This is a genomic window from Flavobacterium frigidum, assembly GCF_048286735.1.
GTDB lineage: Bacteria > Bacteroidota > Bacteroidia > Flavobacteriales > Flavobacteriaceae > Flavobacterium.
In genome coordinates, this window is the sequence record NZ_JBLVPU010000002.1 from 115344 (window position 1) to 230686 (window position 115343).

111 protein-coding genes and 1 tRNA gene (2 of these 112 cut by a window edge) are annotated in these 115343 nt (G+C 34.2%); 38 read left to right on the plus strand and 74 right to left on the minus strand.

Annotation, left to right across the window (positions count from 1 at the left end; translation table 11 throughout):
- The 9 genes from ACNQGO_RS02010 to recR all read right to left on the minus strand — a co-directional run.
- Nucleotides 1–1235 carry the 5' portion of an SLBB domain-containing protein gene (locus tag ACNQGO_RS02010; protein WP_417984011.1) on the minus strand. Its footprint begins 1180 nt before the window's first position, so the window shows 1235 of its 2415 coding nt (coding positions 1–1235); the start codon lies at nt 1233–1235; the stop codon falls past the left edge of the window.
- Between the two features lie 439 nt (nt 1236–1674).
- Complete coding sequence (locus ACNQGO_RS02015) at nt 1675–2679, minus strand: mannose-1-phosphate guanylyltransferase (RefSeq protein WP_417984012.1); 1005 nt, start codon at nt 2677–2679, stop codon at nt 1675–1677.
- A gap of 40 nt (nt 2680–2719) precedes the next feature.
- Nucleotides 2720–4003 carry a nucleotide sugar dehydrogenase gene (locus ACNQGO_RS02020; protein WP_417984013.1) on the minus strand — a complete coding sequence of 428 codons (1284 nt, stop codon included), beginning with the start codon at nt 4001–4003 and terminating at the stop codon, nt 2720–2722.
- 513 nt (nt 4004–4516) lie between these two features.
- Nucleotides 4517–4981: a UpxY family transcription antiterminator gene (locus ACNQGO_RS02025; protein ID WP_417984066.1), complete on the minus strand. Its 465-nt coding sequence runs from the start codon at nt 4979–4981 to the stop codon at nt 4517–4519.
- Nucleotides 4982–5725: 744 nt separating this feature from the next.
- A complete protein-coding gene (locus ACNQGO_RS02030; protein ID WP_417984014.1) occupies nt 5726–7117 on the minus strand; it encodes a UDP-glucose 6-dehydrogenase in 1392 nt (463 codons plus the stop codon).
- Between the two features lie 119 nt (nt 7118–7236).
- Nucleotides 7237–8220, minus strand: coding sequence for an SDR family oxidoreductase (locus ACNQGO_RS02035; RefSeq protein ID WP_417984015.1), 984 nt, complete (start codon nt 8218–8220; stop codon nt 7237–7239).
- Between the two features lie 20 nt (nt 8221–8240).
- Nucleotides 8241–10697 (minus strand): polysaccharide biosynthesis tyrosine autokinase, encoded by a 2457-nt coding sequence (locus tag ACNQGO_RS02040; RefSeq protein WP_417984016.1) that lies wholly within the window; start codon nt 10695–10697, stop codon nt 8241–8243.
- Nucleotides 10698–10712: 15 nt separating this feature from the next.
- On the minus strand, nt 10713–11501 hold the full coding sequence (locus ACNQGO_RS02045) for a polysaccharide biosynthesis/export family protein (protein WP_417984017.1): 789 nt from the start codon (nt 11499–11501) through the stop codon (nt 10713–10715).
- Between the two features lie 71 nt (nt 11502–11572).
- Nucleotides 11573–12193: a recombination mediator RecR gene (gene recR, locus ACNQGO_RS02050; RefSeq protein ID WP_417984018.1), complete on the minus strand. Its 621-nt coding sequence runs from the start codon at nt 12191–12193 to the stop codon at nt 11573–11575.
- Nucleotides 12194–12338: 145 nt separating this feature from the next.
- Here recR and ACNQGO_RS02055 point away from each other — a divergent pair, with 145 nt between their 5' ends.
- Nucleotides 12339–13847 carry a sodium:solute symporter gene (locus ACNQGO_RS02055; RefSeq protein WP_417984019.1) on the plus strand — a complete coding sequence of 503 codons (1509 nt, stop codon included), beginning with the start codon at nt 12339–12341 and terminating at the stop codon, nt 13845–13847.
- Between the two features lie 320 nt (nt 13848–14167).
- Here the strand turns inward: ACNQGO_RS02055 and ACNQGO_RS02060 are convergent, their stop codons facing one another.
- The gene (locus tag ACNQGO_RS02060) at nt 14168–14536 is read right to left on the minus strand and encodes a CoA-binding protein (RefSeq protein WP_309759605.1); all 369 of its coding nucleotides are present in this window, start codon (nt 14534–14536) and stop codon (nt 14168–14170) included.
- A gap of 142 nt (nt 14537–14678) precedes the next feature.
- Between ACNQGO_RS02060 and ACNQGO_RS02065 the strand changes: the two genes are divergently transcribed.
- A complete protein-coding gene (locus ACNQGO_RS02065; RefSeq protein WP_309759602.1) occupies nt 14679–15311 on the plus strand; it encodes a MarC family NAAT transporter in 633 nt (210 codons plus the stop codon).
- Nucleotides 15312–15358: 47 nt separating this feature from the next.
- Here ACNQGO_RS02065 and ctlX read toward each other — a convergent pair whose 3' ends face one another.
- The 37 genes from ctlX to rpsL form a co-directional block, all read right to left on the minus strand.
- A complete protein-coding gene (gene ctlX / locus ACNQGO_RS02070; protein ID WP_417984020.1) occupies nt 15359–16294 on the minus strand; it encodes a citrulline utilization hydrolase CtlX in 936 nt (311 codons plus the stop codon).
- Between the two features lie 55 nt (nt 16295–16349).
- Nucleotides 16350–17264 carry a dimethylarginine dimethylaminohydrolase family protein gene (locus ACNQGO_RS02075; RefSeq protein ID WP_417984021.1) on the minus strand — a complete coding sequence of 305 codons (915 nt, stop codon included), beginning with the start codon at nt 17262–17264 and terminating at the stop codon, nt 16350–16352.
- Between the two features lie 64 nt (nt 17265–17328).
- Nucleotides 17329–18612 carry a citrate synthase gene (locus ACNQGO_RS02080; RefSeq protein WP_417984022.1) on the minus strand — a complete coding sequence of 428 codons (1284 nt, stop codon included), beginning with the start codon at nt 18610–18612 and terminating at the stop codon, nt 17329–17331.
- A 154-nt stretch (nt 18613–18766) separates the two neighbouring features.
- Nucleotides 18767–20059, minus strand: coding sequence for a phosphopyruvate hydratase (gene eno, locus ACNQGO_RS02085; RefSeq protein ID WP_417969103.1), 1293 nt, complete (start codon nt 20057–20059; stop codon nt 18767–18769).
- A 376-nt stretch (nt 20060–20435) separates the two neighbouring features.
- On the minus strand, nt 20436–21536 hold the full coding sequence (gene carA / locus ACNQGO_RS02090; protein ID WP_417969102.1) for a glutamine-hydrolyzing carbamoyl-phosphate synthase small subunit: 1101 nt from the start codon (nt 21534–21536) through the stop codon (nt 20436–20438).
- 170 nt (nt 21537–21706) lie between these two features.
- The gene (gene rplQ, locus ACNQGO_RS02095) at nt 21707–22186 is read right to left on the minus strand and encodes a 50S ribosomal protein L17 (protein ID WP_417969101.1); all 480 of its coding nucleotides are present in this window, start codon (nt 22184–22186) and stop codon (nt 21707–21709) included.
- 63 nt (nt 22187–22249) lie between these two features.
- Nucleotides 22250–23242, minus strand: a complete 993-nt coding sequence (locus tag ACNQGO_RS02100; RefSeq protein ID WP_039110214.1) for a DNA-directed RNA polymerase subunit alpha — start codon at nt 23240–23242, stop codon at nt 22250–22252.
- A gap of 21 nt (nt 23243–23263) precedes the next feature.
- The gene (gene rpsD / locus ACNQGO_RS02105) at nt 23264–23869 is read right to left on the minus strand and encodes a 30S ribosomal protein S4 (RefSeq protein ID WP_282711735.1); all 606 of its coding nucleotides are present in this window, start codon (nt 23867–23869) and stop codon (nt 23264–23266) included.
- Between the two features lie 92 nt (nt 23870–23961).
- Complete coding sequence (rpsK, locus tag ACNQGO_RS02110) at nt 23962–24345, minus strand: 30S ribosomal protein S11 (protein WP_024981527.1); 384 nt, start codon at nt 24343–24345, stop codon at nt 23962–23964.
- A gap of 8 nt (nt 24346–24353) precedes the next feature.
- A complete protein-coding gene (gene rpsM / locus ACNQGO_RS02115) occupies nt 24354–24728 on the minus strand; it encodes a 30S ribosomal protein S13 (protein ID WP_091203660.1) in 375 nt (124 codons plus the stop codon).
- Between the two features lie 2 nt (nt 24729–24730).
- The gene (gene ykgO / locus ACNQGO_RS02120) at nt 24731–24847 is read right to left on the minus strand and encodes a type B 50S ribosomal protein L36 (protein ID WP_008992256.1); all 117 of its coding nucleotides are present in this window, start codon (nt 24845–24847) and stop codon (nt 24731–24733) included.
- A 12-nt stretch (nt 24848–24859) separates the two neighbouring features.
- Complete coding sequence (gene infA, locus ACNQGO_RS02125; RefSeq protein ID WP_007136545.1) at nt 24860–25075, minus strand: translation initiation factor IF-1; 216 nt, start codon at nt 25073–25075, stop codon at nt 24860–24862.
- Nucleotides 25076–25078: 3 nt separating this feature from the next.
- Complete coding sequence (gene secY / locus ACNQGO_RS02130) at nt 25079–26425, minus strand: preprotein translocase subunit SecY (RefSeq protein ID WP_417984023.1); 1347 nt, start codon at nt 26423–26425, stop codon at nt 25079–25081.
- Nucleotides 26426–26438: 13 nt separating this feature from the next.
- Nucleotides 26439–26891, minus strand: coding sequence for a 50S ribosomal protein L15 (gene rplO / locus ACNQGO_RS02135; RefSeq protein ID WP_417944008.1), 453 nt, complete (start codon nt 26889–26891; stop codon nt 26439–26441).
- Between the two features lie 11 nt (nt 26892–26902).
- Nucleotides 26903–27085 carry a 50S ribosomal protein L30 gene (rpmD, locus tag ACNQGO_RS02140; protein WP_035668100.1) on the minus strand — a complete coding sequence of 61 codons (183 nt, stop codon included), beginning with the start codon at nt 27083–27085 and terminating at the stop codon, nt 26903–26905.
- Nucleotides 27086–27097: 12 nt separating this feature from the next.
- Nucleotides 27098–27625 (minus strand): 30S ribosomal protein S5, encoded by a 528-nt coding sequence (gene rpsE / locus ACNQGO_RS02145; protein ID WP_035668102.1) that lies wholly within the window; start codon nt 27623–27625, stop codon nt 27098–27100.
- Nucleotides 27626–27631: 6 nt separating this feature from the next.
- Complete coding sequence (gene rplR / locus ACNQGO_RS02150; RefSeq protein ID WP_039110219.1) at nt 27632–27982, minus strand: 50S ribosomal protein L18; 351 nt, start codon at nt 27980–27982, stop codon at nt 27632–27634.
- 11 nt (nt 27983–27993) lie between these two features.
- Nucleotides 27994–28536, minus strand: a complete 543-nt coding sequence (rplF, locus tag ACNQGO_RS02155) for a 50S ribosomal protein L6 (protein WP_417944006.1) — start codon at nt 28534–28536, stop codon at nt 27994–27996.
- Between the two features lie 18 nt (nt 28537–28554).
- Nucleotides 28555–28953: a 30S ribosomal protein S8 gene (gene rpsH / locus ACNQGO_RS02160; RefSeq protein ID WP_039110221.1), complete on the minus strand. Its 399-nt coding sequence runs from the start codon at nt 28951–28953 to the stop codon at nt 28555–28557.
- Between the two features lie 96 nt (nt 28954–29049).
- A complete protein-coding gene (rpsN, locus tag ACNQGO_RS02165) occupies nt 29050–29319 on the minus strand; it encodes a 30S ribosomal protein S14 (protein ID WP_026707007.1) in 270 nt (89 codons plus the stop codon).
- A 3-nt stretch (nt 29320–29322) separates the two neighbouring features.
- On the minus strand, nt 29323–29874 hold the full coding sequence (rplE, locus tag ACNQGO_RS02170; RefSeq protein WP_309609082.1) for a 50S ribosomal protein L5: 552 nt from the start codon (nt 29872–29874) through the stop codon (nt 29323–29325).
- Nucleotides 29875–29876: 2 nt separating this feature from the next.
- Complete coding sequence (gene rplX / locus ACNQGO_RS02175) at nt 29877–30191, minus strand: 50S ribosomal protein L24 (RefSeq protein WP_188049962.1); 315 nt, start codon at nt 30189–30191, stop codon at nt 29877–29879.
- 11 nt (nt 30192–30202) lie between these two features.
- Nucleotides 30203–30571: a 50S ribosomal protein L14 gene (rplN, locus tag ACNQGO_RS02180; protein WP_026717863.1), complete on the minus strand. Its 369-nt coding sequence runs from the start codon at nt 30569–30571 to the stop codon at nt 30203–30205.
- Between the two features lie 2 nt (nt 30572–30573).
- Complete coding sequence (gene rpsQ, locus ACNQGO_RS02185; RefSeq protein WP_066081027.1) at nt 30574–30834, minus strand: 30S ribosomal protein S17; 261 nt, start codon at nt 30832–30834, stop codon at nt 30574–30576.
- A gap of 17 nt (nt 30835–30851) precedes the next feature.
- Nucleotides 30852–31043: a 50S ribosomal protein L29 gene (rpmC, locus tag ACNQGO_RS02190; protein WP_035668115.1), complete on the minus strand. Its 192-nt coding sequence runs from the start codon at nt 31041–31043 to the stop codon at nt 30852–30854.
- A 13-nt stretch (nt 31044–31056) separates the two neighbouring features.
- Entirely contained in the window at nt 31057–31482 is a 426-nt protein-coding gene (gene rplP, locus ACNQGO_RS02195; protein ID WP_007803637.1) for a 50S ribosomal protein L16, read from the minus strand.
- 19 nt (nt 31483–31501) lie between these two features.
- On the minus strand, nt 31502–32260 hold the full coding sequence (gene rpsC, locus ACNQGO_RS02200) for a 30S ribosomal protein S3 (RefSeq protein WP_417944005.1): 759 nt from the start codon (nt 32258–32260) through the stop codon (nt 31502–31504).
- Nucleotides 32261–32265: 5 nt separating this feature from the next.
- Nucleotides 32266–32679: a 50S ribosomal protein L22 gene (gene rplV / locus ACNQGO_RS02205; protein ID WP_309609085.1), complete on the minus strand. Its 414-nt coding sequence runs from the start codon at nt 32677–32679 to the stop codon at nt 32266–32268.
- Between the two features lie 6 nt (nt 32680–32685).
- On the minus strand, nt 32686–32964 hold the full coding sequence (gene rpsS / locus ACNQGO_RS02210; protein WP_007136562.1) for a 30S ribosomal protein S19: 279 nt from the start codon (nt 32962–32964) through the stop codon (nt 32686–32688).
- Between the two features lie 6 nt (nt 32965–32970).
- Entirely contained in the window at nt 32971–33795 is an 825-nt protein-coding gene (rplB, locus tag ACNQGO_RS02215; protein ID WP_035668122.1) for a 50S ribosomal protein L2, read from the minus strand.
- A gap of 6 nt (nt 33796–33801) precedes the next feature.
- Nucleotides 33802–34092 carry a 50S ribosomal protein L23 gene (gene rplW / locus ACNQGO_RS02220; protein ID WP_035668124.1) on the minus strand — a complete coding sequence of 97 codons (291 nt, stop codon included), beginning with the start codon at nt 34090–34092 and terminating at the stop codon, nt 33802–33804.
- 6 nt (nt 34093–34098) lie between these two features.
- Complete coding sequence (gene rplD, locus ACNQGO_RS02225) at nt 34099–34728, minus strand: 50S ribosomal protein L4 (RefSeq protein ID WP_091173690.1); 630 nt, start codon at nt 34726–34728, stop codon at nt 34099–34101.
- Nucleotides 34728–35345, minus strand: a complete 618-nt coding sequence (gene rplC / locus ACNQGO_RS02230) for a 50S ribosomal protein L3 (RefSeq protein WP_099713444.1) — start codon at nt 35343–35345, stop codon at nt 34728–34730. The genes rplD and rplC overlap by 1 nt, the downstream gene beginning before the upstream one ends.
- 398 nt (nt 35346–35743) lie before the next feature.
- Nucleotides 35744–36049 (minus strand): 30S ribosomal protein S10, encoded by a 306-nt coding sequence (gene rpsJ / locus ACNQGO_RS02235; RefSeq protein ID WP_011963470.1) that lies wholly within the window; start codon nt 36047–36049, stop codon nt 35744–35746.
- Between the two features lie 11 nt (nt 36050–36060).
- Nucleotides 36061–38217, minus strand: coding sequence for an elongation factor G (gene fusA / locus ACNQGO_RS02240; RefSeq protein ID WP_417944002.1), 2157 nt, complete (start codon nt 38215–38217; stop codon nt 36061–36063).
- Between the two features lie 10 nt (nt 38218–38227).
- On the minus strand, nt 38228–38704 hold the full coding sequence (gene rpsG, locus ACNQGO_RS02245; protein WP_035668130.1) for a 30S ribosomal protein S7: 477 nt from the start codon (nt 38702–38704) through the stop codon (nt 38228–38230).
- A gap of 73 nt (nt 38705–38777) precedes the next feature.
- A complete protein-coding gene (gene rpsL, locus ACNQGO_RS02250) occupies nt 38778–39161 on the minus strand; it encodes a 30S ribosomal protein S12 (protein ID WP_007136570.1) in 384 nt (127 codons plus the stop codon).
- Between the two features lie 210 nt (nt 39162–39371).
- Here rpsL and ACNQGO_RS02255 point away from each other — a divergent pair, with 210 nt between their 5' ends.
- The 7 genes from ACNQGO_RS02255 (at nt 39372) to rlmB (ending at nt 52682) form a co-directional block, all read left to right on the plus strand.
- On the plus strand, nt 39372–41048 hold the full coding sequence (locus ACNQGO_RS02255; RefSeq protein ID WP_417984024.1) for a BamA/TamA family outer membrane protein: 1677 nt from the start codon (nt 39372–39374) through the stop codon (nt 41046–41048).
- Nucleotides 41049–41132: 84 nt separating this feature from the next.
- A complete protein-coding gene (locus ACNQGO_RS02260) occupies nt 41133–44228 on the plus strand; it encodes a SusC/RagA family TonB-linked outer membrane protein (protein ID WP_417984025.1) in 3096 nt (1031 codons plus the stop codon).
- Between the two features lie 11 nt (nt 44229–44239).
- The gene (locus ACNQGO_RS02265) at nt 44240–45784 is read left to right on the plus strand and encodes a SusD/RagB family nutrient-binding outer membrane lipoprotein (protein WP_417947192.1); all 1545 of its coding nucleotides are present in this window, start codon (nt 44240–44242) and stop codon (nt 45782–45784) included.
- A gap of 291 nt (nt 45785–46075) precedes the next feature.
- The gene (locus ACNQGO_RS02270; protein ID WP_417984026.1) at nt 46076–49282 is read left to right on the plus strand and encodes a SusC/RagA family TonB-linked outer membrane protein; all 3207 of its coding nucleotides are present in this window, start codon (nt 46076–46078) and stop codon (nt 49280–49282) included.
- 17 nt (nt 49283–49299) lie between these two features.
- Entirely contained in the window at nt 49300–50952 is a 1653-nt protein-coding gene (locus tag ACNQGO_RS02275; RefSeq protein ID WP_417984027.1) for a SusD/RagB family nutrient-binding outer membrane lipoprotein, read from the plus strand.
- A gap of 12 nt (nt 50953–50964) precedes the next feature.
- Nucleotides 50965–51879 carry a hypothetical protein gene (locus ACNQGO_RS02280; protein WP_417969093.1) on the plus strand — a complete coding sequence of 305 codons (915 nt, stop codon included), beginning with the start codon at nt 50965–50967 and terminating at the stop codon, nt 51877–51879.
- Nucleotides 51880–51947: 68 nt separating this feature from the next.
- Nucleotides 51948–52682: a 23S rRNA (guanosine(2251)-2'-O)-methyltransferase RlmB gene (rlmB, locus tag ACNQGO_RS02285; protein ID WP_417969092.1), complete on the plus strand. Its 735-nt coding sequence runs from the start codon at nt 51948–51950 to the stop codon at nt 52680–52682.
- Between the two features lie 53 nt (nt 52683–52735).
- On the opposite strand, the gene ACNQGO_RS02290 is transcribed toward rlmB, so the two are convergent.
- Nucleotides 52736–53524 carry a rhomboid family intramembrane serine protease gene (locus ACNQGO_RS02290; RefSeq protein WP_417969091.1) on the minus strand — a complete coding sequence of 263 codons (789 nt, stop codon included), beginning with the start codon at nt 53522–53524 and terminating at the stop codon, nt 52736–52738.
- Between the two features lie 295 nt (nt 53525–53819).
- Here ACNQGO_RS02290 and ACNQGO_RS02295 point away from each other — a divergent pair, with 295 nt between their 5' ends.
- On the plus strand, nt 53820–55097 hold the full coding sequence (locus ACNQGO_RS02295; protein ID WP_417969090.1) for a replication-associated recombination protein A: 1278 nt from the start codon (nt 53820–53822) through the stop codon (nt 55095–55097).
- A 59-nt stretch (nt 55098–55156) separates the two neighbouring features.
- Here the strand turns inward: ACNQGO_RS02295 and ACNQGO_RS02300 are convergent, their stop codons facing one another.
- The 6 genes from ACNQGO_RS02300 to ACNQGO_RS02325 are packed head-to-tail and all read right to left on the minus strand — an operon-like array spanning nt 55157 to nt 59875.
- The gene (locus ACNQGO_RS02300; RefSeq protein ID WP_417984028.1) at nt 55157–55903 is read right to left on the minus strand and encodes a hypothetical protein; all 747 of its coding nucleotides are present in this window, start codon (nt 55901–55903) and stop codon (nt 55157–55159) included.
- 1 nt (nt 55904) lies between these two features.
- Nucleotides 55905–56594 carry a YjjG family noncanonical pyrimidine nucleotidase gene (locus tag ACNQGO_RS02305; RefSeq protein WP_417969088.1) on the minus strand — a complete coding sequence of 230 codons (690 nt, stop codon included), beginning with the start codon at nt 56592–56594 and terminating at the stop codon, nt 55905–55907.
- Nucleotides 56595–56602: 8 nt separating this feature from the next.
- Complete coding sequence (gene radC, locus ACNQGO_RS02310; RefSeq protein ID WP_417943989.1) at nt 56603–57298, minus strand: RadC family protein; 696 nt, start codon at nt 57296–57298, stop codon at nt 56603–56605.
- A 12-nt stretch (nt 57299–57310) separates the two neighbouring features.
- Nucleotides 57311–57769 (minus strand): GNAT family N-acetyltransferase, encoded by a 459-nt coding sequence (locus ACNQGO_RS02315; protein WP_417948196.1) that lies wholly within the window; start codon nt 57767–57769, stop codon nt 57311–57313.
- A 7-nt stretch (nt 57770–57776) separates the two neighbouring features.
- Nucleotides 57777–59132: a UDP-N-acetylmuramate--L-alanine ligase gene (locus ACNQGO_RS02320; protein ID WP_417984029.1), complete on the minus strand. Its 1356-nt coding sequence runs from the start codon at nt 59130–59132 to the stop codon at nt 57777–57779.
- A gap of 44 nt (nt 59133–59176) precedes the next feature.
- Nucleotides 59177–59875 (minus strand): tetratricopeptide repeat protein, encoded by a 699-nt coding sequence (locus tag ACNQGO_RS02325; protein ID WP_309756118.1) that lies wholly within the window; start codon nt 59873–59875, stop codon nt 59177–59179.
- Nucleotides 59876–60005: 130 nt separating this feature from the next.
- Between ACNQGO_RS02325 and ACNQGO_RS02330 the strand changes: the two genes are divergently transcribed.
- Nucleotides 60006–66497, plus strand: a complete 6492-nt coding sequence (locus ACNQGO_RS02330) for an alpha-2-macroglobulin family protein (RefSeq protein ID WP_417984030.1) — start codon at nt 60006–60008, stop codon at nt 66495–66497.
- A 62-nt stretch (nt 66498–66559) separates the two neighbouring features.
- Here ACNQGO_RS02330 and obgE read toward each other — a convergent pair whose 3' ends face one another.
- The 4 genes from obgE to hpt all read right to left on the minus strand — a co-directional run bounded on the left by obgE (nt 66560) and on the right by hpt (nt 70084).
- The gene (gene obgE / locus ACNQGO_RS02335; RefSeq protein WP_309756124.1) at nt 66560–67561 is read right to left on the minus strand and encodes a GTPase ObgE; all 1002 of its coding nucleotides are present in this window, start codon (nt 67559–67561) and stop codon (nt 66560–66562) included.
- A gap of 78 nt (nt 67562–67639) precedes the next feature.
- Nucleotides 67640–68914 (minus strand): hemolysin family protein, encoded by a 1275-nt coding sequence (locus ACNQGO_RS02340; protein ID WP_417984031.1) that lies wholly within the window; start codon nt 68912–68914, stop codon nt 67640–67642.
- A 54-nt stretch (nt 68915–68968) separates the two neighbouring features.
- Nucleotides 68969–69541 carry an adenylate kinase gene (locus tag ACNQGO_RS02345; protein ID WP_417947829.1) on the minus strand — a complete coding sequence of 191 codons (573 nt, stop codon included), beginning with the start codon at nt 69539–69541 and terminating at the stop codon, nt 68969–68971.
- 12 nt (nt 69542–69553) lie between these two features.
- Nucleotides 69554–70084 (minus strand): hypoxanthine phosphoribosyltransferase, encoded by a 531-nt coding sequence (gene hpt / locus ACNQGO_RS02350; RefSeq protein ID WP_309756126.1) that lies wholly within the window; start codon nt 70082–70084, stop codon nt 69554–69556.
- A gap of 676 nt (nt 70085–70760) precedes the next feature.
- Here hpt and ACNQGO_RS02355 point away from each other — a divergent pair.
- The 8 genes from ACNQGO_RS02355 (at nt 70761) to ACNQGO_RS02390 (ending at nt 77772) form a co-directional block, all read left to right on the plus strand.
- The gene (locus tag ACNQGO_RS02355) at nt 70761–71924 is read left to right on the plus strand and encodes a 5-(carboxyamino)imidazole ribonucleotide synthase (protein WP_417984032.1); all 1164 of its coding nucleotides are present in this window, start codon (nt 70761–70763) and stop codon (nt 71922–71924) included.
- Between the two features lie 80 nt (nt 71925–72004).
- A complete protein-coding gene (gene purE, locus ACNQGO_RS02360; protein WP_417969079.1) occupies nt 72005–72490 on the plus strand; it encodes a 5-(carboxyamino)imidazole ribonucleotide mutase in 486 nt (161 codons plus the stop codon).
- 22 nt (nt 72491–72512) lie between these two features.
- The gene (locus ACNQGO_RS02365) at nt 72513–72740 is read left to right on the plus strand and encodes a hypothetical protein (protein WP_417948097.1); all 228 of its coding nucleotides are present in this window, start codon (nt 72513–72515) and stop codon (nt 72738–72740) included.
- Between the two features lie 328 nt (nt 72741–73068).
- The gene (locus ACNQGO_RS02370; RefSeq protein ID WP_417984033.1) at nt 73069–75093 is read left to right on the plus strand and encodes a M3 family metallopeptidase; all 2025 of its coding nucleotides are present in this window, start codon (nt 73069–73071) and stop codon (nt 75091–75093) included.
- A gap of 284 nt (nt 75094–75377) precedes the next feature.
- Complete coding sequence (locus ACNQGO_RS02375; protein ID WP_417947786.1) at nt 75378–75881, plus strand: GbsR/MarR family transcriptional regulator; 504 nt, start codon at nt 75378–75380, stop codon at nt 75879–75881.
- A 147-nt stretch (nt 75882–76028) separates the two neighbouring features.
- Nucleotides 76029–76739: a YqjF family protein gene (locus ACNQGO_RS02380; RefSeq protein ID WP_417947785.1), complete on the plus strand. Its 711-nt coding sequence runs from the start codon at nt 76029–76031 to the stop codon at nt 76737–76739.
- Between the two features lie 5 nt (nt 76740–76744).
- Entirely contained in the window at nt 76745–77188 is a 444-nt protein-coding gene (locus ACNQGO_RS02385; protein WP_417947784.1) for a hypothetical protein, read from the plus strand.
- A gap of 125 nt (nt 77189–77313) precedes the next feature.
- Complete coding sequence (locus ACNQGO_RS02390) at nt 77314–77772, plus strand: SRPBCC family protein (protein ID WP_417984034.1); 459 nt, start codon at nt 77314–77316, stop codon at nt 77770–77772.
- On the opposite strand, the gene ACNQGO_RS02395 is transcribed toward ACNQGO_RS02390, so the two are convergent.
- Nucleotides 77749–78564, minus strand: coding sequence for a hypothetical protein (locus ACNQGO_RS02395; RefSeq protein ID WP_417984035.1), 816 nt, complete (start codon nt 78562–78564; stop codon nt 77749–77751). The genes ACNQGO_RS02390 and ACNQGO_RS02395 overlap by 24 nt on opposite strands.
- A 147-nt stretch (nt 78565–78711) precedes the next feature.
- On the opposite strand from ACNQGO_RS02395, the gene gcvP reads away from it, so the two are divergent.
- The 6 genes from gcvP to ACNQGO_RS02425 all read left to right on the plus strand — a co-directional run bounded on the left by gcvP (nt 78712) and on the right by ACNQGO_RS02425 (nt 86241).
- Complete coding sequence (gene gcvP, locus ACNQGO_RS02400) at nt 78712–81561, plus strand: aminomethyl-transferring glycine dehydrogenase (protein ID WP_417984036.1); 2850 nt, start codon at nt 78712–78714, stop codon at nt 81559–81561.
- A 287-nt stretch (nt 81562–81848) separates the two neighbouring features.
- Nucleotides 81849–82907, plus strand: coding sequence for a 3-oxoacyl-ACP synthase III family protein (locus ACNQGO_RS02405; protein WP_417969072.1), 1059 nt, complete (start codon nt 81849–81851; stop codon nt 82905–82907).
- Nucleotides 82908–83197: 290 nt separating this feature from the next.
- Nucleotides 83198–83722, plus strand: a complete 525-nt coding sequence (locus tag ACNQGO_RS02410; RefSeq protein ID WP_417984067.1) for a methyltransferase — start codon at nt 83198–83200, stop codon at nt 83720–83722.
- A 95-nt stretch (nt 83723–83817) separates the two neighbouring features.
- A complete protein-coding gene (locus ACNQGO_RS02415) occupies nt 83818–84666 on the plus strand; it encodes a glycosyltransferase family 2 protein (RefSeq protein WP_417984037.1) in 849 nt (282 codons plus the stop codon).
- Nucleotides 84667–84733: 67 nt separating this feature from the next.
- On the plus strand, nt 84734–85483 hold the full coding sequence (locus tag ACNQGO_RS02420; RefSeq protein ID WP_417943968.1) for an MlaE family ABC transporter permease: 750 nt from the start codon (nt 84734–84736) through the stop codon (nt 85481–85483).
- On the plus strand, nt 85480–86241 hold the full coding sequence (locus ACNQGO_RS02425) for an ABC transporter ATP-binding protein (protein WP_417984038.1): 762 nt from the start codon (nt 85480–85482) through the stop codon (nt 86239–86241). Before ACNQGO_RS02420 ends, ACNQGO_RS02425 begins: the two co-directional genes overlap by 4 nt.
- 2 nt (nt 86242–86243) lie before the next feature.
- On the opposite strand, the gene ACNQGO_RS02430 is transcribed toward ACNQGO_RS02425, so the two are convergent.
- Complete coding sequence (locus ACNQGO_RS02430) at nt 86244–86846, minus strand: SprT-like domain-containing protein (RefSeq protein WP_417984039.1); 603 nt, start codon at nt 86844–86846, stop codon at nt 86244–86246.
- A 12-nt stretch (nt 86847–86858) separates the two neighbouring features.
- A complete protein-coding gene (locus tag ACNQGO_RS02435; RefSeq protein ID WP_417984040.1) occupies nt 86859–87536 on the minus strand; it encodes an SDR family NAD(P)-dependent oxidoreductase in 678 nt (225 codons plus the stop codon).
- A gap of 130 nt (nt 87537–87666) precedes the next feature.
- On the opposite strand from ACNQGO_RS02435, the gene ACNQGO_RS02440 reads away from it, so the two are divergent.
- Nucleotides 87667–88236 (plus strand): GNAT family acetyltransferase, encoded by a 570-nt coding sequence (locus tag ACNQGO_RS02440; protein WP_417984041.1) that lies wholly within the window; start codon nt 87667–87669, stop codon nt 88234–88236.
- Between the two features lie 205 nt (nt 88237–88441).
- On the opposite strand, the gene ACNQGO_RS02445 is transcribed toward ACNQGO_RS02440, so the two are convergent.
- The 9 genes from ACNQGO_RS02445 to ACNQGO_RS02485 form a co-directional block, all read right to left on the minus strand.
- Entirely contained in the window at nt 88442–89095 is a 654-nt protein-coding gene (locus tag ACNQGO_RS02445) for a hypothetical protein (RefSeq protein WP_417984042.1), read from the minus strand.
- Nucleotides 89096–89099: 4 nt separating this feature from the next.
- The gene (locus ACNQGO_RS02450) at nt 89100–90134 is read right to left on the minus strand and encodes a D-alanine--D-alanine ligase (RefSeq protein WP_417984043.1); all 1035 of its coding nucleotides are present in this window, start codon (nt 90132–90134) and stop codon (nt 89100–89102) included.
- Between the two features lie 10 nt (nt 90135–90144).
- Nucleotides 90145–90855, minus strand: coding sequence for an NRDE family protein (locus ACNQGO_RS02455; RefSeq protein WP_417984044.1), 711 nt, complete (start codon nt 90853–90855; stop codon nt 90145–90147).
- Entirely contained in the window at nt 90843–91331 is a 489-nt protein-coding gene (locus ACNQGO_RS02460) for a DinB family protein (protein ID WP_417984045.1), read from the minus strand. Before ACNQGO_RS02460 ends, ACNQGO_RS02455 begins: the two co-directional genes overlap by 13 nt.
- A 9-nt stretch (nt 91332–91340) precedes the next feature.
- Nucleotides 91341–91721 (minus strand): DoxX family protein, encoded by a 381-nt coding sequence (locus ACNQGO_RS02465; protein ID WP_417984046.1) that lies wholly within the window; start codon nt 91719–91721, stop codon nt 91341–91343.
- A 10-nt stretch (nt 91722–91731) separates the two neighbouring features.
- Nucleotides 91732–92190: a YHS domain-containing (seleno)protein gene (locus tag ACNQGO_RS02470; RefSeq protein WP_417969062.1), complete on the minus strand. Its 459-nt coding sequence runs from the start codon at nt 92188–92190 to the stop codon at nt 91732–91734.
- A 2-nt stretch (nt 92191–92192) separates the two neighbouring features.
- Complete coding sequence (locus ACNQGO_RS02475; protein ID WP_417984047.1) at nt 92193–92792, minus strand: peroxiredoxin-like family protein; 600 nt, start codon at nt 92790–92792, stop codon at nt 92193–92195.
- A gap of 80 nt (nt 92793–92872) precedes the next feature.
- Nucleotides 92873–93550, minus strand: coding sequence for a Crp/Fnr family transcriptional regulator (locus ACNQGO_RS02480; RefSeq protein WP_417984048.1), 678 nt, complete (start codon nt 93548–93550; stop codon nt 92873–92875).
- A gap of 83 nt (nt 93551–93633) precedes the next feature.
- The gene (locus tag ACNQGO_RS02485) at nt 93634–94773 is read right to left on the minus strand and encodes an acyl-CoA dehydrogenase family protein (RefSeq protein ID WP_417969059.1); all 1140 of its coding nucleotides are present in this window, start codon (nt 94771–94773) and stop codon (nt 93634–93636) included.
- Nucleotides 94774–94861: 88 nt separating this feature from the next.
- Between ACNQGO_RS02485 and ACNQGO_RS02490 the strand changes: the two genes are divergently transcribed.
- The 4 genes from ACNQGO_RS02490 to ACNQGO_RS02505 all read left to right on the plus strand — a co-directional run bounded on the left by ACNQGO_RS02490 (nt 94862) and on the right by ACNQGO_RS02505 (nt 99057).
- Nucleotides 94862–95944 (plus strand): anhydro-N-acetylmuramic acid kinase, encoded by a 1083-nt coding sequence (locus ACNQGO_RS02490; protein ID WP_417969058.1) that lies wholly within the window; start codon nt 94862–94864, stop codon nt 95942–95944.
- 129 nt (nt 95945–96073) lie between these two features.
- Nucleotides 96074–96655 carry a chalcone isomerase family protein gene (locus ACNQGO_RS02495; RefSeq protein ID WP_417969057.1) on the plus strand — a complete coding sequence of 194 codons (582 nt, stop codon included), beginning with the start codon at nt 96074–96076 and terminating at the stop codon, nt 96653–96655.
- 94 nt (nt 96656–96749) lie between these two features.
- Nucleotides 96750–97976, plus strand: a complete 1227-nt coding sequence (locus tag ACNQGO_RS02500) for a Glu/Leu/Phe/Val dehydrogenase dimerization domain-containing protein (protein WP_417943951.1) — start codon at nt 96750–96752, stop codon at nt 97974–97976.
- Between the two features lie 193 nt (nt 97977–98169).
- A complete protein-coding gene (locus tag ACNQGO_RS02505) occupies nt 98170–99057 on the plus strand; it encodes an energy transducer TonB (protein WP_417969056.1) in 888 nt (295 codons plus the stop codon).
- A gap of 203 nt (nt 99058–99260) precedes the next feature.
- Here ACNQGO_RS02505 and ACNQGO_RS02510 read toward each other — a convergent pair whose 3' ends face one another.
- The gene (locus ACNQGO_RS02510; RefSeq protein WP_196853583.1) at nt 99261–99656 is read right to left on the minus strand and encodes an ExbD/TolR family protein; all 396 of its coding nucleotides are present in this window, start codon (nt 99654–99656) and stop codon (nt 99261–99263) included.
- A 1-nt stretch (nt 99657) separates the two neighbouring features.
- The gene (locus ACNQGO_RS02515; protein WP_417969054.1) at nt 99658–100353 is read right to left on the minus strand and encodes a MotA/TolQ/ExbB proton channel family protein; all 696 of its coding nucleotides are present in this window, start codon (nt 100351–100353) and stop codon (nt 99658–99660) included.
- Nucleotides 100354–100481: 128 nt separating this feature from the next.
- Between ACNQGO_RS02515 and ACNQGO_RS02520 the strand changes: the two genes are divergently transcribed.
- The gene (locus ACNQGO_RS02520) at nt 100482–101702 is read left to right on the plus strand and encodes a bifunctional folylpolyglutamate synthase/dihydrofolate synthase (RefSeq protein WP_417984049.1); all 1221 of its coding nucleotides are present in this window, start codon (nt 100482–100484) and stop codon (nt 101700–101702) included.
- Between the two features lie 85 nt (nt 101703–101787).
- Nucleotides 101788–101862, plus strand: a tRNA-Val gene (locus tag ACNQGO_RS02525).
- Nucleotides 101863–102055: 193 nt separating this feature from the next.
- Here the strand turns inward: ACNQGO_RS02525 and ACNQGO_RS02530 are convergent.
- Nucleotides 102056–103390 carry a sensor histidine kinase gene (locus ACNQGO_RS02530; RefSeq protein ID WP_417984050.1) on the minus strand — a complete coding sequence of 445 codons (1335 nt, stop codon included), beginning with the start codon at nt 103388–103390 and terminating at the stop codon, nt 102056–102058.
- A 1-nt stretch (nt 103391) separates the two neighbouring features.
- A complete protein-coding gene (locus tag ACNQGO_RS02535) occupies nt 103392–104735 on the minus strand; it encodes a sigma-54-dependent transcriptional regulator (RefSeq protein WP_417984051.1) in 1344 nt (447 codons plus the stop codon).
- Between the two features lie 182 nt (nt 104736–104917).
- On the opposite strand from ACNQGO_RS02535, the gene ACNQGO_RS02540 reads away from it, so the two are divergent.
- The 6 genes from ACNQGO_RS02540 to ACNQGO_RS02565 form a co-directional block, all read left to right on the plus strand.
- Nucleotides 104918–106156, plus strand: coding sequence for an HlyD family efflux transporter periplasmic adaptor subunit (locus ACNQGO_RS02540; protein WP_417984052.1), 1239 nt, complete (start codon nt 104918–104920; stop codon nt 106154–106156).
- 56 nt (nt 106157–106212) lie between these two features.
- A complete protein-coding gene (locus ACNQGO_RS02545) occupies nt 106213–106914 on the plus strand; it encodes an ABC transporter ATP-binding protein (RefSeq protein ID WP_417984053.1) in 702 nt (233 codons plus the stop codon).
- 119 nt (nt 106915–107033) lie between these two features.
- Entirely contained in the window at nt 107034–109457 is a 2424-nt protein-coding gene (locus ACNQGO_RS02550) for an ABC transporter permease (protein ID WP_417984054.1), read from the plus strand.
- A 2-nt stretch (nt 109458–109459) separates the two neighbouring features.
- The gene (locus ACNQGO_RS02555; RefSeq protein WP_417984055.1) at nt 109460–111901 is read left to right on the plus strand and encodes an ABC transporter permease; all 2442 of its coding nucleotides are present in this window, start codon (nt 109460–109462) and stop codon (nt 111899–111901) included.
- Between the two features lie 45 nt (nt 111902–111946).
- Complete coding sequence (locus ACNQGO_RS02560) at nt 111947–114364, plus strand: ABC transporter permease (RefSeq protein ID WP_417984056.1); 2418 nt, start codon at nt 111947–111949, stop codon at nt 114362–114364.
- Nucleotides 114357–115343, plus strand: the 5' portion of a protein-coding gene (locus tag ACNQGO_RS02565; RefSeq protein WP_417947781.1) for a TolC family protein. 315 nt of this gene lie beyond the right edge of the window; 987 of the gene's 1302 nt are visible here — the first part of the coding sequence; the start codon lies at nt 114357–114359; its stop codon lies beyond the right edge, outside the window. Before ACNQGO_RS02560 ends, ACNQGO_RS02565 begins: the two co-directional genes overlap by 8 nt.

Sequence of the window (115343 nt, forward strand, 5' to 3'; positions counted from 1 at the left end):
ATGCCCTCATAAAAGGAATACGTATCCGGTCTAAAAACGGCGCCTGCAATGCTAATGCGATTTTCAAAACGGTTTAAAATTTTAGAAACCCGAAACACATCGCCTGACATCGGTTTATAGGTATTAAATTCTGACTCCTTAATATCTGTTACCTTGAATTCCTTATTCGTTTTTTGCAACACATTTACAGAGGCTGTGTAAGCAAATTCATTAAAGCCGGACGCGAAAGACATTAAAGTACTAAAAGTCTCGCCTTTCTTCATTTCAAAAATTCCAGGACGCTTGACCTGTCCCTCTACTGTTACCCTTTGAGTGTACGCCGGAATCCGAATAACGTCATTGTCCTTTAAACCAACATTATCGGATTGGTCACCGTTAACCAAAAAACGATAAATATCAATATTTTTATATACCCTATTATCTCGCAACAACTCAATGTTCCTGTAACTGCCATTTTTACCGGGACCTCCTCCTAAAAACAAAGCATTATAAACAGTAGCTAAAGAGGATATTGAATAATTTCCAGGCTGTTTGCTACCTATGATGGTTACCCGAATGGTTCTAATACGACTCAAACTGATTCCAACTTGCGATTGTCCGGAACGAATCGTACTGTAAACGCCAGCCATAGCATTGCGTATCTTTTGGGTCGCTGCTTCAATACTCATTCCCGAAACCGGAATTTGGCCTACATACTGAATGTTTACTTTGCCTTCGATGGTTACCGGAACTGAAGCATTAAATTCTTGCACACCATATAGACTAACTTGTAATTCATCTCCTGGTCCGAGGATATAATTCACTGGAGTGGCCAATTTTAAATTAGGCTCAAAATTCAATGTTGGATTATCAAAAAGTTCTGAACCAAAAATTAAAGCATTTAGTGTGTCTTTTACTTTGGTATTGACTATTTTATCTTGTTTTCTAGTTAATTCCTCCTCTGATGCATTGCCACCTTTTGCTTTCTCTGCATTTGCGGTCTGTGCTCCCAATCTGGTTTTTAATTTCGCAAACTCTATTGCAGACATTCCTTTGGCCAAAGCCATAGGCTCTGCTTGTTCAATTGTCATATTATTGGTCTGCAGCTGTGCTTTAATTTTTACGATATCGCTATCTGTCAAATTATCCACTTTCAACGTACTCAAATCATTACTTTTTAGCAAGTCCTGCGCCAACAAAGTAGAAGACTGAAAAAGTGCTATAAACAATAAAGTGACTGTAATTATTTTTTTCATATCTATTCTAAAATTTAAATTCTTTAAATGCACCAGCTGTTAGTCCTATACTAGAGCAACGTATTTCTATTCTGTAATGAAATCAGCAACAATGCCCAATGGATCTGCGCTGTCGAGTACCATCGGCCTGATCAAATTTTCTTTTGGATAGCAAATTTAGGTCAAAAGATTTAATCCAATATTCATTAAAAAAAAATTAAACCAAGTAAATTTAATTTCAATCTTACAAAATATTTAAAATTAAACTATTAAACAACACGTAATTTTATAGCAAATTAAAATTTTATAGTACTGTTTTTTTGACTTTTTTTAATTGTCGTTTAAGGCACTTTACATAATTTTAGTTTTGAAATCTTGTCTTCTCACTTTAAGATACCTTCACCTAAAACGCGGAACCCACTATTATCTTATGCTTTGCGAAGGACAAAACGCACTAGTTTCAATTCAACAAATCTGACTTATCGCGCTCCAGTGCATTATACACACTCTTGACATCCTGAGAGAATTCTTTTTTCAAAATTAAATTAGCGGTATCGGTATGTACAAAAATGGTATCCTTGACCCCTACAAAAGCCGTATAATTAGTAGTTCCAATGACCATATTTCCGTTTTCATCTATCGGATGACCTATGCTGATCAAATAATCATACACCGATTCAAAGGATCCTAAATCGGACCATTCAAAGTGAGACGACACTACTTTTATTTTTTTACTGCGTTCCATCACCGCATAATCAATACTAATAGAAGGAATAGCCATAGAGAGATCTAGATCTAAATTTCCCGCTTGGTTGTTTTCCCAAGCTAATTTAGAAGTTTCGTATACTTCAGGAGCATACAACTTTAATTCCTCTAAAAAAACAGTCGCTTTAAAGCAGAACATACCGCTGTTCCATAGAAAATTCCCTGTAGCTATAAACTCTCTAGCCATTACTTGATTTGGTTTTTCTCGAAAGGAAACCACGTCATCGCCTTTGCGTTCGATATACCCATAGCCCGTCTCCGGTTTTGTAGGGATGATTCCAAAGGTTACGATAAACCCATCAGCTGCTTTTGCAATAGCTTCTTGAATGGATTCTTCATACAACTCCATCGCGCCAATAATATGATCTGATGGTGTAACAATTAAAATATCATCTGGCCCTGATGCAAAAGCTGCAAAAGCAATAGCCGCAGCGGTGTTTCTTGGCGTAGACTCAATAATATCGATATAATCTGTATTTGATTTTTCTAATACTTGTTTACTCAAATGGCAATTGTCGATATTCCCGACAACCAATATAGTATCGGCAATAGCGCGATTGCGGTCTACCGTCATTTCAAACAAAGACTTTCCATCAAAAATAGCAAGGTATTGCTTGGGTTGACTTTTACGAGAAAGTGGCCATAACCTACTACCAACACCTCCTGTGAGTATAACATGTTTTATTAAATGCTTTTCCATAAAAATGTATTTATTAAACTATGATTTTGTTTTACAATAACTATAGCCTACCATCTGCTACAGTGCCCAACACTCCTTTTACATCATACAACAAACTCGTTGGTTTTTGCAAAAGCGAATAATCCAATCCTAAAAACTGATCGTGCGCAACTCCAAGTATGACAGCATCAAATTGCTGTTTGGGCAATTCGTTTTTGGTGACTAAGTTGTATTCTTTTTTTACTTCCAAGGGATTAGCAATAGGATCAAAAGTAGTTACTGCAATACCATAATCGGTTAAGGCAGCAATTACATCCACTATTTTTGTATTGCGAACATCTGGACAGTTCTCCTTAAAGGTAATTCCAAGCATCAAAACAGTAGCTCCATTGACCGAAATTCCTTTTTTGATCATCAGTTTAACTACTTGAGAGGCCACGTATTCGCCCATGCTATCATTCAATCGCCTTCCTGCTAAAATAATCTCAGGATGATATCCAAATTCTTGCGCACGTTGTGCAAGATAATACGGATCAACTCCGATACAATGTCCTCCTACCAAACCCGGTTTAAAGGGTAAAAAATTCCATTTGGTTCTAGCTGCTGCTAAAACGGCTTGGGTGTCAATCTGCATCAAGTTGAATATTTTAGCCAACTCGTTTACGAAAGCAATATTAATATCGCGCTGAGAATTCTCGATTACTTTGGCCGCTTCAGCCACTTTTATCGATGGTGCTAAATGCGTTCCCGCGGTAATAACCGATTGATATAATGCATCAACTTGGCGTCCTGATTCTGGTGTAGAACCAGACGTGATTTTTAAAATTTTTTCAACCGTATGTTCTTTGTCGCCGGGATTAATGCGTTCAGGAGAATAACCTGCAAAAAAATCAACATTGAATTCCAGTCCAGAAACCCGTTCTAAAACTGGAACACATTCTTCTTCAGTAACGCCGGGATATACAGTAGATTCATAAATAACAATATCCCCTTTCTTTAATACACTACCAACGGTTTCGCTTGATTTGTATAAAGGAGTCAAATTGGGACGGTTGTTTTTATCAACTGGAGTAGGTACGGTTACAATATAATAGGTACATGCTGCAATAGCATTTACGTCTGTGGTACAATACAAACCTCGTGCATCAGTTGGGGCAGAAACTAAAACGTTCTGCAGTGTGACCTCATCTACTTCAAACGTACTATCTGAACCAGACTGCAGCGCAGCAACTCTAGCGTGGTTAATGTCATACCCAACCACAGCGTATTTTGTGGCAAATAATCGTGCTAATGGCAAACCAACATAACCCAAACCTATTACCGCTATTTTTATATTTGAATCCATTTTGAATAATTAAAAGTAGCGTTTATTCACTTTACCCTACTGCTTCGCAATCCATACCCACATAAAAAGTAGCGTACAGAAAATTATAAGTGCGCAAAGATAGGAACAATATGCCATTTTTTGTTGTATAATTCACAGTTGATCATCAAGCGATTTTTTCTCAAACAGTGTATATATTACAAACTATTGAAATTCAAAAAGAAAGATACTGTAGACTGCTTTTATTTACATTTAAATATCTCCTAAATTAGTGATAAAAAAAATTGAATTACAGCAATTGAAAACGGTTGCCGCTTTATTTGAGTTTACCGCACCCTTAAACTTATTTTATCTCATCGAGCGCAGTCGAGATGCTTTGATACTTCAACAATAGTAATCTTTGTTTTTTTGTCACATCGAGCGCAGTCGAGATGCTTTAATCCTTCAACAATAGTAATCTTACTTTTTGTCAAATCGAGCGCAGTCGAGATGGGTAGTACTATAGCATACCAAAATAGGTATTGTTTTAGTAAACTACTTAATCTTCATTTTTAAAACACATCCCAAAGACTCCAAAACTAGCAAATAATGCGTATTGGTTACTTCTTGAACAATTGCTTTTTGACTTGAAAAAGGGCCAGATTCTAACTGTATAGCATCCCCTACTTGAAAAGAGTGTAGGCTTACATCATTGGCCTGAGCTGGATCCAACCATTTTTGTATGGTGTCAATTTCTTCGTCACGAACAATGGCAGGCTTACCCAACCAAAACAAATAACGCACCACTCCAACCGATTGAAAAACCATATTCCGTTGTGTTTCGGGCAACTGGACAAAAACATACGAATTAAATAGCGGCACTTCTACCTTTTTCTTTCGATCAGACCATTGCCGAACCTGCGTAACTAAAGGGCAATAGCAAGCGATCCCTTTATTTTTTAATTGTTCTGCAACTTTTTTCTCCCATTTGGGCTTTGTATACACTACATACCAATTCATCATTTTCTTTGTATTGAAATAACATTTTCTTGTTATTCCGTTATTTTATAAACTATCTATTTATTGTTCGTTAACTATTTTTAGCCACGAATTACACAAATCGGCACTAAATTATGTGCCAGCGAAACTACTTGACTCGCTTATATCCGTTTTAACCGCAAAGTATCACATTACTGTTTAAACTACTTTCAATAGCGATTGCGCTTTTAATATTCCAGTACGGTTTTACTTTTTTTGGGCAATCACTTTTATTTAAGTGGTGTTCGCTAAACCTTCAATTTATCATGATCAAAAAAAATAAAAACGGAATGCTTGGTAATAAGAAGTAAAATACGTTGGCATAACAATAAAATATTCCTGTTTTTAATATTGTTTTTTGGGTATTAATTAATCTTCGATTTCACTGTCTGATCCCGATAGCTGCCTAACGAACAATGCATTAAGCTAAGGAATAATCCCTACGATTGTGTCATTCCGACGAAGGAGAAATCGCAACAAACGTGCGCAACAAACAGAGATTCCTCCTTCGTCGGAATGACAAATAAACACTTAACTTAATGACATTGACCGAGCGCTTCGAGAAGTTTTTTATAAAATAGCGAAAGCATTTTTATAAAAATGTATCGAGAATTGCTACCGAAAACTAATTTTATTAGCTCTCTAACGTGTACAAATCTATTTAATAAACGAACTCCTTTTTTTCACTTAACCTCCCTCTCCTTCGGAGAGGGCTGGGGTGAGGATTTAAGAACCAATAGCCTGATAAACAAAGCCAATTTCTTGTAATGCTGGGCCATTCAACAAATTTCGCCCATCAAAAATAAAAGCTGGTTTTTGCATCGAATCGTATATTTTCTGCCAATCATAGGTTGCAAACTCATCCCATTCCGTGAGCACTGCGATGGCATGGGCATTTTGACAGGCCTCATAGGGATTTTCAAAGGAAAATACGCTACTGGCATTGGCTTCACTGGTTCTAGAATTAAGATAATTTAAATCATCCTGTATCTTTTTAAGGGATACTTTAGGATCATAAACCGCAATTTGCGCATGTTCATTTATTAAATCATCAGCAATATAAATAGCTGCTGATTCTCTGGTATCATTAGTATCTTTTTTAAAAGCCCATCCTAAAAAAGTTATTTTTTTGTCGGACACCGTATTGTATAGTGTTTGGACAATACGGTTGGAAAAACGTCTTTTTTGATGATCGTTCATGATAATCACTTGTTCCCAATAATCTGCTACTTGATGCAATCCGTATGATTTTGCAATGTAAACTAAGTTCAAAATATCTTTCTGGAAACAAGAACCACCAAAACCTACCGATGCTTTCAAGAATTTCGATCCTATTCGGCTATCCATTCCTATTGCTTTTGCAACTTCATTTACATTTGCTCCTGTTTTTTCACACAGTTCAGACATTGCATTTATTGATGAAATACGTTGTGCCAAGAAGGCATTTGCCGTCAGCTTAGACAATTCTGACGACCAAACATTAGTGGTCAATATTTTATCAACGGGAACCCAATTTGAGTACACGGCAACCAATGCTTGTATCGCTCTTTGTCCTTCCTCAGAAGAATCTCCCCCAATTAATATACGGTCTGGATGTAATAAATCATCAACTGCAGTTCCCTCGGCTAAAAATTCAGGATTTGATAAAATTTGAAATTGTACGCCATTGCCCGTATTATCTAGAATACTTTTGATTGCCTCAGCGGTACGTACAGGAAGCGTCGATTTTTCTACTACTATTTTATTGTCTTTTGCAACCTTTGCAATTTGTCTGGCACACAATTCAATATATTTCAAGTCAGCTGCCATTCCTTTTCCTTTTCCATAGGTTTTGGTTGGGGTATTAACCGAAATAAAAATCACTTGCGCTTCTTCTATTGCTTTTTCAACCTGTGTAGAAAAAAATAAGTTTCTTCCTCTCGCTTCGGCTACAATTTCGCTCAAGCCAGGTTCATAAATAGGTATATTATTTACATTTTCATCATTCCAGGCCGCAATTCGCTCTTCATTTAAGTCGACTACTGTGACTTGAATTTCTGGACATTTTTGCGCTATTACTGCCATGGTTGGACCACCTACATATCCCGCTCCAATGCAACATATTTTTGTAATTTTCATTTCTAAATTTTCTATTTTATACAACTATTCTAATTTTCATTTACTACCCATTAATCACACTATTCACTCCTCACTATTCACTCATCAATTGTCACTCCTCACCATTCACTTCTCACTTCTCACTTCAAATTATTCCAATACCACTCTACCGCTTCCTTTAATCCGTCCTGCATCGAATATTTTGGATCATAGTCCAACAGCATTTTTGCTTTATCTATACTTGCCAAAGAGTGTGGAATATCGCCCGCTCTGTTGGGTCCATAAACAATCGGAACACTTCCAATTCTTTCATCGTATGCCGCAAGATACTCTTTCAAATATCCTACTAGATTGTTCAATGTATTCCGATCTCCATACGCAGTATTGTAAACCGTATTAATGGCTTGTGGATTTTGGGTTAGCATGGCCAAAGCATTCATCTGGATCACATTATCGATATAGGTAAAATCACGGGAATAATTTCCATCACCATTTATTTTTGGACTTTCTAACTGCATCAACTGCATTACAAATTTAGGAATAACTGCAGCATAGGCACCGTTTGGATCTTGTTTTCGACCAAAAACATTAAAATATCGCAACCCGATCGTTTCTAAACCATACGTTCTACTAAATATATCTGCATACAATTCATTCACATATTTCGTAATGGCATAAGGCGAAAGGGGTTTTCCAATCACGTCTTCCACTTTTGGTAACGCTTCAGAGTCACCGTAAGTTGACGAACTTGCCGCATACACAAACCGTTTTACTTTGGCATCCCTAGAGGCTACTAACATATTCAAAAAACCAGCAATATTAACATCATTGGTGGTAACCGGATCATTTATCGATCTGGGTACAGAGCCTAAGGCAGCTTGGTGCAAGACATAATCTACTCCCTGCACTGCGTTATTGCACTCACTCGCATTGCGTATATCGCCTTCAATCAAATTGAAATTAGAATGATTGATACAGTCTTTTAAATTATGCCTGTGACCTGTTGCAAAATTATCAAAACAAATCACTTTATAGCTTTTGGACAAAAAATACTCACACAGATTAGAACCTATAAATCCTGCGCCTCCTGTTATCAAAACCGTACTTTTGGTTGCTTCTTGCATGTGCTTTTTTTATAAAAAAATTACTTTATTTGTTTCTTTAGGATTTTCTCTCCAATTTTTTGATACCACTTTTTGGCTCTCTCTTCTTCGTAATATCCATTTGCATAGTTTCCATAGCCGTACCCATAGCCGTATCCTGTACCATATTTTGCTTTGTTTTCTAAACCATTCAAAATGATACTGGCGTTTTGCAATTCACCTCTTTTTACTCTATTGTTTAATAAAGTAATCATGTCTTTTTTAGTGAAATTCTGCCTTACTATATATAAGGTTACATCACAATATTGAACCAACTCTAAAGCGTCAGACACCAAACCTACTGGCGGTGTGTCTAGAATAATATAATCGTATTTTTTCTTCAGCTCTTCTATCAATTCGCCCATACCTTCGCTCATGATCATCTCCGAGGGATTTGGAGGAATTGGTCCCGACAATATAACGTCCAGAAATGGAATGTGCGTATGGTTTGTTATCTCATCGATCGTTTTTTGTTTGATTAAATAATTGACTATCCCCACTTCATTAGACAAATTAAATTCAGCAAACAGCTTTGGTTTTCTTAGATCCAATCCTAATACAACCGTCTTTTTTTCGCTCAAGGCAAAAACGGTAGCAATGTTTATAGCGCAAAATGTTTTTCCCTCCCCACTTACTGAAGAGGTAATCATTAGTGTTTTTGCACCGTCTAAATTTTGTTGCTTGTATAAAAATTGTAGCGAAGATCGAATGGCTCTAAAAGATTCTGATAACGCCGATTTTGGTCTGTCAAAAACAGCTAAGTCGGAGCTTTCCTTATTTAAACCAACAATTCCTATCAATGGAAGCTTTGTCATTTTACTGACATCCTCTGCATTTTGAACAGCATTATTGATAAAGAAAATAGTAAATACAAAAATTAATGGAATCAGTATTCCCAGAAACAAAGCCAAGATATAATTAACAGAAGTTTTGGGCCCGATAAGTCCGCCTCCTACATCTTTTGCAGGATCAATAAAATGCACATCCGATAAGTTGGCTGCTTTTACAATATCTGCTTCGCTTCTTTTTTGAAGGAACGTACTGTAAATATTATCACTTAAATCATATTTCCGTTTGATTTTAATAAGTTCTTGCTGATCCTCTGGAAGTTGTTTTATCGTGCTTTCAGTTTCATTTATTTTACTACTTATCATAGCCAAATCATATTGTAAAGCCGATTTGGCCGAAGCAATATTTTCTAACAAAACATTTTTAATGGCCTCCATTTGATTATCAAAATCCTTGAATATTTTATCGCTTTTTACAGCATAAGCCATTTCAGAACGCTGCGTAGATAAAGCGATTAACTTAGACACATTCACAACAATATTGGGATCGTCAATCCCTGCTACAGTTGGCGCAGGAAGTTTAGCATAGTTTACGCTACTTTTTAAGTATGCTTTCAACGAATTGTAATAAGCTATTTTACGATTTATCTCATCTTTTTGAACATCAAAGCCCAAAATCTTTTCAGAAAACTTAGAACCACCTTCCTCTATGTTGTATATATTTTTACCTTTTCTAAAGGATTTTAATTCGTTTCCCGTTTCCTTAAGCTGCGACTCCATGGCCACTAACGTACTATCAATAAAAGCTATCGTATTGGTAGCAAATTGGTTCTTACCATCCAACTGCCTTTTTATAAGCATCTTGACGGTGGCATTCAAATATTCGACCATTCTAGCTTTATTTGGGCCTTGCATTGCTAAAGTGATTATCGAACTGCCTTTGTCATCTGATTTTACATTGATCCCTCTATAGGTTCCAACGGTTGCGTCAAAATCATTAAACTGTACAAAATATTCATTTCCTTTATAAAAACCAGGATTTTCATTTATTTCTAACGTCCAATTCAAAAAAGGCAACGACACTTTTTCGCCTACTTTATATCGTTGAACAAAATCTTCTGCCGCTACTGCTGTAGTACTGTATGAATGATCAGCATACGTAATTAAAGAAGCACTCTGACTCTGAAATGGAATGGTAATTTCATACGTGTTTTCATTAATAAATTTAATCCCAATTAAAGTGCCTGATACTTGTCCTTTTGATTTATCTATGGTTACATGAAAGGGAACCGATCCATATCCATCTATTAAATTGTATTCTCCTTGTACCAGATAATTAATGTAGAATTGCAATTTATCAACCACCAGTTCATTATGAGATCTGGACTGCAAAGTAGTGGTAATGGTCTGAACTTGATCTGAAGTCCCACCCCAATTAAAGACCAAACTGGTATTGGATGTAAACAAAGGATTGCTTTCTTCTTTCACAGAAATAAGCGTATCCATGCCGTATATTTTTTCTTTACGAACATTCACCTGATAGGCAATGGTAAAAGTAATGAGTAGACTTATCAAAAACCACTTCCAATAACTCCCGATTTTTATTAAAAACCCCTTAAAGTCAAAACTGACTTGGTTTTCAAAAATCGAAAAATCTTTTAAATCTAGCATATTTTGGGCGCTGTTTTAATTTTTTAAAAGCAAAAAAGTAGTTGTTGCCAAAGACAACAAGGTAATAATAGTTCCTAGAGATTCTATTCCTGTCTTTCCAGTCCCCCAAGATTTTTGCTTGAGTGGTTTTATGTAAATATAATCATTGGGCTGCAAATAATAAAAAGGGGATTTCATTGCATTGATATCTGTAAGGTCTAAATCGTGCATAACAACTCCGGTAGGTGTTTTTCGCATCACGGTTACGGCTTTTCGATCGCCAGTAATCGTGATGTCACCAGCATTTGCAATAGCTTCCATGATAGTGACTTGCTCTTGAAATAAAGTTTTAGTACCTGGACTTGCTATTTCTCCGTTGATGGTAAATCTAAGACCGCCTAATTTCACGGTAACAAAAATATTAGCTTCTTTGTTAAAATATTCCGCTAGGAGTTGCTTTTCAATTCGCACTCGAATCTCTTCTAAGGTGTAACCAATAACATTTAGCTCCCCCAAAATAGGAATTCTAATAGCTCCATGATCATCAACTGTAAAACCATCAAAATAAAGTCCTGAATCTGATTTATCTGACATAGTTCCTTCATTATTAGGACTAAACATCGCTACTAATTTAGGATCTATAGCTTTAATATTGATACTTATAATGTCATTGGTTTGCAACCTGTACGGTTTTGACTCTACAGCCGAAATGCTATTCGCAGCATCGGAATTGTTCTTATTCTGAAGGTAAATTAAATCCTGAGTTGGAATACAAGAAGTAAACAACAGACTAACTAACAACAAATAGAGTACGGATTTGCTCATTTTTTACTATTTTATAAACAAATATAGCTTTTCATTTAGTATTTAAAAAGCTTCGCTGCTCATTATCTGGATTAATTATTTTTGAACGATTTTTCGAAAGGTACTCTTTGCAAAATACTTCTTCCTAAGGTAACTTCATCAGCATATTCCAGCTCGTCTCCCACTGATATCCCTCTGGCAATTGTAGACATGATTATGGCACTTTCCCCAATTTGTTTGTAAATATAAAAATTTGTGGTATCACCCTCCATGGTGGAGCTCAGAGCAAAAATCACTTCAATCACACTACCTGATTTTACTTTTTCAACAAGCGTAGTGATGTTCAACTGACTAGGACCCACTCCGTCAATTGGAGATATTTTGCCACCTAAAACATGATAAATCCCTCTAAACTGTCCGGTGTTTTCGATGGCCATCACATCCCGAATATCTTCTACAATGCAGATAATTTGGTGGTTCCTGCTTTGATTAGCACAAATCTCACACCGCTCACTATCTGAGATGTTATGACAGCTGTTGCAATACTTAATATCTTCACGCATCGCAACTAAGGCTTGCGATAAAAAACCGGTTTGTTCCTTGGGTTGTTTTAATAAATGCAATACCAATCGCAGTGCTGTCCTCTTACCAATTCCTGGCAACTGAGACATTTCATTGACTGCTTTTTCTATGAGTTTTGATGAGAATTCCATAACCACAAAAGTAGTTAATTAGTTGATTTGTTCCATTGGTTATTTGTTTAATAGAAGCTGTAAATTGATCCTATTTCAAACAAACGAAATAACCAATAAACGAATTAACCAAAAAATCGTATTTTGGCTTCAAATAAAAACTGCAATGACTCCAAGCACCATTTTAACTCTCATAATCGTTTATTTTGGAATTTTATTCTTCATCTCCTACACAGTGAGCAAAAAAGATAACGGAAATGAAGCGTTTTTTAAAGCCAATAAAAACTCTAAATGGTACTTAGTTGCTTTTGGGATGATTGGAACAGCACTTTCTGGAGTAACTTTTATCTCTGTTCCGGGGGAAGTTGGTGCTCCAAATGGGGAACAATTTAAATATTTTCAATTTGTTTTAGGCAATGCCATTGGCTTTATTATCATTGCAAAAGTACTACTACCCTTGTATTACCGGATGAACCTGACTTCTATTTATGGGTATATTGAACAACGACTTGGTGTTTATTCCTATAAAACCGCCGCTACTATTTTCTTAATTAGCAGAACCATAGGATCGGCTTTCCGACTGTATCTAGTGGTGATTGTTTTACAACGTTTTGTTTTTGATTTCTATTGTATTCCTTTTGCCATGACGGTGCTCATTTCCTTGGCATTGATATTTGCATATACCTATCGTGGCGGATTAAAAACGATCATTATCACCGATACTTTACAAACATTTTTTCTAGTTACTTCGGTTTTCTTGACGATAGTATTTATTTGCAACAGTTTAGATTTCTCTGCTATTGAAGCTTTTGAAGCCGTGAAAAACAGCAACTACTCTAAAGTCTTCTTTTTTGAAGATTTCATCAGCAGTAAATTCCATTTTGTAAAACAGATCGTGGGTGGAATATTCGTTACCATCGCCATGGTAGGTTTGGATCAGGATTTAATGCAGAAAAATTTAAGTTGTGCCACAATTGGCGAAGCCCAAAAAAACATGTTCACTTTTACGGGGATTTTTGTCGTGATTAATATATTCTTTCTTAGCGTAGGGGCTTTACTTTATATTTACGCTGCTAAAAACGGAATTGAAGTACCAACAGATTTAGTCACTGGAAAGCCCAGAACCGATTTGCTTTTCCCTGAAATAGCTTTTAATCATTTGGCGCTAATTCCATCTATAATTTTCTTATTGGGTTTAACCGCAGCAACCTTTGCTACAACAGACTCTGCATTAACGGCACTTACAACCTCGTTTTGCATTGATTTTTTAGGAATGGACAAAGAAGAGAATCGTAACAAACCTAATGTGGTGCGTACGAGACATGTTGTTCACATCGCTTTTTCGTTCCTAATGTTTTTGGTCATAATTTTATTTAATGCGATCAACGATAGTTCTGTGGTGGGTATGATTTTTCGGGTTGCCTCGTATACCTATGGTCCACTTTTAGGATTGTATTGCTTTGGATTAGTAGTACAATCAAAAACAGTGAAAGATAAATTTGTCCCTTTAGTTTGTTTAGCATCACCAGCTATTACGTTCTTGATCAGCGAGAATTCAAAAACGTTATTATGGGGTTATGTATTCGATAATGAATTGATTCTTATAAACGGACTGATCACATTTCTGGGACTCCTGCTGATTAGTAAAAAAGCTGAACGTGTAACTCGATTTTAATTACGATTTCATCGATGAAATTTGCCAGTAATTAAAAAATTCCTATTGGCAATTGTAATCTAGGCTTACTTTTAAGTTGCTACATTCATTTAGAAATTTTCACTGTTGAACTTTACAAAACAGCGCGCTGAAAGAATTGTTTCTCTACTGCTTGTGTTGCATACTTGAGCCCTAGCCCTGATAAAAATGGAAATCCTTTTGAATAAAACAGTTGTTTTTTCTCATAAAAAAAGAGCGACCAACGGAAGCTCCTTTATTTATATAGAAAAATACTGTTTTATCAAAAGATTGAAATGGATAGCAGGAAATAGCTTCAAAAACTAATATTGATTAGTCGTTAACAAAACTAACGTACACGCAACTTCTACTTTTATGTCATTCAATTTCAATAATTGATAGAATTCTGGATTTTCAGTACCTGGATTGAAGATCACACGTTTGGGTTTGGCCTCTACGATATAATTGTAATAATCGCGCTGGCGCGTTGGGTTTAAATATAGGGTAACCGTATCGATGTTTTTTAATGGAATGGCTTTCGTCTGGATTTTGACACCTGCTACTTCGCCCGCATTTTGTCCCAATGCAAGCACTGAATGTCCTTTATCGACCAACATGCTTACCGCTTTGAAGGCGTAGCGTTCCGGTTTCGTTGTCGCTCCAAGTACTAGTGTTTTTTTATTCTTTGTCATTTTTAAGTAATATATTTGACAAAAGTAATCAAAAAGGTTTATTCGATTGGTAATTTTAAGGTTTAGTTGCTGCTGTAATAAAAACATTAGCCTAACATTAAAAAACAAAAAAAGAGTATTTTTACAATCTCAAATAACAAATATGGACCTATTTATTTATCTGTTCGTTGCTCTTTTCTCTGTTTTAAACCCAATAGGGACTGTACCTATTTTTGTGGGTCTAACGCAAAATGATACCAAAAAAGAGCGTTCTAGAATTTCATTATGGACAGCTATAAATGTATTTATAATTCTAATTGTGTCCTTTTTTATCGGACAATACGTCCTGCTTTTTTTCGGAATTAGCATTGATGCATTGCGTATTGCGGGCGGAATTATTATTGTAAGTTCGGGTTTTTCACTACTTTCAGGGAAATTCACTAAGAAACGAGGTATCAATAAAAAAGCCGAAACGGATGCACAACAACGAAATGATATTGCCTTGACCCCGCTGGCAATACCCATGCTAGCTGGACCTGGATCAATCTCATTACTAATCGCATTTTATCAAGAACACAACACGACAATGGAAATTATTATTTCCTCAATTGCGATTCTTGCCATTGCAGTTGCCATTTTTATCATTCTAAAAAGTGCTCATTATCTCGCTAAAATACTGGGAGCGTCTGGGATTATAGCGATTTCAAGAATTGTAGGATTCATTGTAATTGCGATAGGAATACAATATATTGTGAGTGCAATTATCAATATTATAAAAGGGAATCTCTCGATATAGAAATAAAAAAAGGCGGATAAGAATTTAATCCTATCCGCCTTTTTTTATTATTTTCTTGGCAAGAAAATTTCAGCCATCATGCATCGGGCACTTCCTCCGCCACAGGCTTCAATGGTATCTAAACTAGAACTCAAAATTTCAGCATGTTTTTCAAGCTGTTCGATCTGCTTGGGAGTTAATACTTGATGTGCCGCAGCACTCATAACCAAATAGCGTTTGTCACTTGCTCCACGAAGTTCCAACATGTTCCCAGCAAAATTATTCATTTGAGACTCGGTAATTAAAATGACTTCCTTCCCGTTTTCTTTTAAGTTATCCAGCACCATTTTACGTTCTTTCTTATCATCGATACAATCCGAACAAATTACAGCAAACGTTTCTCCCAGACACATCATGACGTTGGTATGATAAATCAATTTTCGTTCTGAATCTACAGTTTGAAAGGCTTCAAAAATAACGGGTGCATAATCAAAATCTTCACAGAATTCAATAAATAATTCTTCGTCTGCTCGCGGTGAAAGAGCACAATATGCTTTTGAATTGGTTCGGTCCAAGAGCAAACTTCCTGTTCCCTCTAAGAAAAAGCCATCTTCCTCAGCACTTGTATAATCAACGATATTATTTATCACAAAACCTTTGTCTTCAAGCAGATCTAATATATCCTCACGACGTTCTGCTCGGCGATTCTCAGCAAACATTGGGTATAAGGCTACATCGCCATTTTCATGAAATGAAATCCAGTTGTTCGGGAAAATACTGTCGGGAGTATCTATATCAAGGCTGTCATCAACAACCGTGACATCAACCCCAACAGCAGTCAATTTTTCTACAAAAGCATCAAATTCTTGTTGTGCTTTAGCATTTACTGTTGCTGGTAAAAGTCCATGTAATACTTTTTGATAATAATTATTGACTGTAGTTTGCTCGTTCATTCTAAACGCAACTGGGCGAATCATCAAAATAGAATTGGTAGTTTGTTTCATGATATTTTATTTTTTTTATTTTTGTAGAGACGCACTGCAGTGTGTTTCTACAAAATTATTCTCTAATTAAAGGCAAAGTAGAGCATCGCAGCAATCCTTCTTGTTTTGCAATTTCGGCATATGGAATTTCTTCGACCACAAAGCCATTTTCACGCAACCAATTATTGAGTCGCGTAAAATTTCGTTCAGAAACCACAACATGGGTATCAATGGAGAAAATATTAGAATTCATATGGTACATTTCATCTCTAGTTAGGTGAAATAGGTTTTCTTTTCCAAAAAGACCAACTAGAAATAAGTAATCAGCCTCTTCCCGAAAACCATTTTTATAAATAATCCCTTTATCATTTCCTACAGGTTGAAAACAACAATCTAAATGCAAGGCGTTGTCTCTAGCTTCAATTTTTGACTTTACGAGGTCAAATTCTTTAACAATTTTATTTGGAAATAAATCCTTGAGGTACTGCACACCATGTAAATTGGTTCGTGCAGTAATGTATTCTTTATAGTCGCTTCCTTTATAAGTTCCCACGAAAATATAATTATTCCACAACATCACATCACCACCTTCTATATGAACCTCCTCTGGTGGACGAACCACTTTTTCTGGATTAATAGTTTCTATTAGATATTGAATAGCATCGAGCTCTCGTTCACGATCGGGCAAAATATTAGACTTTATAAAAATATCATCAATTACAAAACCGATGTCTCTGCTAAAGATTTGGTTGTAATTTTCAATCATTTCAGGTCGATACACCTTTACGTTATATTTTTTTAAAACAGCACTAAAAGCTTCCATTTCATCGATCATATCTTTCTCCGTTGGATATGTACCTGCTATAATATGCTCTAATGATTTTGGATCATACGCTTCATTAACAGTCGGTGTCGGTCCGTTGTTATTTGCTAAACCTAGCACTACAGCTCGAAGGCGGGATGTTTCATTATATATGTTTAACTCTAACATGTGTTTTAGCTTTTGACAAATATAAAAAAAGCTTCACAAAATAGTGAAGCTTTTTAAAGTGAATTTATCTTTTGTCGGATGTTTTAAAATCCCTCAAAGGGTGTCCAGTATAAATCTGTCTTGGTCTTCCTATTGGTTCTTTATTTTCTCTCATTTCTTTCCATTGTGCAATCCAACCTGGTAAACGCCCAATAGCAAACATAACTGTAAACATATCAGTAGGAATTCCTAAAGCTCTGTAAATAATTCCAGAATAGAAATCTACGTTTGGATATAATTTTCTTGAAACAAAATACTCATCAACAAGTGCAGATTCTTCTAATTTTTTTGCAATAGCAAGAATTGGATCATCAACCCCTAAAGTAGACAACACTTCATCAGCTGCTTTTTTGATAATTTTCGCTCTTGGATCGAAATTTTTGTAAACTCTGTGACCGAATCCCATCAAACGGAATGGATCATTTTTGTCTTTGGCTTTGGCCAAATATTTATCTGCATCACCACCAGTTCTATGAATCTCTTCTAACATTTCCAGTACGGCTTGGTTCGCTCCACCGTGCAAAGGTCCCCAAAGTGCTGAAACTCCTGCTGAGATAGAAGCAAATAATCCTGCATGTGAGGACCCTACCATTCTTACTGTAGAGGTAGAACAGTTTTGTTCATGATCTGCGTGAAGAATAAATAATTTATCTAAAGCATCAATAACTACCGGATTTGGCGTGTAGGGTCCAGTAGGCAATTCAAACATTAATCGCATAAAGTTTTCTACGTATCCTTTGGTATTGTCATAATAATTCAAAGGATAACCAATACTTTTTCTGTATGTCCAAGTTGCAATAACCAAGAATTTACCCATGGTTTTACACACTGCCTCATACATTTCCTTTTCATTCTCTACATTTACTGACTTTGGATTAAAAGCTGTTAATGCGCTTGTCAATGCAGATAAAACACCCATTGGATGTGCTGTTTTAGGAAAACCATCAATGATGCTTTTCATTTCCTCATTGACTAGAGTATATTTTCTGATGTTGGTTTCAAAATTTTCTAATTCCGCTGCAGTTGGCAACTCACCAAAAATAACTAAATAAGATACTTCTAGAAAATGTCCTTTTGCTGCTAAATCTTCTATTGAATATCCTCTGTAACGAAGAATTCCTAGTTCACCGTCAAGAAAAGTAATTTCGCTAGTACAGGCACCTGAATTTTTGTATCCAGGATCAAGAGTGATCACTCCAGACAAATCACGTAATTTGTTAATATCAACGCCAACTTCATTTTCACTCCCTACAATAACAGGAAGTTCAAATTTTTGACCATCAATTTCTAATGTTGCTATTTTTGACATAATATAATTGGAAATAAACTTTTAAAATAATAATTTCCCAAATCTAAGGAATTAAACAATAATTAAAAAGAGAATACAACAATGAAACTGTTAAATATTACAAAAAAAAACCACTCACGAGAAGTGAATGGCTTTCATCAAGAAATAATTAAAATTATTTTATCTTAAATGCATTTTTACCAGGGAAATAAGCAGAATTACCTAATTCTTCCTCAATTCTAAGCAATTGATTGTATTTTGCCATACGATCTGATCGAGATGCTGAACCTGTTTTTATTTGACCACAGTTTAGCGCTACCGCTAAATCAGCAATTGTATTATCCTCCGTTTCACCAGAACGATGAGACATAACAGAGGTATAACCAGCATTTTTAGCCATGTTTACCGCAGCTATTGTTTCTGTTAAAGTTCCAATTTGATTCACTTTAATAAGTATGGAATTTGCGATTCCTTTATCGATTCCTGTTGACAAGCGTTCTACGTTTGTAACAAACAAATCATCTCCAACTAATTGTACTTTATCACCTATTCTTTCCGTAAGCAATTTCCACCCGTCCCAATCATTCTCATCCATTCCGTCTTCGATAGAAATAATTGGATATTTAGCTGCCAATTCGGCTAAATAATCTACTTGCTCTGCGGAAGATCTCACTTTGCCGGTTTCTCCTTCAAATTTAGAATAATCATATTTCCCATTTGAGTAAAACTCTGCAGCTGCACAATCTAAGGCAATCATGATTTCATCTCCAAAAGTGTATCCTGCAGCTTCTACAGCTTTTTTAATCGTGTCTAAAGCGTCTTCTGTTCCTCCAGCTAAGTTTGGTGCAAAACCACCCTCATCACCAACAGCCGTTGAAAGTCCTCTATCGTGCAAAACTTTTTTCAAGCTATGAAAAATTTCAGTACCCATTTGCATCGCGTGAGAAAATGAAGTCGCTTTTACAGGAAAAATCATAAATTCTTGAAAAGCAATTGGCGCATCAGAATGAGAGCCACCGTTGATAATGTTCATCATAGGCACTGGCAAAGTATTTGCAGAAACACCGCCAACATAACGATACAAAGGCAATCCTAATTCATTTGCAGCAGCTTTGGCTGCGGCCAAAGAAACACCTAAAATAGCATTTGCTCCTAAGTTTGACTTGTTTGGAGTACCATCTAAATCAATCATCATCTGATCAATTTGATTTTGCTCAAAAACAGAAACACCTACGAGTTCCTCAGCGATAATCGTATTTACATTCTTCACCGCATTCAAAACTCCTTTTCCGAGATATGCTTTTCCACCATCACGAAGCTCTACAGCTTCATGCTCGCCAGTTGATGCGCCCGAAGGCACTGCAGCTCTTCCTAAAACTCCGTTGTCTGTTATTACATCTACTTCAATAGTAGGATTTCCTCTTGAATCAAAAATTTGTCTTGCGTGAATTTTGATTATAATACTCATATACTAGATTTTAAAATATTTTACAAATACAAATATATTCTAACTTTTGGAATCACATTATGAAAATAATGAATGTTATTAACGAAAACGTTATAATTAGTCTACTAAACAAATTTTTAAATACTTTTTAAGTTAATTAAAAAAAATATGCTTCTGGATTAAAAAATAAAACCGGCAGAAATAATTAAAAACTACTACTAGAAACAAATAAAGTCACCACACAATAAAAAGAATAATTCAATTGAATTTAACTATCGCATTCATCCAAAAAGCAAAGAGTTCAATGACAGAAACAACTTCTAAATGAAACAATGTAAAAAAAAAGAGATCGACTCAAATTCAAGTCAACCTCTTTTCTATCTATAAATTAAAAATATTAACCTTTCATATTCTCAATAAATTGATCAAATAAATAGGAAGAATCATGGGGTCCCGGACTTGCTTCAGGATGGTATTGTACCGAAAAACAATTCTTGTTTTTCATGCGCATTCCAGCAACCGTTCCATCATTGAGATGAAGATGTGTAATTTCTAAATCAGGATGGTTATCCAATTCTTCTTTATTAACAGCAAAACCGTGATTTTGAGAAGTAACTTCCCCTTTTCCCGTCAGTAAATTTTTCACAGGATGATTAATCCCTCTGTGCCCATTAAACATTTTGTAAGTTGAAATACCGTTAGCCAAACCAATTACTTGATGACCAAGACAAATTCCAAATAATGGCTTATTGTTGGCCAATATTTCCTTTGCAACTTGAATTGCACCCAAAAGCGGCTCAGGATCACCAGGTCCATTAGATAAGAAATAACCATCAGGATTAAACGCTTGTAAATCTTCAAAAGTAGCATCATAAGGAAAAACCTTAATATAACAGTCCCTTTTAGCTAAATTACGAAGTATATTTTTTTTAATCCCCAAGTCTAAAGCTGCGATTTTATATTTTGATTTTTCATCGCCATAAAAATAGGGGATCGAAGAGGATACTTTAGATGCCAGTTCAAGACCTTTCATATCAGGAACTTTCGATAAGGCTAACTTAAGATCATCAACAGAAGTTCCATCCGTACATATTACAGCATTCATTGCGCCATTATCTCGTATATAATTTACTAGAGCTCTAGTATCAACATCTGAAATACAAATCAGATTTTGTTTTTTAAAGTATACTTCTAAACTTTCTGAAGCATCAGGGCGAGAATAATTAAAACTAAAATTTTTGCAAATTAAACCTGATATCTTAATAGAATCTGATTCAACTTCATTTTCATTAACACCGTAGTTACCAATATGTGCATTAGTAGTAACCATTAACTGTCCGTAATAAGAAGGATCTGTAAAAATCTCTTGATATCCAGTCATACCAGTATTAAAACAAACTTCTCCAAAAGAAGTTCCACTAATCCCGATTGATTTTCCATGAAAAATGGTTCCATCACTTAGTAAAAGAATAGCAGAATGTCGTGTTGTGTATTTCATTAGTATTGTGTTTTCGTAGTGAACTATAAATTAAAAGGTGTTAAAAACCTATTTCTTTTAAAAGAAAACTTTAAGTAACTCTTTTAAAAAATTAAATATATAAGGATAAAAAAAAAGGATAAACTATAAATAGCTTATCCTTGATTTTTATTGAATGATTATTTTCATAATTACTCAGCAGACTCAGTAGTAGATTCTGTTTCAGCAACAGGAGCTTCGTCAGCTTTTTTAGCTTTACCACCACGACGGCTTTTAGCTTTTTTCACTTCTTTTTTACCTCCATTGTAAAGTTCATTGAAATCTACTAATTCGATCATTGCCATATCAGCATTATCTCCTAAACGATTTCCAACTTTAATGATACGTGTGTATCCACCTGGACGATCTCCTACTTTTGCAGCAACATCTCTGAATAAATCAGTAACAGCATATTTACTACGCAAGTAAGCAAAAACGATACGACGATTGTGTGTAGTATCAGCTTTAGACTTTGTAATTAATGGCTCAACAAATTGTTTAAGCGCTTTCGCCTTAGCAACTGTAGTATTAATACGCTTGTGCTCAATAAGAGAACAAGCCATATTAGCTAACATAGATTTCCTATGTGCAGTTTGTCTGCTAAGGTGATTGAATTTTTTTCCGTGTCTCATGACGTGTTTTTTTATACTTTCATCTTGATACTATCCACTCTGGAGATCAAAATATGAAGTAATTTATTCTTTATCTAGTTTGTATTTTGCTAAATCCATACCGAAGTTCAAATTTTTAACTGCAACAAGTTCATCAAGCTCAGTTAAAGACTTTTTACCGAAATTTCGGAATTTCATTAAATCATTTTTATTAAAAGATACTAAATCACCAAGGGTATCAACTTCAGCCGCCTTCAAACAATTTAATGCTCTTACAGAAAGATCCATATCAACAAGCTTAGTTTTAAGCAACTGTCTCATGTGTAATGACTCTTCATCATACGATTCTGTTTGTGCAATTTCGTCAGCCTCGAGTGTAATTCTTTCATCAGAAAACAACATGAAATGGTGAATTAAAACTTTTGCAGCTTCGGTAAGGGCATCTTTTGGATTGATTGAACCATCAGTTTTGATTTCAAAAACTAATTTTTCATAATCTGTTTTTTGCTCTACACGAAAGTTTTCAATAGCATATTTTACATTTTTTACTGGAGTAAAAATAGAATCTGTAAAAATAGTTCCAATTGCAGCGTTTTGTTTTTTGTTCTCTTCAGCAGGAACGTATCCTCTACCTTTTTCGATAGTTAAATCAAAATTAAGTTTGATCTTACTGTCAAGATTACAGATAACTAGTTCTGGATTCAAAACTTGGAAACCTGAAATAAACTTTTGAAAATCACCAGCTGTTAATTGATCTTTACCTGAAACAGATATAGTTACTGATTCATTATCGATATCTTCAATTTGACGTTTAAAACGCACTTGTTTAAGATTAAGGATAATTTCGGTAACGTCTTCAACAACTCCTGAAATAGTAGAAAACTCATGATCTACACCTTCAATGCGAACAGATGTTATTGCATAACCTTCTAATGCTGAAAGCAAAACTCTTCTAAGTGCATTACCAACGGTCAATCCGTAACCAGGTTCTAAAGGTCTGAATTCAAACTTACCTTCAAAATCGGTTGAATCGATCATGATAACTTTATCGGGCTTCTGAAAATTAAATATTGCCATAAATTTCGACTAAGTCAATTATTATTTGTTGTACAACTCTACGATTAATTGTTCTTTAATGTTTTCTGGAATTTGAAGTCTCGCAGGTACAGAAACGAATGTTCCTTCTTTGATATCATTATTCCATGTAATCCATTCATAAACATGACTTGAATTTGATAAAGAACGTTCGATAGCTTCTAATGACTTAGATTTTTCACGAACTGCAACTTTGTCACCAGGTCTAAGGTGGTAAGAAGGAATATTAACTACTTCACCGTTAACTGTGACGTGTCTGTGAGAAACGATCTGACGTGCACCTCTTCTAGAAGGAGCGATACCCATTCTAAAAACAACATTATCTAATCTTGCTTCACACAACTGTAATAAAACCTCACCAGTAACACCTTTGGTAGCTGATGCTTTTTTGAACAACCCTCTGAATTGTTTTTCTAAAATTCCGTAAGAATATTTAGCTTTTTGCTTTTCCATTAACTGAATAGCAAACTCAGATTTTTTTCCTCTTTTTTTAGCCATCCCGTGTTGCCCAGGAGGGTAATTTCTTTTTTCGAAAGCTTTATCGTCTCCGAAAATCGCCTCGCCAAATTTACGAGCGATTCTTGTACTAGGACCAGTATATCTTGCCATTTTAAATTGTTTAAGATTGAGATTATGAATTCAGGTCTGATCCTTCAATAATCGATATTCAATCTTGGTTATACTATATTTTTTTTTGAGTATTAAACTCTACGTCTTTTAGGAGGACGACATCCGTTGTGAGGCATTGGAGTAACATCAATAATTTCTGTAACTTCAATTCCACCATTATGTAAGGAACGAATAGCAGACTCACGTCCGTTTCCTGGTCCTTTTACATACACTTTTACTTTTTTCAATCCAGCTTCAAGAGCTACTTTACTACAATCTTCTGCTGCCATTTGGGCTGCATATGGAGTGTTCTTTTTAGAACCTCTAAAACCCATTTTTCCAGCTGAAGACCAAGAAATAACTTCACCTTTTTTATTAGTTAAAGAAATGATGATATTGTTAAAAGTAGCAGAAATATGAGCTTCTCCCGTTGATTCAACGATAACTTTACGTTTTTTTGCAGTTGCTTTAGCCATATTACTTATTATTTAGTTGCTTTTTTCTTGTTTGCAACAGTTTTTCTTTTACCTTTTCTAGTTCTAGAGTTGTTCTTAGTTCTTTGTCCTCTTAAAGGAAGACCAGTTCTATGACGAATACCTCTATAACAACCAATATCCATTAAACGTTTGATGTTTAAAGAAACTTCAGAACGCAATTCTCCTTCAATTTTAAAAGTAGATACCGCTTCACGAATTGCTCCGATCTCGTCATCATTCCAATCTTGAACTTTTTTATCTTGGCTAACTTGAGCTTTTTCTAAAATCTCAACAGCTCTACTTTTTCCTAATCCGAAGATATAGGTAAGTGCAATAACACCTCTCTTATTTTTTGGGATATCTACCCCTGCTATTCTTGCCATAATTATCCTTGTCTTTGTTTAAATCTAGGATTCTTTTTGTTTATTACGTACAATCTCCCTTTTCTTCGCACAATTTTGCACTCGGGACTTCTCTTTTTTACTGAAGCTCTAACTTTCATTTTGAATATCCTTTAATATCTATAAGTAATTCTTGCTTTTGACAAATCGTAAGGGCTCATTTCTAGTTTCACTTTATCACCAGGTAATAACTTGATATAATGCATACGCATTTTTCCAGAAATATGTGCGATCACAATATGTCCATTCTCTAACTCTACACGGAACATCGCATTTGATAATGCTTCGATGATGGATCCGTCTTGTTCTATTGCTGATTGTTTTGCCATAAATTAAGCTACTGCTTTTCTATTTTTACCACTTTTCATCAAACCATCATAATGCTTATTCAACAAGTATGAATTTATTTGCTGCATCGTGTCTATGGCAACACCAACCATAATTATTAATGAAGTACCTCCAAAAAACATTGCCCAAGATTGTTGAACATCCATAAGACTTACAACAATTGCTGGGAACACAGCTATTAAAGCAAGAAATAAAGATCCTGGAAAAGTTATCAATGACATCACTTTATCAAGATAATCTGAAGTTTCAACCCCTGGTCTAATACCTGGAATAAAACCACCGCTTCTCTTTAAATCATCAGACATTTTATTAGTAGGAACCGTAATTGCAGTATAAAAGAAAGTAAATACAATTATTAAAGTTGCAAATACTAAATTATACCAAAACCCGAACATATTACTAAACGCACCAACAATTGATTGCGATGTATCTGATTTAGATAAACCTGCTAAGGCAGCTGGAATAAACATAATTGCTTGCGCAAAAATGATCGGCATAACTCCAGAAGCGTTAAGCTTCAAAGGAATCCATTGTCTGTTTCCACCCAGCATGTCTTGTTCAAAATCACCTGACGTTGTACGACGTGCATATTGAACAGGAATTTTCCTGATCGCCATAACCAATAGTACACAACAAATGATAACTAATAACCAAATGATAATTTCAATAACCAACAACATCGGACCACCATTATTATTGGTAACTCTTGTTGTAAACTCTTGAATAAAAGCTTGAGGTAATCTAGCTAAAATCCCAACCATGATTAACAAAGAAATACCATTCCCAATTCCTTTATCTGTAATCTTTTCTCCAAGCCACATAGCAAAAATAGTACCTGTAACCAGAATAACTACCGATGAAAATAAGAATTCAAATGAATTGAAACCCAATAAAAATGCATTACTAGGTAACGTTCTATATAAATTATAGATGTAAGTTGGGCCTTGAACTAAAGTAATTCCAATTGTCAACCAACGCGTAATTTGATTAATCTTTTTTCTACCGCTTTCCCCATCACTTTGTAGTTTTTGCAAATAAGGAATAGCTATTCCCATTAACTGAACAACAATAGAGGCCGAAATATAAGGCATAATTCCCAAAGCAAAAACAGAAGCTTGAGAGAATGCACCTCCAGTAAACATGTCAAGAATTGAACCAATTCCTTCTTTAGTTTGCCCAGCTAAATTACCTAACTGTGTAGCATCAATACCTGGAAGAGTAACTTGTGCACCAAAACGATACACTAATAGCAAACCCAATGTAATCAGGATTCTATTTTTTAGTTCCTCAATTTTCCAAACATTGCTTATTGATTCAATAAATTTCTTCATATTAATTGAAAAATTACATTATTACAGCTTCTCCACCAGCAGCTTCAATAGCAGCTTTTGCAGTAGCAGTAAATTTGTGAGCGGTTACTTTTAATTTTGCTGTCAATTCACCTCTACCTAAAATCTTAACGATTTCATTTTTAGTAGCCAAACGATTAGCAACATAAACTGTCATATCAACAGTATCTTTAATAACACCATTATCAACCAAAAGTTGCAGTGTATCAAGATTGACACCTTCGTAATCTTTACGATTGATGTTTGTGAAACCAAACTTAGGCACACGTCTTTGAAGTGGCATTTGCCCTCCTTCAAAACCAATCTTTTTAGAATAACCAGAACGAGATTTTGCTCCTTTGTGACCTCTTGCAGAAGTACCACCTTTTCCAGAACCTTCTCCTCTACCTAATCTTTTATTTTGATTGTGTGTAGAACCTTCAGCAGGTTGTAAGTTACTTAAATTCATAACAGTATTTGTTATTTAGTTTCTTCAACAGAAACTAAGTGTTTAACTTTATTTATCATCCCAAGGATTGTAGGGTTTGAATCATGCTCTACAACTTGTCCCATTTTACGCAGACCTAAAGCTTCTAATCCTCTCTTTTGAGTAAGAGGACAGTTGATTTTGCTTCTAACTTGTTTTACTAATAATTTAGCCATAATTTCCTTGAATTAACCTTTAAAAACTTTTTCTAAAGAAACACCTCTTTGTTTTGCAACAGTATAAGCGCTTCTCATTTGTAATAAAGCATCAAAAGTTGCTTTCACTACGTTGTGAGGATTTGAAGATCCTTGAGATTTAGACAATACATCATGAATTCCTACTGACTCAAGAACTGAACGAACAGCTCCACCAGCAATAACCCCTGTACCATGAGAGGCAGGAATCAAGAATACACGTGCACCACCAAATTTACCTTTTTGTTCGTGAGGAACTGATTGACCATTCAAAGGAATTTTAACTAAATTTTTCTTAGCATCTTCTACTGCTTTCGCAATTGCTTCAGAAACATCTTTAGATTTTCCTAATCCGTGTCCAACCACTCCATTTTCATCACCTACAACTACAATAGCAGAAAAACCAAAAGCTCTACCACCCTTTGTAACCTTAGTAACACGATTAACACTTACCAAACGATCTTTTAATTCAAGACCACTTGGTTTTACTAACTCTACATTCTTGTATTTACTATTAGACATACTATATTAGAATTTAAGTCCAGCCGCTCTTGCGCCTTCCGCTAATGATTTAATACGTCCGTGATATAAATAACCTCCTCTATCGAAAGTTACTACGTCTATCCCAGCTTTTAAAGCTTTTTCAGCAACTAGTTTTCCAACCGCTGTAGCAACTTCAATATTCGTACCGTTACCTATTTCTTTTTCTCTTGAAGAAGCCGCCAACAAAGTAACTCCATTTACATCATCAATAAGTTGAGCATAAATTTCTTTGTTACTTCTAAATACAGATAGACGTGGATTAGTAGCAGTACCACTAATTGTTTTTCTAATTCTGAATCTAATACGTTGTCTTCTTTCAGGTTTTGTTAATGACATAATCTTATTTTTTAAGCTGATTTACCTGCTTTTCTTCTTAATACTTCACCTACAAATTTAACACCTTTTCCTTTGTACGGTTCAGGCTTACGGAAACCTCTGATTTTCGCAGCAACTTGACCTAAAAGTTGTTTGTCAAATGATGTTAATTTCACAATTGGGTTTTTCCCCTTTTCAGAAATCGTCTCTAACGTCACTTCTGGAGCAATGTCTAATACAATATTATGTGAAAAACCAAGTGCCAAATCTAATTTTTGTCCTTGATTGGAAGCTCTATAACCAACTCCAACTAACTCTAAAGATTTTGTAAAACCTTCGTTTACACCGATAATCATATTATTGATTAAAGATCTGTATAAACCATGCTTTGCTCTTTGATCTTTATGATCAGACGATCTTTCAACTTGAACTTGACCATCTTCAACTGTTACAGTAACGTCCGAGAACTCCTGTGTAAGCTGACCATTCTTTCCTTTAACTGTAATAATACCATTTGCAACTTCAACAGTTACACCAGCAGGGATTACAACCGGATTTTTACCTATTCTTGACATCTTCTACTATTTTAATGATTAGTAAACGTAGCAAATTACTTCACCACCAACATTTAACTGTCTGGCTTTTTTTCCTGTCATCAAACCTTTTGATGTGGAAACAATAGCAATTCCCAATCCGTTAAGAATTCTAGGGATTGATGAAGAACCTGAATACTTACGTAAACCCGGTTTACTAATTCTTTGGATATCTTTAATTACAGACTCTTTAGTATCTTTATCATACTTCAAAGCAATCTTGATTGAACCCTGTACAGCGTTGTCTTCAAACTTGTAACTCAAGATATAACCTTGATCGAATAGGATCTTGGTTATTTCTTTTTTTAGATTAGATGCAGGAATTTCAACAACTTTATGGTTTGCAGCCACAGCGTTACGAACTCTTGTCAAATAATCTGCAATAGGATCTGTATACATGTGCATTAATTTGCGGTTATGGTTTTCATAGGATACTCATCCTATGAACCTTTAACCAATTTATAAAAATGTTTTGTTAACGTAAATTAATTACGTCTACCAAGATGCTTTTTTAACACCTGGGATCAATCCGTTATTTGCCATCTCACGAAATGTAACACGTGAAATACCAAATTGACGCATATATCCTCTAGGTCTACCAGTTAATTTACAACGATTGTGCAAACGAACAGGCGAAGCGTTTTTCGGTAATTTTTGCAAACCTACGAAATCTCCAGCTTCTAACAAAGCTTTTCTTTTCTCAGCATACTTTGCTACCGTTTTTTCTCTCTTAACCTCACGGGCTTTCATTGATTCTTTAGCCATATCTTAATTCTTTTTAAAAGGTAAACCTAATTCAGCCAATAATGATTTTGCTTCTTTATCTGTTTTTGCAGAAGTAACAAATGAAATATCCATTCCTGATATTTTGTTTACTTTGTCAATATCAATTTCTGGGAAAATGATTTGCTCCAAAACACCAAGATTATAGTTTCCTCTTCCATCAAAACCAGTAGCTTTAATTCCGCTAAAATCTCTAACACGTGGTAAAGCAGAAGTAATAAGTCTATCTAAAAACTCATACATTCTTTCTCCACGCAAAGTAACTTTTGCTCCAATAGGCATTCCTTTTCTCAATTTGAATGACGCAACGTCTTTCTTTGAAATAGTAGATACTGCTTTCTGTCCAGTGATCTTTGTTAACTCTTCAACTGCATAGTCGATTAGTTTCTTATCAGATACAGCTGCACCAACTCCTTTACTTAAAACGATTTTTTCCAATTTTGGAACTTGCATTACGTTTACGTATCCGAATTCTTCTTTAAGAGCAGCAATTACTCTGCTCTTATATTCTTCTTTTAGTCTAGGTATATACGCCATTACTATAGTACTTGATTAGATTTTTTTGAAAATCTTACTTTCTTATCTCCTTCTACTCTAATTCCTACTCTAGTTGTTTCCTTAGTTTTAGGATCAATTAAAGAAATGTTAGATATTTGTATAGAAGCTTCTTTCTTTACGATACCACCTTGAGGGCTTTTTGCACTTGGTTTCGTATGTTTTGAAACCATGTTTACACCTTCAACAATCGCTTTGTTTTTCTCTTTGTACACGCGTAAAACTTTACCTTCAGCACCTTTATGGTCTCCAGCAATTACTCTTACGATGTCACCTGATTTTATTTTTAGCTTTATCATCTTAAAACGAATTAAAGCACTTCTGGTGCTAATGATACAATTTTCATGAATTGTTTTTCACGAAGTTCTCTTGCTACCGGACCAAAAACACGAGTTCCTCTCATTTCACCAGCAGCATTTAATAACACACATGCGTTGTCATCAAATCTAATGTATGAACCATCGGCTCTTCTTACTTCTTTTTTGGTACGTACAACAACTGCAGTTGAAACAGCTCCTTTTTTAACGCTTCCGTTAGGTGCTGTATCTTTGATAGAAACTACAATCTTGTCTCCAACAGAGGCATACCTTCTTTTGGTACCTCCTAAAACACGGATAGTTAAAACTTCCTTTGCTCCAGTGTTATCTGCTACTTTTAGTCTTGATTCTTGTTGTACCATAATTATTTAGCTCTTTCTAAGATTTCAACTAACCTCCAACATTTTGTTTTACTCAAAGGACGCGTTTCGCTAATCCTTACAGTATCTCCAATGTTACAGTCGTTCATTTCGTCGTGTGCATGATACTTTTTAGTTTTCAACACGAACTTACCGTATAATGGGTGTTTTACTTTACGCACTTCAGCAACTACGATAGATTTATCCATCTTGTCTGAAGTCACAACACCAACTCTTTCTTTTCTTAAATTTCTTTTTTCTTCCATCTTTCAGCAGATTACAATTATTGCAACTCTCTTTTAGTAAGTTCCGTAGCTAATCTTGCAACTGTTCTTCTTACACTTCTAATTTGAAGTGGATTCTCAATTGGAGAAATAGCGTGAGCCATTTTTAGGTCGGCATATGCCTTCTTAGTCTGGCTAAGTTTTTCTTGCAACTCCGCTGCAGAAAGATCTTTTATTTCTGATTGTTTCATAATATACTATAAATTATGCTTCGAAATCTCTAGCAACGACAAATTTAGTTTTTACTGGAAGCTTTTGAGCCGCAAGACGTAACGCCTCTTTTGCAACTGACAAAGGTACTCCTCCAACTTCAAACATAATTCTTCCGGGTTTAACAACGGCAGCCCAATACTCAACTGCACCTTTACCTTTACCCATACGTACCTCAAGAGGTTTCTTGGTGATCGGTTTGTCTGGAAATATTTTGATCCATAACTGTCCCTCTCTTTTCATAAAACGAGTTGCAGCAATACGCGCAGCTTCTATTTGACGAGAAGTTAAGAACATTCCATCTTCATGTACAGATTTAATACCAAACATTCCATTAGAAAGTTCATGTCCTCTTTGGGAATTCCCTTTCATTTTACCTTTTTGTACCTTACGGTATTTTGTTCTTTTAGGCTGTAACATTTTACTTTAGTTTAAAAATTTACTTTCGTTTACGAGCGTCTGGTTTACCACCTTTATTAAAAGGCTTTCTATCTCCTCTTGGAGAATCACCACCTTTACCACCAGTACCAGATTGTTTTTTGTCCATTCCAGCAAGCGGAGAAAGATCTCTCTTTCCATAAACTTCACCTTTCATGATCCATACTTTGATACCCATTCTACCATAAGTAGTATGAGCTTCAGCCAAAGCATAATCAATATCAGCTCTGAAAGTTGATAGAGGAATTCTACCTTCTTTGAAACCCTCTGAACGAGCCATCTCAGCACCATTCAAACGACCAGAAATCAAAACTTTGATACCTTCAGCGTTCATACGCATAGAAGCAGCAATTGCCATTTTGATTGCACGTCTGTAAGAAATTCTGCTTTCGATTTGACGACAGATGCTTGTAGCAACTAGATACGCGTCAAGTTCAGGTCTTTTAATTTCAAAAATGTTGATTTGGACCTCTTTGTCAGTAACTTTTTTAAGTTCTTCTTTCAACTTGTCTACCTCTTGTCCACCTTTCCCAATAATGATACCAGGTCTAGCAGTAGTGATAGTAACGGTTACAAGTTTTAAAGTTCTCTCAATAATTACTTTAGATACACTAGCTTTTGATAAACGAGCATGGATATACTTTCTGATTTTGTGATCCTCGGCAAGTTTATCACCGTAATCATTTCCACCATACCAGTTTGAGTCCCATCCTCTGATGATACCAAGTCTGTTTCCAATTGGATTTGTCTTTTGTCCCATACTGCTTAAGAATTGCTTTGTGTGTTATTGATAGCTCCAAGCACGATTGTTACGTGATTAGAACGTTTTCTTATTCTGTGTGCACGACCTTGTGGAGCTGGACGAAGTCTTTTCAACATCATTCCACCATCAACTGTAATCGTTTTAACAAATAAACCAGCCTCTTCCATATTAGCATCTGGGTTTTTTGCTTGCCAGTTGGCAATAACAGATAAAACCAATTTCTCTAATTTTCGTGAAGCCTCTTTAGAACTAAATCTTAAGATGTTTAATGCTCTTTCTACCTTCTGACCTCTTACTAGATCTGCTACTAAGCGCATTTTTCTAGGTGAAGTAGGGCAGTTATTTAACTTTGCGAAGGCCAAAGACTTATTAGCCTCTTTTCTTGCATCTGCTGTTTCTCTTTTACGAACTCCCATTGCTTCTTATTTTTTACCTTTATTTTTTGCTCCAGCATGACCTCTAAAAGATCTAGTTGGTGAAAATTCTCCTAATTTGTGACCTACCATGTTTTCTGTTACGTAAACTGGTACAAATTGACGACCGTTATGAACTGCGATAGTTTGTCCAACAAAGTCTGGAGTAATCATAGAAGCTCTAGACCATGTCTTAACCACTCCTTTATTTCCACCTGCAATGTTTTCTTGAACTTTCTTGTCTAACTTATAATGAACGAAAGGTCCTTTTTTTAATGAACGTGCCATATCTTATTATTTCTTTCTACGTTCTACGATATACTTGTTACTCGGGTTTTTCTTAGAACGAGTTCTATAACCTTTAGCTGGTATTCCATTTCTTGAACGTGGATGTCCACCAGAAGAACGTCCTTCACCACCACCCATTGGGTGATCGACAGGGTTCATTGCAACAGGTCTTGTTCTAGGTCTTCTTCCTAACCATCTTGTTCTACCAGCTTTTCCTGATACAACTAATTGGTGATCTGAATTAGAAACCGCTCCAATTGTAGCCGAACAAGTCAACAAGATTAATCTTGTTTCTCCTGAAGGCATTTTAATTGTAGCATATTTTCCATCTCTTGCCATTAATTGAGCAAATGTTCCAGCAGAACGAGCGATTACAGCTCCTTGACCTGGTCTCAATTCAATACAAGAAATTACAGTTCCAAGTGGAACTCTACTTAAAGGTAAAGTATTACCAATTTCAGGTTGAGATTCTGGACCAGAAACTAATTTCTGACCAACTTTCAATCCGTTTTGAGCAATAACATACGTTTTCTCACCATCAGCATAAGCTAACAATGCAATAAAAGCAGTACGATTTGGATCATATTCAATTGACTTAACCGTAGCTGGAATTCCTTCTTTTGTACGTTTAAAATCAATGATACGATATCTCTGCTTGTGACCACCACCCGTATAACGCATGGTCATCTTTCCTTGACTATTTCTACCACCAGAGTTTTTTATCGGCGCTATCAAAGAGCGTTCCGGCTTATCAGTTGTAATGGCGTCATAACCATTCACAACTCTAAATCGCTGACCTGGGGTAATAGGTTTTAATTTTCTTACTGACATTTTATCTTAGATATTGTTGTAAAAATCAATTGTTTCTCCTTCTTGTACTTGAACAATTGCTTTTTTAATTGCATTAGTCTTTCCACTGATCAAACCACTTTTAGTGTATTTTGTAGTTCTATCCGGTCTTACGTTCATCGTGTTAACACTCAAAATAGTTACACCATAAGCAGCTTCAACAGCTTTCTTAATTTGCACTTTATTTGCTTTTTTGTCAACAACGAATCCGAAGCGGTTTAAAACTTCACTTTCTTTGGTTACTTTTTCTGTTACTATAGGCTTAATTATGATGCTCATATCCTATTATTTACTTAAATTTTCTTCAATTATCTCCAAAGAACTCTCTAAAAGCACTAAATTATTAGCGTTTAATATAGCGTAAGTGCTTAATTCTAAGCTACTTACAACGCTAGAGCCTTTTAAATTGCGTGACGACAAATATACATTTTTATTTACATCACCCAACACAAACAGGGATTTTTTATTCTCTAACTCTAAAGCTTTCAAAACGTTGATGAAATTTTTAGTGTTTGGAGTTTCAAAATTAAAGTCTTCAAGAACGATAATATTCGACTCTTTTGCTTTAATTGAGAAAGCAGATTTTCTAGCCAAACGTTTCAAGCTTTTATTCAATTTGAATGAATAACTTCTTGGTCTTGGTCCGAAAACTGTTCCACCACCTTTAAACAATGGATTCTTTGCACTACCCGCACGAGCTGTACCAGTCCCTTTTTGTTTTTTAATCTTACGAGTAGATCCAGCAACTTCAGCTCTTTCTTTAGCTTTGTGCGTTCCTTGACGTTGATTAGCAAGATATTGCTTTACATCAAGATATACTGCGTGATTGTTTGGTTCTATACCAAATACTGAATCAGAAAGTTGAACTTTTCTTCCAGTATCTTTTCCGTTGAAATCTAATACTTTTGCTTCCATTACTTCTGAATGATTACATAAGAGTTGTTATGTCCAGGAACACATCCTTTAATAACAAGTAGGTTCTTATCAGCAACTACTTTTAAAACTCTAAGGTTTTGAACTTTTACATTGTCTCCTCCCATTCTTCCAGCCATACGCATTCCTTTGAATACTCTAGATGGATAAGATGAAGCTCCTACAGAACCTGGCGCTCTTAAACGGTTGTGTTGACCGTGAGTTGCTTGACCAACACCACCAAAACCGTGACGTTTTACAACCCCTTGAAAACCTTTACCTTTAGATACACCTTGTACATCTACAAATTCTCCTTCAGAAAAAATAGAAACATCAATAAGATCTCCTAATTTTTGCTCTGTTGCGAAATCTTGGAATTCAACGACTTTTTTCTTAGCTACAGTTCCCGCTTTTTTAAAGTGACCTAACGCCGCTTTAGTGGAATGTTTCTCGTTTTTGTCATCGAAACCTAGTTGCAACGCTTCGTACCCGTCAACACCTTTGGTTCTGACTTGGGTAACAACGCATGGACCAGCTTCGATTACTGTACAAGGAATATTCTTCCCGTTCTCGTCGAAAATGCTAGTCATGCCGATTTTTCTACCAATTAACCCAGACATAAATATTAATTATTAATTACTAAAATTCCCTTCAATTTAAAAACAACAGATGTTTCCAAACAGGGAGTGCAAAAGTAGAGATTAAAATTGAATATACCAAACCCTAATAAAAATTAAATCGCTCATAATCAAAATTCAAGAAGCAAAAAGATCGATTAAAGATTTTTGTATCTTTTAAAATAAATTACAGGAGCTTCTTTTTAAAAATACTTCACTCCAAAATTCATAAACAAAAAAAACAACAAATACCCGTGATAGAGCTAAAATTAAGGCATTACAAAAACTACTTCCTTAAATTATAAAATCAAGAACCAGTTATTAGTAGTGGTTTATAAAATTCAACCCCATAAAAAAAGCGAGACAGAACTGCCTCGCTTTTTTTTATAAAATATAAAAAATTATACTTTTATTTCAACTTCAACTCCACTTGGCAATTCAAGTTTCATCAATGCATCAATAGTTTTTGAAGATGAAGAATAGATATCAATCAATCTCTTGTATGACATAACTTCAAATTGCTCTCTTGCTTTTTTGTTTACGTGCGGAGAACGTAGAACCGTAAAAAGTTTTTTATGAGTTGGTAATGGAATTGGTCCTGTTACAACTGCACCGGTACTTTTTACCGTTTTTACAATCTTTTCAGCAGACTTGTCTACCAACATGTGATCGTAAGATTTTAATTTTATTCTGATTTTTTGACTCATTTTCTTAAAGATTATGCGTTTCCTTTTGCTTTTTTGATAACTGCTTCCGAAATATTAGAAGGCGTTTCAGAGTAGTGTGAAAATTCCATAGTAGATGTTGCTCTACCTGATGAAAGCGTTCTTAACGTAGTTACGTATCCAAACATTTCAGATAATGGCACATCTGCCTTAATAGTTTTAGCACCAGCTCTATCACCCATATCATTCACCTGACCTCTACGACGGTTGATATCACCTACGATATCTCCCATGTTTTCTTCTGGTGTAATCACTTCCATTTTCATGATTGGCTCTAATATAACAGCACCAGCTGCTTTAGCTACCTCTCTATAACCCATTCTTGCCGCAAGTTCAAAAGAAAGTGCATCAGAATCCACCGGGTGGAAAGATCCGTCTAATAAGGTTACTTTCAAACTATCTACTTGGTATCCTGCTAAAGGACCCGTTTTCATAGCTTCTCTAAAACCTTTTTCAACTGATGGAATATATTCTTTAGGAACGTTACCACCTTTCACTGCATTCACAAATTGCAAACCTACAGCAGCTTTACCGTCAACTTCATCAGCAGGCTCAAGTCTAAATACGATATCACCGAATTTACCACGACCTCCAGATTGTTTCTTGTATGTTTCTCTATGTTGAGCAGATTTTGTAAAAGCTTCTTTGTACTCAACTTGAGGCTCACCTTGGTTTACTTCAACTTTGAATTCACGTTTCATTCTATCTACTAGGATATCTAAGTGAAGCTCACCCATGCCAGAAATAATAGTTTGACCTGAAGCCTCGTCTGTTCTAACAGTAAACGTAGGATCTTCTTCAGCTAATTTAGCTAAAGCCATACCCATTTTATCTACGTCAGCCTTAGTTTTAGGCTCAATAGCAATACCAATTACTGGCGCAGGGAATTTCATTGACTCAAGAATAATTGGGTGTTTTTCATCACACAATGTATCTCCAGTTTTGATATCTTTAAATCCAACTGCCGCTCCAATATCACCTGCTTCGATATACTCAATTGGGTTTTGTTTGTTAGCGTGCATTTGGTAGATACGAGAAATTCTTTCTTTGTTTCCTGAACGCGTGTTCAAAACATAAGAACCAGCATCTAAACGTCCTGAATAAGCACGGAAGAAAGCTAAACGACCTACGAAAGGATCAGTAGCAATTTTAAATGCTAAAGCAGCGAATGGCTCTTTAACATCTGGCTTACGCAAGATTTTAGTTTGATCTTCTTCTAATAATTCAGCATCATCAGGATGAATCCCTTCGATACCTTCTTTATCCATTGGAGATGGCAAATATTTACATACAGCATCTAACATGAATTGAACTCCTTTGTTTTTGAAAGAAGAACCAGCAATCATAGGAATGATAGCCATATCCATTACAGCAGCTCTTAATGCAATGTTGATTTCTTCCTCTGTAATAGAGTTTTCATCTTCCATGAATTTTTCAAGCAAAGTCTCATCATAATCAGCTACTGCTTCAATAAGAATCGATCTGTATTCTTTCACTTCATCGAGCATGTCTTCTGGAATAGGCACAATCTCGTAAGTTGCTCCCAAACCTTCTTCATCCCAAACAATAGCTTGATTTCTAACTAAATCTACAACACCTTTGAAATCATTTTCTTCACCGATTGGCAAAGTGATTGCTACAGCATTAGATTTCAACATATCTCTTACTTGTTGACATACCATCAAAAAGTTAGATCCTTGTCTGTCCATTTTATTAACGAATCCAATACGTGGTACTCTGTATTGATCTGCTAATCTCCAGTTAGTTTCAGATTGAGGCTCTACACCATCAACAGCACTAAACAAGAATACCAAACCATCAAGTACACGTAAAGAACGGTTTACTTCAACTGTAAAGTCAACGTGACCTGGAGTATCGATAATGTTAAAGTGGTAAGGCAATGTTTCAGGCAACACTTTACCTTGCGTAGTTGGAAAATTCCATTCACAAGTTGTAGCGGCAGAAGTAATTGTTATACCTCTTTCTTGCTCTTGTGCCATCCAGTCCATTGTTGCAGCACCATCGTGTACTTCACCAATTTTATGTGATTTTCCCGTATAGAATAAAATACGCTCTGTTGTTGTTGTTTTACCAGCATCAATATGAGCAGCAATTCCTATATTTCTTGTATATTTAAGTTCTCTAGCCATTTCTTAAGAATTAAAATCTAAAGTGAGAGAATGCCTTATTAGCCTCTGCCATTTTGTGAGTATCCATTCTTTTCTTAACGGCAGCACCTTCTTCTTTAGCCGCAGCTAAACATTCTGAAGCTAACCTTTGAGCCATAGATTTTTCGTTTCTTCTTCTTGAATAAAGAATTAACCATTTCATCGCCATGGAGATCTTTCTATCTGGACGAATTTGCATAGGAATTTGAAATGTAGCTCCACCTACTCTACGACTACGTACTTCTACGTGAGGCATAACATTGGTTAATGCATCTTTCCAAATTTCTAATGATGGTTTCTCAGCATCTTGTTTTTTAGACTCAATGATGTCAATTGCATCATAAAATACTTTAAACGCTGTCGATTTTTTTCCATCCCACATTAAGTTGTTCACAAAACGTGTTACCAGTTGGTCATTAAACCTTGGATCTGGTAAAAGTGGTCTTTTCTTTGCCGCTCTTTTTCTCATGTCTTTTTTTTAATAAAATGTCAAACCAGTATTATCGCGAAGAATCACGCTTCTACAAGAATAACTTTTTAAATTACTTTTTTGCTTCTTTTGGGCGTTTTGCTCCGTACTTAGATCTTCTTTGCGTTCTTCCTGCTACTCCCGACGTATCAAGTGCACCACGAACGATGTGATATCTAACTCCTGGTAAATCTTTTACCCTTCCACCCCTAACTAATACTATCGAGTGCTCTTGTAAATTGTGTCCTTCACCAGGGATGTAAGCATTCACTTCATTACCATTTGTCAAACGTACACGCGCTACTTTACGCATTGCAGAGTTTGGTTTTTTTGGTGTTGTAGTGTAAACACGCGTACAAACCCCTCTTCTTTGAGGACAAGAATCTAAAGCAACCGATTTACTCTTCTTAGTTATCTGAGTTCTTCCTGTTCTTACTAATTGTTGAATTGTTGGCATAATTAATACTAAAAATTTCTTATTATATTAAATTCCCGCTTTTTACGGGGTTGCAAATGTAGAAAATATTTTTTACTCTACAAACGTTAATCAATTAATTTACAACAAGATTATTTTATCATTTGATTTTTATCTTAAAAATAAATATTTGCATTACATTTATTTAAAATACGAGCCCATTTGAAACCTTCTTTCAATTTAATATTCATCATGCTTTTTTGCCTTAGTTCTTCGGCACAAAGTTTTCGATTAATTGTTAAAGGAAGTAATTCGTTTGAAACAAAAACTATAGATTCTTTAAAATACAATGCAAAACACGAAAACACAAAATCAATTAACGATGAACTAATACAAATTTCTCAAAAACTATCCGATATAGGGTACATCGACAATACAACACAAGATTTTACTACTAAAAACGATTCCATTTTTGTCGCCAGTTTAAAACTAGGACCAAAAATAAGTACTGTTTACATTAAAGTGGGTTCGGATTTAATGTTACAACAAATTCCAAAACTAAAAAAAAAGGAAATCTTAATTATACCATATAGTGAAATAAATTCTTTTCTAAATCAAACAATCCAACAATTAGAGGAAAATGGTTTTGCACTTGCTAGAGTAAGCCTAACCAATATTTCAAGAAAAAAAAACGAAATATACACAGACTTAAAGGTTGAGTCGGATCAAAAAAGAATGCTTAACGCCATCGTGGTCAATTTCAAAGACACCAATCAAAACGCAAAATTTCCCAAAGGACATTTAGCACAGATTAACAGAAAATACAAAAACACTTTATTTAACCAAAAAATGGTGAATCAAATCTATCAGGATTTCGAAAAATTTCAATTCACCAACCAAGTAAAATATCCAGAAATTTTATTCACAAAAGATTCTACAAAGGCTTATGTATACCTCGAAAAAAGAAAATCCAATACTTTTGATGGTTTTATAGGATTTTCAAATAACGAAACATATAAAATAAGACTTAACGGATATGCTGACATAAAACTAGAAAACATTTTAGGTTCTGGTGAACTAGTATCAATATATTGGAAAAGCGACGGAAATGACCAAAAGACTTTTAATGCCAATATAGAATTACCATATATACTAAAATCACCGCTAGGACTAAAAGCTCAAATTCAATTATTTAGACAGGATAGTACTTTTCAAAATACAAAAACAGCTATTGATTTAAGCTACTTTGCAAATTACAACACCCGATTCTACTTAGGATACCAAAGAACAGCATCAAGTGACATACAAAACGCACTAGAAACATCGGTAGGAGATTTTAATAATTTATTTGTTACTGCTAGTTTGGATTACAAAAAATTAGATCAATATAATAATACATTTCTTATTAAAACAGCATTAAACTTTACTACTGGAATAGGTAATCGGCAGATATTAAATGAAACCGCAGAAAGAACTAAAAGCAATCAAATATTCGTTACCATCGAGGCAGCACACAATTTTAATTTAAACAAAAAGAATAGCATAAACATAAAAAGCCAAAATTACTACCTACAAAGTAACCGATACTTAGACAATGAACTGTATCGTTTTGGGGGATTTAACAGTATTAGAGGCTTTACAGAAAATAGCTTGAGAGCATACTTCACAACATCTATACTTTCAGAATACCGATACATAATAGCCTCTTCTTTATATGTTCATTCAATATTAGATTACTGCTTTTATAAAAACAGAACCAACCTTGAAAAAGCAGACAATACCAATAAACTTTTGGCAGTAGGATTTGGCTTTGGATTACAAACTAAAAATGGTTTATTGAAATTTGCACTTGCAAATGGAAAATCAGAAAAACAACAAATAGAATTTTATAACATAATTGTGCATCTTAGTTATAATGTTAAATTTTAATTTTAACAGTAATTAACAAATTTAATATTAGGATAGTTAACAAATTATTAAGAAGTTTGCGAAACTAATTCAAAATATTAAAAAATGAAACTAAAGTTTAATGGATTCTTAGTACTTTTAGTAGTACTAATGGCGCAACTTACTTTTGCGCAAGAAAGAACTGTTTCTGGTGTTGTTTCTGATAATGCAGGATTGCCTTTACCGGGCGTGAGTGTATTAGTAAAAGGAACTAAATCAGGGACACAAACTGATTTTGATGGAAAATTTTCTGTTAAAGCAAGCCCAAGCCAAGTTTTAGTATTTAGCTATCTTGGAATGAAAACTCAGGAAGTTAGTGCTGCATCATCGACCGTTAGTTTAAAACTAATGGATGATTCTGTTCAATTAGAAAGTGTTGTTGTTGGAGCATTAGGTATTAAAAGAACTAGAAATTCCGTAACATCTGCTTCACAAGTAGTAAGTAATAAAGAAATTACTCAAGCTGCTAACCCTAACGTCGTACAATCGCTTGTAGGTAAAGTATCTGGATTACAAATCAATAAAACTTCAAGTGGTGTAAACGCAGGAACTAGAATTGTATTAAGAGGATCTAGATCTATTACTGGTAACAACGAAGCGCTAATTGTAATTGACAATGCTATTTCAACAGCAGCTGCATTACAACAACTTCCACCAGAACTTGTTGAAAGTTTAAACGTTCTAAAAGGAGCTCAAGGAGCTGCTTTGTACGGTGAGCAAGGTGTTAATGGTGTAATTTTAGTTACAACTGTGAAAGGAGCAAAAGATGGAGGAAAACTAGTTGTTAGTGCAAACTCAGTAGTAGACTTTGAAACAGTTGCGTATGTACCTACAACTCAAAAAAAATATGGTCAAGGTTGGTTTGGAGCTCATGATCCATATGAAAATGGTTCTTGGGGAGAATTATTTGATGGAGTAAACAGAGACACAGGATTGCCTCAAGCTGATGGAAATTCTTTATCACTACCTTATTCTTTCATTAAAGATAATGTTAAGCAATTTTACCAAACGGGTACAACTTACCAAAATGGATTTTCACTTAATGCAGGAAACAATGAATCATTTATTTTGCTATCAGCAAATAAATTAAAAACTGAGTTTGTAGTAAACGGTGACGTTTTAGAGAGAAATAGTTTTTTATTAAAAGCTGGAAAAACACTTGGTAAATTTAGTATCGAGGCTAACGTTAACTATAACTACCAAAGATCAAGTGAAACATCACCAGGTTTATTGGGCGAATTAATTGAAACTCCCGGAAATATTCCGATTTCACAATTTGCAAATTCAGGTACTGAAGGACACTGGACTCAGTACTATTCAAGCCCTTATTGGACACTTAAAAACAACCGTAATGATGGTACAAGATCATTCGTGAATGCTATTGCTGCATTAAAGTACGAGATCAACAAAAACATCAATGTTACTTATACTGGAAATGTACAGTTTAACAACAGGGATTCACAATCTCACATCAACAGTTTTAAAGAAACCGCTTTTACAACCAGTATTGGAGCAAATAGAGATCAAACATCTCAATATTTTGCGAGTCAATCATTTACAAGAAACTTTTACGGTGACTTCTTGGTAAATTTAAATTATGACTTAACTGATAATTTAAATTTGAAAGTGAATGCTGGAACAAATATGCAAGACAATTCATTTAGAGTAACTTCTCAAGGTGGTACCAATTTAGATATACCTGGTTTCTACCATATTTCGAATGTTCTAAGTCCTTCAAATCCATCTGCACTAGATAACAGATATTTAAAATCTAATAGAGTAGATGCGCTTATAAATGTGGATTTAGCATACAAAGATTATTTATTCTTGAATGCTACTGGAAGACAAGCATTATCATCTGTTTTACCTGAAAAAAATAACAAGTTTTTGTATAATAGTGCAGGTGTCTCATTCATACCTACAATTGCATTTGACGGACTAAAAAGTGAGACTTTTAATTATGCCAAAATTGCAGCCAGTTATACAAGAGTTGGTAACTCATCAGCAGTACCAACTTATGCAATTAATGAAATTGGAGTGTCACCAACAGGTTTTCCATACGGTAATTTAGGTTCGTACATTGCTAATCAAAATCCAACTGATAAAGATATTGAACCAGAGTTTGTAACTACAACTGAACTTGACGTAAGCTTAGGTTTCTTCAATAATAGAATTACACTTGATGGATCTGTCTATAAAGCAGAAACTACTAATTTAATTACAAGAGCAACATCATCTTCTGCATCAGGTTTAGCAACATCTCAAACTAATGTAGGTGATATGACTACTACAGGTTTTGAGATTGATTTAGGTTTAACTCCTATAAGAACGAAAGACTTTAACTGGAATTTACGTGCAAGTTACGCAACAAACAAATCCGTAATCAATGCATTGGCTGAAGGAGCTAGCGAAATCAATTTACTTACTGATGCTACAACTGGAACTGGAATATTTGCACAAGTAGGTCAAGAGTTTCCTTTAATCAAAGGAACTACATTTGTTAGAGATGCTAATGGAGGCATAATTGTAAACGCTCAAGGTTTACCATCAAGAACTTCATCTAACTCAATTTTAGGTAAAGCTACTCCTGATTATATTTTAGGACTTACTAACTCATTCGAGTACAAAGGGTTAAAACTTACTGTGGTTATGGATTATAGAGATGGACATGATATTATATCTCAGACTAAATACGACTTAACTTGGCCAGGTAGGTTAGAAGAATCAGCTGATTTTGATAGAGATAATGGTTTCATCATGCCAAATACGGTAATTGAAACAGCGCCAGGATCTGGTGTTTACACACCTAATACTACTGTTGCATCTGCAGCAGGTTACGGAACAAATGGCGTAATTGATTATTACGATGCTTTAAGTAGAACAGGAGAGCACAATGTTATCGATGCTTCTGCATTTAAAGTACGTGAATTAGCATTAAGCTATTCATTACCTACCACTTTAATCAAAAGAATTGGATTAACTTCTTTAAAATTTGGTGTTAATGCAAGAAACCCATTCGTTGTTTTATCTAAAGAGAACAAGGGATATACTGACCCAGAGGCTTCAGTAAATGGATCTGGCGGTAATGGAATAGGATACTCAAATACAGGTCAATATCCAAGCACTAGAACAGTTGGTGGAAGCATCAATTTAACTTTTTAATACAAAACAAGATGAAAAAAATAAGTTTAATATTAGCGATCTTCGCTATATCTCTTTCTTCGTGTAGTGACTATTTGGAAGATAATATCACTCCAAACAGTCCATTAGCAAGTAGCTTACCACCACGATTGGTACTCCCTGGAGCACAAGCACAATCTTTTAGAGTTCAAGCTACGACAATGAACCGTTTAGGAAGTGTTATGTCTAATTCATGGGGTGGAAACATTTACCAATTTACAAATCCACTTCGATTAGAGTATTCCTATAATTTTGATAACACAACATATTCTGCAATATGGGATGGCCTATACAGAAGTGTTAGTAATTATCAAAATATAATTGAAACACCATTGCCAGATCAAGAATACTACATTGCAATTTCAAAAATTATGAAAGCGCATTACATGCAGTATATTGTAGATTTATATGGTGACGTTCCTTATTTTGAGGCTTTCAAAGGTCAAAGTAATACTACACCTGCTTACACTGATGATGCTGTTATTTACAAGGAACTAGTTAAGGAATTAGAGGAGGCTAGAGCATTAATAGCAAATCCAACTGCAACTACTGAAGGTGTAACAACTGATATTGTTTTTGCTGGAAATATGGCTAAATGGACAAAACTTGCAAACACTATAGAATTAAGAATCTTATTGAGACAAAGCAAATTAACAGATGCTGCAACTGTAACTTACTTAAACAGTAAATATGCCGATTTGCAAGCTTCAAACAATTTCGTTGATGCGGATGCATTGATCAACCCAGGGTATTCAGCAGCAAATAATGCACAACAAAACCCTTTCTACGGTGCAAATGTAAGAGATGCTGCAGGTTCGACAGCAGAAACCAACTTTACTTTCTTTACATCGTCTAAATATTTTGCTGACATTTTGAATGGAGCTACAGGTAGCGCCACTGCAGGTGTAATTGATCCAAGAAGATCAAGACTATGGACCACTGTAGGAGGAATAGTAGTAGGTACTGATCAAGGTCAGACTGCCCTTCCAGGACAAACTAACGCAACTAATCCAACATCTAGATTAGGAGTTGGACTTACAAGCGATATTGGAGCTACCCGTGCAGAAAGATCAAAAGTAGGTTCAGCAAGAGCGGGAGTTTTAATGCTTTTAGCTGAAAGTAAATTTTTACAAGCAGAAGCTGTAGAAAGAGGAAAGTTAACTGGAGTTGCAAAAACACTTTTTGACCAAGGTGTTCAAGCTTCATTCACTTACCTAGGGGCAACAATAGGTACTTATTTAACATCAGTTGATGCAACAAACGGATTTGGATATACTGGTAGTACAAACAAAATTCAAGCTATTTTATCTCAAAAATGGATTGCTTTGAGTGGTGTTCATGGTGTAGAAAATTACATAAACTATACTAGAACTGGTTTTCCAACTATTACATCCACAATCAATAATGCAAATATTCAAGCATCTAGACCAAAGAGATTGATATACCCAATATCAGAGTACAATGCAAATTCAGCTAATGTGCCTATTTTGACTTCAGCTCAAATTATTACACAAGGTCCATTCTGGTATGTACCGTAATTAATATTCTGGTTTATTATTTTAAGAGGCTGTCCAAATGGACAGCCTCTTTTTTTTGTGCCTTATAAATATAAAATTGATACTGTGACTATTAACCAAACTCAACGATTAAAGAACAAACAGGTCAATAAAAACTATTTAATTCAAAATATTTACGAAGCTATTGCTAAAAATTACCTTTTTTAAGAAAATTATAATCATAATTATAATTTATGTATTAAATAAAAATTCTTTATTAGTTATATTAACAAATAATTAGGACTTTTGTTTAAATAATCAAAACAATTAAAAATGAAACTAAAGTTCAATGGATTCTTAGTGCTACTAATAGTACTAATGGCGCAACTAACTTTTGCGCAGGAAAGAGCTGTTTCAGGAACTGTTACTGACAATGCGGGAATGCCTTTACCAGGCGTAAGTGTATTAGTTAAAGGAACAAAAACTGGAACACAAACTGATTTTGACGGTAGATATTCCATCAAAGCTAGCCCAAATGAGACGCTTATATTTAGCTACATTGGTATGAAAAACGAAGATCTTCTCGCAAAATCAACGTCTTTAAATGTGAAAATGCAAAGTACAGCAATGGAACTTGAAAATGTTGTAATTACTTCTCAGGGTATCAAAAGAGAGAAACAAGCAATTGGTTACGCAGTTAGCCAAGTAAAAGCTAAAGATTTAGAGCAAAGAACCGAAGGTGACATCGCTAGAGTTCTAAGCGGTAAAGCATCTGGTGTACAAATTATTAATGGTAGTGGAATTTCTGGTTCTGCAACAAACATCAACATTAGAGGTAACTACTCTGTTAGTGGATCATCTCAACCGTTATTCATTGTAGATGGTGTTCCTTTTAGTTCGGACACGAATGCTAATGGCTCGTTCATCAATGGAAATTCAGGATCAAGCAGATTTTTGGATTTAGATCCAAACAATATTGAAAATGTAAGTATTTTAAAAGGATTTGCAGCATCAACTCTATACGGAACAGAAGGTAGAAATGGTGTAATCTTAATTACTACAAAAAGCGGAAGTTTAAAAAAAGGACCTAAAAAAACAGAAATCTCTGTTAGTCAATCACTTTTTGCTAATGAAATAGCATCTTTGCCAGATTACCAAAATAAATTTGGTAACGGATTTGACCAAGCTTTTGGTAATTTCTATAGTAATTGGGGACCTGGATTCTATGCAAATGGTATTGGTGGATATGCAAATCCACTTTCTGGAATTGCTGCTGATGGCACTATTAAGCACCCATACGACAGAGCAAATTTAAATGCTTCATTCCCAGAATACATTGGTCAAAGAGTGCCATATTCTGCAAAAACTAATAACGTTAAGGATTTCTTTAGAACAGGTATTGTTGCAAGTACATCTGTTAACATAGCTGGAGCATCAGCTGACGGAAAAACAAGTTTTAACTTTAACTTTGGACACTTAGAAGACGAAGGTTTTACACCTGGTAACAAATTAGGTAGAAATTCTATCTCTATTGGTGGTAAATCTGCATTAAGTAACAAATTTACAATTAGCGGTACTTTAAACTATTCAAACACAAATTTCAGAAGCCCACCAGTTGCATTAAGTACAGGTTCAGGAGCTTCAGGAACAGGCTTGTCTGTGTTTTCGGATGTATTCTACACGCCTCGTAATGTTGATTTAATGGGATTACCGTACCAAGACCCTATTACGGGTGCAAGTGTTTATTATAGAAATGATGGTGGAATTGTAAATCCAAATTGGACTGTAAACAATGCTTTCACATCACAACTAACAAATAGAGTTTTTGGTAATTCAGCTTTGAAATACGACATTAATGACAATTTGAACATAACGTACAGAGTAGGTATTGACAATTATACTGAAAGAAACGCTTCTGGGACTAACAAAGGTTCGGGTGGTGCATCTACTGCAGGACCAGTTTTAGGAGATTACAGAACGTTTGATAACCTTAACACAATATGGGATCACAACTTCATATTAAACGGTCAATATACGCTAACTGATGATTTGGGATTAAACTTCAGTGTCGGAGCTACATCAAGATCTACAAAATATGATCGTCAAGGTGTTAACAGTGTGGAACAATTAGCATTTGGAGTGTTTAGACATTTCAATTTCAAAACACAAACTCCGATTCAAGCTACTGAAAACAGAAATATTGCAGGTATATACGCTCAAGTTGAATTTGATTATAAGAAATGGGCTTATTTGACACTTTCTGAAAGAAAAGATTGGGTATCTAATACAAATATCAACACATTAGATTATCCAAGCGCAAGTTTAGCACTTATTCCTACAAAAATGTTTCCTGAAATCGCATCAGACAAAGGATTAAACTATTTGAAAATAAGAATGGGTTATGGTACATCTGCTGGATTTGCAACAGGATACCCAGTTTCAAACAATGTAACATTGGCCCCTAGAGGACACATAGACGATTCAGGTACCACTTACCCTATCGTATCAGCAACTAATAGCTTAGGTAATCCTAATTTAAGACCTGAGTTATTGACTGAAATTGAAGTTGGTTTTGACTCTAAATTTCTTAAAAACAGAGTAAGTTTGGACTTCTCTTATTTTAGAAGAAAAACTAAAGATTTAATTACTGACAGACCATTACCGCCATCTTCTGGATTTGGGTCAACTAAGACTAATATTGGTCAAATAGATGGAGAAGGATTAGAAATTGATTTGGGAATTAATTTAATCAATCATGCAAACAATGGATTCAATTGGGATGTAAGTGCTAACGTAACTAAATCTAAATCCATAGTTACTTCTTTAGGTGCAGATGCAAGTCAAATAGTATATGACGGATACAGCAATTTAGGAAATGCAGCAATTCCAGGACAACAATTTGGAATTATTGTTGGAAGTAGAATCCAAAGAGATGCTGCAGGTAACAAAGTGGTAGAAAGTACAGGTTTGTACAAAGTTGAACAAGGTATCTTCAATATTGGTAATCCAAATCCTGATTACATTTTAAATGTATCAAATAGTTTTTCATACAAAAACTTTAATTTTGGATTCTTAATTAACTACACTCAAGGTGGGGATATGTATTCTCAAACTATATCAACGCTATTAGGAAGAGGACTAACAACTGACACTGAAGACAGATTAAACACTTTTGTATTACCTGGTGTTAAAGCCGACGGATCTGCAAATGATATTCAAGTTAATAATTCAGACTACTACTTCCAAAATATCATAGGTGGTGCTGATGAAATGAAAATTTATGACGCAACTGTTATTAGACTTTCTGAAATATCATTTGGATATAACTTACCAAGTAAAATGTTAGAAAAAACTCCTTTTGGGTCTCTATCTTTAACTGTTTCAGGAAACAACTTGTATTACAACGCAATAAACACTCCTAAAGGAATCAATTTTGATCCAAATGTAGCAGGTTTGGGTGTTGGTAATGGAAAAGGATTTGACCATTTAAATGGCCCAACGGCTAAAAGATATGGTTTCAGTATTAAAGCAAGTTTCTAAATTTAAAAAAAATAAATATGAACAATACAAAAAAAATAGCAAGTATATTAATTTTGTTCTTAGGGACACTATTATACTCTTCTTGCGAAACCATAGACATGGATATGAAAGAAGATCCAAATGCATTGTCTGTTGACAAAGCTGATGTCGATTTCTACTTAAATGGTATTCAACGTTCCTTTGCACTTAACATGCAAGATTATGGTAGAACAACTATGGAAGTAACTAGGATGACAAATATGTTTGGTAGAAGCTATGAAAATGCTTATAGTCCAGCTACTTTAGATATTAAATGGTCAGATTCTTATCAATCTGTATTAAAGAACATTCAGTTAATGAATGTTAAAGCCGCAGAAAAAGGATTGAAACGCCATATTGGAATAGGACAAGTGCTAGAAGCATATACTATTGTTAACTTAGTTGACTTTTTTGGTGATGTCCCTTACACAGAAGCTTTATTAGGATCAACTAATTTGAATGCAAAAGCAGATACTGGAGCTTCAATATACAATGCAGCATTAGTATTATTAGATAAAGCAATTGTAAATTTCTCTGGAACTAGTCCTTCTACGACTACTTTTAATGATTTCTATTACAATAAAGACTGGGCTAAATGGATTAAATTAGCTAATTCTATAAAGATGAAAATCTACATTCAAAAAAGATTAGTAGACCCTACAGCAATAGCTAGTTTTAATACTATTGTCTCAACAGGTAACTTTATGCAAACAGCAGCAGATGATTTCCAATTTGAATGGAACTCGAATGTTAACAATCCTGATGGAAGAAGCCCTTTATACAGCGATAACTATTTAACAACCGGTACTTCTGAATATCAATCAAATTGGTTCATGGATTTAATGCAAAGTGATAAATCAATTGCTGATCCTAGAATGAAATTTTACTTCTACAGACAGTTAAACGGACAATCTCCTATTGACCCTACTACTTTAAAGTGCACACTAGAACCAGCGCCTCAACATTATGTTACTGGTAATTATGTTTACTGCACATTAAGTAATGGTTACTGGGGCAGAGATCATGGAGACAATTTTGGTACTCCACCGGATGCTGACAAGAAAACAGCTTACGGAGTATATCCAGCGGGTGGTCGTTTTGATGACAACACATATAAAACTGTAAACAATATAAGTGGAGCAAAAGGTGATGGTATTACACCTATATTATTAAGTTCAACTATGGATTTTTACAGAGCTGAAGCTGCATTGTACGGAGGTACAGGAAATGCTAAGTCATTTATCTTATCTGGTGTACAAAAATCATTCACAAAAGTAAGATCTTTCATAACTAGAGATGCTGGTGCTATAGTATCAACTGTACCTCCTACAACAAGAGATGTAACTTATATGAATGAAGTTGGAAATAAATTTGATGCTACTACTTTAACAGGTCAAAGAGAAATTCTTGCAAAAGAGTTGTTTATCTCATTATTCGGTAATGGTATAGATGCGTATAACTTTTACAGAAGAACTGGATTTCCTCAACGAATTCAACCAAATATTGAACCAAATCCTGGACAGTACATAAGATCATTTTTCTATCCTGCAAGTGAATCTTCTGCAAATTCAAATATGAAGCAGAAAGCTAGCGTTTCCGTAAGAGTGTTTTGGGATAACAATGCTACAACTGGATTTCCTATTGGTAACTAAAAAATAATAATTATGAAAACATATATAAAACAAATTACATATTGCTTTTTTGCAATTAGTATGATTCTATTGCAGTCTTGTACTAATGATGAAAGCACTCCTAATGATGTATTTAATAATACAACACAAGGTGCGATTTTAAGAACTATAAAAGTTAACCAAGGTACATTTAACTTCTTTGACACTAGTTCAAAATGGTCGGTGACTGTTGAAGAACAAGATAATACTCAAGGTGAATTATTTTCAGAAATTCAATTGTTCGCAACTCACACAAAAAACGGAGTTACTGCAACCGAAAAACTTGTAAAAATAATACCTGCATCAACTTTTACAAAAGGAGAAAATGGTTTACCTAGAGGCGAAGTAAGTGCAACATTAGCTGAAACATTGGCTAAATTAGGACTAACTACTGGACAGTATACAACTTCAGACAAAATTTCGATGAGATTAGTTCTAAAATTAACAGATGGCAGAACTTTTTCTAACACTAGCTCAGCCGGAGCAGTTATTGGAGGGGTCTATTTTTCATCACCCTTTTTATATTCTGTACAATTCTTTTGTCCGTTAGCTAATGTATCTACTTTCAATGGAAACTACAAAGTAACTGCTGATGCTTGGCAAGATTATTCTGTTGGAGATATTGTACCTGTACAATACGTTCCAGCAGATGGTTTATACAAATTTAGAATTAATAACACCAATAATCCATATCTTGTAAATTCATCAACTTCCTATATTATTGTAACTGTAAACCCTACAAATGCGGCAGTAACTGTTACATCAAACGAAGTGTGGAATTATGGAGGAGGGTTTTTAACAACTGTAACTGGATCAGGAACTGTAGGTTCTTGTACAGGTGACATTAACTTAAAATTAAACTTTAGTGGATCTTCACAAAATCAAACTTTCAGCTTAGTTAAAATATAGATTAAATAAATTTTCATATATCTAAAACCGCCATCATTACGCTGGCGGTTTTTTTATATCTTTGCACAATGGAAAAAGAACATCAAATATTCGGGATTAGAGCAATTATAGAAGCAATTCAATCTGGCGCAACTGTTGATAAAGTGTATATTCAGAAAGAAGCGACTAGCGAACTTATGAAAGACTTAATGAAGGTAATGAAGCGTGGGAATATTAACTTTTCTTATGTTCCAGTTGAAAAACTAAACAGATTGACTCCCAATAACCATCAAGGTGCTGTAGCGACCATATCCCCTATTTCATTTTTTGATTTAGAATCATTGATTGAATCCGTTATTGAAAACGGTAAAAAACCATTATTTTTAATATTAGATCAAATATCTGACGCACGTAATTTTGGTGCCATCATAAGAACTGCAGAATGTACTGGTGTAAATGGCATTATTGTTCAGAAGGCAGGATCAGCGCCAGTGAATGGAGATACTGTAAAAACATCAGCAGGAGCCGTGTTCAATATTCCTATTTGTAAAGTAGAACATATCAAAGATGCTATTTTTCTTTTGCAAGCGAGCGGCATTAAAACAGTAGCGGCAACAGAAAAAACGGATCAAACTATTTATGATATAACTTTAAACGAACCTGTAGCAATTATCATGGGTTCTGAAGATCGAGGTGTCAATCCATCTGTATTGAAAATTGTTGACGAAAAAGCGAAGCTTCCAATGTTTGGAACTATTGGTTCACTGAATGTTTCCGTAGCTTGTGGTGCTTTTTTATACGAAGCTGTAAGACAGAGAAACTAATTCTCCCAGCGCATCCAAAACGGATTAAGGTGAAATAGAACATACAAAAGGAATTAAGACTTTGGTTTTGATTCCTTTTTTTCGTTTGAAACAATCTCGTAATCAACTGCTACATTTGAAGAATAATATGCTACAAATTCTTCTAATTCTGCATTTTCTTCCAATTTTGGTATATTGACAAAATTACCATTCTCATCAAATCGCTGCATAAATTTGTCTTCGGAAGGATCAAAATCTGGATGTTCCCAATCGTACTTTAGCACTTTCTTGTATTCTGGAGCTTTATAAATCAACGAGAGCAAAAATCCAGTTACCAATCCGCCTAGATGTCCTTCCCAAGAAATTGACTTCTCGCCAGTAATTTCTGGACTTGGAAAAACATACCAAACCATACCGCCATATATAACTATTACTGCCAAGGAAAGAGCTACAAGTCTATTGTATTTAGTTTGTATTCCTTTAAAAAAAACAAAACTGAATAACACATAAATTAATCCACTTGCTCCTATGTGGTAATTGCTTCTGCCAATAACCCAAGTAATCAATCCCGATAATAAAACCCCGAATGAGATCACCTTCACGGTTTGCTCTGGATAGAAAAATTGCAATGCAGCTAATAAAATAAGTAAAGGGACTGAATTGTTATAAAGATGCTCCATATCAGCATGAATAAACGGACTAAAAAAGACTCCTTGCAAACCTGAAAATGTTCTTGGCAAAATTCCGTTTTCAACAAAGTCAAAATCAAATCGAATTTCAAGCCAAAAAATAAACCACAGGAATACTACAAAAAAAAGAGGGAGCGCAATAACTGCATTCGTAAATTTGAAATGCTTTTCCATGAATAACGAAATATTTAATGTGAAATAATTAGTTCAAAAACTTCACCAAAAGCAATTTAATGCTATTTTGTCATATTTAAACCGAAAACCTGTATTTAATGCTACTCCATAGCCCAGATGGAAACGGCATCCTTTTATATCTCGTTTTTTAACGAGATATAAAAGATATAGTGCACAGCTGGAAATAGCTCCAAATAAAAATAGTAATTTTACCGGTGTCATATTTCTAATTTAGGATTATAATTTTTAGACCCTAATGCCAGCGGACTGACGCATCATTTTAGATTTACAAAAAATGGAAGCACCACTTGCAGAACGCATACGACCACAAAAATTAGAAGACTACATCAGTCAATCCCATCTGGTAGGACCAAATGGCTCTTTGACACAACAAATCATTAATGGAATTATTCCTTCCATAATTTTATGGGGTCCACCCGGAACTGGCAAAACCACATTGGCACAAATTATTGCACAAGAATCGAAACGTCCCTTTTATATTTTGAGTGCAATTAATTCAGGCGTCAAAGATATTCGTGATGTGATTGAAAAAGCGAAGCAAAGTGGTGGTTTATTCACTGCAAAAAATCCTATTCTTTTTATAGATGAGATTCACCGTTTTAGTAAATCACAACAAGATTCTTTGTTAGGAGCCGTAGAAAAAGGTTGGATAACACTAATTGGCGCCACCACAGAAAACCCAAGTTTTGAAGTTATTCCTGCATTGCTTTCCCGTTGTCAGGTATATATTCTAAACGCTTTTACAAAAAAAGATTTAGAGTCTTTGCTGGAACGCGCCATGAAGACAGACCGCTATTTGTCTACAAAAAATATTGTTTTGCGCGAGACAGAAGCCCTATTGAGACTTTCTGGTGGGGACGGACGTAAGCTATTAAATATTTTTGAACTTGTTGTAAATGCATCTAATGAAGACGAGATTTTAATTACAAATGATTTGGTTTTTTCCTTAGTACAACAAAATACGGTTTTATATGATAAAACGGGTGAGCAGCATTACGACATAGTTTCGGCTTTTATAAAATCGATTCGAGGAAGTGATCCTAATGGTGCTGTATATTGGCTCGCACGAATGATTGAAGGTGGAGAAGACGTAAAATTTATTGCTCGAAGAATGCTTATTCTAAGCAGTGAAGATATAGGAAATGCAAATCCAACCGCTTTTATAATGGCCAACAATACTTTTCAAGCAGTGGCTACCATTGGTTATCCTGAAAGTAGAATACTTTTGAGTCAATGTGCGGTTTACCTCGCTACTTCTCCTAAAAGCAACGCATCGTACTTAGCCATAGGAACAGCGCAACAATTAGTGAAACAAACAGGAGATCTTCCGGTTCCCATTCATTTACGCAACGCTCCAACAAAATTAATGAAAGAATTAGGCTATGGTGAAGAATACAAATATGCTCATGATTACAACAATAATTTTGCCGATCAAGAATTTTTACCAGAAGCACTTAAAGAAACACCTATTTATATTCCTGGGAACAATTCAAGAGAAAACAGCATCAGGGAATTTTTAAAGAACAGATGGAAAGATAAATATGGTTACTAAAGCGCATAAAAAAGTCCAGATTGCTCCAGACTTTGCTACACTTTTATAAATTTTATAACCTAAAATTTAACGGCAATTTTTTCTGAAATTAATGTGTCATTTTGATAATATTCAAAAAACCATTGATTGTCTTTTAAAATCAGAGAGCCTTGCACTGAATCTTTTATCGCAATAAAAGAGTTGGCTTGTGATGTTTTTAATAATTTCATTACAACTTTTGGCGTGCTGTCTATTAACTGATAACCCGTAGATGTAGCTTGAGCATAAAGTAAATTGACATCCTTTGTATCAAGGAAAACAGTAGCCTCAGCAGAAACGGATTTTTCAACGACTGTAGTAGTCACAGGGTTTTGTACAATAGAGGTTCGAACTGCAACTTTGTTACCGTTATATTTATATTTCAATGCGTAAACTGATGCAAAAGCTTCGGTAAGCGCTTCAGTATAGGCTAACTTATACTCTTTTTCTTTGCTTTTCCCAATAGGGGATTTATAAATAACCTTACTATTACAATCCTTTAATGTAATGTACAATTTAGTCACCAAAAAACCGCTTTCGTTGCTAACATCAGCATATAAAATACTGCACCGGTCATTGTATTCCGCAGGAATGGAATCATTAGTATAAAAAGCGGTAAAACCTGCCTTACCTAAATTAAATTTTGTTAGCGTATTCAATCGGTATTGATTTTCTGCTTTCAAAAAATTAAATTTTAATGGAACGATTACGGCTTTATAGTCATTAACCGACTGCGCATACGAATAACCCACCATTAAGATTAGTAGTACTAGGAATGTCTTTTTCATTTTATAAATATTTTTTTAGTTCTAACAAATGATTTACTTGCTTGATGTGATTTGCTACTTGTAAGTTACTTTCATTAAAAAAAATAGCATCCAATCCGGCATTTAAAGCTCCTTGAACATCAGCATCTAAGCTGTCACCAATCATGATACTATTCTCTTTTTTTGCTTTGGCCAAATCTAAAGCATAATCAAAAATAATAGGGTTTGGTTTTTTGACTCCTGCCATTTCAGAATTAGTAACCGTTTGAAAATAACTACCGAGGTTAGAATTATTTATTTTTTTATATTGAACAGCGGCAAATCCGTTGGTAATGATATGCAGCTTGTATTTTTGATTTAAATAGTCCAAAACCTCAAAAGTACCATCAAAAAGATGATTGTTTTCTGGTAAAAATCGAATGTAATCCTCCGCAATAACATCAATTTCCGAATCAGAAATAGAATAATTAATGGCGTCAAAAGAATGTTTTAATCGATTGTAACGCAATTCTTCGTGCGTAATCTTATCGTACTGATAGAGTTTCCAGCACTCTTGGTTGATGGGCACGTATTTTTCTATAAACAATTTTGTTTCTACTGATGGGTGATTATTTTTGAAAATAGTATCAAAAGTAATTTCAGAATTTTTATCAAAATCCCAAAGTGTATGATCTAAATCGAAAAATACATCTGTTATATGTGTTTGTTTCATTTTTTAATTTAAAATATTCCTTCGTCTACAAAGCTAAAATAACTGGTTTCAGTCACAATTAAATGATCTAACACTTTAATTTCTAAACTGTCGCCTGCCAATTTTAGTTTTTTTGTTATTTGCTTATCAGCATCACTTGGTATTAAAGTCCCCGATGGATGATTGTGACATAAAATTAATCCCGTTGCTCCCATTTCGAGCGCAGTTTTAAAAACAATACGCACATCTACAAGAGTCCCTGTAATGCCACCTTTGCTCAATTGTGCTTTTGAAATTACTTTGTTGGAATTATTTAAATAAATAATCCAGAATTCTTCATGTGGTAATTCGCCAATAATTGGCTGCATGATTTCAAAAATTATTTTGCTAGAGGTGACTTTTTTTAATTCGACAACCTCCTCCGCTCTCCTCCGCCTGCCTAATTCTAATGCTGCGATTATTGAAATCGCCTTTGCCTCGCCTATTCCTTTAAATTGAATGAGTTGTGACAATGATACTTTTCCTAACGCATTCAAATTATTATCTACACTTGCTAAAATTCGTTTGCTCAAATCCACCGCCGATTCGTTTCTGCTTCCTGAACCAATCAAAATAGCTATTAATTCCGCATCACTCAAAACACTTTTGCCCTTGAGCATCAGTTTTTCACGTGGCTTATCATCTTCGGACCAATTGGTAATAGGGAAAAAGGAATTTTCAGCCATTCATTTTAATGTTTAAATTGGTTTCCGCATGCAAATACTATTTTCTAAACCTACATAAGGCTCGTAATTCTCAACTATAGCATATCCTGTTTTTTGATATAAAGCAATGGCTTCCTTTTGTTTGTATAAAGTTTCCAAAACAGAAAAAGAATATCCCAAATTACTTGCCCAAGCTTCTAATTCAAGTAATATTGTTTGTGCCAAACCCATTCCTCGAACATCAGGTGAAACAAACATACGCTTTATTTCTATTGTATTTTTATCGTATTTTTTGAAACAACCACAACCAACGGCTTTTTTTTCTAAATAAAGAATAACAACATGTGGATTTATTTCCAAAATATTATTTCCCCAATAATCAGATTTCAATTCTGGATAACGTTCCCATAAACTTTTATCCAAAGCGGAAATCAAATTGACAAAATCTGGATTTTCGCTAGTAGTTTTAACAATTCTAACTTTGCCTTTCATACCATTTTTACTTTACCAATTCCTTTACGTCATCAAAGTTTAATCCGCCATAATTTCCCGAACTCATCAATAATAAAGCAGAATTATCAAGATTCAAGTTGAACAAATAATCCTTGAAATCATTTGGATTCGTATAAATAATCAAATCTTTTCTATTAAAAGCATTTGCTATTTGTTCGTAAGTAACTTCTTCCAGCTGTTTGATTTTTACTGCATCTGGCGAATAAAAAACAACTGCTTTATCAGCATATTCCAGTGCGCCTTCATATTCTTTAAGGAATTCAGCATTCAAACTGCTGTACGTATGCAATTCTAAACACGCCACCAAAGTTCGATTAGGGTACTGCTCTTTCACCGCTTTTGTAGTTGCCGCCACTTTGCTTGGTGAATGGGCAAAATCTTTATACGCCACTTTTGTTTTACTCTCAGCAATTTTTTCCAATCGTTTTGATGCACCTTTAAAACTGGCAATAGCTTCATAAAAATCGGCCTCATCAACGCCCATATTTTGACAAATCCATTTGGCTCCAGCTAAGTTATTCAAGTTATGTGCCCCAAAAACTTCAATTGGCATGTCGCCTTCGGGAGTTTCCAGAAGTGTCACACCGTCACTTACAGTATATTTTGGAGTATGATACGCTAATTTTCGAATTGGGTTTGTTGCAGCTTCGGAAACTCGTTTTACTTCAGCATCATCTTCATTGTAAACGAGAATTCCACCATTTGTAATTTTGCCAATAAAAATTTTAAACTGTTCTACGTAATTTTCATACGTTGGAAAAACATTAATGTGATCCCAAGCAATTCCTGAAATAAGAGCAATATTGGGTTGGTACAAATGAAATTTTGGTCTGCGGTCAATTGGCGAAGACAAATATTCATCTCCTTCCAAAACAATAAAATCGTTCTCTTCTGTGAGATGCACCATCGTATCAAAACCTTCCAGTTGTGCACCAACCATATAATCTATAGCAATGTCATGGTAGTGCATTACATGCAAAATCATTGAAGTAATCGTTGTTTTTCCATGAGAACCACCAATAACAACACGCGTTTTATTTTTGGATTGTTCGAATAAAAATTCTGGATAAGAATATATTTTCAGTCCTAATTCTTGTGCTTTTACTAATTCAGGATTATCGGCTTTGGCGTGCATACCAACTATAACTGCTTCAATGTCTGCCGTTATTTTCTCGGGAAACCAGCCTAATTCTGGAGGCAAAATTCCCTTTTTATCTAATCTTGATTTTGAAGGTTCAAAAATCGCATCATCACTTCCCGTAACTTGATATCCTTTGTTGTGTAGTGCTAAAGCCAGATTGTGCATAGCGCTTCCGCCAATAGCTATAAAATGTGTACGCATTCTAATTTATGATTTATGTTAAAAGACTAGAAAAACTAAAAAAATTAGTCTTGCCCTTTGTTACTGTAGGTTTCTAATATTGTTTTTGCCTTTTCAGGATCCCGCATTTTATTTTTGTATAAACTAGCTAATTTTTGATAACTCTTTTTAGATCCACCAATCTGTATTGCTTTTTTATACTGTAATTCAGCAGCTTTATATCGTTTAAAATATTCATCGATATGTCCTCTCGACAAATACCCATCTACCGGGGATAATCGTAGTAATTCATTGGAGTATTTTATAGCTTTAGATTCGCTTCCACCTACAATTCCAGGCAACTGAATATACAGTTCAATTAATGCCCAACGGGATTCAATGTGTTTTGGATTCAGACTGATGGCTTTTTCAAATGAAGATTTCACTTCATCAATCATTCCAAGTGCTTTAAATTTGTTTGAATCTTTGGCTTTCATGCCTAAAACTCCTCCATATTTAAAATGATAATCGGCCTCAGAAGGTTTCAGCTGTTTTAGTTTTTTATAATACCCAATTGCTTTATCCCAAGATTTATTATGTCCGGCAATATCTCCTAAATATTCAATTGTTTTTAAATTCGATGGACTGGACTTTAAAACAGATTCAAAGGCCAACTCGGCTTGATCCATTTTGTTTGCCTTATATAGTTGTTCCGCTTTATCAAAATCAGATTGACCCCACATCATAATTGGTAGAAATACAAATAAATAAATAATATGTTTCATTCTTCAAAAATAGGGAAATATGATAAATTACATTTGATTTTAAGTAAATATTAGTAATTTAGTAAGAAATATTTCTAATATTAATTTCATCTAATTCAAGAATACTTGCACCTTATTTTAAAATCAACTTATGAAAAATATTTTTTTACTATTTCTCTTGATCTCCACTTCTATTTTTGGACAAAATTATGACAAAAACTGGACTAAGGTAATTGAATTTGAAAACGAAGGGAAAATAAAATCAGCCAATAAAATAGTTTCTAAAATACATGAAAAAGCTATTCAAAATAAAGATGAAATTCAAATTATCAAATGCTTTTTCTATGAGTCTAAATATTTGCAAGTGTTGGATGAAGATGCACAAACCAAAATCATTAACAATTTAAAAACTGAAATCAATAACGCTTCAGTTCCATCAAAAGCAATTTTGAATTTAGTTTATGCAAAATGTTTGGTTGATTTTCAAAATACAAACTCATATTTACTGTATAACAGAACGAATACTGTTAGTTTTGATGATCAATTTTTAACATGGACATCGAAAGACTTTTCGGAACAAATCGACCGTGCTTTAGAAAAAACACTACTGAACGAAGCCATATTAAAACAAACTTACTTAAGCAATTACCTTTTTATTTTTGATTATAGTGATGAAGAAAAAACAAAAAAAGACAATCTGTTTAACTATTTAGTAAAAGAAAACATTGCGTTGTATACGCCACAGATTCGGAAATGGGAAATTCAAAAAAAGGATTTCAAAGCCTATGAAAAAGAACTTTTAGGAAATTCAGCATCCTTTTTACAACTAAATTTTGATTTTGTAAAAAATGAAAAACTAAAAAAAGTGCTTGAATTGTATCAAAAAAAGGAGAAAAATTCGCCTTATTTAGAAAACCAATTCGAAAGAATTCAATTCTGCAACAGCTATTTATTAGACTCTAATTATAGTTTTATGAAGTCATTAAATCTTCTCCAAAAAGAATCTAGAGACCAAATTTTAACGCAAAAAATACAATTCGAAAAAGCTCTAATACTTAACAATCTCGCTTCTAAAGAAACCTACCCAGATTACAATATCAAAGCCGTTGCAACTCTCGACAGCATTATCGACATTAATAATCGTTCTAATGCGCACAAACTGGCGCTACAAAAGAAACAAAATATTAGTTCTAAATCATTGAATATTCAACTTCAAAAATTCAGTTACACTGATGAAAACACCAGAGCTTTTGTTCAGTATAAAAACCTAAACCGCCTTTCGATTTCTTTCTTTAAAATCGATCAAAACACTACTAAAGACTTCCGAAACTCCCCTTATAACAAAGACAGTTTAGCATTTGCAATAATTAAATACAAAAAACCAATTGCATCTAAAAACTATGATCTTGAAAAAAAGAATAATTATTTCGAATACAGCACTGAAGTACTTTTACCGTCCTTAAAAACAGGAAGTTATTTGGTATATTTTGAAAGTGATTCAGACGTCAAGAATACAAAAGCATTTGCTTACGAAACTATTACAGTTTCAAATATTGCAGTTCTAACTTCGGAAAACGATAAGAAAGAAAATTATCAGGTGCTGGACAGAAAAACTGGAAAACCTTTAGAAAATGTCTCTATAAAACTATTAAATCAAACAATTATTACCGACAAAAATGGTGCAGCAACGTATCTCAAAGAAAATAATAACCGTAATTATCTTCCTATTGAATTTACAACTGAAAACGATTCTCTGTTACTGAACAATCATTACTCGAATTACTATAATGACTATGCAACTCAAGAATACCAGAAAGCAAAAGGCAAAGTCGAATTTTATTTGGATCGGGCCATTTATCGTCCCGGACAAACAGTTTACTATAAGGGAATTGCTTTCTTGAAAGAACAAGACAAAACGAGTATTGTTGCAAAAACTACTTTCAAAATTACAATTAAAGATACAAACGGTTCTGTTTTCAAAGAATTTGATGTTCTTACAAATGAATACGGATCTTTCTCCGGAGAATTTTTATTGCCTAAAAATGGACTGACAGGAAGTTTCAGAATGACAGCCGACGAACCCGTTGATTATGAAACAGATTCTATTTACGATAAAATAAAAGACGAACACCCTTTTTGGGATAATGTAAATTATGACAATTCTGAAATATATTTCCAAGTTGAAGAATACAAACGACCTAAATTTGAAGTTACTTTCGATCCTTTTAAAAATGCCTATCAAGTCAATCAAAACGTAAGCGTAAATGGACTTGCCAGAGCTTTTGCAGGAAGCAACATTTCCGATGCAAAAGTAAACTACAAGGTCACACTTATTCCGTATACCTTAAGCAACGGCTACTATCACAACCAAAACGGCAAATCAGAAAATATTTTAGTTGGCGAAACGAAGACAGATGCTTCAGGAAAATTTGAAATAAATTTCGTTGCCAAACCATTTGAAAATACCTCCAAAGAACAGTTACCCATTTTTGAATACATTATCTCTGCATCCGTTACGGATAGTAATGGAGAAACCCACCAAACCCAAACAAATGTTAGGATTGGCTACCATTCTTTACAGCTTACTGCAACTATCCCATCCCGAATTGAAACCCAAAATAAAAACGAAATACAATTAAGTAGCACCAATCTTAATGGAGAATTTTTAGCTACAAAAGGCGAAATCAAACTTTATTACGTGAGTCCTTTTTCGACTAAATTTAAATCCAGAGTTTTTCCGCAACCAGAAATTGAAACCATCTCAAAAAAAGATTTTGATCGCTACTTTCCATTTGAAGAAAATGAAAACTTAAATAACTTAAAAACCACTGAAATTCTAGTCTTTTCTAAAAAAATTGATACTGAAAAAGACAAAAAATTAGCATTACATTTTATTTCCAATTACAAATCCGGGAATTACAAATTAGTTTTTTCTGCTAAAGATGCTTTTGAGAATCCAATAGAAACCATTTCTAATTTTAAATTGATACAAAGCAAAGACAAAATCGATTCAAGTAAATTATTTGTCGCTGAACAAATTAATACTGATGCTAAAAAAGATGGATTTGTTGTAGTAAAACTAACCTCGGTTATTCCAGAACTGTATATCAACACCACCGGAAATTACCAAAGTTCACTTTATTTTGAAAATACTTTCCACTTACAAAAAAATGAAACTATAATCAAAATCCCACTAAAAAGAGAATTTGAAAAAAGCATAAAGATCGGTTTTGAAAGTATATTTGAAAATCAAACTTTCCAAGACCAAATAGAAGTAATCCTTAAAGAAGAAGAATCCAAATTAGAATTCACGGTTGAAAGTTTCAGAGACAAAATACAACCTGGAAGCACTGAAAATTGGTCGTTTCAACTAAAAACATCTAATTCTTTAAAAGAAGCTGAAGTTTTGGCCTCTATGTATGACAGTTCTTTAGATCAGTTTGCCAAAAAAGATTGGAATAGTTTGAAATTTGATGACTATAACTACAACTCCGCTAACTTCAAAACGAGTTTGGGATTCGATAAAACATCAAGTTACATTCGGAATCTGAATCCTATTTTAAATCGAATAGAACTTATTGATGAAACTACGAAACTAATGTGGTTTGGATTCAACTTCAATGATTCTTTCACTGCAAAACAACTAAAAGAATATCAAAAACAGCTCAACAATAAAAGCAGAAAACCGCTAAATGCAAAAATGATTTCAGGAATTGTCTCTGATGGTATAAATCCCTTGCCCGGTGCGCAAATAATTGTAAAAGGAATTGAACGAGGTACTCAAACTGATTTTGATGGATTTTACCAAATAGAAGCCGCTACTGGCGAAGAACTGACGTTCTCCTACATTGGATTCGAAACTCAAAAAATCACAATTGACTCAAACATAATTGATGTTCAGTTAGAGGAATCCAGTACTAGTTTAGAAGAAGTAGTTGTTGCTGCCTATCGAAGTGTAAAAAAGAAATCTTTAACTACGGCTGCAGCGACAGTTCTAGCAGAAGCAGACAATCAAATTTACAACACTGCAGGAATAGAAATGAAATTAGAGGGAAAAGCTAGCGGGATAACAATTAGAGGAAACTCAAGTATTTCAGGCAACTACAAAAATGCTTTGTATATCGTTGATGGAGAACAAATAACTGAAGAACAATTCAGATTAATTTCTCCAAGCGATGTTATTGCTGTTGATGTTCTAAAAGGTGATAAAGCCACTTCATTATACGGAAATAAAGGAGCTAACGGAGCCATTATCATCACAACCAAAAAAGCATTAGAAGCTTTGACACAAGTGAAAGCCAGAAAAAACCTCTCTGAAACTGCTTTCTTTTATCCGAATCTAAAAACAGATGCAAAAGGAAAAGTAAGTTTCAATTTTACTTCGCCTGAAGCTTTGACCGCTTGGAAACTAAGATTGTTGGCACACAACAAAGAGGCTGTTTCTGGTTATTTAGAAAAAAGTGTTATTACTCAAAAAGAGCTAATGATTACACCAAATTTTCCTCGTTTCTTCCGAGAGAAAGATTCGATAGTCATCACTGCAAAGGTGGCTAACATTACTAATGAAGACAAAACTGGTATTGCTGTTTTGCAACTTTTTGATGCAACCACAATGCAACCAATCGATGCCAAAATGGAAAATGCGAGTTCAGTAAAAAATTTCAAAATTGCTCCTTTTGGAAATACAACAGTGAGTTGGAAAATCTATATTCCAGTAGGTCTGCAAGGGGTTCAGTATAAAGTTTTGGCTAAAGCAGGGAACTATTCGGATGGCGAAGAAAATATACTCCCTGTTTTAACTAATTCGATGTTGGTTACAGAAAGTATTCCGATTTGGGTACGAGAGCATTCCAAGAAAGAATACATCTTCGAAAACCTAAAAAACAACAGCTCGACAACTTTACGAAACCATCAATTTACGCTAGAATACACATCAAATCCATCTTGGACTGCCATTCAGTCGTTACCCTATTTGATGGAATACGAACATGAAAGCGCGGAACAAACCTTTGCTAGATTTTATGCGAATGCTTTAGCATCTGAAATCATTTCCAGCAATCCAAAAATCGCTAGTCTATTCGAAACTTGGAGAAAGAACGGAAAACTGAATTCGAAACTGGAAGAAAACGAAGAATTAAAAGCAAATATTCTTGCTGAAACGCCATGGTTGAATGATTCCCAAAACGAAGAAGAGAAAAAGAAAAATCTTGCTTTACTTTTCGATTTAGAAAAAATGAAAACCGCACAAGATGTAACTTTTGATAAGCTAAAACAAAAACAAAATTTGTCTGGAGGTTTCGCTTGGTTTGAAGGAAGTACCGAAAACGAATACATAACCAGACATATTTTGGCAGGTTTAGCACACCTTTCGAAACTAAGTAACAACGAAAATACCACTTCAAAAATCAAACAAATTGCTACAACTGGAATTCCGTTTTTAGACCAAAAGTTTTTACAACACCATAAAACCAGAATAGAAAAATTAAAAACAAATGAAAAATTGATTTGGTTCAATCCGCATTCCGATTTACATTATTTATACACCCGAAGTTTCTACCTTGAAACTTATCCGCTTTCGGACACATTAAAAAAGGCTACTAAATTGTATCTAGAAACTGCCAAAAAAGATTGGTTAACCTATTCCTTATACGAGAAAGGAATGGCTGCCTTAACATTAAGTCGCTTTGGCGAAAAAGAAACTGCCAAAAAAATTCTAGAAAGTTTAAAAGAAACGGCTTCTACCAACGAAGATTGGGGAATGTATTGGATTGCTAACAAATCAGGCTGGTATTGGTATCAGGCACCTATCGAGACTCAGGCATTGCTGATTGAGGCTTTCTCTGAAATCGATTCTGATACTAGATCAGTAAACGCCATGAAAGTTTGGTTATTAAAAAACAAGCAAAGCAAAAACTGGCCCACCACAAAATCCACCACCGAAGCAACTTATGCTTTATTAATGCAAGGAACCGATTGGTTGAGCGTCAAAGACAACACAATTTTTAAAATTGGAACTGAGAAAATATTGACTAAAAAATTAGCTGAAAACGAAAAAGAAGCAGAAACAGGTTACGTAAAACTAAATTGGAATGCGGAAGAAATCAAAAAAGAGATGGCAACTATTTCCATCGAAAACAAATCGAAAGTTCCAGGTTTTGGAGGTTTGTATTGGCAATATTTTGAAGAATTAGATAAAATTAAAACCAATTCTGGAACTGCGTTATCAGTTTATAAAGAATTGTTTGCAAAGAAAAATACCGAAAAAGGCGAAATATTGGAACGAATCAATTCAAAGAACCCAATGAAAATCGGTGATTTAGTTACCGTTAGATTAGTAATTTCTGCCAAAGAAGACATGGAGTTTGTGCATTTAAAAGACATGCGTGCTTCTTGTTTTGAACCAGTAGATGTACTTTCTGCATACCAATACAAAGGTGGATTGGGTTTTTATAAAAGTACCAAAGATGCGGCGACACATTTCTTTTTTGACCAAATAAACAAAGGAACTTATATTCTGGAATATGATGCTCGGGTAAATAACAGTGGTGATTTCTCTAATGGAATTACAACAATTCAAAGTATGTATGCGCCTGAATTTAGCAGTCACACTAAAGGAATCAGGATAAAGGCTAATGAGAAATAACAATAAAAAAACCGTCTCACATTATCTATGAAACGGTTTTGATTATGTCTTAAAATCAAGAATTAGTCATTCAACATTTTCCATAATTTATCTTTCAACTCTGTCAAACCTTGTTGCGCTACAGAAGAAATAAACATATAAGGAATATCCTTGAAAGCAACATCTAGTTCGGTTTTCAATTCTGCTTTTAACTCATCGTCAAGCATATCGCATTTAGATATTACCAACAAACGCTCTTTGTCAAGCATTTCAGGATTGTATTTTGTCAATTCGTTTACCAAAATATCGTATTCTGCTTTAATATCTGGAGTATCCACGGGAACTAAGAATAACAAAGTCGAATTACGCTCAATGTGACGCAAGAAATAGTGTCCAAGACCTTTTCCTTCGGCAGCACCTTCAATAATTCCCGGGATATCAGCAATTACAAAAGATTGAAAATCTCTGTAGGCTACAATTCCAAGATTTGGTTTTAAGGTTGTAAACGGATAATCTGCAATTTTTGGTTTAGCAGAAGTTAAAACAGAGAGCAAAGTTGATTTTCCTGCATTAGGGAAACCTACCAAACCTACATCGGCCAAAACTTTTAGCTCAAGAATTACATCCATTTCTACACCAGGTAAACCCGGTTGAGAGTATCTAGGGGTTTGATTGGTCGAACTTCTAAAATGCCAGTTACCTAAACCACCTTTTCCACCGCGAGATAGAATTTGTTTTTCACCATCTTCGGTAATTTCAAATAATATTTCTCCAGTTTCTTTGTCTTTTACTACCGTTCCTAAAGGCACTTCTATAAATTTATCATCTCCATCAGCACCAGTACTTCTGTCTCCACTACCATCTCCACCATTACCAGCTTTGATGTGACGCGCAAATTTAAGGTGAAATAATGTCCAAAGACCTTTGTTTCCTACAAGATATACATGTCCTCCACGACCACCATCTCCTCCATCTGGCCCACCTTTTTCAATAAATTTTTCTCTATGCAAATGCGTAGATCCTTTTCCTCCCTTTCCGGAAGAAACATATATTTTAACGTAATCTACAAAATTCCCTTCTGTCATTATAATTTTAGATTTAAGCATTCAGAGTTTAGATTTCAGTACTATTTTAATACTGAAAATTGCAACTGAAAACTATTTTTACACTTTTAAGGCTTTCACCATCACTTTATCAATCTTCACGCCATCCATATCGATGACCTCTAATTCAAATTTTTGCCAAATCAATTTTTCTCCCTGTTTTGGTATATGAGAGAGCTCTGTCATTATTAATCCGCTTACCGTAGTGACTTCATAATCATTGATTAATTCATCTAATTCAAAGTAAGTCAAAAAATCATGCAACGAATAATGCCCGTCAACCAACCAACTGCCATCTTCTCTTTCTATCAATTGAAAATCATCTTTGTAAAAATCAGAAGCATCACCAACTAAGGCTTCCAGAATATCATTTAGCGTAATTACCCCTTGAAAAACGCCATATTCATCTGAGACAAAAGCATAATGTATTCCAGTTTTTTTAAAGTTTTCCAAAGCAATATAAGCTGTAGTTTGCTCCATCATAAAAGGAGCTTCGGTCATTATAGCCGCCAAATTGAAATTGTCATTTTCAAAATGAGCAAATATATTTTTAAGGTTTACAACCCCAACAATATCATCATAATTTTCGCCATAAACAGGATAAATTGAGTGTAGTTCTTTGAGCATAAATTCCTTTACCTGTTCTCGACCTGAATGAAATGGTAAAAAAACAACCGACTTACGATGGGTCATCAAAGAATTTATTTTACGGTCCCCAATATGAAAAACACGCTCCACAATATCTTGCTCTATTTCCTGTACTTCGCCACCTTCGGTTCCTTCTTTGATTATTGCTTTTATTTCTTCCTCCGTTACTTTTCCGTCAGCTGTGGGTTTTATTTGTAAAATATTCAACAAGAAATCTGTAGAATGTGTTAGCAGCCAAATAAATGGTGCGGTTACAATCGAAACAATTTTCATTGGTAATGCAACCGCTTTAGCAATGGCTTCTGGATGATTTAAACCGATTCTTTTAGGCAATAATTCTCCTAAAACTAAAGAGAAAAAAGTCAAGACAACCACTACTAAACCAACAGCTACAGGATGTGCATACGGTTTAAGAAATTCAAATCCATTTACGAAAGATTCAACGTCAACAGTAATTTTATCACCACTATAAATACCCGTCAGGATTCCAATTAAAGTAATACCTATTTGTACGGTAGACAAAAATTTATTTGGAGAGTTGGCTAAATCCAATGCGATTTTTGCACTCTTATTTCCTTTTTTTGCTGCAGTCTCTAACCTGTTTTTTCGTGCTGAAATCAATGCGATTTCTGACATTGAGAAAACTCCATTGAGTAGTATTAGAAAAAATATTATTAGTATTTCCAATGTGTTAATTAATTCGTTTATAAGTTTTGTTGTGCGTAGTAGTGATTATCATAATTACAATTGATCAATTACTGAACTTACGCGTTCTGTAATTTCGGCAATAGAACCTATTCCGTTTACAGCAAAAAACTTATTCTGGTTTTTGTAATAATCCATTAAAGGTGCCGTTTTTTCGTTGTATTCTTGGTAGCGATTTCTTATTTTTTCTTCGTCTTGATCGTCTATCCTACCGCTTGTTTTTCCTCTTTCTAATAAGCGTTGGACCAAAATTTCGTCATCTGCTTCAAGTGCGATTGTGGCTGCAACTGAAGATTTTATTGATATTAGAAAAGCGTCTAAAGCCTCTGCTTGTGCAATTGTTCGTGGATATCCGTCAAATAAAACTCCATTAGTGTCTGGATGTTTATTTACCTCATCAATAAGCATTTTTGTAGTCAATTCATCCGGGACTAAGTCCCCAGCATCCATGTATACTCGGGCTTGCTTGCCTAGTTCAGTATCATTTTTTAAATTAAAACGAAATACATCGCCCGTGGATATATGAGTTAATTTGTATTTTTGTTTCAAGAACTCAGCTTGAGTCCCTTTGCCAGCTCCTGGTTTTCCAAATAAAACAATGTTAGTCATGTAGTTGTGTCGTTATTCTTTTAATTTATATACTTCCGGTAAATTCCTTCCTAATCCATCATAGTCTAAACCATAACCAACAATAAATTTATTTGGAATTCGGATTCCAATATAATCTATTTTGATGTCTTTGGTATAAGCTTCGGGTTTGAAAAAAAGTGTTGCTATTTTAAAATGTTTTACATTTTGTTTTTTGAATAATTCTTTTAATTCCACCAATGTATTTCCAGTATCTACAATATCTTCAATGATGACCACACTGCGTCCTGTAAGATCCTGATTGATACCTATTAATTGTTTCACATCGTTCGTAGATGAAGTCCCTTCGTAGGAAGACATTTTGATAAAAGACACTTCACATGGTTTTTTGTACTGCTTCATAAAATCAGCCACTACCATAAATGCACCATTCAATACCCCAACAAATACGGGTGTTTCATCAGCAAAATCAGCTTCGACTTGCGAAACCATTTTAGCTATGGCAAAATCAATTTCTTGGGCAGAAATAAACGGAACAAATTGTTTATCGTGCAGTTGTATCATTATTTTCGTGTTTAAAATAATTGGCAAAGATACAGAATTCGGATTTGCGAATTGATAATTGGGCATTAATTTGTACTTATATATCGCTTTAATCATCAAAAGAACCTGAGGACTTGTTTTAAATAGATAACTGGACTAGTAGCAAATCAATCACATCGACAGTTTAGGCTCGTAAAATTTAATCAACGAATAGTATTTTTATAAACAAAAAAGAGGCTACCTGCAAATTAGGTAGCCTCAAATAATTAGAATATCATAATGAATTAAAGAAAATAAATTGAGGTCAAACAAAATAGCGCCTCTGTTTTCCAACTAGTTTAAAGCAGGCAAAAAACTGCTACTACTATTCATTGTAACAATCATATTTAATTAAAAAAAAATGCCAATTGAGGGTATAAAACAAATAATTTTTGCCTTTTACTTTCTTATTGAACAAAAAAACGACAGAATAACAAATGGTATTAAAATATACGTCAGTTGTTTAATTCAACAAATAAAAAGACAAATTATCAAAATTCATTTTGCTCAAAATAACCTAAAAATATCCTGTTGAATGTTATTAAAATATCTTCTAAATCGTTCGTTAAAAAGGAATAATCTAGAGTAACAAGAATATAAATAGGATTTTCGGATTTGATCATTATGAAGTATCTTTGTCAAAACATACAACTACACAATGAATTATTTTTCTTCTAATTTTAAATTGGGAATTCTTGGCGGCGGACAACTGGGCAAAATGCTGTTGTTTGATACTCGCAAATTCGATATCCAAACCTACGTTCTTGACCCAAGTGATGATGCACCCAGCAAAATTGCATGCAACCAGTTCTTTAAAGGTGATTTAATGGATTTTGAAACGGTGTATAATTTTGGAAAAAAAGTGGATGTATTGACGTTCGAAATTGAATTAGTCAATTTGGAAGCTTTGGTAAAACTCGAAGAAGAAGGATTAAAAATATATCCTTCGCCGAAAACTTTAAAGTTGATTCAAAATAAAGGCATCCAAAAGGATTTTTACACAGAGCACGCTATTCCAACAGCCAAATACAAACGATTTGAAAATTTAAAGAGTTTGATTGTAGACATTCTTGATTCAAAAACAAAGCTTCCTTTTGTTTGGAAATGCACTGAATTTGGATACGATGGTAATGGCGTAAAAGTGATAAGAGAACTTTCGGATTTAGATAATCTTGCTAATGTAGAATGTATCGCTGAGGAAATGGTTCCTTTCAAAAATGAACTTGCCGTTATCGTTTGTCGCAATTCATCTGGAGAAATTAAAACCTATCCTGTGGTCGAAATGGAATTTCACCCCGAAGCCAATCAAGTCGAATATGTGATTTGTCCAGCTCGAATTGATGCTAAAGTCGCTGAAAAAGCTAGAGCAATTGCTTTACATGTGTCGGAAAAATTTAATCATGTCGGACTTTTAGCCGTTGAAATGTTTCAAACTGAAGATGATGAAATTTTAGTAAATGAAGTCGCTCCTCGCCCACACAATTCAGGTCATTATTCTATTGAGGCAAGTTACACTTCTCAATTCGAAAATCACGTGCGTGCCATTCTAGATTTGCCTTTAGGAAAAACGGATAGTAAGGTAGCTGGAATCATGGTCAACCTCGTTGGTGAAGAAGGCTTTTCAGGCCAAGTAGTTTATGAAAACATCGAAAAAATAATGGGAATTGATGGCGTTACACCTCACATTTACGGAAAAAGAGAAACAAGACCTTTTAGAAAGATGGGTCATGTTACTATTGTGAATGAAGATATGGTTGAAGCAAGAAAAATTGCGGAGGAGGTTAAGAATAGTATTAGAGTGATTAGTACAACTACTTTATAATCAAAAGATTTAATGATTGAAAGATTTTGTCTAAACGAATTTTTCAATCTTTAAATTTTTCAATCTTTAAATAAAACAAAATGAGTAAAGTTGCCATCATAATGGGAAGTATTTCGGATATGCCGGTAATGCAAGAAGCCATCGACATATTAAAAGGATTTGACATCGAAACCGAAGTAGATATTGTTTCGGCACACAGAACACCTGAAAAATTATTTGATTTTAGTAAAAATGCCCACAAGCGTGGTATCTCAGTAATAATTGCTGGTGCTGGTGGCGCGGCGCATTTACCAGGAATGGTTGCTTCTATGTCGCCACTTCCTGTTATTGGAGTTCCTGTAAAATCTAGCAATTCTATCGATGGTTGGGATTCGGTTTTGTCAATACTTCAAATGCCTGGTGGTGTACCTGTAGCAACAGTTGCGCTTAACGGAGCCAAAAATGCTGGAATTCTTGCCGCGCAAATCATTGGAAGTCATGATCAATGTGTGTTAGACAAAATCATTTTTTATAAAGAAGGATTAAAACAAGCCGTTGACAAAGCAGCATCTGAATTGAAAAAATAATTATCTTTATAAAAAGAAAACTATGAATATTCAAACTTCAAAAATTGAGTTAGCCAAAGTTATTTTGGATATTGAAAATCCAAAATTGATTGAAGAAATTATTCATTTGATTCAATCTAAATCTACTTTAACCGAAAAACAAAAGATAGCCATCGATGAAGCCATTTTTTCCATAGAAAACAACGAAGGGATTGCTCATGACTTGGTCATGGAGGAAACAAGAAATCGCTATTCGAAATATTTCAAATAGTGATTATTATTTGGTCTCCTCAAGCAAAAAAAGACTATTGGCAAAACATTGAATATCTAGAAGCTGAATGGTCATTTCAAGTTGTTGTAAATTTTATTAACAAAGTAGACGATACAATTGCTCTATTACATAAGAAGAACATTGAATTTATTTCTACAAATTACAAAAACGTAAACAAAGTTGTCATTACGAAACAAATAACGCTTTATTACAAAATAAATTCTAACACAATCGAATTACTCCGATTTTGGAATACGTACCAAGATTTAGAAAATTTAAAACTTTAAAACATAAGGATAAGTCCCGTCTTGTCCCTTCAAAACTCAAAATGAAAACACTTACCTCAACATTCAATACCAAACACAATACAGCACCATTTTCGGCAATAAAACTAGAAGATTACAAACCTGCTTTTATCGAAAACATCGCTGCTGCAAAAGATGAAATTGATGCCATCATTACAAATTCTGATGTTCCAACATTTGAAAACACGATTGTGGCTTTAGATTTTGCTGGTGAACAATTGGATAGATTATCTTCGATTTTCTTCAATTTGAATTCAGCTGAAACTAACGACGAAATGCAAAAAATCGCTCAAGAGGTTTCTCCGTTATTGACTGAATTTAGTAATGATATTGCCTTAAACGAAGATTTATTCAAAAGAGTTAAAGCCGTTTATGATCAAAAAGATTCGTTACCATTAACTACGGAACAAGCTACTTTATTAGACAAAAAATTCAAAGGATTTTCTAGAAATGGAGCCTTATTGAATGATGATGACAAGTTAAAATTACGCGAAATTGACACCGAATTAGCCAAAATCAAATTGACGTATGGCGAAAATGTTTTGGCTGAAACCAACAATTATCAACTTCATATTACTAACGAAGCCGATTTAAAAGGCTTACCGGATGGCGCCAAAGAAATGGCCGCAAGTTTGGCAAAATCAATAGAACTCGAAGGATGGGTTTTCACTCTTGATTTTCCGAGTTACTTGCCTTTTGTAACGTATGTAGACAATCGTGAATTACGAAAAGAAATTGCCATTGCTGCCGGAAAAAAATCATTTCAAGACAACGAATTCGATAATAAAGAAAACGTAAAGCGAATTGTAGCATTGCGTCATAAACGTGCTAATTTATTGGGTTACAAATCGCATTCTGACTTTATTTTGGAAGAACGAATGGCTCAAAATCCTGAAAAAGTGCTGTCTTTTTTAAATGATTTATTAGAAAAAGCGAAACCAGCTGCTCAAAAAGAATTTCTTCAATTAACCGCTTTTGCAAAAGAACTAGACGGAATTGAGCAATTAGAAAAATGGGACGGTGCTTATTATTCTGAGAAATTGAAACAAAAATTATTCAACTTTGATGATGAGATTTTAAAACCTTATTTCAAGTTAGAAAACGTGTTGAATGGAGCTTTTACTATTGCCGAAAAACTGTTCGGAATTACTTTCAAAGAAGTTTTTCATATTGACAAATACCACGAAGATGTGCAAACTTTTGAAGTTTTGGATTTCGAAGGACAATTGGTAGCTGTTTTCTATGCTGATTTTTTTCCAAGAAAAGGAAAACGTAATGGCGCTTGGATGACATCCTATAAATCACAAGCTGTGAAAAATGGAATCAATGAAAGACCACATGTTTCGATTGTTTGTAATTTCACACCGCCAACAGAGACTAAACCATCTTTATTAACTTTCAATGAAGTAACGACCTTATTCCACGAATTTGGCCATGCGCTACACGGCATGTTAGCTAATACGACTTATCCAAGTTTGTCTGGAACTTCAGTTTATTGGGATTTTGTGGAATTGCCAAGCCAAGTAATGGAAAACTGGTGTTACGAGCCGGAAGCATTGGCATTATTTGCAAAACACTATGAAACGGGAGAAGTTATCCCTCAGGAATACGTAGAAAAAATAAAAGAAAGTGCAAGTTTCCTAGAAGGGATGGCGACTTTAAGACAGATCAGTTTTGGACTATTAGACATGACCTATCACGGAAAATCGCAAGCAATTGCAGATGTAAAAGCTTTTGAAAAACAAGCCATGGCAGGCACAAGTTTGTATCCTGATGTTGCTGAGAATTGCATGAGTACATCGTTTTCGCACATTTTTCAAGGCGGATATTCTTCTGGATATTACAGTTACAAATGGGCCGAAGTTCTCGATGCCGATGCGTTTGCTTATTTCCAAGAAAAAGGAATTTTCAATAAAGAAGTCGCAACAAAATTCAAAGACAACGTCCTTTCAAAAGGAGGAACAGAATTGCCAATGGAATTGTATAAAAAGTTTCGTGGTCAAGAACCAAAAGCGGATGCGTTATTGAAACGTGCTGGGTTGATATAGATCAATTTTAAAATACATAGTAAGTTATAAAAGCAAGTCGAGGTAGCAATATCTCGACTTTTTTAATGGGATTTGCGTTAGGGATTGCAGTGAAAAGCCCACAGCAAGGAGGAACGACGCAGCGAGGACTTGCAACGGAAAGCCCGACCTGAAAGGGAACGCCCAAAAAAAAATAAACTTTCATTTTTTACTGAAAGTTCAAAAACATTATTTATCTTTACACAATGACAATAAGCATTCATGCGATTTGCATTTGACCGTTTGAAAAACAATAAAATTGACAAATGAAATTCAAAGAAGCAAAAAATAAATTCGTTCAAACTTGGGGTGCATTAGGCAGTCAATGGGGAATTAACAAAACCATGGCTCAAATTCATGCGCTTTTGATGGTTTCTCACGAAGCGGTTTCGATGGAAGACATTATGGAGGAATTGCAAATTTCGCGCGGCAATGCATCCATGAATTTGCGAGCCTTGATGGATTGGGGAATTGTTTACAAAGAATACAAAGCTGGTGAACGACGGGAATTTTTTACAGCTGAAAAAGACTTAGACGAATTAGCCGTAAAAATCGCTAGAGAACGAAGTAAACGCGAAATAAAACCTGCATTAAAGGTTTTAAAAGAAGTTTCCTCCATAACATCTGACAATACTCCCGAAGAAAAACATTTTGTAGATCAAACTACTAAATTGTATGATTTTGTACTTAAAGCTGATAATGTTTTGGACAAAATGACGGAATACAAAGACAATTGGTTGGCAAAATTGATTGTTAAAATAATGAAATAGTTTTTTAACCATTTTAAAATATTACTCTAAAAAACTATTCAATGAGACCGATAAAAAACAATAACAAATAACGAATTACATAGCACTAAAAAAATTTAATTATAACTTTCATTTTTTTCTGAAAGTTTAAAAATAAAACATAAAATTATGAGCTTCTTAACCGCAGAATGGAATGATTTAGCAATGTTCAATTACGAAATCAATCCAAAAATTTTAGAAAATTATGTCCCAAAAGGAACTGAACTCGATTTATGGAACGGCAAATGCTACATTAGTTTAATCGGATTCATGTTTGAAAACGTGAGAGTACTAGGAATTAAAGTTCCGTTTCATGTCAATTTTGAGGAAGTCAATTTACGCTTTTATGTAAAAAGATTCGAAAATGGAATGTGGAAACGCGGCGTAGTTTTTATTAAAGAAATTGTTCCGAAGCATGCTATTACAATTGTGGCCAATACTTTATACAACGAGCATTACCAAACCTTGAAAATGCGTCATTCTAGAACACAAAACGAAACTTCAAAAACTTTTCAATACGAATGGTTCAAGGATGCAAAGTGGAATTCGATTTCCATGACAACAAAGAAAAATGCAATTCCGATAGAAGAAAAATCAGAAGCCGAATTTATTACTGAACATTATTTTGGGTACACCAATTACAATGCTCAAAAATCTATAGAATATGCCGTTTCTCATCCAAGATGGGAACAACTGCAAGTAATTGAATCGAAAATTGACGTTGATTTTGAGAGTATTTACGGCAAGGATTTTAAGTTTTTACAAGACCTTAAACCTACCTCTGAATTTCTTGCTATTGGTTCAAAAATAACAATTGAAGGTAAAAAAACGATAAAATAAAAATTATGAACTTAACAATCCCAAACTGGCTGATTATTCTAAGTGGAATTGGTCAAATTTTCACAGCTCTAATTTATCCTTACATCCGTCATCAAGTTTTTGATTGGTATAATGATGTGAAGCAATTGAAACCCCTAAATCAAGAAATTGCAAAAACGTACGGAAGATATATTCAAGGTTTGAATTTTTCTTTCGGATTAATTGCAATTCTATTTACAAATGAATTAAAAGAACAGTCCGCTCTTGCGGTAGCTTTAACAGGATTAATTGCAGCGTATTGGGTTGGAAAAGTAGCTACTCAAATTGCCTATTATCCCATGTATGACATTCCGAAAAGAACTTTATTTAAAGTTGGAAGTTATTTTATGAACACACTTTTTGTACTTTTTGCAGTAGTAAATACAATACTTTTTATTCATAATTTGATAGGATATTATAAAATCTTCTAATCATTTGGGCGTTACCCTACGCAAAAGCTTCGTGTCAGGCTTTACGTTCCCGCTTTTTTTTATTGGCAAAAAAGCCAATCAAAAAAGAGCTTCACTGCAATCCTTAACGCAAAACACCTTTATAAATGACAACCATACAACTAACAACCAAAATAAAAGCCCCAATAGAAATCATTTTTGATCTATCAAGAAACATAGATGTTCATCAACAGTCCACTGCAAAATCAAATGAAACTGCTATTGATGGAATAACTTCGGGTTTGATAAATTTAAACGAAACCGTTACATGGCGTGGCAAGCATTTTGGTGTTTACTTAACACACAAAAGTATAATATCAGCAATGGTTATCCCAACGTACTTTGTAGATGAAATGCTCGAAGGCAAGTTTAAATCTTTTAAACACCAGCATACTTTTATTCAAAAAAATGGATTTGTGATCATGGAAGATAAAATTCAATACGAAACACCCTATGGTATTTTTGGGAAACTATTTGACCATTTTCTACTCAAAAAACACTTAACTAATTTCATTCTTGATAGGAATTTGTTTATAAAAGCATTAGCTGAAAACCATCAAAAATAACCACCAAAAGATAGGAATACTTTCTACCCAAAAAGAGGCGTAATAGCGGGAACGATTCTCATTTGCATAAACCAAAAATAGGACTGTCGTGATTGCCAATCCTATTTTTAAAGCTAAAAATTCTATTCTAAAATCATTGGATAAAAATTCTAATAGTACAAATAAAACCATCAGAACCACTCCTACTATCTTTGTCTGTGGAACTCCAATTTGCTGCGGAACAGTTTTTAAATGTGGGTCATCCAATTTTAAATCAACTATTTCAAAAATTAAAATCAATACAAAAATCAGTATATAACGTTGTATTGCAACTAAAAAAACAAAACTTGTCACTCCTATATTACTGTTAACGATGGGTAAAAAAAGCGTCACACCTACCCAACATAAAGCCACTATATAAATTTTTATACCAGCCCAGTTTCTAGCATTTTTTTTATTCGGAAAAAAAGGCAACGTATACAGCAAAACGATGATTAGAAAAACAAGACCAATAATTTGTGCGACTCTTTCTAAATGAAAAAAATAGTAGCTCGTGGCGATCAATGATAGAAAACTGAGTAAAGCAATCCATTGGAGCTGACCACAAAACTTGATTTTTTTAGTCCTAAGCAAAGCATCGTATTTTACAAAATTGTACCCTACGATTGTTCCAAAAAAAGCAAAATTCGCAACTACTTCATTATAAGAAATGTGGAACATGTATTGGGTCATTCGCACTAAAGCATAACATGACAAACCCACGTGAATACTGCTATTAATGTAAAAATCAAAAATTTGTTTTAAAACCCTCATTAGACAAAATTAATCAAAGTGTTAATAAGAACGCCTTTTAGTTGAAAAATTCACAGAAAATCAAGTTAAAAAAGACAATTTATAGCATATTAATATTTAATTTTACAGCCTTTAAAAATAAGAAACACACAACCCATTTTATATACAATGAAAACAGACGCATTTGCATTAAGACACATTGGCCCAAGAGAAGATGATGTAGCACACATGTTAAAGACAATTGGCGCAGCTACGCTGGATCAATTAATTGACGAAACGATTCCAAGTGATATTCGATTAAAATCTGATTTGGATTTGGAACCAGCTATGACTGAGTATGAATTTGCAAATCACATTCAAAAACTGGGGAATAAAAATAAAGTTTTCCAATCTTACATTGGTTTAGGATACAATGCAGCGATTATTCCAGCAGTAATTCAAAGAAATATTTTTGAAAACCCGGGATGGTACACCGCCTATACACCGTACCAAGCCGAAATTGCTCAAGGCCGCTTAGAAGCAATATTAAATTTCCAAACGATGGTTATTGAATTGACCGGAATGGAAATTGCAAATGCCTCCTTACTGGATGAAAGTACCGCTGCTGCTGAAGCAATGGCATTACTTTTTGATGTAAGAACTCGCGATCAAAAGAAAAACAACACCAATAAATTCTTCGTTTCCGAAGAAATATTGCCACAAACTTTATCTGTTTTGCAAACACGTTCCACACCAATTGGAGTTGAACTAGTAGTTGGAAATCATGAATCATTTGATTTTTCATCAGAATATTTTGGAGCGATACTTCAATATCCTGGGAAATTTGGACAAGTTCATGACTACGCAGCATTTATAGCTAAAGCTGCTGAAAACGAAATCAAAGTAGCAGTTGCTGCTGATATTTTGAGTTTGGTAAAACTAACTCCTCCAGGAGAAATGGGTGCAGCAGTTGTTCTTGGAACTACACAACGTTTTGGTATTCCTCTCGGATATGGTGGTCCACACGCCGCTTTTTTCGCCACTAAAGAAGAGTATAAAAGAAGTATGCCGGGAAGAATCATTGGTGTTACTGTAGACACAGATGGAAACCGCGCCTTGCGTATGGCGTTGCAAACTCGTGAGCAACACATAAAACGTGATAAAGCAACTTCAAATATCTGTACCGCTCAGGTATTATTGTCTGTTATGGCAGGAATGTATTCTGTATATCATGGTCCTAAAGGCTTACAATATATCGCTAATAAAGTGCATGCCTCTACAGCAACATTAGCAAATGCGTTGACACAATTGGGTTACGAACAAACCAATACAGCTTACTTTGACACGATAGTAATAAAAGCAGATTCCAAAAAAGTAAAGGTAATCGCAGAAGAAAATGAAATTAATTTTTACTACATCGATGAAAACACTGTTTCAATTTCCATAAATGAAACTACAAGTATTACCGACCTAAACAAGATACTTACTGTTTTTGCTGATGCAAAAGGGACTAAGGCAACAGCTATTGAAAGTTTATCTACAACGAATCATTTTCCAGAAAATATACTTCGAACATCAACGTTCTTGCAACACGATGTTTTCAATAAATACCATTCGGAAACCGCATTAATGCGTTACATCAAAATGCTAGAGAGAAAAGATCTAGCATTGAATCACTCTATGATTTCTCTAGGTTCTTGTACTATGAAATTGAATGCTGCTTCAGAGATGTTACCACTAAGCACCGCTCAATGGAACAACATTCACCCATTTGCACCTTTAGATCAAGCTCAAGGGTACCAAGAAATGTTGACTAAATTAGAACAACAATTAAATATAATTACTGGTTTTGCTGGAACTACTTTGCAACCAAATTCAGGTGCGCAAGGAGAATATGCTGGATTAATGGTAATTCGAGCATACCACCTTTCACGCGGAGATCACCACCGAAACATCGCCTTAATTCCATCGTCTGCACACGGAACAAATCCTGCGTCAGCTGCTATGGCTGGAATGAAAGTAGTAGTTACAAAAACATTAGAAAACGGTAATATCGATATTGACGATTTACGTGAAAAAGCACTTTTACACAAAGACAATCTTTCTTGCTTGATGGTAACCTATCCGTCTACTCACGGTGTTTTTGAAAGTGCTATCAAAGAAATCACACAATTAATTCACGATAACGGTGGACAGGTTTATATGGATGGTGCCAATATGAATGCCCAAGTTGGATTGACAAATCCTGCTACAATTGGCGCTGATGTTTGCCATCTAAACTTGCATAAAACATTTGCTATTCCGCACGGAGGTGGTGGACCAGGTGTAGGCCCTATTTGTGTAGCACCACAGTTGGTTCCATTTTTACCCACAAATCCATTAATCCCAACTGGCGGCAATCAAGCCATTACAGCGATTTCTGCAGCACCTTGGGGTTCTGCACTAGTTTGCTTGATTTCATACGGTTACATCTGTATGCTTGGCGCCGAAGGTTTGAAACAATCAACTGAATATGCCATTCTGAATGCCAACTATATCAAAGAGAAATTAAACGGTCACTACGATACGTTATATTCTGGAGAAATGGGTCGCGCAGCACACGAAATGATTTTAGAGTGTCGTCCGTTTAAAGAAAAAGGAATTGAAGTAACTGATATTGCAAAACGATTAATGGATTACGGTTTCCATGCTCCAACGGTTTCTTTCCCGGTTGCAGGAACCTTAATGATCGAACCTACTGAAAGTGAAAACTTAGAAGAATTGGATCGTTTTTGTGACGCCATGATTGCAATCCGAAAAGAAATTGAATCCGCAACTATCGAAAATCCAAATAACGTATTAAAAAATGCGCCGCATACTTTAATGATGGTTACCGCTAATGACTGGGTTTTTCCATACACCCGCGAAAAAGCAGCATTCCCACTAGAATATGTCTCTGAAAATAAATTTTGGCCTACCGTTCGTAGAGCAGATGAAGCATATGGTGACAGAAACTTAGTTTGTTCCTGTGCGCCAATTGAGGCCTATATGGAAAGTTAGTTTTGATCCCAATTATAAGACAAAAATGCCTCGAAAAATTTCGAGGCATTTTTTTATATAAAAATTTAGACCTATTATAAAATCTGTAAAGCTCCTCAAAATACTTATTTTAGTTATTGATCGTTAAAGAAAATAAATATCACAGCAATAGTAGAAAAACATAATAAAATTATCAATAATATTGCCAATAAATTAATATTTCATAATTATATGCACGCATAGTAAATTTTGTGAGTGTTATAATTTAATATTGATTAAATTAGCCTCAAATTTGGAAAATTAACGCAATGAAAATAAAAATAGCTGGAATAGGAAGCTATATTCCTAAGAAAAAAGTAAGCAATACTGACTTTGGCGAACATGTTTTTTTAAATGAAGATGGAACAGCTTTTGGCTATCCTAACGAAGTCGTAATTAAAAAATTTAAAAGCATTACTGGAATCGAACACAGACGCTATGCTGAAGACCATTTAATGTCATCAGACTTGGCGTTTTTTGCAGCTGAAAAAGCAATAGAAAATGCAGCAATCGATCCAGAAACTATTGACTACATCATCTTTGCCCATAATTTTGGCGATGTAAAATACGGTACTACTCAATCGGATATGATTCCGAGTTTAGCTACACGCGTCAAAAATAAATTACAAATTAAAAACCCAAAATGTGTCGCATACGATATTCTTTTTGGTTGTCCGGGTTGGATTGAAGGTGTACTTCAAGCCAATGCTTTCATCAAATCAGGAATGGCAAAACGATGCTTGGTAATTGGGTCCGAAACACTTTCTAGAGTAGTCGATGCACATGATAGAGATTCCATGATCTACTCCGATGGTGCCGGTGCTTCCATCATCGAAGCTTCAGAGGATGAAACTGGAATGTTATCCTATGAAAGTGCAACTTACGCTATCGACGAAGCACACTATTTGTTTTTTGGAAAATCCTATAATTCAGATTTAGATCCAGACACCCGTTACATCAAAATGTACGGCCGAAAAATATATGAGTTTGCCTTGAGCCAAGTTCCTGCAGCTATGAAAAGTTGCTTAGATGCCAGCGGAATTGGTATTGACGACGTGAAAAAAATCCTGATCCACCAAGCAAATGAAAAAATGGATGAGGCAATCATACACCGTTTTTACAAATTATACAACAGATCAGTTCCTAAAGACATTATGCCCATGAGCATCCACGAACTAGGAAATAGCAGTGTAGCAACGGTTCCTACCCTTTTTGACTTGCTAATTCGGGGCGAAATAGAAAATCAGTCCATCAAAAAAGGAGATATTTTGCTCTTTGCTTCCGTTGGCGCCGGAATGAACATCAACGCATTCGTTTACAGATATTAATAAGCTGCAGCAGGGTATTATCAGGAGCTAATCCGGCTATTCACTGCAATTCCTCACTACAAAACTTGTTTTTTTAAGGCGCAAGAAAGCTTCTTTTAGTCGCTTTTTGCGCCTTAAAAAACTATGTTTTTTACTTCCGGGATTTTCGCTGCTATCCGGGCTAAAAAACTATCTTCAAAAACACATTTATTACTATCTTTGTGGGCGCAAATGGAGGAAAACATCATTGTTGTCTCTATAAAAATAACCCCGAAAGTGAGCAAGAGATTGCTCCATTACTAGCAGTAATTATGTACGAAAAAACATTTCCTAATAAAAGATTCAAACATACTTTAGACTTTTTAAAAAAACACATTCCTACATCTGAAATACTATTTGATTTAGGAGTTCCAAATCCATTTTCAAAAATAATGGAAGATAATGGCTATGTGGTAAAGAATACAAACGGCGAAGATTTAGACAATAATCAAACTGCACTTCAAACAGAAAGCTACACCGTATTTACCGCTTTTGAAATTTTTGAACATTTACTAAATCCTTATACTATTTTAGAAAATGTAAAGTGCGACAAATTACTTATTTCTATTCCGCTGCGTTTGTGGTTCTCTCCAGCTTATCGCAGTAAAACAGATATGTGGGATCGGCATTACCACGAATTTGAAGATTGGCAATTGGATTGGCTATTAGAAAAAACCGGATGGAAAATTACCGCTCGGGAAAAATTTACACATCCTGTAAAAAAAATTGGTTTTAGACCCTTACTACGCTATTTCACACCAAGGTATTATATCGTTTACGCAGAAAGAATTTCATAGAACTTCCTTTTAGCTCTGAAATAACAAAGATAGCTTTACCAAAGTTTTAAACTTTCACAATACTCGTTAAGGCTTACAAGCAAAATATACAACTAATGGATTATTACATAGTTATACCCGCTCATAATGAAGAGCAATTTATTGCATTAACTTTGGATTCTTTAATATCTCAGACGCTTTTGCCTAAAAAAGTGGTGATTGTCAATGATAATTCTACAGATAAAACAGCCGAAATAGTTTTGGCTTATGCCAAAAATCATCCTTTTATCACTTTAGTTGAAAAAAAATCAAGCGCCATACATTTGCCAGGAAGCAAAGTTATTCAAGCTTTTAACACAGGACTTGAATCAGTAGATGCAAACTATGATGTAATCATGAAGGCAGATGCCGATTTAATTTTTCCCCTAAATTATCTGGAAACTATCAACAAGCATTTTCAATCAGATGTTCGCATTGGTATGGCAGGTGGATTTTGTTATATCGAAAAAAATAGCGAGTGGATTCTTGAAAACTTAACCGACAAAGATCACATTCGCGGCGCCTTAAAAGCATACCGAAAAGAAACATTCCAACAAATAGGTGGCTTAAAAGCTCAAATGGGCTGGGATACCGTTGACGAACTACTCTGTAAATTCTATAATTGGAAAGTGGTCACTGATGCTACTTTGCAAGTAAAGCACTTGAAACCTACAGGAGCAAATTACAACAAAACCGCGCGTTACAAACAAGGCGAAGCGTTTTACACTTTGGGATACGGATTTATAATCACAGCTATTGCTTCGGCAAAATTAGCCCTAATGAAGAAAAAACCTTTGCTTTTTTTAGACTACATCAACGGTTTTTGGAAAGCGAAAGCCGCCAGAACTCCATTGTTGGTAACTGAAAAACAAGCTAAATTTATTCGAAATTACCGTCTGAAGAAAATGAAAGAAAAAATTTTCTAACTAAACTAATAACACAAGAAGCCTAACTCCTAACTAATTTTGTAAATTAGCCCATAATCACAACACTATGATGCTCATTCGATATATTACGCAAATAGGAAGATACTTCCTTATGCTAAAAGAAATTTTCAACAAACAGACCAAATGGTCCGTTATGAGAAATCTAATTTTTAAAGAAATTGATGATTTGGTGATTGGTTCCCTAGGTATTGTAGCCTTCATTTCGTTCTTTGTTGGGGGTGTTGTCGCGATACAAACTGCACTAAACTTGACCAATCCATTAATTCCGAAATACCTCATTGGTTTTGCTACAAGACAATCCGTGATCTTAGAATTTGCTCCTACTTTCATTTCAGTAATTATGGCCGGAAAAATGGGCTCTTTTATAACCTCTAGTATCGGTACAATGCGCGTTACAGAGCAAATTGATGCACTAGAAGTGATGGGTGTCAATTCTCTAAATTATCTTGTGTTTCCTAAAATAATAGCGCTATTGTTGTATCCGTTCCTAATTGGAATCGCAATGTTTCTAGGTGTACTTGGTGGTTGGATGGCCGGTGTGTATGGTGGATTTACCTCAAGTGAAGAATTTATAAATGGAGCACAACTAGATTTTATTCCCTTTCATATCGTTTATGCTTTTCTTAAAACATTGATTTTTGCCATGTTGCTAGCAACCATACCTTCATTTCATGGCTACTACATGAAAGGTGGCGCACTCGAAGTAGGTCGTGCCAGTACCGTCTCTTTTGTTTGGACCTCTGTTACCATCATACTTTTCAATTATATATTAACGCAATTGCTATTAGGATCATGATAGAAGTAAAAAATATAGAAAAATCATTTGGTGGCATTAAAATTCTGAAAGGAGTTTCTACTGTTTTTGAAACAGGCAAAACAAATTTGATTATTGGACAAAGTGGATCTGGAAAAACGGTGTTGCTAAAAAGTCTTTTGGGAATACATACTCCGGAATCAGGACAAATATGTTTTGATGGGCGCGTTTACTCTGAGCTAAATCCAGATGAAAAACGAGATTTACGAACTGAAATCGGCATGGTATTTCAAGGAAGTGCTTTGTTTGACTCCATGACAGTTGCTGAGAACGTGGGTTTTCCTTTAAAAATGTTTACCAAAGACAACAATTCAAAAATTCAAGAACGTGTTGACTTCGTATTAAAAAGAGTCAATTTGACAGATGCACATAAAAAATTACCTTCAGAAATTTCAGGAGGAATGCAAAAAAGGGTTGCGATTGCACGCGCGATTGTAAACAATCCAAAATACTTATTTTGCGATGAACCAAACTCTGGTTTAGACCCAAATACCGCAATATTAATTGATAATTTAATTAGAGAAATCACCGAAGAATATAATATCACAACGGTCATAAATACACATGATATGAACTCTGTGATGGAAATTGGAGAGAAAATTCTATTCTTAAAAGATGGCTTAAAAGCGTGGGAAGGAAACAAAGAAGAAATTTTCAGAACCGATAATGAAGCCGTTGTAGCCTTTGTTTATTCTTCCAATTTATTCAAAAAAGTACGAGAAGCGTATTTGAAAGAGTAACGCTAACTCGATTTCAACAACTCAACCTCAGCATTAGGATTGAATAAATAGGTTTTTCCAGAACTCATTTCCAGACATTCAAAACGTTTGGTTCTTACGGCTATTTTCTTGAAAATTTTTCCGTTTTTAATTCGGAAAACACTTCCATACGGAATTTCAAAAACATAATTTTTATCATTTTGATTATCGTACTGTTTCAGGGCCAATGCCAAAGTTGTATCGGTATCGCTGGTAGCACTTGGATTTCTAAAATGTCTTGCTAGCAAGGGTAATAAATGATTAGGATAAATTTCTGGCCGAATGTATGGTACCATCAATTGCTGAAAAGTATGTTTCCATTCATGACCATGCGGCTTAATATTGCGACCATATTTCTCAAAAGCTACTAGATGCGCAATTTCATGAATAAGAGTCATAAGGAACCTATATTTATTTAAGCTCCCATTAACTGTTATTTCATGTTTACCACTTAATCCTTTCCTATAATCGCCATGACGTGTAGCGCGTTCATTCACAATTTTTAAATGAACACCATGTGCCACAATCAATTCAAATGCAGGTTTGACAGCGTGATCAGGAAGAAATTTAGCAAGCGTTTCGATCAAAATAATTCAGAATTACGGATTTGTTGAAGAAACTTGCAACACTTTCCCATTAAAGTATTTGTTTCCAGTTAAAGTAAAATCATAAATATAATTTGCCATTTCACTCGCTGATATAGGCGCTTGATAGCCTGGAAAAGCTTCTTCCAGCATTTCGGTTTGCACGGAACCCAATGCCAAAACATTAAAAGAAATGCCACTCTCTTTGTATTCCTCAGCTAATAATTCTGACAAGGTGATTACAGCTCCTTTACTCGAACTATATGCTGCTAATCCAGCAAATTTTAAACTTCCTTGAATGCCTCCCATAGAACTTATAGTCACAACATGACTCCCTTTTTGCAAGTACGGCAAACAAACTCGTGTTAAATTAGCAACTCCAAAAACATTGACTTTGTAAATGCTTTCGAAATCCTCCTGAGTGGTTTCTAGAAAAGGTTTCAACAATAAACTTCCCGCATTATGGATAACTGCATCAACTTGTTTCCAGGACTTAGCCAGAAACTCATCTACTTTATTCAACTCCGATTCATTTGATAAATCTACCGAAAGACAGCTAATGTTTTCATTACTTAATAAAGCTTGTGGAATGTTTCTAGAAATGGCCAATACTTGATGACCAGCTTTCGCAAACTGCAACGCCAATTCAAACCCAATTCCTCTACTAGTTCCAGTAATAATAATATTTTTCATGACACAAAAATAAACAAAAACAACATAAAAAGTACTGCTTCGCATCAAGATTATTGGACCTTCAATATTAAAAAAATCAAGTTAATTTCGCTATTTTTGAATTAGATATTATACTCTAAACTATTTCAAGATGACAGAAAACGTAACATTCGAAATTGCTCAAATCAACGACATTAACGGGGTATTGGCCTTGCAAGAATTATATCTTGTTGCAAATCTAACTGAGGTCGAAAAAACTGCTGGATTTGTAACCACGCCATTTACAATACCACAACTGCATGAAGTTATTCAAAAACAAGAATTGTTTGTTGCCAAGGACGTCAACAAAATCATTGGGTACATTTTTGCAGGAAGTTGGGATTTTTTTAAGCAGTGGCCCATTTTTGATTACATGAGTACAGTACTTCCCGAATTAAAATTTCTAGAATTTAACATTACGCTGACTAATAGTTTTCAGTACGGACCAATTTGCATTCATAAAGAATATCGCGGAAATGGATTGATAAAGCCACTTTTTGAATTAATGAGAATACACATGCTCAAAAAATATTCGCTAGCTGTGACTTTTATTAATAAAAGCAATATCCCTTCGACAAAAGCACATACCGAAAAACTAAAGTGGACTATTATTAGTGACTTTCAATTCAATAATAATTCCTATTTTATCCTAGCTTACGAAATGAACAGTGCCGTTTCTTAAAGGCTATTTAAAGCAAAATGGTTTCTAGTGTTGATAACAAGTTTTTCTGTGACTTTATTTGCAACTTCAATAGTTTTATCAACTCTCACTATCGTTTGAATAATTTACGATGATAGCAGAAAACTAAAAAAATCAGGAAAAAAAATACAAATACTTTTTTTAAGATAAATGAGGTTTGTATTTTATAGTAGGGACAGCTAAACTTTTATACGATAGTTTTAGTTCGATAATATTTTTTATACACTTTAACCATCTGAATCAGACCTAAGGCTACAAAAAACAAAGGAATAACGACAGGTATGACATATTTAGAAAAGCTTGTAGTGTTTTGAGACAAGACGTTTAGAATCAAAACTAAACTTAGCATACCTGTAAATGTACCTATCAAAGTCCCTACAATATAAAACAGTTTCAACTTACCTTCAATCGAAATATAATTCCCATTCATCAAATAGAGATTCCAACCAGTCCAGAATGGTACTTGTAAAAAATTAATTGCGCTTAAAAAAAAACCGATTAAAAACGGAGAATAGGAAGCATATTTTTCTAAAATTCCTTCTTCAGCCATTGTTTGATTAGAGCTAGCGAAAAAAGAATAGCCTATTATAAAGAGAAAGAAAATAGCAAAAAAATCAATGATTTTCATTAATTTTTTGTTGCTAACCAATTGTTTTGCGAAAATCAACGTGAAATAAATGACAAACATTTCTACAAATACAACACCCAATAAAAATAAAATCAAATTACTTAATCCTAGTTTTGCATATATTTCGAAACCAATTACATTTAAATAACCTAACGGTATAGAACCAATAAAGCTCACTAAAAAACCAATAAAAATGTTTTTTATAGCTTTCATAATTTTAGAAATTTACAATTTTATTGCTCTGCACTAGGTGCATTCTATACTCTTTCATTCCATCCTTATGCGATAAATAAGTAGCGCCATTTTTATGGTTGGCCACACTTATTTCATACATGTACGCAATGTGACGCGCGAGTTCTTTCCAGGCAAAAAACAGTGAATGTTTAGGGTCATAAATATGTGTGGGTTCACTTGCAGCGCCATTTAGCTCAACAATAGAAAAATTAATCCCTTGCTCTAATTCCTCGATAGTATTGTACATGACGTCTAATCTGCCGAAATAAAAACCTGGGATTTGCAAACACATTTCATTAATGGTTTGCGTCAATTTTGGAGTTATCCAATGACTTCCATCAATGAATTTTGCTCCTCGAGCATGATTCCCGTACGGCACTAAATTTAATTGTTCGCCTTTTGGGAGAATTTCAAACAACTTTGCACCATATTCTTGTTTCAAAACCTTTAATTGCATTTCGTATCGCGGATTTTCTTTGATTAATTCCTCTACGGTCGAAAATCCGTTTCCAGTAATAATCAGAAATTCTTTGGAAACAATCCCTGTAATTCTGCCTACTTTTTCATGAGGATACCGCACATAAAAGATTCCAACTTCATTCTTGTACGGAATTAAATCCTGCACTACATAATTGAAATTTGCTTTTTCAGCATATTCTTTTAAATCCTGAACAGTGTTAATTTTTTTGACTCCAGATCCTCGCAGTCCAATATCTGGTTTAGCTATCAAGGGGTATTTTATTTTTGATCCTTGAATCGTATTTAAAATTTCTTCCAGAGCAGTTCCTTCCTGTATTAACTCCGTTTTAGGATAATACCGTTGCGGTATCAAATCATAGATTTCTTTTTTGGACTCCATCATAAAACCTCCATTTTTTATAGTGGGATTAGAAGCATTAAAGAAAAAAATAGACTTTGCTTTGATCGAATAATAGGACCACAAAAAATAAATAGGAATATATACAATCTGGAAAGGCCAATATTCCCAGTGAGTAATTTTATGAAAAAATAGTTTCAAAATGTATTTTTTAAACTGTGATAAATGAAGTCGAAAAATCTTGTTGGGCAATCAAATCATAGTGCAAGATACTCACTTTGTTTTCCTTCATAACGGCTTGAGTGATACTTAAGGTTTTCATTTCGTTATTTCTATTGATAACTAAGCCATTTTCATCGTTCCCTTCTTCGGTATAGCGATGAAAATCATACATTTTCGACTCTGAAATTTCATAATTCTGATCCATAAAGGTATGGAACCAACTTGCACGTTTTTCCCGAATTGCTGCTGGATATAATGTCGCTGAAGACCAAATATGATTTTCATTTACATCCAAGGCAACAGTCTCTTTCTCTTTTCCGTTCCAGCGCAATTGAAAAAGCGCGTTGTTTTGAAATAAAACTAAAGTAAAAGGTTCTATGCTTTCCAAATCAATTTCATTCCAGAAATCCTTTGGAGATGCGCTGCTGATCATTTCTAAAACAATCAAGCCACGGCTTTTTCGATACGGAAATTGTACTTCATGCTTTTCATCAGCACCATTTAAAAGTACCAAAATTACTCCGTCAGCATTAGCAACAAACCACGTCCCTCCTGCTTTTGGATCTTTGGGAAAAATAAGATTTTTTCCATTTACGGTATAACTTCTTGGTGGTATTGCACTTGGTCTTAGTGTTTTTTCGTCCCGATTTGAAGTAATGATAATAGTATCATTCGATTGTACAAAACTTACTGTGCACATTGATTTCTATATTCTATGGTAGATCTGGCTACGCCAAAATTAGGATCAATTGTCACTGTTTCACATTGTAATATTGCAACCTTTATTAGCGCTTGATGATGTATACAATGTTCTAAATTATAAAGTAACTCTCTAAAATAGTTGCTTTCAATACGAATTTCCTCGCCATCAATAATTTGTAACAACTCGATATTTTTATTTTCTTTTTCTAAATTTTGTTGAATTGACACTATATTTTGAATTGCAAATTCAGTGTCAGTTTGAATCACAATATTACGTTTTCTTTTGTCATAATTAACAACACCTAAATCATATTGATTTTCAAGACATTGAAACATCTCAATAATATGCCTAGTATGCTCACCAATAGTTGCATTACTCAGTTCCGTACAAGAATTAGAATATTCTTTTTGTGACAATTGATTCAGCAAATCAATCAGTTCATTTAAACTATTATTAATAGAAGGTATTAGCATATTTAAGTTTTAATTCAGTAAATTCATAACTTTAGCTCTATCTTTAAAAACTAAAGCAATACAGCAAAGAAAAGCAATTAACGCCAAAATAAAAAGCGTCCCGCCATCATTTTTCACTTCAATTCCAAGCACAAACAGATGAGCAAAAATCGCACCAACCAGGATGCCGCATCCCATTATGGCGCCAAACAACGTGGTTCTAGGTATTAAAATCAAAATCGCCGTAATCAACTCCGCAATTCCTGTACCAATTCTACCATAAGGTTCAATACCTAAAGCAGAAAAAATATATACTGATTCTTCGCTAGCCGTAAATTTGAAGTACAGCGTTTGTACTAAAATCACAGCCACAACGAGTCTTATTATCCATGAAAAAACAACTGATTTCATGATTTCTTTTTTATTTAACTATTTTATTCCAATTTGAATCGGCTTTCATCATCAATCCAGATTCATTTTTGTTCCAAATTTTCAATGTATTATTAAAGAAAGCATTGTAAAACAGATACAACTTCCCATTAATAATTTTATAAGTTTCGGGATTTACAGACACTTTTTCATTAGAATCGCCCATTGCAAAAGCACACCAACCTCCATACTGGGGCTCGAATTTTGAAGGATCCTTTAAGAAATATTCTTTATTACCTGGCATCGAAAAATAATAAACCACGCCTTCATACGTTGCAATTATTTCTTTCCTGCCTTTAAGGGCTTTTCCTTGTTTGAAATAAGCCACGGGATCATATCCTTGAATAGCCACATTTTTTTCTAGATTAAAATGAGTCATTCGTTTGCTGTCCTTTTGCGCAAAGCCAGAAAGTGTAAACAATACAAATACAACAAACAGTAACTTTTTCATGATTATTTATGTAAAGATTTTGCAACAGCAATCAACAAATCATTTGAAATTCTATTTTTAAAATTTGGTGCGATGTGTTCAAATTCAATTTCAGTATTTACATTTAAAAGAAACACTGCCGGTACGGGCAAAAAAGAATTATTCACGCCATCAGAACCTTTAACAATTATAGCCTTATAATTTTCAGGAGCTTGAAAAGCAATACCCACGGATTTCGATAATTCGCCTGTACTGTCTGACAATAATAAATAATTTAGTTTTTCTTTATCATTCGTAACCTTCAAGCTTGCTGGAGCATCAGGACTTATTGCAATAATTTGATATCCCAATTCTAGTAATTCTTTTTCGGCTTCAGCCAAAGCTGCTAAATGAGCATTACAGTAAGGGCACCAACCACCACGGTAAAAAACTAAAACTGTTTTTTTCTTACTGATTAGTTCCGTTAAATCAACATCTGTATTTTCTACAGATTTCAAAGTGACATTAGGGATTTTTTCACCAATAAGTAACGGAGCGATTTCTGTCGCTAGTTTCGGTAAATTATTTTGGGCATGAGCAGAGAATCCAATTGCCATTAATGCCAGACAAATTATTTTTTTCATAGAGTTACATTTTGAAGTTGTAAAACTACAGTGCTATTTCGAAATGATTTGTCGGCTATGTTACAGTTCTAGTAAAATAATTATAATTTACTGATGTCCGTTATTATTATTTCTTTCCTACTGTAAATAATAGTGCCATTCGTTTCCATTTCATTCAGCAAATGGGTAGCGGTCTGTCTAGAAGTGCATATGATTTGCGCAATGTCGTTTTGGGTCAGGTAATTTTCAATAACAACTTTATTCCCTACTCTTTCGCCCTCTTTTTCAGCCCAATCTTTTAGGAACTGAAACAATCTGGTTTTGGCATCTTTAGAAATCAGATTAGCATAACTGTTCTTAATGCGTTTCATCTTGAGACCTACAAACTTTGTGTAGGACAATGCCAGACTTGGATTTCTTAGTAATAAATCTTCAAAATCCGACATTAGAAAACTACAAATAGCAACATCATCGGAAAGCACTTTTGCATATTCATTGACTTGGCTGTCTGCCTCCAGAGTCAATTCTCCAAATAAATCTCCTTTTTGAATAATATCCTTTATAGTTTCGTTTCCATCTTCATCAACTGCAACAATCTTTATATTCCCTTTTTTAAGCAAAAAAATTCTTGGCAAATCTGATGAAGAAAAATAAATAATTTCGCCTTTCTGCGCTTTTTTAAAACCAGTAATAATACACAATTGTCTAATTTGTCCAAAACTCAACGTTCTAAACAATTTGTGATCGCGCAAATACCAATATTTTAAATCTTCGTACATAAAAATATATTTTAGTAAATGTATTAAAAAAAAGCCCTTTCTAACCGAAATTAGAAAGGGCTTAAACAGCTATTTTATTCTTTTTACGAAACCAAACCTCTTGAAATCACGATACGTTGAATCTCTGAAGTTCCTTCATATATCTGCGTAATCTTAGAATCACGCATCATACGTTCTACATGATATTCAGCAACATAACCGTTGCCTCCATGAATTTGAACCGCTTCATTAGCTACCTCAAGAGCAATTTCTGAAGCATATAATTTTGCCATTGCACCAGAGTGCGCAATATCTTTACCTTCATCTTTTTCACAAGCAGCTTTCATTACTAATAATTTTGCAGCTGTAACTTTTACATACATATCCGCTAATTTAAAGGCAATAGCTTGATGATTGAAAATCTCTTTTCCAAATGCTTTTCTTTCTTTTGAATATTTCAAAGCTATTTCATAAGCTCCTGTTGCGATTCCTAATGCCTGAGATGCAATTCCGATTCTACCGCCGTTTAATACGTTCATGGCAAAAGCAAACCCAAAACCATCCTCACCTATCCTGTTTTCTTTCGGAACCTTTACATCGGTAAACATAAGTGAATGTGTATCACTACCACGAATTCCCATTTTCTTTTCTTTTGGTCCAATATCAAAACCAGCCCAACCTTTTTCAACTATAAAAGCATTAATACCCTTATGTCCTTTTTCAACATCTGTTTGCGCAATTACTAAATAGGTTGATGCAGTACTTCCATTTGTAATCCAGTTTTTGGTACCATTTAATAAATAATGGTCGCCTTTATCAATTGCAGTTGTTTTTTGAGAAGTAGCATCACTTCCTGCTTCTGGCTCAGACAAACAAAATGCACCTATTACTTCACCTTTAGCCAGAGGCACAAGGTATTTCATTTTTTGTTCTTCTGAACAATATTTCTCCATCCCAGCACAAACTAGTGAGTTGTTTACAGACATAATCACTGCCGCAGACGCATCAATTTTAGCAATTTCGGTCATTGCAAGCACGTAAGAAATACTGTCTAGACCTGACCCACCGTATTTAGGATCTACCATCATACCCATAAAGCCTAATTCAGCCATCATTTTTACTTGCTCCGTAGGAAATTTTGAATGTTCATCCCGTTCAATAACGCCCGGTAATAATTCTGCTACAGCAAAATCTTTAGCGGCTTGCTGAATCATTAAATGCTCTTCAGTTAGATTAAAATCCATATTTTTGTTCTAGATTAATTGTTCTTAAATTTGTCCACAAAAGTAATTATTAAATACCAGATTTCAAACGTTTTCGTAATTTTAGCCTATGTTTAAAGAAAAGTATAAAGTAATAGGAGTTATGTCTGGAACTTCGCTTGACGGAGTTGATTTGGCATACATTGATTTTACCATACAAAATAATAAATGGGGATTTGAAATCTTACAATCTGAAACTGTACCCTACACTGCTGACTGGTTAAACAAATTGAAAATAGCAGTATCTTTTAATAATACTGCACTGGAAAAACTGAATCAAGACTACACACAATATTTAGGATCGATTATTATAAGTTTTATCAAAAAACACAACATAAAAAACCTTGACGCAGTTTGCTCGCACGGACACACTGTTTTACACCAACCTCAAAAAGGTCTTACCCTGCAAATTGGTAACTTGGCAGAAATATCTACTGAAATAGAACAAACAGTAGTTTGTGATTTTCGAGTTCAAGATGTTCAACTTGGTGGCCAGGGTGCTCCTTTGGTGCCTATTGGTGATCAAATTTTATTTCCACAATACGATTATTGTATGAATTTAGGTGGCTTTTCTAATGTTTCCTTTGAGCAGAATGGCAACCGAATAGCCTTTGACATTTCGCCAGTGAATACCGTTTTAAATTTTTATGCCAATCAATTGGATTTGGATTATGATGATAAGGGCGCACTCGCGAGAACAGGAACCTGCAATCACTCCTTGCTAAATGAATTAAACAGAGTCAAGTTCTACCATAGAAAACATCCAAAATCACTTGGATTCGAATTTGTAAAGGAAACCATCTTTCCTATAATGAATAGCTATTCTTTACCTATTGTAGACTTTTTAAATACATTCGCAGAACATGTAGCCATGCAGATTGCAATGGCTTTACCTACCAAAAACGCAACTCTTTTTATTACAGGTGGTGGCGCTTACAATGATTTTCTTATCGAAAGAATACAATTTCACTTACCTGAAATAAAAATCACAATTCCGCCTGCTGAAATTTTAGAATTCAAGGAAGCGTTGATTTTTGCATTACTTGGTGTGTTGAAATTAAGACAAGAAATAAATATTCTGAGCAGTGTAACAGGTGCTTCAAAGGACCACAGCTCTGGTTTTATTTATCAAAATAGATATATTTCTTACTAAATTTGAGTATTTGATCAATTGAAACATAAATTTCATGGCTTATTTATGAAATCCCTATTTTTATTACTACAACTGATTTAAAATTGTTCAGTACCTTTGGTACATAATTAACCCCAAAAATATCTTTTTATGAAAAACCTACTATCAGTAATCATCCTTGCATTACTATTACAATTCAGCAACGCTACTGCACAACAAAACTTTGTAGTTAACGGTGTACAAGTTCCAAGAACATTAGAGTTTAAAGGAAAAACGTTGGCATTGAACGGCTTAGGAGAGCGCTCAAAATTTTTTACAGATCTTTATGTTCAAGCTTTATACTTAACGAAATATTCATCAGATGCAAAGCAAATTTTAGACAGTGAAACCGAAATGGCAATCACATTGCATATTACTTCCTCTTTAATTAGCTCTAAAAAGCTATCAAAAGCTTTAGTAAAAGGCATGGAAAAATCCGTAGGTACAGAGGGAATGTTAAAATTTAACAAAGAAATCACTGAACTTGAAGCATTATTAAGTGTTGAGAACACTAAAATTGGGGACATATATGAATTAACTTTCAATTCTCTTGATGAATCACTTTGGATTACAAAAAACAAAATCTACAAAGGGAATATTAAAGGCATTGAATTTAAAAAGGCTTTTTTCGGAATTTGGTTGTCAGACAATCCAGTTGATAAGGATTTAAAAGATGCTTTATTAGGCAAATAATTAGGAAAACAATCTTCTTATAAATTTTTAAAACAATAAACATTTCACACAATTCCTTTTTTTATATTTGCCAAAAATAAACATATCGCAACAAATGAAAGATTTATTAAATAAATTCGAAAATAAAGAGCCTGAAATAGTTTTCCATTGGAAAGATGCCGAAACAGAAGCCGAAGGTTGGACTGTGATCAATTCACTGCGAGGTGGTGCTGCTGGTGGAGGAACTCGAATGAGAAAAGGGTTGGATATGAATGAAGTTTTGTCATTGGCAAAGACCATGGAAGTCAAATTTTCTGTTTCTGGTCCCGCAATAGGTGGCGCTAAATCTGGAATTAATTTTGACCCAAATGATCCAAGAAAAAAAGGTGTTTTGCAACGTTGGTACAAAGCCGTTTCTCCATTATTAAAAAGTTATTATGGAACTGGTGGTGATTTAAATGTTGATGAAATCCACGAGGTTATTCCGATGACTGAAGAATGTGGTGTATGGCATCCTCAAGAAGGTGTATTTAACGGACACTTCAAACCTACAGAAGCTGATAAAATAAATAGAATTGGACAATTGCGTCAAGGTGTAGTAAAAGTGATTGAAAATCCAAAATTCTCTCCTGATGTTGCAAAAAAGTATACAGTAGCCGATATGATTACTGGTTATGGCGTTGCCGAAGCAGTTCGTAATTATTATGCTATTTATGGCGGTGATGTAAAAGGAAAAAAGGCAATCGTACAAGGTTTTGGTAACGTAGGATCTGCTGCTGCTTTTTACTTAGCCGAAATGGGTGCACAGGTAATTGGCATCATCGATCGTGATGGTGGTTTGATTAATGAAAATGGATTCTCATTTGAAGAAATAAGAGCTTTGTTTCTAGCAAAAGACGGAAACAAATTAGTTGCCGAGAACATGATTCCGTTTGAAGAAATCAATCAAAGAATATGGTCTATTGGCGCTGAAATATTTACGCCTTGCGCTGCTTCTAGATTAGTAACACAATCCCAAATAGACAGTTTAATTGCCAACGGACTTGAAGTTATTTCTTGTGGCGCCAATGTTCCGTTCGCTGATAAAGAAATTTTCTTTGGACCAATAATGGAAGACGTAGATCACAAAGTGAGTTTAATTCCTGACTTTATATCAAACTGTGGTATGGCGCGCGTTTTTGCCTACTTCATGGAAAAGAAAGTACAAATGACTGATGAGGCTATTTTCTTAGACACCTCTGAAATTATCAAAAAAGCAATCGAAAGAGCGTATCAATTAAATCCAAGTAAAACAAACATTAGCGCAACTGCTTTTGAAATTGCACTGAAGCAATTGACTTAATTTAAAAATTACTCTTAATAAGAACCGCATAAGGGATTTAGCAGATGTAACAATCTTCTAGATCCCTTTCTTATTTTTGATAGTTTCTCAAGCCCTTCTTTTTTATAATCCCAATGTCGCTTTTTACTCTAAACAATTTTTAGTACTTTTCAACGTTTTTTAGTAATAGACTTTTTTAAAATTTAAAATACAAATGAGTTCCACCATTTCATCAGACCAAAAGAAATCATTAGTCTTTACCATTCTTTTGTATGCGACAATGTTGTTAATTTTATTTTTCATACGATTTTGGCCACCCGCAAACATCGATCAACTTGCTGGCGGAGGTGGCGGAGGTGGTGTTACAGTAAACTTTGGAGATAGTGACTTGGGTTCGGGTGCGAATTACAAAAGCGAAGTGTTAGAGGTAAAGAACCAAACTAAGCAAATTCCAACAAAATCAATTCCCGAAGAAGCTATTTTATCACAAGAAAACAGTACCGAAGAAAGCGTTGTAATTCCGATTAAAGAAAAAACCAAAAAACCTACGGTTGTTATCAAACCAGAAACTAAACCGGTTGTGGTAAAACCTAAAGTTTCGAGTAATACCAATGATGCTTTATCCAGTATCTTAAAAGGCTCTAATAAAGGTGGCGATGGAGATGACAAAGCAGCAGGAAACAAAGGAAAAGCTAACGGAAGCTTGAGCTCTAATGGCTATTACGGAACAGGTGGTTCTGGCGGCGGAAACGGCACTGGAACCGGAGTAGGAACCGGTAGCGGATATGGATCTGGAAGTGGTGGCGGTTCAGGAAGTGGTTCAGGAGGAGGAATTGGTTATTCATTAGGAAACCGAAAAGCAGTATCTAAACCAGCCCCAAAATACACTTGTAACGAACAAGGAAAAGTAGTAGTAGAAGTTTCAGTAGATCGTAACGGGAGAACTACTAATGCGATAGCAGGAATAAAAGGAACTACTAATACTGCCAGTTGCTTGCTAGAACAAGCGAAAATTGCAGCGATGAATACGAGATGGGATGCCAGCAGCGATGCTCCTGAAAAACAAGTTGGCAAAATTGTTTATAATTTCAATTTGAATTAATGTGTTAACACCTATTTACAGGTAATAATGACACTTTTCAACACCTACGTGAATTTGCGTGAGGGATAGAAGCAAGTACCGAAGTACTGCGAATAGCCCGACTAGAATAAAAAAAGGGGCCAATCACTATAAAGTTGATTAGCCCCTTTTATTTATTGTGGTCACGCCCAAAAATAGAATGCGTTAAAAACTTATAATCTCATTTATTTCGGACTCGTTGCAATCACAAACTTAAGATTGTTCTTCACTCCTATTTGTAGTACATCTACCAGATCTTGTACTTGCAAATTAAATGGAATTCTCACAATAACTGTCTGGTCTTTTGCTGAATCCATTTTTGACATTAGTGTAGTCTCGAGTTCTTCGAATGAAACAGGTTGTTTATCGATATAAAATTTTTTGTCCTCAGTAACGGATAAACTGATGTATTGCTTGTTTGTTTTTTCATTTGATTGCGCTTTAGGCAGCGTCATCTTGATCACATTTGGATTGGCCAACGTTGATATGATTAAGAAAAACAATAACAAGAAAAACATAATGTCACTTAATGAAGAAGTCGCGACCTCGGCATGAAATCTTCTTTTTCGTTTTATAGACATATTATGATCTTTGAATGATATTTACAAATTCTAATACTTGCTTTTGAATTTTTAGAGCAAAGTTATCAATTTTACCGTTCAACAAGTGATACCCGCTGTAAGCGATAATACCAACAATTAATCCAGCACCACTACTAATCATCTTTTCATATAGTCCACCAGAAATATTACCAATGCTGATATTCTCTGTTACTGAAATGCTATAAAATATTTTGATAACTCCTGATATGGTTCCAATAAATCCAAGTGTAGGTGCAATTCCAGCAATAAGACCCAGGTGCCCTAAATGCTTTTCCATTTCTCCAATCTCAATATCGGCTGCACGATCCATATTAGACTCAATTTCGACAATCGGTCGTCCAATAACTAGAATTCCTTCCTTAACGATATTACCCGAAGCTGAATTATTTCTTTCAGCAATAGAACGCGCTAAATCTAGATTTCCAGAATTGAGATTGTCACGAATATCACGCATCAACAAAGAGTCTATCTTAGAGGCTTTACTGATATACAAATACCGTTCAATAATGACATAAAAAGTATAGAACAATAGAATTCCAATTGGGATAAGCCAAATACCTCCTTTTAAAAGGAATCCCAAAGTGGAAATTTCGGTATTTGGAGCAATTTTTTCGATAACTACATTTGAAGCAGCGTTAGCAATAGTGTCGGCTTGTAATTGTATAAAACTAAACATATAATATTATTGTATTTTAATCATTAATTCTAAAAAATATTTCAATTTTGCACTAAAGATACTTTTCGATGTACTATTAAACTAAAAAAATCAAAAAATATTTTAAACAACTACTATTTTATTAGCAAATGAACTATCAAGAAACAATAACCTGGATGTTTAACCAGCTTCCTATGTACCAGCTTCAAGGAGCCTCGGCCTATAAGAAAGATATGACTAACACCTACCTCCTATCCAATCACCTTAAAAATCCTGAAAAAAAAATTAAGTGTATTCACGTTGCTGGAACAAACGGGAAAGGATCTACATCACATATGCTAGCCTCTATTTTGCATGAAGCAGGTTATAAAGTTGGACTGTACACTTCTCCTCATTTAAAGGATTTTAGAGAACGCATCAAAATTAATGGCCTAGATATTACTGAAGATTTTGTAACTGATTTCATCAACCAGCATAAGAATTTTTTTGAATCCAATGACATGAGTTTTTTTGAAATGACAGTTGGACTTGCATTTGAATATTTTGAAAAAGAAAAAATAGACATCGCGATTATTGAAGTGGGAATGGGCGGACGATTAGATGCTACCAATATTATCACTCCATTAATTTCGGTGATTACCAATATAGGATTAGATCACACCCAGTTTCTAGGAAATACTCTTGATGCCATAGCTTTCGAAAAAGCAGGAATCATCAAACCTAATGTACCAGTAGTCATAGGAGAATACACAACAGAAACAAGAGCAGTGTTTTATGAAAAAGCAAAAGAATGTAATGCGGAGATCCATTTTGCCTCTGATTTAATATCAGAAAACTACCCCTCAGACTTAATAGGTGCCTATCAATTTCATAATAAAAAAACAGTCTTACAAACCATTTGTGTCTTGAATGACCAAAAAGAATTTGTGATTACACCTAAAAACACAAAATCAGGCTTATTACAGGTCGTTAAAAACACAGGCCTTCAAGGCAGGTGGCAACAATTGAATACCTCTCCGAAAGTTATTTGCGATACTGCACACAACAAAAATGGACTTGAGATTGTTATAAAACAAATTGAAAAAGAAGAATTTGAAGTTTTACATTTTGTCTTGGGTGTTGTAAACGACAAAGATTTAAACGAAATCTTGCCTTTGTTCCCCAAAAAAGCACATTATTATTTTTGCAAACCAAATATTCCTCGTGGACTCGAAGCTCTCCAACTGCAGCAAAAAGCTTCAACATTCGACATACAAGGCAAAGTATATAATTCTGTTTCAGAAGCTTATAACCAAGCCACTAAAAGCGCTTCAAAATCCGACTTCATTTACATTGGCGGCAGCACCTTTGTAGTTGCAGAAATTTTATAATTTTTTTGTTTTTTACTTGCAAATCTAGAAAAGTGATGTATATTTGCACACGCAATCAAGGAAACGAAAGTGACTTAATTGATTCGGGCGATTAGCTCAGCTGGTTCAGAGCACCTCGTTTACACCGAGGGGGTCGGGGGTTCGAACCCCTCATCGCCCACAATAATTTAAAAACCTCCAAATTCATTTGATTTTGGAGGTTTTTTTTCTTCAAAAATTGACTGATAATTTATAAAATTTCCCAACAAGTTACATTACTAACAATAGTACGTTTCCATTGCGTAAGGTGTAAGATATAATACAATATCAATACTAGGTTTTTTACTGCTTCACATTTATTTGTCTTTTTTGGATTAATTATCAATCAAACAAATTACAAAAGTAGTTATTCCTTCATCATTTCTATATGCTAAGTAGCCACCATGAGCCTCTACAATGCTTTTGGACAACGTTAAACCAATTCCGGCTCCTTCTTTACGTGTGGTGAAAAAGGGTAAGAATATTTTAGTTTCTATTTCTTTTTCAATTCCTTGCCCCATATCAGTAATCATGATAAAAATTCTGTTTTCTTTGACTTCTGCCGATATGATAATTTGTTTTGTTTCTGAATTAGATAACGCGTAAATACAATTCGTTAAAAGATTGATAAATACTTGCTCCATCTGCTGTGGGTCAATATTAAGTCTACGGTCAAAAGCAATAGTATTTATGACTTCTATGTGTTCCTTTTTAAACAATGGACTCATGATTTGACAACTGTTGTCAATCAATTTTGACAGTTCCATTATTTGTTTTTTAGGAGAAGGCAACATGGCCAGTTTTCGGTAACTTTCTACAAATTGCTGCAAGTGGTCACTTCGTCTCAACATTGTGGTAACACTACTTTTCATATCGTCTAAATCTTCTGCTGAAATGTTTTCCTGCTGCACCAAGTCTTGTAAATTCTGAGAAAGCGACCGAATGGGAGTTATCGAATTCAAGAGTTCATGCGAGATGACTTTCATTAAATTGACCCAAGCTTCTTTCTCTTTTTTCTCAATTACATTTTGAATGGAATCTAGCAAGACAATAAAATAATCCCGATTGTAAATTTCGCTTCTAGATGACTGCATCACAAATGTTTGCGTGTCTTGCCGATTGACACGAATCTCTAAAGATGTTTTAATTTCCTGAAAATCCTGTTTTTCGATAATTTCACATAAAGCAGGCAAATGATTTTTTAGATACTTCCATTTGGAGACTTTTGGGACATCAAAATGTTTAGCAAAAAAATCATTCATTAAAAAAATGTTCCAGTCACTTCCATCCTTTTGCAAGATAATAATTCCTGTTTCGATAGTATTTAAAATAGAACGGTAGACAATATCTTTTGAAACCTGTTCGTTTTCTTTGTTTTTTAGTGTTTCGTACAGCTTGAATAAATTAGAATAATTTTGATATGATTTATGTTTTGAAAAATCCGATGTAAAATCATTTTGCAGAATTGAAATTATTGTTCTGTCGTAAAGCTGAAACGTATTTTTAATGTAAAAATACATTTCTACAAAGAGAATAAAAAGTACGAGTAGTCCAAATAGTGCTGTAAAGACCAATCCTTTTTGAAAAATAAATAGTGAAATTGCAGAAAGGCAAAAAATAAAAATTAATCTAAGAAAAAGGAGTTGGTATATTTTTAATGATGTAAACATATTAGTTGATGTTATATTTTTCTAAACGTCTATATAATGCACCTCTGGATAATCCTAGTTCCTCGGCAGTTTTACTAATATTATTGTTGTTTTTCAACAAGATTTTCTCAATAGCCGTTTTTTCTACAGCCGAAAGTTGAATATCATCTTGATTGTCTTCGTACGTTGTGATTTGCTCTAAATCTAAATCCGAAATGGTAACATAATTGTTCTCACAAAGAATTACGGCACGCTCTACCCGGTTTTCCATTTCACGGATATTTCCATTCCATGCGTGATTTGCTATTTGTTCCAATGCTTTTTCGTCAAAAGTAATTTCGTCCCGTCCGTATTTTGTCATCATTTTTTGCAAGAGGTACTTCGCCAGAGGAATTTTATCTTCAATTCGCTCGCGTAGTGGAGGCAGCACGATTTCCATAGTATTGATGCGATAATACAAATCTTCCCGGAAATTTTTATCTGTAACTTCTTGTTTTAGATTCAGGTTGGTAGCTGTAATAATGCGAACATTCAGCGGCCTAGCTTTTGATTCTCCTAATCGGGTTACCATTTTGGTTTGAATTATCTGCAAGAGTTTAGATTGTAAATGCAATGGGACGTTTCCTATTTCATCCAAAAAAATAGTTCCGTTTTGAGCCATTTCAAAACGTCCTGGCGTATCAACTTTCGCATCTGTAAAAGCACCCTTAGCATAGCCAAATAATTCGCTCTCAAAAATATTAGAATTTAAAGAACCCAAATCAACGTGAATAAAAGGATTATTTTTCCGCTCTGATTCCAGATGAATATGATGTGACAACACAAATTTACCAGTTCCGTTCTCGCCAAGTATTAAAACATTGGCATCTGTTTTGGCCACTTTATCAGCCAGAGAATAAGCTTTTTTTATAACATCTGAACTACCAACAAAAAATTCGTCAACAATCGCGATATTATTTGATTTCTTTTGCTCTTTCCGGCTTTTGTCAACTGCCTGTTTTACAATGCTAAGTAATTTTTCATTTTCCCAAGGTTTCAAAATATAATCAAAAGCACCTGCTTTTAAACCTTCTACAGCAGTTTCTACTTTACCAAAAGCGGTCATCAAAATAACGACCGTTTTTGGCGAAAGCATTTTTATTTCTTTTAATAAATACAAACCTTCTCTGCCGTCTTCAAATCCTATTCTGTAATTCATGTCGAGCAAAACCACATCAATGGTATTTTTTGCTAATAATTCAACTACATTTTTTGGGTTATTGAGCGTATAAATGTTTTCAAAATGCTTTTTAAGTAGCATTTTGGAAGCAAAAAGAATGTCTTCTTGGTCGTCTATAACTAAAATTGAGGCGTTTGTCTTTTTCATTCTAACGTAATATCTGGATTTTTTTTATTCAGAAAATGGAATCATTGTTCAGTTTCGGACAAATAGTGTTCAATTATGGACACCATATAAATCTTATTAAAATTAAAAGCCTAATAATAAATTAATTACAGTTTTTGTTTTTCTGGTACGATTATCCTATTAGACTACATAAATAATAAACAATGGACACCAAAATCGTACGTAAAACTAACAAAAAAAAGTATCTTTTAATGGCTTTGCCGATTATCTTACTCTTCGGGTATTTTGTCTTTTCATCTGTTACTAAAAAAAGAAGTTTGAACGTAAAAAAAGTTGAAATTACGATTAAGACCGTAGAAAATAATTTTTTCGAAGATTTTATGTCTTTTCAGGCAAAAGCAGTTCCTTTAAATTCGATGCTAGTGAATATTATAGAAGGCGGAGCCATTCAGGAAATATTTGTTGAAAACGGAGATATGGTTTTAAAAGGGCAACCGTTAGCACGCTTATATAATCCTAATGCAGAACTGGCGTACATGCAACAAGAAACGGCTATTATCGAACAAATTAATAATTTAAATAAGGGCAAACTCGATTTAAGAAATCAGGAATTGAATTTAGAAAAAGACTTGATCGGAATAGAACACGATTATCTTGATGCTAAAAACTTATTTGAATTGAACCAAAAACTTTTTGACAAAGAAATACTTTCAAAAAATGAATGGGAAAAGACCCAAGAAAATTATCGTTTTCAAAAAGAGCGTATGAACATCATCAAAAAAAGTGTCAAAAAAGAAAAATTAGCAAATCAAGTCCAGATTGGACAATTGAATCAATCCATTGGTTTCATGAATAAAAGTTTGGATATTTTGAGAATGAATAAAAAGAATTTCCTTATAACAGCACCAATTTCTGGAAGACTTTCTTCCTTTGAACCTATACTAGGGAAAACCTATGAACAAAATACAAGTATTGGTTCTATTGATGACAGGAAAGGATATAAATTGACAGCTGACATCGACGAATTTTATTTGGATAAAATTGCAGAACAACAAAAAGGAACAGTAGATTTTGAAAATAAATCCATCGTAGTTCTAATAACCAAAGTGATTCCTGAAATAAAAAATGGAAGGTTTCAAGTAGAATTGGATTTTGTTTCATCTGAAAAATTAGATTTAAAACAAGGATTGAGTTTTGGCGTAAAATTAAACCTATCAGAAAAAACCAAGACGGTAGTACTTTCCAAAGGAAGCTTTAACGAAGAAACTAGTGGAAAATGGATTTTTGTAGTCAATGGCAACAAAGCAGAGAGAAAAACAATCAAATTGGGTCGAGAAAATCCATTATATTATGAAGTACTCGGCGGATTGAAAGCAGGTGAAAAAGTGATCACTTCCTCTTATAAAGACTATAAAGAAGTCGAAGTTTTGAATTTAGAATAAAAAAATAGTACATAATTAATTTAGATAAAAATAGCATCAATCAAAAAACGAATAGTATGATCACAATTAAAAATCTTTCAAAAGTATTTAGAACAGAAGAAGTAGAAACTATGGCATTGAGTGAAGTTTCATTAACCATTAATCAAGGTGATTTTGTTTCGATTATGGGACCATCGGGAAGCGGAAAGTCTACTTTATTGAATATTGTTGGGTTGTTAGATAGTGCCTCGGGCGGAAGTTATCAGTTGCTTAACCAGGAAATGATTGGGCTGAAAGAGAAAGAAAAATCGAAAGCAAGAAAAGAAAATATTGGTTTTATTTTTCAGAATTTCAACCTGATAGACGAATTATCGGTTTATGACAATATCGAATTGCCGTTGATTTACAATAAAATTCCATCCTCTGACCGAAAGAAAAAAGTAGAAGCAATAGCTGATAAACTAGGAATTTCGCACCGGTTGAAACATTTTCCGCAGCAACTTTCCGGAGGACAGCAACAACGTGTAGCGGTAGCAAGAGCCTTGATTAACGACCCAAAGATTATTCTTGCCGATGAGCCAACAGGAAATCTAGACAGCAAAAACGGAAATGAAGTAATGGAATTATTGACTGATTTGCATGCTAACGGTGCCACAATCCTGATGGTGACACACTCAGATTATGACGCTTCCTTCTCGCAGAAAACCATTATAATGAAAGATGGTTTGATCCTTTCAGAAAAAATAAATAGTCGCAATGTGGATGTTTTTAAAGTATAGAAATGATAAACATCCTATTATCGATCACCACAATCATCCTTGAGTTGCTTTGCAAAACACTTTTGTAAACAGCTTTAATTTCTCATCAATCAAATCAAAATTTAATCAATCAAAAAGTCATGATTCTCAACTGGATAAAAATATTTCTTTACCACTTAAAGCAAAACAAACTGTTTTCTTTTCTCAATATTTTGGGTTTAAGCATTGGTATTGCAGGATTGATTTTCGCCATTTTATATTGGAATGACGAACAAAGTTATGATGCTTGGAATCCTGAAAAAGAAAATGTGTTTTTGGTCGCTAATCAAATGAGTGAAAATACATTTTGGGCATCGAGTTCAGCTCCAATAGGGGCTGCAATAAAGGAGAAAAGTTCAGAAGTAGCATCGTATTGTTATTTAAGTGGAAATTATGAAAGCGATCTAATTCGGTTTAAAAATAAGAAAGTGCAATCGAGTAAAATCGTATTAGCACAAAAGAATTTTTTTGAATTTTTCCCTTTTGAATTTGTTGAAGGAAACCAAAAATCAGCATTACCTGATGAGAATAGTATTAGTTTATCTCAAGATTTAGCTTTGCAGATTTTTGGAAAAGAGACAGCTTTAGGAAAAGAAGTTCTTTTTCAGAATAAAAAACTCACTGTAAGAGGGGTATATAAAATGGATAAAAAATCCTCTTATAATCCTTCTGCTGTGGTTAATTTCATTGATTTAAGAATTAGAAAAACTATTGATCAATGGGGAAATTTTCAGTTTGTATTATTTCTTAAAGTTAAAAATCCTAGTAAAGTTTCGCTTATCGAAAATGATTTGCAAAAACTTTATTACGATAACATGACAGTTCGCTATGCCAAAGAAAACGGAATTACTCCAGAGCAGTATATTGAAAAATATGGAAATACCAAACCCTCTTTAGAACCTTTGTATTCTATTAGGTTACATACTAAAACTAGTGGTTTAATTGAGGAAAATGGTAATTTTCTGTTTTTGATGATTATGGTAGGATTATCTGTTTTAATTCTGCTACTTTCGATTGTAAATTATATCAATTATGCAACTGCAAATGCTATAAAACGCGCCAAAGAAGTTGGCATAAGAAAAGTTATAGGTTCTTCAAAAATTAATATAATTCAGCAATTTGTTTTTGAAACAGCAATACTATCGTTGTTCTCAATTTTAATTGCTCTTGTACTTGTGGAACTGTCGTTACCTTATTATAATGATTTTTTAGGTAAAACCATCGTTGTACAAGGAAGTCAATTTTATTTACAACTTATCATCATATTTATTATTACGGTTTGTCTGGCAGGAGTTTTTCCAGCAATATATGTTTCTAATTTTGAAACATTAAAGGTATTGAAAGGCAATTTTGGAAGAAGTAAAAGTGGCGTCTGGTTACGAAATGGAATGTTGATTTTTCAATTTGCTGTTGCGACTTTTTTTATCATCGGATCCTATATTGTTTATCAGCAAATAGACTATATGAACAAAAAGGATTTAGGTTTCAAGGCAAATCAAATTTTAAGTATTTCTTATCGTAATGTATATGGAGAGGAAATAACTGATAATTTTAGATTTGATCGCTACTTAACAATCAAAAATGAATTATTGCGCATTCCCGGTGTAAAACAAGTTGCAGCAGGTGGCTTTGCTTTTGGAGGATCTGCAAAATCAACAATAACGCTTCAATATAAAGATTTAAGTGTGGATGGAGACAATATTCCAATTGATTTTGGAATGTTAGAAATGATGCAAATAAAAATTGTAAAGGGGAGATACTTGAGTCCAAAATTTGCTCAAGATACTATTAATACGATGCTCATAAATGAAACTGCAGCCCGACTATTAAAAGAGAAAAACCCAATTGGAAAAAAGGTAAATTGGAATGGTAAAGAGATAATTATCGTTGGAGTTGTAAAAGATTTCAACATTGGTAATCCAGCCGAAGCTATTCCTCCGATGTCATTGTTCCATTTTAAAACAAATTCCTGGTTAACATTTGCTTTAAACAATATTTACATCGATGCAGATGCACAAACTATGGATCAAACTTTGGCTGATTTGGAAAATTTTTGGCTGCAAAAAGTAGATCCTGATTATCCGTTTGCATACGATTTTGTAGATAAAGAATACAAAAGATCCTATAGCAGTTATGTGAAGCAAAAAAACCTGTTCACAACACTCAATTTTGTGGTGATCCTAATTGCACTTTTTGGTTTATTCTGCCTCGCCTCCTTTTCTATCGAAAGACGCATGAAAGAAATTGCTATTAGAAAAACACTCGGCGCAGAAACGAATGTTTTACTAAAAGAATTATCTAAGCAATACATTGTTTATTGTGTTGTAGGATTCTTGATTGCGGTATTTCCAACCTACTATTTACTTAATAAGTGGTTAGAAAATTTCGCTTATAGAATTGACATTTCAATCTATCCATTTATTATTGGCTTTATTGTCTTATTGTCATTGACCTTACTTATCGTTCTTTTAAGAGCGTTTCAAGCTACAAGAGTAGACGTTTTACAATACTTAAAATACGAGTAATCATGCTAAAAAACTGGATTAAAATATTTATTTACCACTTAAAGCAAAACAAATTGTTTTCTTTTCTCAACGTTTTGGGATTGAGCATTGGTATTGCAGGATTGATTTTCGCCATTTTATATTGGAATGACGAACATAGTTATGATAAATGGAATCCTGAAAAGGATAACGTTTACATGGTTATAAACACTTTAAACAATAATAAATGGCCTTATACAGTTGCTCCCATAGGACAATATTTAAAAAATGATCCTAATGTAGAAAGTTACAACTACAGCTACAATTGGTATGATTCAGATTTGTTTATTTACAACGGAAAAAAGCAAAAAATAGCGAAAGGATTTAATACTCAAAACAAATTTTTCGATTATTTCCCCTTTCCTTTTATTTTCGGAAATGCTAAAAATGCTTTAAAAGATGATTCTTCAATTGCTATTTCTGAGAAAATTTATAAGACTTTTTTTGACAAAGAAAACCCAATAGGAAAGCAAATAAAATTTGGAGAAAACTTTTATATCGTTAGTGGTGTTTATAAAAATGAAATGAAAAGTTCTATTGCTCCTGATGTTGTGATGACAGATAACTTTAAAAAAGTTATAACACAGAGTATAGACCAATGGGAGTCTTTTAATTTCTGTTTGCTTATAAAACTTAAGGATAACTCAAAAAAAGAGTTAGTTGAGCGAAAAATTGAGCAACTTTTTATTGACAATGTTATTAAATCCGAAGCTAAAGAAGCCAATATTAGTTTAGAACAGCAAATAAAAGAACATGGGATTGTTGCTATAAATTTAGAACCACTTAAAGACGCTAGGCTAAATTCTGTATTAGTAGGAGGCTGGGGCTATCCAGAAGGAGTGGGGAATTACCAATATTTAGTCATAATGGCAGGATTGTCTATTTTAATAATGATTCTTTCCATTATCAACTATATCAATTTAGCTACTGCCAGTGCTATCAAGAGAGCGAAAGAGGTAGGAGTGCGCAAAGTATTGGGTGCAAGCAAAAGGAATATCACATTTCAATTTATCTCAGAAACAGTAGTAATTGTTCTCCTTTCTATTCTTTTCGCATTAGTAATTGTCGAGATTTCGTTGCCTTATTATAATGAACTTTTGGACAAGGATTTAAAAATTTATGCTAGTCAATTCTATTTACAATTGTTATTTATTTTCGGAATAGTGGTTTTATTAGGGGGATTTTTCCCAGCGCTATATATTTCAAGTTTTGAAGCACAAAAAGTCTTAAAAGGGAATTTTAATAGAAGTAAGACTGGAATTTGGTTACGCAATAGTATGTTGGTTTTTCAATTTTCAATCGCTGTTTTTTTTATTATAGGCACAACGATTGTCTACCAACAGGTAAATTACTTAACCAATAAAAATCTTGGCTTTAAGGGTGATCAAGTTATTGAAATTGATTTTCTGAAAAAATTTGACAAACAATCTGAGGCAAGTTATGAGAACGATTTTTTTAAGAATTATTTGACAGTAAAAGATAGATTGAGCAGAATGAAAGGCGTTAATCAAGTGGCTACTGGAAATTTCTCTTTTGGAAATGGTGCACGTTCTTCAAGCGATTATGTGTTCCAAAACGCTCGCATTCAAGGACTAAACATGGCTGTTGATTTTGGGATGATGGAAATGATGAATATCAAATTATTAGAAGGAAGGTATTTTAATTCTCAATATGCTTCAGACACTATTAATAATGTAATGGTAAATGAAACAGCTGTAAAAATATTAGGAATCAAACAGCCAGTAGGTAAAGAAATTGTTTCTGGTGATGGTGAGAAATTCAAAATAATCAGCGTTGTAAAAGACTTCAATTTAAGAGGGCCTCAAGAAAAAAACTCACCAATGGTGTTTACGCATCTAAAGACAAAACCATTGATGTTGCAAGGTGTAAATTCAATTTTTGTAAAAGTAAAGGGAGAAAATATTGAAGAAACGATGAGCACTATTGAGCAATTTTGGAAGACTAAAGTCGATGCCGAATATCCGTTCTCGTATGAGTTTGTAGATAAAAAATACGCACGATCCTTTAAGGAATATGTAAAACAAAAAAATCTATTCTCAATTCTGAATGTGGTGGTCGTTCTTATTGCCATTTTCGGGCTTTTCGCTTTGGCTTCTTTCTCTATGGAGCGAAGATTACGAGAAATCGCTATTCGAAAAACATTGGGTGCCGAAACCAATGTTTTACTCAAAGAATTATCAAAGCAATATATATTTTTTTGTGCAGCAGGTTTTGTCATTGGCGTTGTTCCAGCCTACTTATTATTAGAAAAATGGCTCGAAAATTTTGCATACCGAATTACAATTAAAATTCTTCCTTTTGCAATTGCTTTTCTGTCTTTACTGTTTTTAACATTAATAATTGTTTTGGCAAAAGCTTTTCAAGTAACCAGAATGGATGTTTTAAAATATTTAAAATACGAATAATCAAAAAAAACTAGACCCTTTTTATAACTAACCAAAACCCAAATAATGTTATCAAACTATATAAAAATATTCCTCTATCATTTAAAACAAAACAAACTATTTTCATTTCTCAATGTTTTCGGACTAGCCATAGGAATTGCAGGATTGATTTTCGCTTTACTATATTGGAACGACGAACAAAGTTATGATGAGTGGAATCCTGAGAAGGACAACGTATATCAGGTCTTGATACAATTGAGTGATATGCCTATTTGGTCTGAATGTTCTCTGTTTTTAAAACCTGTATTAGCCAAAGACCCAAATGTTGAAAGTATATTGTATGCTGATAGTTGGTATCAGAAGGATAAAATCATCTACAATGGAAAGAAAATAGTTGAAACTAAAATTATTAATGTTGAAAACAATTTCTTTTCGTTTTTCCCTTTCAAAATAATTAGCGGAGATGCTATTTCAGGATTAAAAGATGATTCTAGTGTCGCTATATCAGACCTTATTGCTAAACGCGTTTTTGGGGACGAAAATCCAATTGGAAAACAAATAAAATGTTTAAATCACATGTTTGTAGTTCGTGCGGTATATCAAATTCCTGGGAATTCATCAATTGCTCCAAATGTTATAGTAAACAAAATGAAGGAATTGACAACAACAAATGTAACAGCTCCTTTTTTATTAAAATTAGTAGTAAAAGTCAAAGACACATCAAAAATTGAACTTACAAGAAAGAGTCTTGAAAAAGAGTACAATACAAGCTTTGTTGGAAGAATAGCTAAACTTGAAGGCTTTACTCAAGAAGAAATGGCTAAAAAAATAGGATACTTTAATGTTGTTATGGAGCCACTTTCAAAAGCAAGATTACATTCTATTACAGATGGCTATCCAGAAGGCAGAGGGAATTATCAATTTTTAGTAATTATGGCTGGATTGTCAGTTTTAATTCTCATTTTATCTCTTGTAAATTATATCAATTTGGCTACTGCCAATGCTGTAAATCGTGCCAAAGAAGTAGGTGTACGTAAAGTTGTGGGTGCTTCAAAAGGTACTATTGTAATTCAGTTTATTTTTGAAAGTGTACTACTATGTTTGTTTGCTATTTTATTGGCTTTAATGATTGTGGAGTTGTCGTTACCTTATTACAATGATTTTTTAAGCAAGAATTTAAAGATTATTGGGAGTCAATTTTATCTTCAATTAGTACTCATTTTTATTATTTCCGTTTTGTTAGCAGGAATATTTCCAGCGGTTTATGTCGCTAATTTTGAAACTTTAAAGGTGTTAAAAGGAAATTTTGGCAGAAGTAAAAGTGGAATTTGGCTGCGCAATGGAATGCTAATTTTTCAATATGCAGTTGCCACTTTTTTTATTGTAGGTTCTTATATTGTCTATCAACAAATCAACTATTTAACTCATAAAGATTTAGGTTTTAAAGGTGACCAAGTGATTACTATACCATTAAATTTTTCTAACTCTGACTATGAAGCACAAAATCCTGGACAACACATTTATAACAAATACAGTACAATCAAACAAGAATTATCCAAAATAAATGGAGTCAATGCAATATCTACTGGTCTTATTTCATTTGACGGCTCAAATAATGCTATAGTTCCTGTTATATATAATGACGAACTTTTCAAGGAGCGAGGTATTCCTGTAGATTTTGGGATTTTTGAAATGCTAAATGTTAAGGTAACAAACGGAAGAAATTTTGATTTAAAAATTGCTTCAGACACAATTAATTCAGTTGTACTTAACGAAACTGCTGTGCAATTAATGAAGTTAAAAAAACCAATTGGTGAGAGTGTCAGAATCAATAATCAAATTTTAAGAATTATAGGAGTTGTTAAGGATTTTAATATTTTAAGTCCTGAAGAAAAAGTACCTCCTATCGTTTTTTATCATCTTAAAACAACTGGTAGTGCTCAATACATAGATAAAGTATATATAAAACTAAAAGCAGATAACATTGAAAATACGATTGCCGATATTGAAAAACTATGGAGCAAAGTCGACACTGAAAATCAGTTTAAATACGATTTTGTAGACAAACAATACGCTAGAACCTATGAAAATTATGTGAAGCAAAAGAATCTATTTTCATTGTTAAATATTGTTGTAATTGGTATTGCGCTTTTTGGATTATTTGCTTTGGCTTCCTATTCAATTCAAAGGCGCATGAAAGAAATTGCTATTAGAAAAACTTTGGGTGCAGCAACCAATTCTTTGTTGATAGAATTATCAAAACAATATATTTTGTATTGCACAATCGGGTATTTAATCGCTTTGTTTCCTGTGTATTATTTATTGAACAAATGGCTCGAAAATTTTGCTTTTAGGATTCACATGACAGTAATTCCATTTGTATTTGGGTTTATTATTTTGCTATTTCTAACACTTTTGATAGTGCTTTCAAAAGCCTTTCAAGCAACTAAAACGGATGTTTTAAAATATTTAAAATATGAATAAGAATTCAATTTTTACGTTAGTCTTTTTTTTAATATTTACTTTAGTAAGTGGTCAGGAAAATTCTTGGACGCTTGCTAAATGCATGGAAACTGCTTTGCAAAATAATATCGAAATAAAAATAAGACAACTTGAAATAAAAAAAACAGAAAAGTCGCAAAACTCAGTTTTGAATCGAATGTTACCCAGTATCAATTTATATGGTGAACAAGGCTATAATTTTGGCTCTACCATTGATCCGTCGACTAACGGAAGGGTAAGCTCTAACATTCAGAACAATAACTTTTATCTCAATGCCAGAACGAATTTAATAGATTTTAGTGCTTTTGCAAATGCACAAAAAGACAAAATAAATATTGTACTCGCTAAAGCGGATATAGAAGTCATAGAAAATGAATACAAACTTCAAGTTTTAGAAAGCTATTATCAAGTGCTATACATGCAGGAGTTATTGAAAATCCAAAAAGAACAACTCAAGCAGGCTTCATTCAACTTGGACAGAATAACTAAAGAAGTTGCCATTGGGAGTAAACCCCAAAGTGATTTGTATGACATGCAATTGAGCTTTTCGTCTGAAGAAATCCGAAATCAAGAAACAGAACAATTGTATGCTATAAAAAAAACAGAATTGTTCCAGTTGATGAACGTTATGGATGTGAAAACTGATGAAGTTGTTTTAGAACCTTATTTTAAGGAAGCAACAAAAGGTTCTGATAATTATCTGTATAATCCTAAAATTAAACTTGCCGAACTCAATTATCAAAATAGTTTACAGTTGATCGGTTTAGAAAGAGCCAGCAATTATCCAATACTATCAGCGTATTATGGATATTCTACTTTTTATTATAAAAATATAAAACAAGCAAATGCCAACACAGATTCTTTTTTCAATCAATTAGAAGATAATAAAAGTCAACAAGTTGGTATGCAGTTGAGCGTTCCTGTTTTCAATGGCTTTAGGAACAATAAAAAAATCAGTGCA

What these genes read in the sequence shown, in the direction of transcription:
- ACNQGO_RS02015 (WP_417984012.1), bottom strand. Translation starts at nt 2,679, where the DNA reads ATGGAAAAGCATTTAATAAAACATGTTATACTCACAGGAGGTGTTGGT.
- ACNQGO_RS02020 (WP_417984013.1), bottom strand. Translation starts at nt 4,003, where the DNA reads ATGGATTCAAATATAAAAATAGCGGTAATAGGTTTGGGTTATGTTGGT.
- ACNQGO_RS02025 (WP_417984066.1), bottom strand. Translation starts at nt 4,981, where the DNA reads ATGAATTGGTATGTAGTGTATACAAAGCCCAAATGGGAGAAAAAAGTT.
- ACNQGO_RS02030 (WP_417984014.1), bottom strand. Translation starts at nt 7,117, where the DNA reads ATGAAAATTACAAAAATATGTTGCATTGGAGCGGGATATGTAGGTGGT.
- ACNQGO_RS02035 (WP_417984015.1), bottom strand. Translation starts at nt 8,220, where the DNA reads ATGCAAGAAGCAACCAAAAGTACGGTTTTGATAACAGGAGGCGCAGGA.
- ACNQGO_RS02040 (WP_417984016.1), bottom strand. Translation starts at nt 10,697, where the DNA reads ATGCTAGATTTAAAAGATTTTTCGATTTTTGAAAACCAAGTCAGTTTT.
- ACNQGO_RS02045 (WP_417984017.1), bottom strand. Translation starts at nt 11,501, where the DNA reads ATGAGCAAATCCGTACTCTATTTGTTGTTAGTTAGTCTGTTGTTTACT.
- recR (WP_417984018.1), bottom strand. Translation starts at nt 12,193, where the DNA reads ATGGAATTCTCATCAAAACTCATAGAAAAAGCAGTCAATGAAATGTCT.
- ACNQGO_RS02055 (WP_417984019.1), top strand. Translation starts at nt 12,339, where the DNA reads ATGACTCCAAGCACCATTTTAACTCTCATAATCGTTTATTTTGGAATT.
- ACNQGO_RS02060 (WP_309759605.1), bottom strand. Translation starts at nt 14,536, where the DNA reads ATGACAAAGAATAAAAAAACACTAGTACTTGGAGCGACAACGAAACCG.
- ACNQGO_RS02065 (WP_309759602.1), top strand. Translation starts at nt 14,679, where the DNA reads ATGGACCTATTTATTTATCTGTTCGTTGCTCTTTTCTCTGTTTTAAAC.
- ctlX (WP_417984020.1), bottom strand. Translation starts at nt 16,294, where the DNA reads ATGAAACAAACTACCAATTCTATTTTGATGATTCGCCCAGTTGCGTTT.
- ACNQGO_RS02075 (WP_417984021.1), bottom strand. Translation starts at nt 17,264, where the DNA reads ATGTTAGAGTTAAACATATATAATGAAACATCCCGCCTTCGAGCTGTA.
- ACNQGO_RS02080 (WP_417984022.1), bottom strand. Translation starts at nt 18,612, where the DNA reads ATGTCAAAAATAGCAACATTAGAAATTGATGGTCAAAAATTTGAACTT.
- eno (WP_417969103.1), bottom strand. Translation starts at nt 20,059, where the DNA reads ATGAGTATTATAATCAAAATTCACGCAAGACAAATTTTTGATTCAAGA.
- carA (WP_417969102.1), bottom strand. Translation starts at nt 21,536, where the DNA reads ATGAAATACACAACACGACATTCTGCTATTCTTTTACTAAGTGATGGA.
- rplQ (WP_417969101.1), bottom strand. Translation starts at nt 22,186, where the DNA reads ATGAGACACGGAAAAAAATTCAATCACCTTAGCAGACAAACTGCACAT.
- ACNQGO_RS02100 (WP_039110214.1), bottom strand. Translation starts at nt 23,242, where the DNA reads ATGGCAATATTTAATTTTCAGAAGCCCGATAAAGTTATCATGATCGAT.
- rpsD (WP_282711735.1), bottom strand. Translation starts at nt 23,869, where the DNA reads ATGGCAAGATATACTGGTCCTAGTACAAGAATCGCTCGTAAATTTGGC.
- rpsK (WP_024981527.1), bottom strand. Translation starts at nt 24,345, where the DNA reads ATGGCTAAAGCAACTGCAAAAAAACGTAAAGTTATCGTTGAATCAACG.
- rpsM (WP_091203660.1), bottom strand. Translation starts at nt 24,728, where the DNA reads ATGGCAAGAATAGCAGGGGTAGATATCCCAAAAAATAAGAGAGGTGTT.
- ykgO (WP_008992256.1), bottom strand. Translation starts at nt 24,847, where the DNA reads ATGAAAGTTAGAGCTTCAGTAAAAAAGAGAAGTCCCGAGTGCAAAATT.
- infA (WP_007136545.1), bottom strand. Translation starts at nt 25,075, where the DNA reads ATGGCAAAACAATCAGCAATAGAACAAGACGGATCCATCATCGAAGCA.
- secY (WP_417984023.1), bottom strand. Translation starts at nt 26,425, where the DNA reads ATGAAGAAATTTATTGAATCAATAAGCAATGTTTGGAAAATTGAGGAA.
- rplO (WP_417944008.1), bottom strand. Translation starts at nt 26,891, where the DNA reads ATGAATTTAAGTAACTTACAACCTGCTGAAGGTTCTACACACAATCAA.
- rpmD (WP_035668100.1), bottom strand. Translation starts at nt 27,085, where the DNA reads ATGGCTAAATTATTAGTAAAACAAGTTAGAAGCAAAATCAACTGTCCT.
- rpsE (WP_035668102.1), bottom strand. Translation starts at nt 27,625, where the DNA reads ATGTCTAATAGTAAATACAAGAATGTAGAGTTAGTAAAACCAAGTGGT.
- rplR (WP_039110219.1), bottom strand. Translation starts at nt 27,982, where the DNA reads ATGTCATTAACAAAACCTGAAAGAAGACAACGTATTAGATTCAGAATT.
- rplF (WP_417944006.1), bottom strand. Translation starts at nt 28,536, where the DNA reads ATGTCAAGAATAGGTAAAAATCCGGTTGTAATCCCTGCTGGTGTAACT.
- rpsH (WP_039110221.1), bottom strand. Translation starts at nt 28,953, where the DNA reads ATGTATACAGATCCTATTGCAGATTATTTGACAAGAGTTCGTAACGCT.
- rpsN (WP_026707007.1), bottom strand. Translation starts at nt 29,319, where the DNA reads ATGGCTAAAGAATCAATGAAAGCCCGTGAGGTTAAGAGAGAAAAAACG.
- rplE (WP_309609082.1), bottom strand. Translation starts at nt 29,874, where the DNA reads ATGGCGTATATACCTAGACTAAAAGAAGAATATAAGAGCAGAGTAATT.
- rplX (WP_188049962.1), bottom strand. Translation starts at nt 30,191, where the DNA reads ATGATAAAGCTAAAAATAAAATCAGGTGACATCGTAAGAGTAATTGCT.
- rplN (WP_026717863.1), bottom strand. Translation starts at nt 30,571, where the DNA reads ATGGTACAACAAGAATCAAGACTAAAAGTAGCAGATAACACTGGAGCA.
- rpsQ (WP_066081027.1), bottom strand. Translation starts at nt 30,834, where the DNA reads ATGGAAGAAAAAAGAAATTTAAGAAAAGAAAGAGTTGGTGTTGTGACT.
- rpmC (WP_035668115.1), bottom strand. Translation starts at nt 31,043, where the DNA reads ATGAAACAATCAGAAATAAAAGATCTTTCTGCAGCGGAGTTGCAAGAA.
- rplP (WP_007803637.1), bottom strand. Translation starts at nt 31,482, where the DNA reads ATGTTACAGCCTAAAAGAACAAAATACCGTAAGGTACAAAAAGGTAAA.
- rpsC (WP_417944005.1), bottom strand. Translation starts at nt 32,260, where the DNA reads ATGGGACAAAAGACAAATCCAATTGGAAACAGACTTGGTATCATCAGA.
- rplV (WP_309609085.1), bottom strand. Translation starts at nt 32,679, where the DNA reads ATGGGAGTTCGTAAAAGAGAAACAGCAGATGCAAGAAAAGAGGCTAAT.
- rpsS (WP_007136562.1), bottom strand. Translation starts at nt 32,964, where the DNA reads ATGGCACGTTCATTAAAAAAAGGACCTTTCGTTCATTATAAGTTAGAC.
- rplB (WP_035668122.1), bottom strand. Translation starts at nt 33,795, where the DNA reads ATGTCAGTAAGAAAATTAAAACCTATTACCCCAGGTCAGCGATTTAGA.
- rplW (WP_035668124.1), bottom strand. Translation starts at nt 34,092, where the DNA reads ATGAGCATCATAATTAAGCCTATAGTAACAGAAAAAGTAACCAAAGAA.
- rplD (WP_091173690.1), bottom strand. Translation starts at nt 34,728, where the DNA reads ATGGAAGCAAAAGTATTAGATTTCAACGGAAAAGATACTGGAAGAAAA.
- rplC (WP_099713444.1), bottom strand. Translation starts at nt 35,345, where the DNA reads ATGTCTGGGTTAATTGGTAGAAAAATCGGCATGACTAGCATTTTCGAC.
- rpsJ (WP_011963470.1), bottom strand. Translation starts at nt 36,049, where the DNA reads ATGAGTCAAAAAATCAGAATAAAATTAAAATCTTACGATCACATGTTG.
- fusA (WP_417944002.1), bottom strand. Translation starts at nt 38,217, where the DNA reads ATGGCTAGAGAACTTAAATATACAAGAAATATAGGAATTGCTGCTCAT.
- rpsG (WP_035668130.1), bottom strand. Translation starts at nt 38,704, where the DNA reads ATGAGAAAAAGAGCGGCAAAGAAAAGACCACTTTTACCAGATCCAAGG.
- rpsL (WP_007136570.1), bottom strand. Translation starts at nt 39,161, where the DNA reads ATGCCAACAATTCAACAATTAGTAAGAACAGGAAGAACTCAGATAACT.
- ACNQGO_RS02255 (WP_417984024.1), top strand. Translation starts at nt 39,372, where the DNA reads ATGCTTTTTTGCCTTAGTTCTTCGGCACAAAGTTTTCGATTAATTGTT.
- ACNQGO_RS02260 (WP_417984025.1), top strand. Translation starts at nt 41,133, where the DNA reads ATGAAACTAAAGTTTAATGGATTCTTAGTACTTTTAGTAGTACTAATG.
- ACNQGO_RS02265 (WP_417947192.1), top strand. Translation starts at nt 44,240, where the DNA reads ATGAAAAAAATAAGTTTAATATTAGCGATCTTCGCTATATCTCTTTCT.
- ACNQGO_RS02270 (WP_417984026.1), top strand. Translation starts at nt 46,076, where the DNA reads ATGAAACTAAAGTTCAATGGATTCTTAGTGCTACTAATAGTACTAATG.
- ACNQGO_RS02275 (WP_417984027.1), top strand. Translation starts at nt 49,300, where the DNA reads ATGAACAATACAAAAAAAATAGCAAGTATATTAATTTTGTTCTTAGGG.
- ACNQGO_RS02280 (WP_417969093.1), top strand. Translation starts at nt 50,965, where the DNA reads ATGAAAACATATATAAAACAAATTACATATTGCTTTTTTGCAATTAGT.
- rlmB (WP_417969092.1), top strand. Translation starts at nt 51,948, where the DNA reads ATGGAAAAAGAACATCAAATATTCGGGATTAGAGCAATTATAGAAGCA.
- ACNQGO_RS02290 (WP_417969091.1), bottom strand. Translation starts at nt 53,524, where the DNA reads ATGGAAAAGCATTTCAAATTTACGAATGCAGTTATTGCGCTCCCTCTT.
- ACNQGO_RS02295 (WP_417969090.1), top strand. Translation starts at nt 53,820, where the DNA reads ATGGAAGCACCACTTGCAGAACGCATACGACCACAAAAATTAGAAGAC.
- ACNQGO_RS02300 (WP_417984028.1), bottom strand. Translation starts at nt 55,903, where the DNA reads ATGAAAAAGACATTCCTAGTACTACTAATCTTAATGGTGGGTTATTCG.
- ACNQGO_RS02305 (WP_417969088.1), bottom strand. Translation starts at nt 56,594, where the DNA reads ATGAAACAAACACATATAACAGATGTATTTTTCGATTTAGATCATACA.
- radC (WP_417943989.1), bottom strand. Translation starts at nt 57,298, where the DNA reads ATGGCTGAAAATTCCTTTTTCCCTATTACCAATTGGTCCGAAGATGAT.
- ACNQGO_RS02315 (WP_417948196.1), bottom strand. Translation starts at nt 57,769, where the DNA reads ATGAAAGGCAAAGTTAGAATTGTTAAAACTACTAGCGAAAATCCAGAT.
- ACNQGO_RS02320 (WP_417984029.1), bottom strand. Translation starts at nt 59,132, where the DNA reads ATGCGTACACATTTTATAGCTATTGGCGGAAGCGCTATGCACAATCTG.
- ACNQGO_RS02325 (WP_309756118.1), bottom strand. Translation starts at nt 59,875, where the DNA reads ATGAAACATATTATTTATTTATTTGTATTTCTACCAATTATGATGTGG.
- ACNQGO_RS02330 (WP_417984030.1), top strand. Translation starts at nt 60,006, where the DNA reads ATGAAAAATATTTTTTTACTATTTCTCTTGATCTCCACTTCTATTTTT.
- obgE (WP_309756124.1), bottom strand. Translation starts at nt 67,561, where the DNA reads ATGACAGAAGGGAATTTTGTAGATTACGTTAAAATATATGTTTCTTCC.
- ACNQGO_RS02345 (WP_417947829.1), bottom strand. Translation starts at nt 69,541, where the DNA reads ATGACTAACATTGTTTTATTTGGAAAACCAGGAGCTGGCAAAGGGACT.
- hpt (WP_309756126.1), bottom strand. Translation starts at nt 70,084, where the DNA reads ATGATACAACTGCACGATAAACAATTTGTTCCGTTTATTTCTGCCCAA.
- ACNQGO_RS02355 (WP_417984032.1), top strand. Translation starts at nt 70,761, where the DNA reads ATGAATTATTTTTCTTCTAATTTTAAATTGGGAATTCTTGGCGGCGGA.
- purE (WP_417969079.1), top strand. Translation starts at nt 72,005, where the DNA reads ATGAGTAAAGTTGCCATCATAATGGGAAGTATTTCGGATATGCCGGTA.
- ACNQGO_RS02365 (WP_417948097.1), top strand. Translation starts at nt 72,513, where the DNA reads ATGAATATTCAAACTTCAAAAATTGAGTTAGCCAAAGTTATTTTGGAT.
- ACNQGO_RS02370 (WP_417984033.1), top strand. Translation starts at nt 73,069, where the DNA reads ATGAAAACACTTACCTCAACATTCAATACCAAACACAATACAGCACCA.
- ACNQGO_RS02375 (WP_417947786.1), top strand. Translation starts at nt 75,378, where the DNA reads ATGAAATTCAAAGAAGCAAAAAATAAATTCGTTCAAACTTGGGGTGCA.
- ACNQGO_RS02380 (WP_417947785.1), top strand. Translation starts at nt 76,029, where the DNA reads ATGAGCTTCTTAACCGCAGAATGGAATGATTTAGCAATGTTCAATTAC.
- ACNQGO_RS02385 (WP_417947784.1), top strand. Translation starts at nt 76,745, where the DNA reads ATGAACTTAACAATCCCAAACTGGCTGATTATTCTAAGTGGAATTGGT.
- ACNQGO_RS02390 (WP_417984034.1), top strand. Translation starts at nt 77,314, where the DNA reads ATGACAACCATACAACTAACAACCAAAATAAAAGCCCCAATAGAAATC.
- ACNQGO_RS02395 (WP_417984035.1), bottom strand. Translation starts at nt 78,564, where the DNA reads ATGAGGGTTTTAAAACAAATTTTTGATTTTTACATTAATAGCAGTATT.
- gcvP (WP_417984036.1), top strand. Translation starts at nt 78,712, where the DNA reads ATGAAAACAGACGCATTTGCATTAAGACACATTGGCCCAAGAGAAGAT.
- ACNQGO_RS02405 (WP_417969072.1), top strand. Translation starts at nt 81,849, where the DNA reads ATGAAAATAAAAATAGCTGGAATAGGAAGCTATATTCCTAAGAAAAAA.
- ACNQGO_RS02410 (WP_417984067.1), top strand. Translation starts at nt 83,198, where the DNA reads ATGTACGAAAAAACATTTCCTAATAAAAGATTCAAACATACTTTAGAC.
- ACNQGO_RS02415 (WP_417984037.1), top strand. Translation starts at nt 83,818, where the DNA reads ATGGATTATTACATAGTTATACCCGCTCATAATGAAGAGCAATTTATT.
- ACNQGO_RS02420 (WP_417943968.1), top strand. Translation starts at nt 84,734, where the DNA reads ATGATGCTCATTCGATATATTACGCAAATAGGAAGATACTTCCTTATG.
- ACNQGO_RS02425 (WP_417984038.1), top strand. Translation starts at nt 85,480, where the DNA reads ATGATAGAAGTAAAAAATATAGAAAAATCATTTGGTGGCATTAAAATT.
- ACNQGO_RS02435 (WP_417984040.1), bottom strand. Translation starts at nt 87,536, where the DNA reads ATGAAAAATATTATTATTACTGGAACTAGTAGAGGAATTGGGTTTGAA.
- ACNQGO_RS02440 (WP_417984041.1), top strand. Translation starts at nt 87,667, where the DNA reads ATGACAGAAAACGTAACATTCGAAATTGCTCAAATCAACGACATTAAC.
- ACNQGO_RS02445 (WP_417984042.1), bottom strand. Translation starts at nt 89,095, where the DNA reads ATGAAAGCTATAAAAAACATTTTTATTGGTTTTTTAGTGAGCTTTATT.
- ACNQGO_RS02455 (WP_417984044.1), bottom strand. Translation starts at nt 90,855, where the DNA reads ATGTGCACAGTAAGTTTTGTACAATCGAATGATACTATTATCATTACT.
- ACNQGO_RS02460 (WP_417984045.1), bottom strand. Translation starts at nt 91,331, where the DNA reads ATGCTAATACCTTCTATTAATAATAGTTTAAATGAACTGATTGATTTG.
- ACNQGO_RS02465 (WP_417984046.1), bottom strand. Translation starts at nt 91,721, where the DNA reads ATGAAATCAGTTGTTTTTTCATGGATAATAAGACTCGTTGTGGCTGTG.
- ACNQGO_RS02470 (WP_417969062.1), bottom strand. Translation starts at nt 92,190, where the DNA reads ATGAAAAAGTTACTGTTTGTTGTATTTGTATTGTTTACACTTTCTGGC.
- ACNQGO_RS02475 (WP_417984047.1), bottom strand. Translation starts at nt 92,792, where the DNA reads ATGAAAAAAATAATTTGTCTGGCATTAATGGCAATTGGATTCTCTGCT.
- ACNQGO_RS02480 (WP_417984048.1), bottom strand. Translation starts at nt 93,550, where the DNA reads ATGTACGAAGATTTAAAATATTGGTATTTGCGCGATCACAAATTGTTT.
- ACNQGO_RS02485 (WP_417969059.1), bottom strand. Translation starts at nt 94,773, where the DNA reads ATGGATTTTAATCTAACTGAAGAGCATTTAATGATTCAGCAAGCCGCT.
- ACNQGO_RS02490 (WP_417969058.1), top strand. Translation starts at nt 94,862, where the DNA reads ATGTTTAAAGAAAAGTATAAAGTAATAGGAGTTATGTCTGGAACTTCG.
- ACNQGO_RS02495 (WP_417969057.1), top strand. Translation starts at nt 96,074, where the DNA reads ATGAAAAACCTACTATCAGTAATCATCCTTGCATTACTATTACAATTC.
- ACNQGO_RS02500 (WP_417943951.1), top strand. Translation starts at nt 96,750, where the DNA reads ATGAAAGATTTATTAAATAAATTCGAAAATAAAGAGCCTGAAATAGTT.
- ACNQGO_RS02505 (WP_417969056.1), top strand. Translation starts at nt 98,170, where the DNA reads ATGAGTTCCACCATTTCATCAGACCAAAAGAAATCATTAGTCTTTACC.
- ACNQGO_RS02510 (WP_196853583.1), bottom strand. Translation starts at nt 99,656, where the DNA reads ATGTCTATAAAACGAAAAAGAAGATTTCATGCCGAGGTCGCGACTTCT.
- ACNQGO_RS02515 (WP_417969054.1), bottom strand. Translation starts at nt 100,353, where the DNA reads ATGTTTAGTTTTATACAATTACAAGCCGACACTATTGCTAACGCTGCT.
- ACNQGO_RS02520 (WP_417984049.1), top strand. Translation starts at nt 100,482, where the DNA reads ATGAACTATCAAGAAACAATAACCTGGATGTTTAACCAGCTTCCTATG.
- ACNQGO_RS02530 (WP_417984050.1), bottom strand. Translation starts at nt 103,390, where the DNA reads ATGTTTACATCATTAAAAATATACCAACTCCTTTTTCTTAGATTAATT.
- ACNQGO_RS02535 (WP_417984051.1), bottom strand. Translation starts at nt 104,735, where the DNA reads ATGAAAAAGACAAACGCCTCAATTTTAGTTATAGACGACCAAGAAGAC.
- ACNQGO_RS02540 (WP_417984052.1), top strand. Translation starts at nt 104,918, where the DNA reads ATGGACACCAAAATCGTACGTAAAACTAACAAAAAAAAGTATCTTTTA.
- ACNQGO_RS02545 (WP_417984053.1), top strand. Translation starts at nt 106,213, where the DNA reads ATGATCACAATTAAAAATCTTTCAAAAGTATTTAGAACAGAAGAAGTA.
- ACNQGO_RS02550 (WP_417984054.1), top strand. Translation starts at nt 107,034, where the DNA reads ATGATTCTCAACTGGATAAAAATATTTCTTTACCACTTAAAGCAAAAC.
- ACNQGO_RS02555 (WP_417984055.1), top strand. Translation starts at nt 109,460, where the DNA reads ATGCTAAAAAACTGGATTAAAATATTTATTTACCACTTAAAGCAAAAC.
- ACNQGO_RS02560 (WP_417984056.1), top strand. Translation starts at nt 111,947, where the DNA reads ATGTTATCAAACTATATAAAAATATTCCTCTATCATTTAAAACAAAAC.